This window comes from Pedobacter sp. AC212, from assembly GCF_979258625.1.
The window spans coordinates 1,038,088-1,153,430 of record NZ_OZ409870.1; the positions used below are offsets into that span (position 1 = coordinate 1,038,088).

Here is a 115,343-nt window from a genome sequence, read left to right on the forward strand (position 1 = left end):
TGTCACGGCGAAAAAGGTGATGGACAAGGTCATTTGGTAAAAATTGAGAAATTTAGCGGTGTACCGGCATACCAAACAGGAGCATCATCTCGTGGTGGTAATATGGTAGATCTTACTGCAGGTAAAATATACCACACCATTACTTACGGTGTAAATAACATGGGCTCGCATGCTTCACAAATTACGCCAACAGATCGTTGGAAAGTAGTGATGTATGTTCAACAATTACAAAAAGGACAATAGTAAAGCAGAATATAAATGGGAACTCACAATATTAATTTTAGTGAACAGTTTGAGTTTACAGGTAAAGTAAAAACCTTGAGCATTGTTGGTATCATATTAGGTGCTATTGCTATTGGTTACGGTTTTACTGGTGATAAAGTAATGCATGAGCGTACTTTTGCTAACCTGTTGCTTATGGGATATTACTTTGCATGCGTTTGTATGTCAGGTATGTTTTTCCTAGCCGTTCAATTTGTTGCGCAAGCAGGATGGTCTGCTTCAATTTTACGTGTACCACAGGCATTGGCCAAAACCTTGCCTATTGCTTCTATAATCCTGATCGTGATTATTTCTGCTGGGTTATATACACATAATTTATACCATCACTGGCATGCTGATGGATTAACTGATCCAAATAGCCCTAATTACGATTCATTAATCGCAGGTAAGGCCGTATTCTTGAATGTACCATTCTTCTTAGGTCGTATGGTAGTATTTTTGGGTGTTTACAGTGCATTTGCAATCAGTTTTACTAAACTTTCATATAATGAAGATTTAGCTGGTGGATTAGCTTCATACAGAAAGAGCTTTAAAAATGCTTGTATCTTCCTGGTAATTTACGGTTTTACTACACCGATTTTTGCTTTCGATACCATCATGTCATTAGAAGCGCACTGGTTCTCAACCATGTTCGGTTGGTACAACTTTGCCGCAATGTGGGTGAGTAGTTTAGCTACTATCGCAATCATCATCATCTTATTAAGAAGAGCTGGTTATATGCAATGGGTTAACAATAGCCACTTACATAACTTAGGTCAATTTATCTTCGGTTTCTCTATCTTCTGGACTTACGTATGGTTCGCACAGTTCTTATTAATTTACTATGCAAACATGCCAGAGGAAACTGTTTATTTCTACAAACGCTTTGAATATTACAAATTCTGGTTTTTCTTAAACCTGGCGATGAACTTCTTGGCTCCGGTTTTATTATTAATGGATAGAGACAACAAGAGAACAGATGCGAAGTTGTTATTCGTTTCGATCGTAGTATTGTTAGGTCACTGGGTAGATTACTACCAAATGATTATGCCAGGTGCTGTAGAAGATGGACACAATGGTTTCGGTATTGTTGAAATCGGTACTGCCTTAGGTTTTGTAGGATTGTTTACCTTTACCGTTCTAAGCAACTTAAGCAAGAAACCTTTAATTGCAAAGAATCATCCGTTATTACAAGAAAGTTTGCATCACCAGCTTTAATAGGTGATAGTATAGAGCAAATATTTAATTATTATTATAGAAGTACAGCGTACTACTTTTAAGGAAATGAGTTTAAGAAAGTTTATCACGAATAAAACGACCGCGGCTTTGGCAGTATTACTTACTGTTTTTGCAAACACCAGCGCTTTTGCGCAAGAGGCAGCAGCAGGTGCTGCAGCGGCACCGAAAGTTGATATGGGAGAGGTTTACAAATCAGTAATTTTTTATACGCTGATATTTCTTGCCGTATGTGTATTCATCGCTATTATTGGTAAAGCAATAAAAGTATATGAATTAAGCCGCGAAGCGCAAGGTAAGCCAATTGGTATCAACTGGAACGGGGTACATGCAAGCTTATTTGCATTGTTCTTGGTTTTAGGTTTGTACGGTGTATATTGGGAATATACCGTTCATGGTTCTATGTTATTGCCTGATGCTGCATCAGAACATGGAAAGAAGATTGATGAAATGTTTAACTTAACATTAATCATCACCACCATTGTATTCATTGCTACGCACATTTTATTATTTGGTTTCGCTTACATCTACAAGTATTCGGCAAAAAGAAAAGCTTACTACTATCCACACAATAATACCATTGAGAAGATCTGGACAATCGTTCCAGCCTTAGTATTAACAGTTTTAGTGTTGATGGGTTTCTTAACGTGGAGATCAATCTTCTTCAAAGTTGAAGATCCTAATAACAAACCACTTCAAATCGAAGTAACATCTGAGCAGTTTAAATGGTCTATCCGTTACCCAGGTGCTGATGGTATTGTAGGAAAGAAAAACTATAAATTAACAACTGCATCAAATACTTTAGGTATTGATTTTAAAGATTTGAATTCTCGTGATGACGAAATGGCTGACGAGATGGTTATCCCGGTTGGTAAGCCTGTTAAGTTGATCTTAAACAGTAAAGATGTAATCCATAGTTTTTACATGCCTCACTTCAGAGTTCAGTTGAATACTGTACCAGGTATGCAAACTATTTTTGAATTTACTCCAACAAAGACTACCCGTCAAATGCAGGAGGAAACCAATGATCCTAATTTTAAGTTCCTTTTCTACTGTGCTAAAATTTGTGGATCTGGTCACTATAACATGCAAAAAGATGTACGTGTAGTATCAGAAGCTGAATACAAAACATGGATTGCAGAACAAAAAACATACTTAAACGACGATTTAAGAAAACAATTTAATTTGCCTGTGGCACCTGCACCTGCTAAACCAGCAGCAGAGGGAGATTCATCAGCAACCGATTCGGCAGCTGTGAAAGGAAACCAAATGGCTTTAAATAAATAATATTAAGCAGGAGCGAAAAGAATATGTCAACAATAGCATTACACGACGAACACAATCACGACCACGCTGATCACGGACACCACAAGGAGACGTTGATTTCGAAGTATATCTTCAGCATGGATCACAAAATGATTGCTAAGCAATTCCTAATTACGGGTATCATTATGGCCGTAATTGCAATGGGCTTATCAATTTTATTCCGTATTCAATTGGCTTGGCCAGATCAAAACTTTCCATTCTTAGAAACTTTTTTAGGAAAATGGGCTGAAGGCGGTCGTATCAAACCTGACTTTTATTTAGCATTAGTTACCATTCACGGTACCATCATGGTATTCTTCGTGTTAACTGCAGGGCTTAGTGGTACTTTTAGTAACTTACTTATTCCATTGCAAATTGGTGCAAGAGATATGGCTTCGCCATTCTTAAATATGCTTTCATACTGGTTCTTCTTTATGGCTTGTGTGATCATGATGTCTTCGTTCTTCATCCAAACAGGACCTGCTTCTGGTGGTTGGACCGTTTATCCTCCTTTATCTGTAGTTGCGAAGGCAATGCCAGGTTCTGGTATGGGGATGACATTATGGTTAATTAGTATGGTACTTTTCGTGGCATCATCGTTAATGGGGGGTATCAACTATGTGAGTACGATCTTAAATATGCGTACTAAAGGTATGGACCTTTGGAAAATGCCGTTAACCATTTGGGCCTTCTTTTTAACGGCTATATTAGGTATCTTATCTTTCCCTGTTCTTGTAGCTGGGGTGGTATTGATGGTATTCGATCGTAGTTTTGGAACAAGTTTCTATTTATCTGATATTGTTTTAGGTACAGATATTTTACCAAATGAAGGTGGTTCTCCAATTTTATGGCAACACTTGTTCTGGTTCTTAGGTCACCCTGAGGTGTATATTGTAATTATGCCAGCTTTGGGTATCTCATCTGAAGTAATCTCGGTAAACTCACGTAAACCAATCTTTGGTTACCACGCGATGGTTTATTCATTAATTGGTATTACCGTACTTTCATTCATCGTATGGGGTCACCACATGTTTGTAACTGGTATGAACCCGCTGCTGGGTGGTGTGTTTATGATTACCACATTGATTATTGCCGTACCTTCAGCAGTAAAAACATTTAACTATTTAGCTACGCTATGGAGAGGTAATATCCGTTTCACTCCAGCCATGTTGTTCGCTATTGGTTTAGTATCATTCTTTATCTCTGGTGGTTTAACCGGTATCTTCTTAGGTAACGCTTCATTGGATATTAATCTACACGATACTTATTTTGTAGTTGCCCACTTCCACTTGGTAATGGGTTCTGCAGCAATTTTTGGTATGCTTGCTGGTGTTTATCACTGGTTTCCAAGAATGTTTGGTAGAATGATGAATGCTAAATTAGGTTACTTACATTTCTGGTTAACTTTCATCGCGGCTTACCTGGTATTCTTCCCACTTCACTTCTTAGGTTTAGATGGTGTACCTCGTCGTTACTATGCTTTCACTGAATTCGAATTCATGAAAAAATGGTTAACAGTAAACGTTTTTGTAACATGGGCAGCTATTATGGCAGCATTGGCTCAAGTAGCATTCTTGTTCAATTTCTTCTATTCAATATTCAAAGGTAAAAAGGCTCCTCAAAATCCTTGGGAATCAAATACTTTAGAGTGGACTGCACCAGTTGAACATATCCACGGTAACTGGCCAGGAGAAATTCCAACAGTTTACAGATGGCCTTATGACTATAGCAAACCAGGACATGATGTGGATTTTATCCCACAAACGGTTCCTTTCTCTCAAACCATGAGTTCAAACTTGCCTCATGATTTTGAAGGAAATGCTGAAGCAGAGAAAATTCAACAAGATTGGGAAATAGCTAATCCTGTAAAAAAGAATCACTAGCTTTTAGCTTTATTACAATTTTAAAAGGGGTATCTGATTAAGTTTCTGCTTATCCGGATACCCTTTTCATCTTAAAAGATATATGGTCAGCAGATCAGAACAACGTTTTATTAGGATCAATTTCATAACCATTATAGTTACGCTATTGGTTATACTTGCCGGCGGTATCGTTCGCAGTACCGGCTCGGGTATGGGTTGTCCTGATTGGCCAAAATGTTTTGACCGTTATATTCCACCTACTGACGTATCTCAGCTTCCTGCCGATTATAAAGAGAAGTATGTTGCCGGAAGATTAAAAAAGAACGAAAAATTTGCTAAATACCTAGAGAGTATGGGCAAAGTTGAATTGGCGGATAGCATCAGGAACGATAAAAGTATTACTCTGCCTGAAGAATTCAATCCGGCAAAAACTTGGGTAGAATATATTAACCGTTTAACGGGAGTTGTTGCAGGAATATTTTTGCTTTTGACAGCGGTATACTCTTTTACCTATAGAAAATCAGCAAAGAGGATCATTTTTTTAAGTATCCTAAATATTCTAGTAGTGGGATATCAAGCCTGGCTTGGTTCTATTGTGGTTTCGACAAACCTAGCACAGTGGGTAGTTACCGTACACATGTTATTGGCCATTGTAATTTTAGCCATTTCGATATATACTTATAACTATGCGAAACAGCTGAACAAACCACAATCCGTAATCATGTACCGCATATTATGGCTAAAAGGATTTTTGCTTTTCACCTTGATTGTTAGTGTTGTTCAAATCATATTAGGTACTGAGGTAAGAGAGTCGGTGGATGTAATTGCTAAATCACTTTCTTACAATCTCAGAGGAAGTTGGATAGCAAAAGTGGGTTCTGTTTTTTCATATCATCGCGACTTGGCCATATTAGTAGTAGTTGCAAATGCGATCGTTTATAAAATGGTTATTGATCGCTTCAGCGGAAAAGCAGCCCCATTGTTAACTGCCCGTTTTATTTTAATCACGCTTCTCATACAAATTTTAAGTGGCTTTGCTTTAGCTTATATCGCATTTCCACCGGCAGCGCAAGCCATACACATTTTGTTTTCTACGCTGCTATTTAGTTTACAATTTTATTTGTACTTGCTGGTTTACCGTACAAGTACTTATAAGCAATAATAAAAAGAAAATTGAAACAAGTTATTTCTGATTTTTCTAAACTTATCAAGTTCAGGCTATCGTTTACGGTAGTATTTTCTGCATCGATATCATTTTTGATCGGTCAGAAAATGCAAGTAGGCAGAGGCCATATTCCGTCTATTGATTGGGGAAATTGGGGCATTTTAATCGCTGGTGGATTTTTAGTAACAGCAGCTGCAAATTGTTTCAATGAAATTATTGAGAAAGACTTAGATAAACTCATGTCTCGTACCAAAGATAGACCAATGCCTGCAGGGAGAATGACAACCGGACAGGGCTTAATTTTGGGCGTGTTTATGGCTTTCGTAGGAACGTGGTTACTTGGAAGACTTAACTTAGAGACTGGACTACTATCTGTGTTTTCGATCTTGCTTTATGCGTTTGCTTATACACCTTTGAAACGCAAGTCACCGATTGCGGTTTTTGTTGGAGCTATACCTGGTGCATTGCCACCACTTATCGGTTACCTGGCAGCATTCGGAAGTTTGAAAGCGGAGATGTTTCATGAAATTGATTATTACATTGCAGGAATATTATTTTTAATCCAATTCGTTTGGCAGTTTCCACATTTTTGGGCAATTGCATGGGTGTTGGATGATGATTACAAAAAAGCTGGTTTCAGACTTTTACCTACTAAAAAACGCGATAAGGCGACTGCTTTATTAACTTTTGTAAGTACGTTAATTTTGATTCCGGTAAGTTTATTGCCGACCTTTTACGGCTTCGGTGGTTATTACATCGCTGGTTTATCGCTAATAGCCGGGCTTATTTTTAGCTGGTTAGCTTTAAAACTTTTATTAAACAGAGAATTAGTTGATGCAAAAAAAGTAATGTTCTGTTCGTTTTTTTACATCCCGGCCGTACAGTTGGGTTTATTATTAAATTTTATAGCAAAATAATTTATGGTTCTAACAATGGAAAATATCCAAGATACATTTGATCCAAAGCCAAGAAAATTTATAGTATGGTTATTTGTAGTATCATCAACAATTATGTTCGGTGGTTTTACAAGTTATTATCTTGTGTTTTCTGCATCCAAGGGAAAAGGTCATGGTTTAGTTTTGCCCGATGCCTTTATCTATTCTAGTCTGGTGATTATTGGCAGTAGTATTACGCTTTTCTTAGCATCAAGGGCATTGCGTAAATTAAATTTCAGCTTACAAAGAAATTTGCTTTTGGTGACTGTGCTATTGGCTATTGCTTTTGGTGTGATGCAGTTTAATGCATGGGGCAGTATGATCAAAACAGGTGCAACCCTGGTAGGTAATAATGCAGCAATTTCGTTTATTTATGTGGTGAGTTTTATTCACCTGCTACACATTATAGCTGGCGCTTTATTAATAATTAGTGCTTTAGTGGGGAGCTACAGAAATATTCCATTAGCAAAAAGCCAATATCGCATGGAAATCGCATCTATTTTTTGGCATTTTATAGATATATTATGGATATATCTGTATGTTTTTTTACTTTTGAACCGTTAAATTTGTTAACAAACTATTATACTATTTCCAAATGAATTCAGTATCACAATTAGATCAAGTTAAAACCGGACCATGGAATGGTGGTCGTTCTCCGTGGTCGGTAGAATATGGTAAAATCATGATGTGGTTTTTCCTTTTGTCAGATGCTTTTACTTTTTCATCGCTATTGATCTATTATGGCGCTCAGCGTTTTTCAAAATTAACATGGCCAGATCCTGATTTGGTTTTCCAATCCGTACCTGGTCTTGCAGATAGTGGTTATCCATTAGTATTTGTGGGTATCATGACCTTCATTTTAATCATGAGTTCTGTAACGATGGTATTAGCCGTAGAAGCAGGACACAGACGTTCTAAAAAAGAAGTAATCTGGTGGATGGTGGCTACTATTATTGGTGGTTTCATGTTCTTGGGCTGTCAGGCTTTAGAATGGACTCACTTATTCCACGAAGGATTTGGATGGGGAGAAATTCCATCAGCGGAAGAATTAAAACATTTGTTTTCTGGTGATGTTTCTTTGGTAGCAGCGCAACAGTTTTCAAACCTTTTCTTTACTATTACAGGTTTCCACGGTTTCCACGTATTTAGTGGTGTGTTAATCAATATCATTATCTTAATCATGACTATTAACGGAACTTTCGAAAAAAGAGGTCACTATTTAATGGTTGAAAAGGTTGGTTTGTACTGGCACTTTGTAGATTTAGTTTGGGTGTTTGTATTTACATTCTTCTATTTGGTTTAATTTATCATATCTAAAAATATTATCATGTCAGAACATCATTCACATACAACAGAAGGACACGAACACGAAGAACACGCAGGCCTAAGCAAAAGAAAAATTTGGCAGGTATTCGGTATCTTATTATTGATTACGGTAATTGAATTTATTATCGCGTTGGTGATTTTACCAAAGGGATACATTTCTCATGGTGTTGGAAACTTCTTATACATTGCGTTAACGCTGGTAAAGGCATTCTATATTGTGGCTTACTTTATGCACTTAAAGTATGAGAAACTCGGGCTACAATTATCACTAACAGTATCGTTCATTTTCATTATTTACTTCATCGTTTTAATGTTAATTGAGGGTGGATTTCTTAACATCCACATGATGAGCCATTAATGAAAAGAAGCCCAATTAAAAAGGTATTAATCCTGGTAAGCATATTGGCTATACCAGGATTTTTGTTTTTTTACTTATTGCCACAGTTTGCTAAAAACAGGTATAAGAGCTTGCCCATATTCGGAGAAAAGGTAGTAGCATCTACGTTTCATTCCGTTAAAGGGAAAAAAATTCCAGATACCATTTATCACCAAATTCCTGATTTTAGCCTCGTCAATCAACAAGGTGCAATTATTAATCTCGATTCTGTAAAGGATAAAATAATTGTTCTTAATCTTTTCTTTGCTGATGCGATGAGTAGAGATGTGGCTAAATACATCAGTGAGTTGTCAGCTGGTTACACTAAAAAGCCACTGGTCCGCTTTTTAAGTATCTCTGTAAATCCAGATGATAAAAACAAAGTTGTTGATTATGCCAATCAATTTCAGGCCAAGCCTGGTAAATGGGATTTGCTTATCGGAGATACAGCAACTACCTATCCTTTAATACGAAAAGGGCTTTTGCTTGATGTAATTAAAGATGAATCAAAGGATAAACCCAATTTCATATTTGGCAACAAAATATTATTGATAGATGTTCAACATCGAATCAGAGGCATGTATGAAATTGATAATCCCGAAGCCAAAAGTAGATTAGAGGATGAGATAAAAGTGCTTATAGCAGAATATCTACGCAATTTGAAGGATGGCAGGTAGGTTAAAGTTGAAAGCGAAAAGTTTAAAATAAAAAGCATTTAAGGGCACAAGTAGAAATGAAGTCATCAGTTGAAACGAAATATAATAAGTGGATTGTTGTATTGTCAATCGCCATACCTTTGGTAGTTGCATTGTTGTTCGGAGTTAACTTAAGGAAACTTGGTTACGATGTAAAGCCGCTGTCTTTTTTGCCACCAATCTATGCCACGATAAATGGTATAACAGCCATTGTATTGGTAATTGCCGTTTGGGCAATAAAAAACGGCAAACAAAAGCTTCATGAGAACCTGATGAAAGTAGCCATTGGCTTATCTGTAGGTTTCTTAGGGATGTATGTGGCTTATCACATGACAGCTGATTCGACAAAATTTGGAGGTGAGGGCGCTATTAAATACATCTATTATTTTATTCTCATCACTCATATCTGCCTGTCGGTAATTATCATTCCTTTTGTATTAGTTACTTTTGTTAGGGCACTGGCCGAACGTTTTGACAAGCATAGAAAAATTGCAAGGATTACTTTCCCGATGTGGCTTTATGTTGCTGTAACCGGGGTAATCGTTTATTTGATGATATCACCTTATTATAGCTAGTTTTACATATATTGCCCAACTAGTACTACGCATTCATTCTTAACTTTCGTTTCATTTCGATACTATTTAAAAATTTGTAATCTGTATTTATTCCAGAAACTACTTTTTTATTAAATAATTTTTATATTAGTAAAAATTATCCCCAAATAATTTTTAAAAACAAACAAACTAACTATTAATTATAAATTCCTCGTTTTCGCTTTTTGTGAAGACTGAAGGCGTTTCGCATTAAAACTTAAATAAACTAATCAATTAATTTCTATGAAGAAAATCTACAAAAAACATGTAGGGAGACTCAGCTATTGCCTTTTGGGGCTCTTTTGCTGTACCTTTCTTCCTTCAGTAGAAGCTAGGTCCACAACAAAAGATGGTGCTAAGCTTATCAAATCCGAAAGAGTGATTACAGTAAAAGGTACTGTTCGAGACAAAAAAGACGGATCGCCATTGCCCGGTGTAAGTGTGAAAGAGAAAGGGGCTTCCAATGCCATATCCACGAATGGTCAAGGACAATACCAAATAACCGTTCAGGATGGCGCAACGTTATCTTTTGCATCAATTGGCTATAAGACGGTGGAAGTAGCAGTTAATGGAAGGAATACTATTGATATTTCTTTGCAGGAAGATGCAGGTCAGCTAGATGATGTAGTAGTTACAGGTATGGGTACTCAGGTAGATAAAAGAACATTTACTGGTGCTACATCAAGATTAAAAGTATCGGATGCAGAAATTGGTGGTTTACCAGATCCTAGTAGGATGTTAGATGGAAAAGTTGCTGGAGTTGTTGTTCAAAATACTACAGGAACCTTTGGTACAGCACCTAAAATTAGAGTGCGTGGGGCAACTTCTATTTACGGTAGTTCAAAGCCTCTTTGGGTTGTTGATGGTGTTATTTTAGAGGACGTGGCCGACATAAGTTCTGATGCCTTATCGTCAGGTGACGCACTGACTTTAATTAGTTCTGCAGTAGGTGGATTAAACTCAAATGATATTGAGTCATTTCAGATTTTAAAAGACGGTGCCGCAACTTCAATTTACGGAGCAAAAGGCATGGGTGGTGTTATTGTAATCACAACCAAAAGAGGTAGAGTGGGTGTGAATTCGTTGAATTATGTTTCTGAATTCACTACACGTGCAATACCTTCATATAATAACTTTAACATCATGAACTCCCAGGAACAAATGGGCGTTTACCAAATGTTGGAGCAAAGAGGTTGGTTAAATAACTCAAGCGTATCAAATGCGCCGAATAGCGGAGTTTACGGAAAAATGTATCAATTGATTAATTCGGGTCAATTACTAAATACGCAAGAGGCAAAAAATGCTTATCTAAGAGAGGCAGAATACCGAAATACCGATTGGTTTGATGAATTATTTAGTACGAACATTGCTCAAAATCATTCGATCAGCATGAGTTCTGGAACAGAAAAAGCACAATATTTCTCTTCTTTAAGTGCTATTTCTGATCCAGGATGGTCTAAACAAAGTAAGTTTAAAAGGTATACTGCAAATTTTAACGCTACTTATAATTTGCGTGATAATTTGAAATTAACCATACTCTCTAATGGATCTTATAGAGATCAAAGAGCGCCTGGTACTTTGGGACAATCTACTGATGTGGTGTTTGGAACAGTTGGTCGAGATTTTGATATCAATCCTTTTTCTTATGCATTAAACTCATCTAGGACGTTAGATCCGAACGAAACCTATACCAGAAATTATGCTCCATTTAATATATTAAAAGAGATGGAGAACAATTACATGGATGTAAATGTTGCGGATGTTAAGTTTCAAGGTGAGTTAAGATGGAAAGCTTTAAAAACGTTAGACTTTGGCTTTCTCGCATCTACTAGATATCAACAAACATCTCAACAACATTATATAAAAGATGAATCCAATCAGGCAATGGCATACCGTGCCATGGGTACAACAATCATAAGAGATGCAAATCCATATTTATATACTGATCCAAGTATATTATATGCGGTTCCTGTATCTATTTTACCTTCAGGAGGTATCTACAATCGTACTGATTATAAAATGACTAGTAATGATTTTCGCCTTACAGCACAATATAATGAGACATTTGCAGACAAGCATACAGTTGATTTTGTTGGTGGATCTACATTAAGTGAGATATCGAGAAATAATAATTGGAATAGAGGTTGGGGATTGCAGTATGGATTAGGAGAAATTCCTTTTACTGATTACCGCGTGTTTAAGAGAGGTGCTGAAGAAAATACAGAATATTTCAGGGTAGGAAATACCCGAAGTAAAGAAGTGGCATTTTTTGGTGAAGGAGCATATACTTACGATAATAGATATACCATAAAGGCAACAGGAAGATATGAAGGTTCAAACCGTTTGGGTAGATCAACTTCAGCCAGGTGGTTACCTACCTGGAGTGTGTCAGGGCTTTGGAATGTAATGGAAGAAAAATTCTTTCAGGAATTGAATACACCATTTTCTAACCTGTCTTTGAAAGGATCTTATGGCTTATCAGCTAACAGAGGACCAAGCTATGTAACCAATTCACAAGCAATATACAGCAGTTATAATCCTTGGAGACCAACTGCAGGCGACAGGGAAACAGGTTTACAAATTGATAATTTAGAGAATTCTGATTTAACCTTTGAAAAGAAACATGAGTTAAACTTAGGTGCAAGCTTAGGTTTGTTTAAAAATAGGTTGGCCATAGATGTAGATTGGTACAAAAGAAACAACTTTGATCTAATTGGTATTGTAAATACTCAAGGCTTAGGTGGTGAAATTACTAAATATGGTAATGTGGCAGCAATGAAGTCTAGCGGTATCGAGGTAAGTATTGCTGGTACAGTTTTGAAAAAGGGAGATTTTTCGTGGACAGCTAATTTTATATACACTCATGCAACCAATAAGGTAACAGAATCAGAAAATAACGCTAGAGTAATTGATTATATTACGGGAACAGGTTATGGTTTGAAAGGCTACCCAGCTCGTTCATTATTTTCAATTCCTTTTGTAAGAATACAAAATGATGGTCTTCCAGTATTTATCAATGATGATGGAACAGAGACGGTATCAGGAGTTTACCTTCAAAATAGAGATAAAGTGGATTTCCTAAAATATGAAGGAACGTTAGAGCCTACACATTTAGGTAGTTTTGGAAATATTTTCGCTTACAAAAACTTCAAACTGAATGTTTTTGTAACTTATTCTTACGGGAACGTAGTGCGTTTAGATCCAGCATTTAGAACGGGTTACACCGATTTAGATGCTAATACAAGAGAATTTTTTGATGCATGGACTGTTCCTGGTGATGAATTAAGAACTAACGTACCAGTAATTCTAGACACAAGATACCTAAGGAATGACAGTGATTACAGTATTGCTTATAATTCTTACAATTACTCTTCGGCAAATGTTGCTAAAGGTGATTTTATTAGATTAAAAGATATCTCTTTGGGATACGATTTCCCTAAAGCAAAACTGGCTAAATTAGGATTAGCAAACTTAGGCTTACGTTTAAATGCCACTAATTTATGGCTGCTTTATGCAGATAAGAAGCTGAACGGACAAGATCCGGAGTTTGTAAATGCTGGTGGTGTGGCATTGCCAATACCAAAACAATATACTTTAACTTTAAGAGTTGGATTTTAATTAAAGAAATTAAAGATGAAAAATAAATTTTTATTCATAGCCATTAGTGCAATCGCTATCTTAAACATTTCTTCTTGTAAGAAATATTTGGATGAATTGCCTGACAATAGAGCGGAACTAAACAGTACGGAAAAAATATCAAAGATGTTGGTCTCTGCTTACCCTCAAAATTCTTATGTTTTACCAACCGAACTGTCTTCAGATAATGTTGACGATTATGGTGATACAAATCCTTACAGCGATAGGTTTTCGACTCAGGCATTTAATTGGCAGGATATAACTGAAACCAATAATGATGGTATCGATAGATTATGGAGCGGCTGTTATAGTGCGATAGCTAGTGCAAACGCTGCCCTTGCTGCCATAGAAGAACAAGGTAATCCTGCATCATTAACTGCTGCTAAAGGAGAAGCTTTGGTAGCACGAGCTTACGGCCACTTTATATTGGTAAATGTTTTTGCTCAGCATTATTCTCCAACAAAATCAACCACTGATTTGGGTATCACTTATATGACAAAATCGGAAACTACCCTTAATCCAAAGTATGAGCGAAACACAGTTGCAGAGGTATACGATTTAATGATCAAGGATATAGAAGCTGGGGTACCATTAATTAATGATGCTTCTTATTCTAATGCCAATGTAGCCAAATATCACTTTAATAAGTCTGCAGCAAATGCTTTTGCCGCAAGACTATTTTTGTATAAAGGTGATTGGGCAAAAGCTGTAAGTTATGCAACAGCATCTTTTAACAATTCTCCTGCAGCATATCTTCGTGATTGGTCATATATCTCTACTTTTTCTGCAAATTTTGCAAATACCACCAGAGAATACAATGCCAGTACGATCAAAGCTAACTTTTTAATTAGTACGCCAGCATCTGCTGCTGCATTAGCATTTGGTAACTATTACACTGGAAGCAGATATTCTCATGGAAATTATATTGCCAGACAAGAATCTATCTTAACAACCAGAACTCCACATTTCAATTATGGAACGGCTCTTCCGGCCTATAGAGTTAGAACCTATACTTATTCAGGGGCAAATTTGGATAAAGTATTGCTACCACATGTTTCTTACCAGTTTGAATACACAGATCCTGTAGCAGGTATCGGTTATACACATAGTGTTTTTACTCCATTTACTGCAGAAGAAGCGTTGCTAACCAGAGCTGAAGCAAATATCCAATTAAAAAACTACGCTCCTGCTATTGCTGATATGCAACTTTTTGTGAACAATACTTATACGGTAGCAACACCTGTGTTAACCGAGGCTTCTATTAACGCTTGGGCTAACGGATTTGCCTATTCTACACCAGCAGTTTCAACTCCGAAAAAGAAATTTAATGCAGAGTTTGTGATTGAAGCTGGTACACAGGAAAATATGTTACATGCACTATTGTTTTACAGAAGAGCAGAAACTTTGCTAACAGGTTTGCGTTGGTTTGATGTAAAACGTTATGGTATTGAAATTACAAGGCGTACAATTGTAGCAGGAGCAGTTGGCCCAATTAGTTCAAATACTTTAGTAGTTAGAGATAATAGAAGAGCATTACAATTGCCTCAAGATGTAATCAGTTCTGGTTTAACCCCTAATCCAAGATAGACATGAAATTTAAAAATATTTATTTAATTCTTTTTGCAAGCACACTAGTATTGAGCGCCTGTAAAAAAGAAAAGTTGGATGCGAACAGTGTGTTCGTCGATTCAACCATTGAAAAAAACCCACTAGATAATTATATCTATAATAACTATGTATTAAATTATAATGTAGATATTTTATATAAATATGTTGATAAAGAGTCAAGTTTGAACTATAATTTGCTTCCGGCGAGTTATACTAGCTCTATTCGCTTAACCAAGTTGTTTAAATATTTAGGCTTTGAGCCTTATGATGAGGTTACTGGAAGTAAAATATTCATTAAAAAATATTTTCCTAAATTGATTAATTTTATTGGTTCAGCGGCCTATAATAACAATGGAACCAGAATTTTAGGTACTGCTGAAGGTGCTAAGAAAATCACCTTATATGAGGTGAATTCACTAAATGCAACAACAGGTGTTAATCCTGATTTCTTGACTGATAGTTATTTTCATACCATTCATCATGAATTTCAACATATATTAAATCAAACAACCGATTTCCCATCCAGTTTCCAAGCAATATCTGGAAATACGTATGTTGATGACATTTGGAGTACCGTTTGGGGCACAGGAGCGGCTGGTAATGGTGCAGCACTTGCTGCTGGTTTTATTTCCCCTTATGCGAGTAGTTCTGCTAAAGAAGATTTTGCTGAACTCTATTCATTTTATATTACATTATCTGCGACTCAATTTAACGCGATGTTAAATGTAACTGGAAGTACAGCTGCTGGAAGAACAATTATCAATAACAAACTTATAGCAGTAAAAAACTACATGTTAACGGTTTGGAATATAGATATGGATGTGTTAAGAGCTAACATTGTAAATAGAAAAGCCAATTTGGCCACTTTTGATCAAACATCATTATAAGCTTATTATATTATGAAAAGAAATTATTATTTATTACTAATGGCTAGTCTTCTTTTTTTGCTGCTTGTGATAAAAAGAAAGATAGAATATTTGAGGATAGCCCAACAGTTCGCTTAAACGCAGCGGTTGCTAATGCACAAACCGTTTTGAGAAGTAAGCCAAATGGCTGGATTATGCAATATTATCCAGGAACAGATGCGCCTTATGGTGGGGTTAATTTATTTGTTAATTTCACCTCCGCTACGGATGTAAATGTACAAGGAGATTACACGGCAAGTAATGTAACCAGTTCTTATAAGGTTTATCCTGGTGCTGGTCCGATATTAACTTTTGATACCTACAACTCAATTTTAGCTTATTTTGCTGCACCTGGAGCGATTACGGGGTTAGTAAGTAACGATGGTGGCTTGGGTGGCGATCTAGAGTTTTTAGTAACGAAAGCTGACGCTGATTCTGTAATTTTAAAAGGTAGAAAAAGAGGCACTCGTATTGTAATGGTACCTATGCCAGCAAATCCTGCTACAGTAATCGCCAGTTACAAAGCTGCATGGCAAATTTACTACGCACCAAACTCTTATAGATTTGAAACTTCTACTGGTAATATTCCGCTTACTTTTGGTTGGTTTATGGAATTAGAGTCGCTTACAGACGTGTACTCTTTTAGGGTTACACCTACAGGTATTGAGTTTTTAGAACCTGTAACCGTTAATGGCATCACAGTTAAGGTATTGACGAGAAAGCCGGCAGCAGTAGGTTATCCTAATGGATATTATGACAATGCCGCTGGGACGTTAAAATTAGTGCCGATATTTTAAACTTTATCTAAGAGATCTCATTTAAACCCCGCCTCATCAGCGGGGTTTTCTGTAAATTTTTTAGTTTAAAAATCGATGTTAATTTTAAAATATAAGGCGAATTTAACTGTGCATATCTTTATTATAAATCATTTATAAAATCTCCAATGCAAATCATTGTAAGGCAAATACTAGGCTATTTGATTTTTTTGTCGAACCATGTATGTTTTATATTAATTAACGAGAAAGTTTATTCTTTTGAGGTGAAAATGCTAGGATTAATTCTGGCTATTCTTTTTGTCTTATCAGGCCTATATGACTATAAAATTCATTATAAAAAAATAGGACAGTTTAAAATAAGCTGTACCATGCTTATTGTGTTAAACCTTATTTCTTGGGTTTTTGAAGGTTCGTATTTGTTTATCGCAATTAATGTGGTTTTATTAATAGTCTTTATTTTTTGGAAAAGGCAATTAAGTAAAGATGAAGTAATCACTTAATAGTTTAAAAATTTTCTCTCTCCCACAAACCCCGCCTCATCAGCGGGGTTTTTTTATGACATAATTTTTGCTACCCCTCACACGTTAAATCTTATATTTGCAATGATGAAAAAGACATTCACTTTTATCTTATTTTCAATTGCCTGCATTTTACTTTTCACTGCTAATGCACAAGCACAATGCGCCATGTGTAGCATCAATGCAGAGCAGGGGGTAAAAAATGGCAATACCGTTTCGGCTGGTTTAAATACGGGTGTTTTATATTTACTGGCCATTCCTTACATTATGGCAATAGTAATTGGGGTGATTTGGTATAAGAAATACCGCAAGAAAAATGTGGCGTTAAATATGAAAAAAGAACCTTTTCATTTAAACTAAACATGTCTGGTAAAACTTCCAAGCTTTCTGCAATCGTAAACTGCAAATGCCCACACTGTCGCAGGGGAGATATATTTACGGGCAGTATGTATGGCTGGAACATTCAGCATACCAAAGAAATTTGCAGTTATTGTGCGCAGCGGATAGAAATTGAACCTGGATATTTCTATGCGGCCATGTACGTTAGTTATGCCATGAATGTAATCGAAATGCTCCTTGTAAGCTTTATTACCTACCTGTTTTTCGGTCCACTAACTGATGCAACTTTTTGGCATTATTTGATTGCGATTTTTGCTGGTTGTTTTATTCTTTATCCTTTTAATTACCGCTACTCACGTATTATTTTGCTTCATGTATTGTCGCCGAATATTAAGTATAAAGCTTATTACGATCAATAAAAGTCAGGAGTTTTAAGTTTGAGTGTTTAACACGATATATTAATTATTGAAGATTCTAAATTGGATGGCTGTTGTACGGCTTATCCGGTTAATCATATCTATATGCTAAAAAAAGAAACCTTAAAATTTATCAAAGAGGTAGCGGAAAATAACAACCGCGAATGGTTTGCAGAAAATAAACCTAGATACGAGGAAGCGAAAGAAGATACTCTGAAACTTGTAGCAGCGCTTATACCGGAGCTGGCCAAGGTAGATCCCTTAATTTCCTCAGAAACTGATGCGAAGAAGAGCTTAATGCGTATTTATCGTGATGTGCGTTTCAGTAAAAATAAAGACCCGTATAAAAATAACTTTGGCATTTGGTTTTCTGCCAAGAGCAAAGGCGGTAATGAACCTGGTTATTATTTACACATCCAACCGGGTAAAAGCTTTATTGCAGGCGGTTATTGGATGCCCGAAGCACCACATGTTAAACTTATCCGCCAGGAAATAGATTACAATATTGATGAGTTCAAAAGCATTATCGAAGCCAAAGCATTCAAAGCAAATTTCACATTGGGCACAACAAATGCCCTAAAAAATGCGCCGAAGGGCTATGATCCTGCAGATCCAAACATCGAGTTTTTAAAGTTAAAAAGCTTTGAGGCGACCATGCCACTAAAAGATGAAGACTTTTTTAAAGCTGATCTCGTTAATAAGTTGATAAGTTCTTTTGCAACAATACAACCATTAGTTGCATTTTTACGAAATGCCATTGAGCAATAATCAACTTTTAATTCAACACTCAAAATAACCAACAGTTAATGTTTAACCCTTGATAGGACTTGTACTTGATACTAAAATCTTGATTCTATAATATGAAAAATACCTTCTTAGCTTTTGTCATTCTTTTATTCATTTCATCCTTTACCTCATGCGTGGTTTTATCGCCAAAAAAATATAAAGCTTTATTGGGTAGCAAAGATTCTTTATATACTGCCTTTAATGAGGGCTTGGTAAAAATTGAAAATTTAGAGAAAGAGGTTGCGAAACTTAAGAAAGACACCACTTTGATGGCTGAAGAATTAAGAGATTTGCAAAGCAGTTACAATGAAGTAGATGCAAACTATAAAAAGCTAAAGAATAATTCGACCACCGAAATTACAAAGCTATCTGGCGATCTGGCTGCCCGGGAAAAGCGTTTAAAAGAGGTGGAAGAGGTTTTGCGTAAACGCGATGAAGCAACCAATTCATTAAAAGAGAAGTTGCAACAAGCACTGCTCGGCTTCGCCAAAAGCGGCTTAACTGTAGAAATTAAAAATGGAAAGGTTTATGTTTCGCTAACAGATAAATTGTTATTTCCATCAGGTAGTATTATCATAGATGAAAAAGGGAAGCAGGCACTAACACAGTTGGCTAATGTTTTAAAGCAACAACCAGAAATTAACATTGCTGTAGAAGGCCATACCGACAATCAAAAAATAAACAACTTAGGTCAAATTAAAGATAATTGGGATTTAAGTGTGTTAAGGGCAACTTCGGTGGTACGTTATTTAACAGATAATGAGAAGGTAGAAAGCGTTAGAATGACGGCCACAGGTAAAGGAGAATTTCAGCCGCTCGGTTCAAATGCAAGTGCAGATGGAAGAAGCAAAAATAGAAGAATCGAAATTGTACTTTCTCCTAAGTTGGATGAACTTTATAACTTGATCAAATAATCTAATCACATTGAATAAATAAGAATGCCCTTTTGATTAATCATAAGGGCATTTTCTTATTTATAAGACTTTAAAATCTTAAAGGATTGTTCGAATTCGAAATTATTCAAGTTGGCATACTCCGGCATCGAAATTTTGTTTATCGATATAAATTTAAATAATTCTTTTATTGCATTTGATACCTCTTCGGGTTTATCACAATGCTTTAATGCATCTATTTTTAACAAAAGCAACGAAACTTCATAGACTCTAAAATCGTTTTTGAAAGCCATTTTTAAGCCTGCTTCTATCTCGGTAACTGCTTGCTCATAATTGTCTGTGCAGTTATAAAAGCTCGCCTTGAATAAACTAAAACCTACGCTAATAAAATTGGTGTAGTAAGTATAGTCGCATTCTATCACTTTCTCCATAAATTCTAAAACTCTTTTAGCCTTCTTATAATAGTTGAGTTTAAGATAGGTATGCCCTAATTGTAGCAATAGAAATGGAGAGAAGACCGAATGGCGTACATTAAAGATATTAGGATATTTATTTAGAATAGCCATAATAAAACGGTGGCATTCAGCATAATTTTTCTGTGCGAATAAAGCCAATAAAACCAATCGATAGGCCAGAATTTCGGGTGTAGTAATTAGTTTGTTGCTTAAAGGTTCACTCTTATCAATTTTTTGGCAGAGCCTGATGATCTTATCTTCCAGTGTTTTACTTTCATGTGGTTTTCCCGTAAGGTTATTCATGAAATATAAAAGGATGTCGTAAGGGTTTATGGGGAATAACTCATTTAATCTTTTGTAATGGCGTTTAAGTGCATGCATTGCGCTAATCAACGAAGCTTTGTCTACGTCGATTAAAGCGATATTGCATTCGATAACCAATAGCATAATCTGGACATCCTCATTTAATACATTATCCGAAATAGTTTTGATGGTTTCCTTATAAAGTTTACTCATTGTTCGGCCTGTAGCCAAAATATCAATAAAATTTAAGTCGATACTTTGTTTATTGAAGTTGGAGTTGGGCTTACTTAGCTCATATTTCGAAACATTGCAAATGAAATCAAACGACATGTTTTTTTCTTCATTCGTAAATGATAGCTTCAAGATGTTTTTTAACTCAGAAATTTCATTTCTGTTGATACAGAAGCGTATAGCCCAATTTAAAATGTGATATCTTAATACTGTTCCTGGCAGAAAGGTTGCTAAAATGTATTCAAAAAATTCCTTGCCTGGTTTGTAATCAAAGCGTTCGGTGATTTGAATAAAAATGAAATAAGTATAGATATCATCGTTCAAAAAGCGAACAATTTCTGTGGGTATTGCAGTGCTAAGCCGCTTTTCTTCAATTAGAATACCATCGTACAACAAATCTTGATAAGCGTCAGGATACTGATTTACAATGTCAAGAATAGCTTCTTTAGCCACACGAAGACCTTTATTTCCTTTAGATATACGTCCGCTTATTTTTTTTAGGAGATATATTTTCTCGGTACTTTTTTTAGCTAAAAAGATTTTCTTTTCTAAGAAATAATTAATAATCTCATAACATAGAAGCGTATTATTTAATTCGAGGGCAAGATTATCAATTTTTAATTGATAATATACTTGCAACCAAAACGGCGTTTTAAATTGGGTCAAGAGGGCAGGGCTCACTTCATCTTGAATAACCGTTTTATCTTCAAGCTGGCTTAATATATTCAGTATTTCTTCGGTACTTAAAGGAGGAACATTGCTAAGTACATCAAGATCGTAAAACAAGCCATTATACCAACTCTTTGTTAAAAAAGCCGAGCCTGTTATAACAGGCTGCAGATTAATCCAACTATTGGTTCGTAAACCAAATACCATTTTTAAGAAGTTGTTTTCTTCTATACTGTATAAAAAATCTATAAATGTTTGTAAATATTCTGTCTTGGTGAGAAATTCGTCAATTCCATCAACGATTAATATAAACCGGCCCTCTTTTTTTTCTGGATGAACTTTGAAAAAACTAATTAAATCGTTAACGCTTTCAAATTTAAACTCCTTTAAAAACCATTGTTTTAACGTTAGTCCATTTCGGATAATCGTATTGATACTATTCACGTTCATTAACAAAACAATATCATTTTTATACAATGCTTGTTCCGAATAAAAAAAGTGATGAACCAAATGTGCCAGTAGGATAGATTTACCTTGGCCAGGCAATGCACTCAAAGTGGTAAACTGATAATCGTTATTTAAAAAATAATCGAAATCAGGATAATAGAAACTCCTATTGGCCGTGTACCCGAAAGGAATGCCTGAATTATTTTTCTTTGAAACCAACGCAATGTCACTGATATACTTCGCTTTTAGTTTGAGTGTTTCCCAGGTGCTCTGTTCAGCTGAAACCTGAGTTTCTTTTTCCTTACAGAATGTATTCCAGTCTGAATAGCCTATGTATTGTGATAAGCTGTTCAAAGTAAACAAAGAAAATTTGTGTTGCGTGTTTGCGAAGCCAAAAAACCTTTTGATAGTGGTTTCACTAACATAGTTTTTAGTTTCTTGAAATATATACTCAGAAATAAGCTTACAGTGAGAAGGATCTATATTTTTTAATCCCGACTTTATAAGTACAAACTTCCTGAGTTCAGAGAGGAGTTCGTTAGTATTCATTAATTTACAGGGATGACTTCGCTAATGTCATCATAATTTCACAATGCAGGAAATTAAATAAATGTTAATTGAACGGATGAACAAAATGAATGAAAATTTCGAAAATATAATGAACAAGAATGGATAGAAAGCATGTTCATGCGAAATGTAGATTTGTCATTGAAATGTTTATGTACGAGTACTAAACACAATCAATCATCCCCAATTACGCCTGACATGATGAAAATCTTTACCTCTCATTCCCATAAAGGAACAATTCGCTGTGCGCTTGCATTCGCAATCATCACTTTACTAACGTTCTTCGGTTCTGTTTCGTATGCGCAAACAAAAAATTATGCAAATTCAGTTACTGAAATTAAGCCTTTTTCATTTAGTCCATCCCGTGTAGATAATATCAACAATGCGATCAGTACCAGTGATGCTAATTTTGCTACACTTAATTCGTATGGGGGGGTAGCGTTGGGCGCAGGTTCCTATTCTGGCGGAATAAATTTAAAATTTCCAAGCAGCGTTGCGGCAAATAAAACCACCTATATCAGAATTGATTTCGATCAATCGGCCCTAAACGGCTTGTTAGGAGGAACATTAGGAGGGCTCGTAGCAGACATTGTTGGAACGCTGGTTATCGGAAACCATCAATTTGAGGTTGGAGCTCTACGTCCCAATGGAACCACTATTTTAAGTCGATCGAGTGCTTCAGGTTTCGATAATAACTCAAATATTAAAATAGTTAAAGATAAGAATGGCTACACTTTTATTGCCATCACCCCAAATGAAATTTACGATCAGGTTTATGTTGTTGACAGAACCACTGGTCTTTTACTTACTACTATTGGCAAAACCAATGTTTATTATGCCTACACTATCGATGGAAATGATAATTGCGATGTAAATACCTATGCAAATTTTGATGCAGAGGGCATCTCGTTAGATGCATTGAACCTGGCTGGAGCAGAAAATTTCGATTTTCAAAAGGTAATAGATAATGATAAAAATAGTTTCTATAACCTAAGCACAGGCGTGTTGGGCGTAGCGGCCTCAAAAAGTGTAAACGTTTACTTTCCTACACTGTCAAATACAACCGATAATATAAATTTACGTTTCAGAACTTCGCCTGCTTTGGTAAACCTAAAGCTGTTCGATAATTTAAGGGTTACTGCTTACCGCGGAAATACGCCCGTTTACAGTGCTGCGGCATCCAGCTTACTGGGCTTAGATTTGCTGGGCTTGTTAAATAGTGGTCAGGCCGTAACAGTACCATTCGCTCCGGGGGTTGCTTTTGATCGGGTTTCAGTGAGATTATCGACACTCGTAAGTGCTAATATTACTCAGTATGTAGAGATTTATGACATTAGTAGAAGCCCTGCATTTCCAACGTTTACGGCACCGGTTTCAAATGCAGTTAATGTCTGTTACAATACAAGTGCTAACTTACAAGCTACCACTGCGCTCGGAAATCAGTTGATATGGTATGACGTTGCCGATGGAGGAAATGCTGTATCAACACAGACTTATAATGGCACTTTTACAACGCCAGCATTAACGGCAAATAAAACTTATTATGTTGCCTCACTTAGAGCAGGCTGTACAGCAGAATCTGTACGTGTTCCAGTGACCGTAACGGTAAATCCAATCATTAATTTTGCTGGTGGCACGCTTACAAATGCAACAAGTGGTTCAACTTATAATAAACAAATTTCGCCTGCTACAGGTGGAACGCCAGGTTTTACCTATGCTTTAGCTGCGGGTAGCACCTTACCGGCCGGATTAACACTTTCTACAACTGGAGATATAGCTGGCAGGCCAACTGTTGCCAATAACTATAGCTTTTCTATAGTTGCAACGGATACGAAGGGCTGTAGTGCAACCGCAACTTTCACTCTCACCGTTACAGGGCCCTTGACTTTGGTTCCAGGTGCATTGCCAGACGGAGTAACTAATGTTTCGTATCCTACTCAGATTATTCCAGCTGCTACAGGCGGTACAGGTCCTTACACTTATGCAGCTACCGACGTTCCTGCTGGTTTAACCTTTAATGAAACAACAAGAGAAATTACCGGAACGCCAACGGTACCAGGCAATAATACTGTTCTGGTTACTGTTACCGATGCAAACGGCAATACGGTAACATCCAATTATACACTTAAAGTAACCGATCCATTCGTTCTGCCACCTGCAACTTTAGCAAATGGAACAACCGGAACAAATTATACTCCACAAATTATCCCTGCAGCTACGGGCGGTACAGGACCTTATGCTTATGCAGCTACAGGTTTACCGGCAGGATTAACATTTACACCTGGCACCAGAGCGATAGCGGGAACGCCAACTTTGGCAGGTACCTATCCAGTGTCTGTTACGGCTACGGATGCTGATGGTAAAACGGTAACAACTGTTTATTCTATTACCATATTGGATCCACTGGTATTGCCGCCAACTAGCCTTGCTGATGGAACTGAAAAAACTGTTTACCCATCACAAATCATTCTTCCAGCCACTGGAGGTTCAGGAGCTTACACTTATGTTGCTTCAAATCTTCCTACAGGAATTACTTTTGATCCGAGCACCCGCAGCATTTCGGGTACGCCAGCACAAGCAGGTAACTATTCTATTTTAATTACGGTTACCGATGGTGGTGGAAGAACGGCAAGCAGATCTTATCCTTTAACAGTAATTGGAACCCTCAATTTGCCATCAATTACATTGGCAGATGGAACGGTTGGAACGGCTTATCCAGCCAGAACTTTACCAGCAGTATCTGGAGGAACTTCACCTTATGCCTATACAGCAACTGGTTTGCCGCAAGGAATGACTTTTAATCCGAACACAAGAGAAATTTCAGGTACCCCAACTGAAGGAGGAACTTTTGGGATATCTTTAACCGCAACAGATGCTGGTGGTAACAGTGCCACAACAACCTATACGCTTAATGTCAATATTAATGCGCCAATAGTTGCATCTGCCACGGTTTGTTCGGGTGTGGGTGCAACCTTATCGGTAAGCAATCTTATCTCTGGGGCAAACATCAATTATAGATTATACAATTCAACTGGCAATACGCCAATACAAACTAATACAACTGGAATATTTAATACACCAGTAGTAACCACTCAAACTACTTTTTACATCGATGCTGTTTCTGGTACCGCGGTAAGTTCAAAAACTTCGGTTGTTGTTTCGGTAAATCCACCGGCAACGTTACCTACAGTCGCAAGCAGTAATATTGCTATCAATGCTGGTCAAACAGCTACATTGACAGCTACTTTTGATGCAGGAAATACCATTGCCTGGTATGAAGCTGCAACAGGTGGAAATCCGGTAAGCACCAGTGCTTCATTTACTACACCAGCGCTATCGGCAAATAAAACTTATTATGCTCAAACCACCAGTTCAGCGGGTTGCCCAAGCACTTCTCGTGTTCCGGTTACCGTTACGGTTATTCCCACTTCAGGTACTACGGCATGTAATGCTGCTGGAAGCCAGAACACAGCAATTACCGGAATCTGTATTGCATGTGGCATAACAGGCGCAGGAAATTCTACTGATGCTAATCCAAATAACTTTACCAGATTAACATTAGGTGTGGGGGTTGGAGCAACAGGTGTGCAACAACTTATTTTTCCAAATGTAGGTGTGGCCACAGATAGTATTCGGTTAAACTTAGGTTTGCCAGGTGGTTTGGCCGACGTTGGCGTTTTGAATAACATTACCTTAACGGTTTTAAATGGAACAACAGTTGTAAAATCAGTTCAGATAAATGGAGGATTGTTATCGCTAACGCTTTTGGGTGGAGGAAGATTTGCCTCGACATTAGTTGCAGGCGGAGCCTATGACCGCGTTCAGGTAAGTTTCGGAGGTGTAGTTTCAGCAGTAAGCAGCTTAGATATTTATGGTGCAACGGTTATTTATCCAAATCCAACCATTATCTCTGGTGCTCAATCTATTTGTGCTGGTACTACAGCTAAATTGTCTGTTACACCGGTAACAGGAACTACTGTGAACTATTTCGATAGCCCAATAAGTGCAACTGTTTTAAATCCTGACGGTGGTGATTTTACAACACCAGCGCTTTCATCCAATACAACTTATTACCTTCAGGTTAATAAATTGATCAACGGTGTTTTGTGTTCAAATCCAACCAGAACTCCGATTACCATAACTGTAAATCCTACTATTGTATTTAATGGCAGTACATTAACAAATGCAAGCATCTCGCTCCCATACAATCAACAATTACCATTAGCCACAGGTGGTACACCGGGCTTCACTTATGCCTTAGCATCGGGAAGCACTTTGCCGGCAGGTTTATCCTTATCTAGTTCAGGATTAATCACGGGCACACCAACTTCCGCAGGAGATCCAACATTTTCAGTAGTTGCTACAGATACTAAAAATTGTTCGGCAACGGCAACATTTAATTTCGCAATAACGCCAGCATTGGCTTTGGCAGGCGCTGCGTTACCTGATGGCGTAACCGGAACATTATATCCCACACAAACCATCCCTGCCGCAACTGGTGGTACAGGGCCATTAACTTATTCTGCTGTAAGTCTTCCTCCTGGATTAAGTTTCAATCCAACAACCAGAGAAATTACGGGTACACCTACTCAACCTGGGAATTATATTATCCCGGTAACAGTTACTGATGCTAATGGATATTCCATCACTTCAAACTATACTTTAAAAGTAACCGATCCATTATCATTACCGGCAGCAAGCCTGGCAAACGGAACAAATGGATTAGTTTATCCTACCCAAACCATTCCGTCTGCAATTGGTGGAACAATGCCATATAGCTATGTAGCAACAGGTTTACCAACGGGATTAACATTTAACCCGGCTACAAGAGAAATCTCTGGAACGCCAACACAATCTGGTACTTTCCCAATTCCAGTTACAGTAACTGATTCTACAGGAAAAACGGCTACTACAACTTATTCTATTACAGTTATCGATCCGTTAACGCTGCCGCCAGCAACATTGGCAGACGGCAATGAAAACGTAAATTATCCTGCTCAAACTATTCCTGCTGCAATTGGCGGCGTTGGTCCATATACTTATACGGCAACCAATCTTCCGGCAGGATTACAATTTAACCCTGGCACACGCGAAATTACTGGTGTTCCAACACAAGCTGGAAATTATGTGGTAACTGTAAGCGTTGTTGATAGCGAGGGTAGAACCGCAAGTAATAATTATGCACTGAAAGTAATAGGTGCACTAAACTTGCCTTCAGCAACATTGCCAAATGGCGTAGTAGGTACCAGCTATCCAACACAAACACTTCCGGAAGTTACAGGAGGTACAGGCCCTTACACTTATACTGCAACCAATCTTCCTCCTGGATTAAATTTTAATACCAATACCAGGGAAATTACAGGCGTACCAACTTTGGGAGGCAATTATACCGTCTCGCTAACTGCAAGAGATGCCAATGGTAATGTAGCCACAACAGGTTACAGCATCACGGTAACGGTAAATGCGCCTGTGGTAGCGAATGTTGCAGTTTGTTCTGGTTCGCCAGCTACGTTAACTGTAAGCAACCCAATTGCTGGTGTCACTTATAATTTGTACGGAGCAACAGGTTCCACACCGTTGGCAACCAACAATACTGGTGTATTTACAACAGGGGCAATAACTGCTCAAACTGTATTTTATGTTGAGGCGGTTTCTGGAACTGCAGTAAGTGCCAGAACAGCGGTAACGGTTTCAATAAATCCGCCGGCAACTTTAGCAACTGTATCTACTAATAACCAGGTCATCAATCCAAATCAATCAACTACTTTATTGGCAACAGCTGATTCAGGTAATACCATTACCTGGTTTGATGCAGCTACTGGCGGTACACAAGTTGGATCTGGAACTTCATTTACTACACCAGCGTTAAATTCTACAACAACATATTATGTTGAAACCACCAATAGCAATGGTTGCGTAAGTGCAAGCAGGGTTCCGGTTACCGTAACTGTTATTCCTGTTGGTACTGGCACCGCATGTAATGCAGCCAATAGTCAAAGCAGTGGCATTACTGGCATTTGCTTGTTGTGCGGAATTTCCGGAGCAGGGAACTCTACAGATACCGATCCGAATAATTTTACAAGAATCACTTTAGCGGTTGGTGTCGCATCAAGCGGATATCAACAATTAAGATTTCCAATAGCGGGTACCGCTACCGATAGTGTTCGCTTGGATTTGGCTTTGCCAGGCGGTTTATTGGATCTTCAGCTCCTTAATAATACAACCGTAACCATTTTAAACGGAACTACTGTTGTAAGAACAGTACAGTTGGGGTCGTCACTTGTTAATCTTCAACTTTTAAGTGGAAGCCGATTTGCCGCAAGCATTTTAGCTGGCGCACCATTTGATCGGGTAGAGATACGTTTCGGTGGTGTAGTTTCTGCTGTAACTAGTTTAGATGTTTATGGCGCAACAATCGTATATCCAAATCCAACTATTACTGCTGGCTCACAAACCATTTGTGCAGGTAGTACTGCTACTTTAACCGCAACGGCAAATGGAGGTACAACTATAGCCTGGTATAATGCCGCTGGCGATGAAGTTGCCACGGGAGCTACTTTTACCACTCCAGCGTTAACCGCTACAACAACTTATTACATTCAGGTATCAAGAGGTACTTGTGCAAATCCAAACCGTATTCCGGTAACGGTTACGGTAACACCAGCCTTGGCTGTACCTACAGTAGCAACGGTTGCTGCGAGCTGTGCAGGTAGCCCGGCTACATTATCTGTAAGCAATCCAATTGCTGGGGTAACGTACAATTGGTACAGTACTCAAACTGGTGGAACTCCGGTTTTAACAGGTGCAACGGTAACTACTCCGGCACTTACCGCTAACACCACGTATTACGTAGAGGCCTCACAAGGAAGTTGCGTGAGCACAGGCAGGGCGACAGTATTGGTTCTGGTTAATCCTGCACCATCGTTACCTGTATTGGCAACAAGCTCGTCTTCAGTAGCACCAGGGCAAACTGCAATTTTAACAGCTAGCTCATCAGAAGCAAATGTTACTTTCAATTGGTATAATTCAGCAGCATCTACTACTCCGGTTTATGTTGGTCCAACTTATGTTACGCCAGCATTAACCACTACCACCACTTATTATGTTGAAGCCGTTTCTGCAAATGGATGTGCTTCAACTGCTCGGGCTCAGATTACGGTTACCGTGAACACGGGAGGAGCTCCTAATCCTGTTCCTTGCGAAGCGGCAATAGCACAAACCAACGGTGTTGTAGGTTTAGGCTTGCTGGCTGGTGTATTTAACCCCGGTTTAGCCATTGATAATGATACCCAAACAGGATCTTCATTAATTTTACCAGTGGGCGCCTTAGGCGGATCGGTTTTCCAAAGGGCAAGTTTTGGTTCGGTATCTACTTTAGGCGATACCGTGAGGGTGTTGGTTTCAGCGCCTGGAAGATTGCTTTCATTAAGTGTTTTGGGTAATACACAAATCACCACCTATCTTGGAACCACCAGCAACGGCGATTCGAGAACAGTAAATAGTGGGTTATTAAATGTTCAGTTACTAAGTGGAGATACTCAAGCTTTACTTACGTTTGTGCCGACGGCAACATTTGATGGGGTTGAGGTGAGATTAAACGGAGGAATTGCTTCTGCATTAACCTCGTTAAACTTCAATTATGCACAGCGCATTCTGGTTGCACCAACAGTTGTTTCTGCAAATGTAACCGCATGCGAAGGTCAAACTACTCAGTTAACAGTAAGCAATCCATCATCAAATTTAACCTATAGATGGTATGATGCTGCCGGTACTTACCTTACAGGCAAGGATGGCATTATTTTTACTACTCCAACTTTAACTGCCGATACTAAGTTCTTTGTAGCAGCTGTATCTGCATCGGGTTGTGTGAGTTACAGGACGGCAGTAAATGTGTCCGTTACTCCGGCGCCATTGCAACCAGAATTATTATCACCAGACGTGGAAACCTGTCTAAATGCTTCGGTTATATTCCAGGTTAAAAATCCTATTGCTGGAACTACCTACAGATGGTACAATAGTGCAGATGTTTATCAGGCAGGTTTCGATGGACCAACCTTTACGGTTTCTAATGTTATTGCAAACAGCACTTATCGTGTTGAAGCAGTGAATAGCTGCGGTTCAACATCTGATAAAGCTATAGCAACCATTACCATCGGTAACATTGAAGTTCCTGTTGTAACTCCATCGGCTGTGACCATTACAGAAGGGTCGGTAGCCTCTTTAACTGCCACTTCGAGCACAGCAGGAGTAACGATTAACTGGTACACCACCGAAACGGGAACAACTCCGGTTTTCAGCACTACAAATTCTGCAACAAGTAATTTTGTTACACCACCACTCACAGGAAACACATCTTATTTTGTTGAAGCCACCATCCCTGGCGGATGTACTTCTGCAACTAGAGCACGTGTTGATGTAACAGTAATTCCTAATGGTTCACCAGTGCCTACTCCATGTGGTGCTGCGATATCACAAACCAATGGTGTATCAGGAGGTATAAGCGTAGGAGCAGGTGTAATTAATCCAAATAGTGCAATTGATGGCAATATAAATACGGGCTCAACATTAGTTATTCCTGTCGGATTATTAGGATCGTCAGTTTATCAAAGATTAAAATTCTCATCTATTTCAAATGTTGGTGATACTTTAAGACTAAAAATTACCACTCCAGGTCAGTTATTATCATTGGGCCTATTACCAAACGTTACTGTAACCACTTATTTAAATGGAAACAGTAATGGCGATGTTACTGCAGTATCAAACCCATTAATTAGTTTGAGGTTATTAGCTGGTAGCAACTCGGGAATATTAACCATTGTTCCAACAAGTCGTTTTGATGAAGTGGAGTTGAGATTAAATGCCGGTTTACTTGGTGCTTTAACAACCATAAATTTTGATTATGCACAAAAAACCATCGTTACACCTACTTTAACTACCAATACTGTAAGTGTATGTCAGGGTTCTGCTGCAACACTAAGTGTTCAAAATCCTCAGGCAGGAATTACTTACAAATGGTATGCAGGAACAACATATACAGGAAAAAATGGGGCGACCTTCACAACCGACCCGACGTTAGCAGCAGGTACTTATGAATATGCTGTAACTGCTAGTGCTGATGGTTGCGAAACAGTTAAAGTAAAAGCAACGGTTACCGTTCTGGCTCCGCCAACGCCACCAGTTCCTTCTACAGGTAATCCATTAACAACTTGTTTAAATACACCGGTTGAGTTAAGTGTGGTTGCTGTAACGGGTATCACTTATAATTGGTACGATCAACCTGTAAATGGTAACCTCTTGGTAACCAATAATAATAAATTCACAACGCCAGCAAATTTATCAGTTGGAACGTATGACTATTATGTAGAGGCAGTTAGTGCTAATGCTTGCGCCAACCCAACAAGAACGAAAATTTCGGTTACTGTAAATCCAGCGGCTTTAGCCAGCGATATTACCGTAACCGGCAATACATCGCTTTGCGCAACCGGAACTACTGTATTAACCGCAACAAGTACCATCCCTAATCCCGTGTTTAATTGGTATAGCGATGCTGCCTTAACCCAGTTATTGGCTGGTAATACCGCAACCTTTACTACTCCTGCAATTACCGCCCCAACTAAGTTTTATGTTAGCGTTAGCGGCGACAACAGATGTGCGAACACTGCTGGTAATGGAAGAGAGGTTTCGGTTAACATTAATCCTGTAGCAGTAGCAACAGATATCATTCTAAGCGGACCAACATCGGTTTGCGGCGGAGCATCAGTTACCCTGAATGCCCAAAGCACTACAGTAACTAATCCGGTGTTTACCTGGTATAGCGATGCAAGCTTAACTACCGTAGTCAATACAACTTCACAATTTACTACCCCTGTCTTAACGGCTAATACAACTTACTACGTAACGGTTAAGGGAGATAATAAATGTGAAAACACAGCGAGCACAGCAAGAGCGATTACGATTACGGTAAACCCATACGCTACAGCTGGTGATATTAATGTAAATGGCATCACCTCAATTTGTAAGGGCGAAAGTGCATTATTATCCGTTTCAGCTGCCGCAATCATAAATCCGATATTTACCTGGTATAGCGATGCCGCATTATCAAATGCAGTGTTTACCGGAGCATCGTTTAATACGGGTAGCTTAAACAATAACGCTACTTATTATGTAACTGTGAAGGGCGATAACAAATGTGAAAATCAGCCTAATGCAGCTAAAGTGATCACGGTAACAGTTAAAGAATTTGGAACTGCAGCCGATATCACAGTGGCCAATACACAAATTTGTTCGGGTTCATCAACTGTGTTAGTAGCTTCGAGCCTAACTGTTACTGATCCTGTATTTACCTGGTATAATGATCCATCATTAACCAGCGTAGCATTTACCGGTCCAATTTTTACTGTAAATAACTTAACAGGAACTACCACCTATTATGTAACAGTTAAAGGAACCAACAGATGTGAAAATACTGCGGCGAATGCTACAACTGTTGTGGTGACGGTTAACCCGCTTGCTACACCTACTGATATTATTGTAACGGGCGGTACAACGGCTTGTGCAGGATCTTCAATTGTACTTACGGCCAGTTCGCCAAATGTAACCAACCCGCAATTTACCTGGTACAGTGATGCAGCTTTAACCAACATCTCTGCTGTGGGCAGTACCTTTACCACACCGGTATTATCAGCAAATACCACTTATTATGTAACTGTTAAAGGGGATAATAAATGTGAGAACGCTGCTGGAAATGGCAAAGCGATAATCATAACTGTAACACCGGTTGCCAGTGCAAGTGATGTTACTGCCAACGATGCGTCAATCTGTGCAGGTTCATCTGCAGCGTTAGTGGCAACAAGTACAACAGTTACCAACCCGGTATTTACCTGGTACAACGACGCTGCCTTAACTTCGGTTGCATTCGTAGGTGCAACATTTAATACATCGCCACTAACCGCAACAACAAGATACTACCTAACTGTTAAGGGCGATAACAGATGCGAAAGTTCTGCATCAACAGCAAAAGTAGTTACGGTAACGGTAAATGATGTGGCTACTGCAGCAGATATCACGCTGTCAAATTCAGCAGTAATCTGTGGGTCGGGAACAGCAACAATCAATGCAAGTTCTACAACCGTAACTAGTCCGGTGTTTACCTGGTACAACGATGCTTCTTTAACCAGCGTGGCATTTGTCGGTCCGATTTTTACAACGCCAGCTTTAAGCACCACTACCACTTATTATGTTACTGTGAAAGGAAGTAATAGATGTGAGAACGCAGCTGCGAGCGCTAAACCGGTAACAATCATTGTAAACCCAATAGCGGTAGCAAGTGATATTACCACTACAGGAACAACGTCAATATGTAACGGTTCGGGCACAACCTTAACCGCATCGAGCACTACTGTTACCAATCCGGTATTTACCTGGTATAGTGATGCGGCACTTAATAATGTAGTATTTACAGGTGCAGTATTTACAACATCGGTATTATCAGCCAATACTACCTATTATGTAACGGTGAAAGGAGATAACAAGTGTGAAAATTCGGCAGCCAGTGCAAAAGCAGTAGCGATAATTGTAACTACAGTCGCCAGTGCAAGTGATGTTACTGCCAGCGATGCTTCAATCTGTGCAGGTTCATCTGCAGCGTTAGTGGCAACAACTACAACGGTTACCAACCCGGTATTTACCTGGTACAACGATGCGGCCTTAACTTCGGTTGCATTTGTAGGCGCAACATTTAATACATCGCCACTAACCGCAACAACAAGATACTACCTAACTGTTAAGGGCGATAACAGATGCGAAAGTTCTGCATCAACAGCGAAAGTAGTTACGGTAACGGTAAACGAAGTGGCTACGGCAGTAGATATCACGCTATCAAATCCAACAGTAATCTGTGGTTCGGGAACAGCAACAATCAATGCAAGTTCTACAACCGTAACTAGTCCGGTATTTACCTGGTACAACGATGCTTCGTTAACCAGCGTGGCATTTGTTGGTCCGATTTTTACAACGTCAGCTTTAAGCACCACTACCACTTATTATGTAACTGTTAAAGGAAGTAATAAATGTGAGAACACAGCTGCAAACGCTAAACCGGTAACGATCATTGTAAACCCTAGAGCTTTAGCAACTGATCTGGCTGTTAGCGGAACAACTACAGTATGTACCAGTGGCATAACAACATTAACTGCAACGAGCACCATGGTTACTAATCCAATTTTTACCTGGTATAGCAATGCAGCGCTAACATCGGTAGTCTTTACAGGTGCATCATTCACTACACCTGCATTAACTTCCAATACCACCTATTATGTAACCGTGAGGGGAGATAATAAATGCGAAAATGTAGCTTCAAATGCGGTTGCAATAGCGATCACAGTGAGTGCTATTCCTAACAGTCCTATAGTGGCAACGGCAGGAACCAGTATATGTTCTGGCGAGCCAACCACACTTACGGTTACAAATGCACAAACAGGTGTAACCTATGAGTGGTACACTGCTTCAACTGGTGGTAGTTTATTGTTCACTGGTACTTCTTACACCACTTCGGTAATCAATACCACTACCGATTATTATGTACAAGCAGTGGGCGCTGGAGGATGTAATAATAATGGTGGAAGAGTAAAAGTCACCGTAACGGTTAATCAGAAACCTAATGTTCCAACGGTTACATCAGCAAATGTGAGCATTTGTATTGGAAACTCGGCAGTGTTAACCGTTTCAAATCCACAAGCAAATGTGGTTTACAATTGGTATAACACACCGGTTGGAGGTGTAATTGCAGGAACGGGAAGTTCTTTCACAACACCGGCAATAACAACCAACACTACTTATTATGTAGAAGGTGCAAATGGATCTTGTTTATCATCAACAAGAACCCCGGTAAATGTGGTTGCGTTACCAGTGCCAGTGGCGCCTGCTTCGGTTACTGCCGCAAATGCGACTATTTGTGCGGGAAGCAATACCATCTTAACCGTTAACAATCCAGTATCAGGTTTAATCTACAGATGGTACACAACCAGTTCAAACGGAAGTTCGATTGGCGAGGGCATTACATTTACTACACCTAACATTACTACCACCACTATTTTCTATGTGGAAAGTATTGCGGTGGGTGGTTGTGCAAGCCCAACAAGAACAGCGGTTACTGTAACTGTGCTACCAGTGTTAGTTTCGCCTTCGGTTGTCGTTCAATCTACTACACCAAATAGTGTAACGTTTGCATGGGCGGCGGTTAATGGCGCAACAGGCTACGAGGTTTCAACGGATAACGGTTTAACCTGGCAAGCTGCAGTAGGAACAGGTTACCTGGCTTCAGGTTTAAAACCAGATCAGGCTGTTACCATAATTGTTAGAGCTAAAGGCCAGTTAGATTGCCAAACCAGTGCAAATTCTACCCCGGTAACCGGTAAAGCAAGTAATCCATTGGGTAACCAGATTTATATTCCGAATGCATTTACACCGAATAACGATGGTAAAAATGATGTGTTCTTAATTTATGGAAATACCATAGCAAGTGCCAAAATGTCTATTTATACACAATGGGGCCAATTAATTTTCCAATCTGATAACGTTGCTAACGGATGGGATGGAACTTTCAAAGGTGTTAATCAACCAATCGGTGTATATGTATTTATGGTAGAGGTTCAGTTAACGGATGGATCAACTGTGATTAAAAAAGGAACAGTTACTTTATTGAGATAACGATGTGCAGATTAATTTATAAACAGAAAAAATCAAATTCCATGAAAATAATTTCGAATTTAAAAGTATATGTAGCTGTTTTGGGCTTGGTTATCTGCACAGCTAAATCATTTGCTCAAACAGATCCACATTTTTCTCAGTACTATGCGTACCCTCTTTGGCTAAACCCGGCTTTAACGGGGGTGGTTGATGGAGATTACAGGGCAAGTTTAAATTTTAAACAGCAGTGGGGAGCCCTAAATAGCTCGTTCCTTACTGGCGGGGCTTCTTTTGATATGGCGCCAAAGAAAAACCTTGCTTTTGGCGCTACAGTATTAAACCAAAGAGCTGGTGAGTTGGATTTCAATTATCTAACGGCTCTTGTGTCTGGTTCGTATCGTTTGAGGTTCGGTTTCGAGGGTTTGCAAATGATTAGTTTCGGTTTGCAGGCTGGGATTATCAACAGAAGCTTCGATTTTTCACAGGGCCGCTTTGGTAACCAGTTTAATCCAATTTCTGGCTATGATGGCGGCATGATGAGCGGCGAAACCTTCCAGTCTCAATCTTCATTAGTGCCCGATGTAAATGCAGGTATTATGTACTTTGATGGTAACCCAAATAAGAGTGTAAATGTCTTCGTTGGTGCAAGTGCTGCCCACCTCACCATGCCTGTTGATCGTTTTTCCGGTTCAAATTCTCGCATTCCGGTACGTTTTACCGGGCATGGCGGCGCCAGGATCCGGGCGTCGGAGTTGTTAGATATCGTTCCAAATGCATTGGTCATGTATCAGGGAAACACCAATGAAATTTCTTTAGGGGCATACGCACAGTTGAATATTAATCCATCATCAAATATTCTTTTTGGTGGTAATTATCGTGTAAAAGATGCGGCCATAGCTTTTGTAGGCTTGCAATTGCAAAATATGGTTTTCGGACTAAGTTATGATGTTAATACTTCAAATTTCAGCAGAGCTTCAAACAGTAACGGCGGTTTTGAATTGTCTATCTCGCTTATTGGGCGAAATGGCATCATCGGTCCAAATTTCTTCTGTCCACGTTTATAATAATTTAAAATGAAAAGAATACTACTGTTTTTATTTTTAGCATCTTTTGGCTATGCAAATGCTCAATTTGTAGTCAATTACAAAAGAGTTGCTGATACTTATTTCGAGAACAAAGATTATTACGCGGCATCAACCTTTTACAAAAAGGCATTAAAAATTACTGGCGATAGCACACAGGCCATCTTGCCTTATGGTACAGAGAGAAAAACTGCAAAGGATGATAAAGTGATGGAAGATTATGAAGAATCAATTTATAACCTTGCAGAATCTAGTCGTTTATATAGAGAATATGCGGAGGCAGAAAAGTATTATGCAGTAGCGATAACCTTTGCCAATACACGTTACCGCAAGGCTCAATTTTATTACGCGGAATGTTTAAGAGCCAATAAAAAATTCACACCTGCTATTCAGGCCTTTGAAACTTTTATCTCGAAGAATCCAAACGATCCATTAGTTAAAAACGCAAACAAGGAGATTGCCTCTTGCAAATTTGCACTTGAGGAAATGCGCTTTCCGAGAATGGTGGAGGTTAGAAAGCTGGCCAATAATGTAAATGGATTAGGATCTAATTATGCTCCAGTTAAATTGGGCAATGATTTTTATTTTACATCTTCTCGTCCTGTATCTATTACGGGAAAAAAGGATGTTGTGAAAACCGATGCCGGCGATGTGCAAATTTCCACAAAGGCAAATCCGTTCATTAACAACCTGTATACTACCAAAAGCGATTTAAAGGTATCTGATATTTCGGTTAAAATGATGGACCTCAATCTGCCGAAAAGCATAGAAGTTGCTGCGGCAAGCTTTACCCCTGATGGAAACAGGGTGTATTTTACTTACTGGAGAGAACGGGAGAAATATGCGATTTATACCGCAACAAAAATGGATAATAAATGGTCTGATCCGGTACCTGTAGGATTAGAGATCAATAGTAAAGACTTTAACTCGAGCCAGCCATATGTAACGGCAGATGGAAAATTTTTACTTTTTTCGTCTGATAGAAGTGGAGGCTACGGAAAGTTCGATTTATGGTACTGTGCGCTCCGCGAAGATGGAACTTTAGGTCAGGCAGTAAATATGGGGCCAACCATTAATACAGAAGATGATGAACGTGCGCCATATTACAATACCATAACCAGAAAATTGTTGTTTAGTACCGATGGAAGAGTGGGCTTGGGTGGCTTGGATTTTTTCGAAGCCGAAGGAGATTTAATTACCTGGACCGTGCCTAAAAACCTGGGTTATCCATTCAATTCCTCGAAAGATGATATTTATTTTACCGCAATTGATGATCAAGGCACAAAGGGTTACATTAGTTCTGATAGGGAATCATCATGCTGTTTAGAGGTTTTCGAAGTTAAAAAGGAGTTTTTCAACATCAGCGGCATTCTTACCGATTGCAAAACAAAATTGCCATTGGCAGGAGCAACAGTGACTTTTTCTAACATAGAAAACAATCAAAAACAAACCACTGGCACAGATGGTAAATATACGTTCAGAACAGATTCAAAACGGCCTGTAAAGTTGCTTTTTGCGAAGGATAATTATTTCTCCATCACCAAAAATTACTCTTACGAGGAGCTTGCGAAAGCCGATACTATGATTTATAAAGATTATTGTCTAAGTCCTTTTAAACTAGGAATTCCAATTGCCTTAGATAATATTTATTACGAGTTTAACAGTGCAGAACTTACGGAGCCATCTAAAAAAGTACTGGATTTTCTTATCCCAATTTTGGAAGATAATCCAGAGATGGAGATTGAGTTGGGTTCGCATACCGATAATATAGGTACCGATGAATACAATTTAAATTTATCAAACCAAAGGGCGAAATCTTGCGTCGATTACCTGGTTAGCAAAGGAATTTCCGAATCCCGGTTAACATCTAAAGGTTATGGAGAATCGATGCCTATTGCACCAAACGAGATTGGAAAGGGCAAGAAGAAAAAAGATAATCCAGATGGAAGAGCCAAAAACAGGCGTACAGAATTTAAAGTTACAAAGAAATAAAATTTAATTATGTCTCTTCTTAAAGCCGTCTTCAGTTTTGGAGATGGCTTTTTACTTGATATACCATGTGGGTTTTAATATTAATCTTTGTAATTTTCGCCCAATAAAATATCGCTATGAAACCCCTGATTCATCCCTCCATTATTTTCAGAACGCCGAAATTTTCACATCAAGCTGATCTTGAAAGTAGTTGGGATGAACTTAAAAAAGCCATTTCTATTTCATCATCTTCCTTTTACGAAACCATAAAAGACGTAGAAGCCCATGAACTGAGAAAGCTGCCATCAAAAATTTTCTTCACAATATGGAAATATTTCAACCGGGCAAAATATCGCTCAACACCTTACGGCACATTTGCAAGTTTCAGCTTTTTGGCAGATGCCTTTAATGAAAGCGAGAGCAAAATCATTGTAAACAATGAGCAGATCGTTCATCAGTTTATCGATTGGCCATATCGCAATGAACTTCAGTTTGATTTCGAAAAATTGATGGCTGATAACGTTCAACTGTTCAGCAACACTAGCTATTATTCAACACTCAACAGCATCAGGTATATTGCCTGTACGGATGGGGTTTTCGAACTGGCAGAGATTGATCAAAATGAATCTGTAATGCAAATTCTCGAATCTTGTGCCAAACCGATTGCATTAAATGATTTGATTAACACACTGGGTGTAGATGAAGCGGGTAAGGTCGAATTTTTAGAATTGCTTCATGAGATGCACTCCATCCAACTTCTTTTTACGGAGTTTGATCCTAATGTGATAGGGGAAGATTATTTCGAAAGAATTGGAATCGATGATAGCAATCTCCCAGAATATTTAATTGCAGAAAGAAAAGTAATTGCAGGTGGTTTAGATGAACGTTTATTGAAGCCGATACCGACAATGATCGATCTTTTATCAAAAATATTGAAATCTGATGAGCGTGAAGCGCTTAAAAGCTTTATTTCGAGATTTAAAAATAAGTTCGATCAGCAGGAAGTTCCACTTTCCATAGCACTCGACCCTGAAATGGGTGTAGGCTACGATGAATTGGAGCAGGTAAGCGAAGATGATTTTGTAGCGCAGTTTAATTCGAAGAAAAAGAATGCTGAAGACAAACAAGATCTAAAATCAATCTTAAAAACAAAACTTTCTGTAGCTGATTTTGAAAACAAGGAACCTATTTATTTGAATAAACTAGCGTTTGAAACAAATGAAAGTGAAAGTATTCTGCCAAATTCATTTAGCCTTTTAATGTCGTTAGCGGATGATTTAATTTTTGTTGATCAAATTGGCGGTGTAACCGCAAATGCCTTAACCGGGCGGTTTTCTATCGCCGATAAAGCTGTAGAACAGTTTTGCAAGGAAACATCGGCAATTGAGCAAAATGCAAATCCCGAAGTACTTTTTTTTGATGTTGCTTACCTCGTTGAAACCAATGTGGATAATATCAATCGTAGAAAGCAGATTTACGGGCATCAGTTATCCATACTGAATTTCGATACATCATCAGCACCTCTTTCACTAGGTGATATTCAAATTTCGGTGAGTAATAACGAAGTCATTCTTAGATCTAAGAGCTTAAATAAAAGGCTTATTCCCCGAATGGCTTCGGCTTATAATTACACCCGGTCAGATTTGTCGGTGTTTAGACTCTTGTGCGATTTGCAGCATCAGGGTCTGCAAACTTCATTGTCACTATCCCTTGATAGCATTTTTCCCGATCTGGATTTTTATCCACGCTTTCAGTTTCATAATATTGTATTAAGCGGTGCAAAATGGCGAGTAAGCAAAACACAATTCTACCCCAATAAAACAGCCGTCTCTATTGAAGATTGCCGTTCTTATCTTACACAAATCGGGGTTAGCAAGTACTTTAAAGCGGGTTTATCAGATCAAACTTTATGCTTCGGTTTAGATAGTGATGAGGATTTGAATGCTTTTCTTCAATTTATCCAAAAGCAGAATAAATTATATTTAGAGGAAGTCATCTTGCCCAAAAATGATGTTATTGTAGATCAGGCTCAAAAGCCTTATGTAAGTCAGTTTATTTTAAACCTGTATCATAACAATAGCATTTACAAAAATATTGAAATTAGCAGTAATAATAATGCAATTCCTGTTCAGAAGGTATTTCTTCCTGGAAAGGAGTGGCTATATTTCGAAATTTATTGTCATCAACAACGTTCCGATGAATTGTTAATTGGGGTGATCCCATCTTTTTTAGATCAATTTTCACCGCAGATAAAATCGTGGTTCTTTATCAGGTACAACGAAAATGGGAACCATTTACGTTTGAGGATTTTACTGCACAACAACGAAGACGGACAAGCATTGGTTTCTGCGTTAGCGGATTATCTGCAGGATTATATCGCGAGTGGTTTGGTTTCAGATTTTCAGTTAAAAACCTACAAACGAGAGTTGGAAAGATATGGGGCAGAAATCATTTCGGATGTTGAAAATCATTTCTCTGTTGATAGTGATTTTGTTCTATCGCAGTTGCAGCAGCAAACAGATGCTTTTACCAAGTATAAATGGTGTTCTTATTTGGTAGATGAACTGTTGAAAGCTGTCGTTTTCGACTCTGAAGTGATGTTAAAAGTAACAAGCATGATTTCCGATTCGTTCAATAAAGAGCATCATTTGGAAGCGACAGATTTCAAAAAACTCAACCAGCAATATCAACAATATAAAACTGCGCCAAATTTTGATCCAAAACAAAACGAAAATTTCGACCGTTTTAAGCAATCATTTATCGGCGTACTTAAATTAACTGACGGGAACAGAAAAGTAAAACTCTTTACTGATCTAATGCACATGCATGTTAACCGATTGTTCAACAAAGATCAACGGACGAATGAAATGGTAATGTATTATTTTTTACTTAAGGACCTTCAGCGCAGAAGAGCTATTGGTTAAGGTTTAATTTAGACATTGGATTAATTACCTGCACATCTATTTCGGTTATGTATCGATTTAAGGGGTCTTTGTAGTATCTGAAAATATAATCATCCTTGTAAAAATTGGCTAGCCTTTTATTGATGTTGTCGATACCAACGTGGTGACTTTCATGTTCTTTTCCTTTATTGTCATTCACCATGTTAATGGTGCTGATGTTTAAATTATTGTTCTCATAATCAATTTTAATGATAGCCGGTTGAGTGGAGTGGGTTACATTACCATGCTTAAATATGTTTTCTACCAGGGTTAATAAAATAAGTGGTGGAAACCTTAAACCGAACAAATCGCCATTAACCTCTAAATTTAAATTAATAGCATTTGCTGTTCTAAGTTGATGAAGGTTGATTAAGTGTTCAATTTGTTCTACTTCCTCGCTTAATGGAACCATTTCCGAAGCTTCTGGTCTTTTTAAAGCATAACGCATCATTTCCGCCAGGTTCATAATAGCATCGGCGGCCATTGGCGCTTTTTTACGGGCGTCGTTGTATATAAAATTTAAGGTATTGAAAAGAAAGTGAGGGTTAATCTGGCTGCGAAGAAAGTTATTTTGGGATTGAACCAAATCATTCTCTAAAGCCTGTTTTTCTATTTGTGTAACGAGACTCTGGCGTTCCAAAGCCTCCACCTTTTTTCTATCTTCAAGATACTTTAGAATATAAATGTATCCTATTGAATAACCAATAAATAGTGAGGATCGATAAATACACGCTAAAACAAACTTTCTATCAAAAGTTTCAAGCGTTTGTTTTTCCACAAGACCGATCACTCCAAAAAACATCACTAATATGAATGACGCTAAAATATATGCAAAAAGTGAAAAAAGGATGATTAGGGGAAGTTTAATATAATATGGAATGTTATCATCACTTTTCAAAGCTTTTCCAGAAAGATAACCATTAGAATAAAATACTGATATGTTAGTTACATATATTAATATATATGCACCAATTGGACGAAATTGTCCGGTTACTAATCCTAAAATAAAAACCTCATATAAGATATAAAGTCCCCAAATAAGGAAGTGAAGCTTGTGCTTTTTGAAAAATGATTTTAGATGAATTAGCGTCATTTTTGTGGTTTGATCTATTAATTTAGGGTTTTTATCTCCTGAAACCGAGTGTTTGTGTAAAAAAGTATAGAAGGTAATATTTACGTTGCAACTTTACAGAAATAAATAGCAATAATATTAAACCTTAAATTTATAATATCATGAAAACTCAAATGGCTCCAAAAATCACTAAAAAAACTGTATTCGTTTATAAAAACATCAAAGCTAAAAATAACTACGTTACTAACCCAACTGGCGATATGAGTCATGCAACTGTTATGTCTAGCTACATCGTAGATTTATAGTCTACTGACTTCTGTTCGATTTCAATAAACTACTTTGTACGTAGGCGAAGAAAGCTTCTTTATAGCCTTCGCCAATCTGAATCATTTCATTATTTACAAGACGGATTATATTTCCATCTACCTTTTTGATTGCTGCTTTAGCAACTATATTCGATTTATTAACTCTAATAAATGCGTGGTTCTCTAAAGCTTTTTCAATCTCCTTTAATGTAAGGTAGGTGGTGTGCGTTTCACCCTTGGTAATGATTTGAATATAATTCTGAAGTGCTTTTATGTAAAGTATTTCATCAATAGCAATATTGGAAAAAGCATATTTGTGGTCGCCTTTAATATAAAGTGCCGCCACCTGTTCGGCATCTTTTGAAGTAGCTTTGGCATTATTTGCCTCCTTCTTCAAAATTCTATCAATACCTAAAGCAAATTTTGCAAATGAAATCGGCTTTAATAGATATTGATCTGATTGAACATCAAAAGCTTGTAAAGCATAGTCAGGATGTGCGGTAGTGAAAACTAAATACTTAGCTTTCTCTCGGATATTTTTGGCGAGTTCTAAGCCATTAATTCCAGGCATATCAATATCCATGAAGAGGAGATCTATCTCGTCGTCAATGCTAATTTCGGTTAAGGCTTGAACTGGACTTGTAAAAGTCTTGAATACTGTTAGTCCCGGCATTTCTGCTATATGGTCCGTAAGTACCTCAATCGCATGTTGTTCGTCATCGATGACAACGCATTTTAGATTCATGATATGATAAATATGAGTTTGGAATGATTTTAATGCAAGTTAAAGAAAAATATAATCAAATTACTTCTTGCCTAAAAAAAAGCCTGTTGCCATTTTCTTACTACAAGAAAAACTTGGTTTCGTGTAATAATCCACATGGTTGATGTAAAAAAATAACGTACTCATTTCTTTTTAATAATCTTTATACTGTTTGCCAAAAACAGATAATTAATTGATTTGCCTTTAAAAAGTAAATAGATTAATTAACCCTTTACATCTGCCTACCCAAGCTTGTGTAGCCTGTGGATAAGAAAATTAAAAACAGGCAATACAATACTGGGATCAGCTAATAGTGGTAAGTGAATTTGGCACAGCACAAATGAAAAACATAGAAATTACAAATACTCAACATGGAACTTAAAGACGAAATTGGTCAGTTTGCAGTAAGAATTAAGAAGATGCTTCCTCAAGTTCAAAATGAAGACTTAACCAGGAACGCATTGGTAATGCCATTTATTCAAATTTTAGGATTTGATCCTTCAGAAGTTCAATCTGAAGCAGTTTTGGATTTTGGTGTTAAAAAAAGTAAGAAAGTAGATTACACTATTATGAAAGATGGTGAGCCAACTATTTTGGTGGAGTGCAAGCACCATGAAGATAGTCTTGATATCCACGATTCTCGTTTATCAAAGTATTTCCGTAAAACTAAGGCAAAATACGGTTTGCTAACAAATGGTTTGGTTTATCGCTTCTATACTGAGAAAATGGTTAAATCGAAAAAAAATCAGGAGCCATTATTTGAGTTTAAAATTACTGATACTAAAGCGGCGACAATTGCAAAATTAATTGAAGAACATAAAGATTACTTCAACGTTGAGCAAAAGTCTGTAGCCAGTTAATATATTATTTAATCTAAGAGTCCCGAAATTCTAGATGAACTAAAGTCCTTTTACAGGGCTTTTTTTTATGCCCAAAAAAAGGGAGAAGTCTTTCGGCTTCTCCCTTTTAAATAATGGTTATTGTAAATTAAATTAGTTCAACGCTTCTGCTCACAAATGCTGTTAATTCTGCACCCGTTAACATGCCTTGCGCCAATAAAGCTAAATCTACAGCTTGCTTAGCCAAATTGCTTTGCTCTTCGCCTTCTGCTTTCAAAATTTTGCTTACCAGCTTGTGGTTGCCGTTAATAGCCACTTTATAGCTATCAGGCATTTGGCCATAAAAGCCCATTCCACCGCCCATTGCAGCCATGTCTTTCATCCGACGCATAAATTCGTCCATGGTTATAGTTACCGGTAATTCATCAGGATTTAACGCTACAACTTCTACCTGCATACCTGGTTTGGTAATTGCTTTTTCAAAAATCGTGGTCACTTCCTTTACCTGATCCTCACTTAACACATGTTCATTAACTTCGTCTTTCTCAATTAACTTATCAGCAACGCTCGAATCAACACGTTTAATAGAGGTTTTTTCTAGCTTTTGCTCTAGTTGCTGAATAAAGTGATTATCAATTGGTGAATCTAAAACCAATACATCATAATCTTTTTTGTTGGCCGATTGAATGAAAGCATCCTGTTTCGAAGCATCGTTCGAATATAAATACACTACTGTTCCGTTTTTATCAGTTTGCAACGGAGCAACTTTTTCTTTGTACTCGTTTAAAGTGAATAGTTCATTTTTGGTATTTCCAACCAATGCGAAATCTTTAGCTTTGTCGTAAAATTTCTCTTCGCTAATCATACCATATTTAACAAACAAACCGATATCTTTCCATTTATCTTCGAACGATTTGCGGTCTTTGTTAAACAGCTCCGATAATTTATCAGCAACTTTTTTGGTTATATAGTTGTTGATTTTTTTAACGTTGCTATCTGCTTGCAAGAAGCTACGCGATACATTTAATGGAATATCAGGAGAATCGATTACACCATGTAACAACATTAAAAACTCAGGAACAATATCTTTCACCTCATCGGTAATAAATACCTGGCGAGAGTATAATTTGATTTTGTTGCGTTGCATTTCGAAGTCGTTTTTCAACTTAGGGAAATACAATACGCCTGTTAAATTAAATGGATAATCTACATTTAAGTGAATCCAGAATAATGGCTCTTCACTAAATGGATACAATTCGCGGTAAAAGTTTAAATAGTCCTCATCTGACAAATCTGCAGGCGCTTTTGTCCAGATTGGATTAGTTGTATTGATGATATTATCAACTTCTACATCTTTATATTTTTTCTTGCCTTCTTCATCTTCACCGTCTTCAACAGATTCGCTTTTAGTGCCGAATTTGATCGGAACAGGCAAAAATTTAGCGTATTTATCAAGGATTTCCTGCAATTTCGATTCCTCTAAAAACTCTTCAGAATCTTTATTTACATGAAGAATGATATCAGTGCCACGGGTAGTTTTAGTTCCTTCAGTAATTTCGAATTCAGTACTTCCATCGCATACCCAACGAGCTGGTTCTGCACCATCCTTGTAAGATAAGGTTTGAATTTCAACTAAATCAGCAACCATGAAAGCCGAGTAAAAACCTAACCCGAATTTTCCGATGATTTCGTTTGCATCTTTAGCATCTTTAAATTTTTCTACAAATTCACTTGCGCCAGAAAATGCAACTTGATTGATGTATTTTTTAATTTCTTCGGCCGTCATACCCAAACCATTGTCGCTAATGGTAATGGTTTTTGCGTCTTTATCAACCGCAACCTGTACCAAAGGTTGACCAACTTCGCCGTTAAACTGACCTAATGAACCTAGTCTTTTAATTTTCTGAACCGCATCTACTGCGTTAGAAACCAACTCACGAAGAAAAATCTCGTTATCAGAGTATAAAAACTTCTTAATTATCGGGAAAATATTCTCTGTATGTATCGAGATATTTCCTTTTTCCTGTATGCTCATATATGTAAATAAATTGTTTAATCTACATCCTGCATATCAAGGCTTGTTCCAAAGCCTTTTGTTTGCCAAATTGACAGCGTTTTTTCGTCGTCATTGCGCAGCCAATTCTTCATTGGCTGCGGCAATCTCATTCGGGATGTTAATTATCGATTGGTGGATACCAATTTCTCAACGATTCTATGGAGGGTCGTCATCATCAGCTTTATCCTATCGGTCGGTGTCCTCACCGCCCGAAACCTGAAACGATTCTCATGAGCGGTCGTCATCCTCAGCTTCACAAGGAATCTCAGTCATCAGCTGCAATAAAAAAAGCCAAGTAGTTTTGTCTCCTTATCCTATCGGTCGGTGACCGCACCGCCTGAAACCTGAAACGATTTTCATGAACGATCGTCATCCTCAGCCTGACTGGGGATCTTAGTCATCAGCTGCAATAAAAAAAGCAAAGTAGTTTTGTCTCCTTGGCTTTATATTTTTAAATCTCTCTTTTTAATTCAACAGAAAGCTTGGTTCGTTTTCTTCCAGGCTTAATATTTTGGTAATCTTCTTTAATAAAACATCCATTTGAAAAGGTTTCGATAAAAAGTCATCCTGACCATAATTTAATGTTGTAAAATCTTTCTGATCATATAAACCAGAAATCAACAAGATTGGAATTTTCGAAGTGCTTTCTATTGATTTCAATTGCTCGCACAATACCCTGCCATCAATATGGCCCAAAGAAATATCAAGTAAAATTAAATCTGGATTGAAACTCTCAATTCTGTTAAAAACTTCTTCGCCATCGTTTAGTGCCGAAACTTTAAAGCCACCAATTTCGAGTATTAACTGTATGGTTTCTAAAACCTCAATGTCATCGTCAACTACCAATATTCTCTTCATATATTTAAAGCAATTTATGCGCCCTTAAAATTATAACAAAATGTATATTGTTATGTTTAAAATCTTCAAAAAAATTTAACGTTTAGTTTATTTTAGAAATAACGCTATCGCTTTCTCCAGCTTGCTGTACAATTCCTTCCTTTTGAAGAATGAAGTTAAACAAGTCTTCTATTGGTTTTTGTAAAATTTTGCCTGGTTCTATTCCGTTAGCTTGCAAAACTTCTACCAACTCCTCTTGATAATAAAAAGCTATAGAGCCTACAAAATGACAAGGAACATCTTGATGCTTTGGATAATCTTTTATATTGGTATCAACAAATTCCTGAAAGCCTGTTCTTAGAATGTCCTGAATAAAAGGATGTTCTTTATGACTAGCCATAAAACGGCTAAAGCTGGCCAAATAAATATTTGGAAAAGCTTTCTGGTATACATTAGTGATAATCTGGTCTTTTTCTGTAGGGAAAGCTTTTTTAAACTCTGCGGCTAAACCAGATGGCATTTTGTTGTATAAATAAGCAAGTAATACTTTCTTGCCGAAAAATGTTCCAGAGCCTTCATCTCCTAAAACATAACCTAAACCATGATGGCCATCGTGAATTTTTTTACCGTCGAAATAGCAAATGTTTGAGCCAGTGCCCAAAATACAATTTAACCCTTCTGCGTTGCCGCAAGTAGCATAAACGGATCCTAAAAGATCATGATCTACTGAAATGAAAGCATTTTTAAATATCTCCGACAAGCCATTCGATACCACTTCGTGCTTATCAGGCGACGAACAACCTGCACCAAAAAAGTATATTTCTTTTACCTGTTCTGCATATTGCATCACCGTTTCATTTTTCGAAATGAGCTTGCTAATATCCTGCTCACTTAAAAAGTAAGGATTTATTCCGGGGGTGTTAAATTTTATGGTTTCGCCATTAAGATAGCCCATCCAATCTGTTTTCGAAGAGCCACTATCTGCAACAAGTATCATAGGAATAAATATAAAAATTAATTGGATAAATCTATGTTACCACTAATCTCTTTCAACGTGGTTTCTGCAATTTTAGCCTGATATTGCATCTCGATAAATCGATTTTGAGCGTCAATGGCATTGCGTTGTGCCTCTCTAAGCTCTAGCGGGGCAATACTTCCTAATTTATATTTCGCCATGGTGATATCTAAATTCTCTTTCGCAATATCTACGTTACGTTGTTCCAGTTTAATTAAATCGAGATACGTAGCGTAATTTTGATAGGCCGTTAATAGTTGCGAATTTACATCAAGCTTGGTTTTACTCAAATTAAGTGATGAATTTTCAATATCAATTTTGGCATTGCGCTCTTGCTGTCGCTGCAAAAAACCGTTAAATAAATTTAAACTTGCCGTTACGCCATAGGTAAATCCATTCGCCGCAAAACGCTGGTTAAATCCAGTCGGACTTGTGCTTTTGGCCCTGCTGTAACCAGAGTTTAAACTAATTGCCGGGTATCTGGCTCCTTTAATGGCTTTAAGGTTTAATGAAGAAATTTTTTGATTGATAAACGCATTCTGGACGTTTGGATTTTGAAGCTCCGCAATTTCTGCCTGTTTGCTAAATAAAATGCCTTTATCAACGTCTATTCTGTCTACAACTGTAAAGCCAGTGCTAATATCTCTAACTAATAATTGATTTAAACGAACCTTAGCGACCTGAAGAAAATTCTTAATTTGAATGTAGTTAGAAGTGTCGGTATTATAATCTACCTGGGCTGTTAAAACATCTAATTTCGACCCTCGGCCCAGTTGTAATTTAGTTTTAGCAATATTGCTGCGCCACACGGAAACATCAATTGCACTATCAGCGGCTACCAGTAATTGCTGCTGCCTTACAATATCATAATAAGCCGTAATTACATCGGATACGGTGGTTAGAATGGTAAGCCGGGTGTTTATTTCTCCTTGTTTCTGCAATTCTTTTAAACGATCATAGTTCGCAAACATCGTGAAGCCATCAAAGATCGTCCAGTTTAAATCGGCGCCATAACTGTTATTGGTACTTCTCGCTCCGCGGATCACTCTGTCTTCTCCGGTTACGGGTGTTTGCCTTGTATTTTGAATACTTCCACCGTTACTGTAAACCCCCTCAATGGTGGGCAGCATCCCTGCGTTGCCAATGTTAGCGTTGTTTTGCGCAATCTTTATTTCGTTCTTGCTTATTTTTATGTCGTAATTATTTTGAAGCGCAATGGTAATGGCTTCCCGCAAGCTGAGTTTTTCTTGTGCAAACCCAGAAATGGATAGACACAGAAAAAGTATGGATATGGTTAGTTGCTTACTCATCTTATTCTGCTATATGTGTTGCTTCATGCTCAAAACGGTCAGCATCTTTTAGTTGTTTATTTGGATTGTATGGTTTTGCCCAATACGAGTAAATGGCTGGGATTACAAAAAGCGTTAATACCAGCGAAAACAAAGTTCCGCCAACAATTACGGTTCCCATACTCATTCTGCTTTTTGCTGCAGCGCCCAAAGCCAGGGCAATTGGTAGTGCACCTATGGCAATGGCCAAACTGGTCATTAAAATTGGACGTAAACGAGAAACCGATGCTTCGCGAATAGCCTCTGGTATGGCCATACCTTTTTCTTTTAGCTGATTGGCAAACTCCACGATCAAAATACCATTTTTGGTTACCAAGCCAATTAGCATAATGGTTCCAATCTGGCTGAAGATATTCCAGCTTTGACCGCACAACCAAAGCGATAAAAATGCCCCGGCAACGGCCATTGGAACAGTTAAGATGATAATGATAGGGTCTTTAAAACTTTCAAATTGTGCTGATAGAATTAAATAGACTAGCAACAATGCCAGGCCAAAAGCGAAGAATGTATTTGAAGAACTTTCTTTAAAATCTCTTGATTCGCCGCTTAAATCGGTAGAGAAAGTTTCATCTAAAACGCTGGCTGCAATTTTATCCATGGCATCTATCCCTTCGCCAATGCTTTTACCTGGCGCTAAACCTGCAGAAACAGTTGCAGAAATAAAACGATTATTTCTATATAATTGCGGTGGACTGCTTTCTTCTTTTGCTGTAACCAAATTATCAAGCTGGATTAATTCGCCTTTATCACTACGAACGTAAACTGAACTTAAATCCAAAGGATCTTTCCTATCGCCCCGGTCAAACTGACCAATTACCTGATATTGTTTGCCATTCATAAAGAAGTAAGAGAACCTTTGACCACTTAAACCAAGGTTTAGGGTTTGTGCAATGGCAGAAATTGATACACCAAGGTTTTTCGCTTTATCACGATCTATAGTCAGGTTGATTTCTGGCTTATTGAATTTTAAGTTAACATCAGATACCGTAAAAGTTGGATCTTTAGCAACAGCCTCCATAAATAAAGGTACTTTCTCTCTTAACTTTTCGAAGTTTTGTGCCTGGATGATATAACTGATGGGTAAACCACCTCTTCTACCCACAGAAATAGTAGGCTGCTGGTTGACAATCACTTTACCCTCCGTATATTTTTTTGTGATTTTCGTGAGCATGTCAGCAATTTCTTTTTGCGAACGTTCACGTTTCTCAGGGTCAACCAAACCCATCCTCACGAAACCCATATTTGTTGAACCCGCACCACCAAAACCAGGTGCTGTAATGGTAATATTTACATTCTTCTCCGAAACGGAATCAATCACCATTTGATTTAATTTCATGATGAATTTATCTGTCGAAGTAAATGATGCACCTTCAGGTAAAGTTGCAGTCATATTGATGGCGCTTCGATCATCGTACGGGGCGGTTTCTTTAGGCAACAACTTCCAAAATAAGAAAATCAAGCCCATACATATCACAATAATGGGAATGGAAAGCCATCGTTTATCTAAAAATTTATTCAGATTGCATGCATAAGCATCATTAAGTTTAATAAAATAGGGCTCTGTCCAGTTATAGAATTTAGAAGGTTTATGCCCGCCTTTTTTCATCAGATAGGCATTTAACATTGGAGTTAACGTTAACGATACAAAGGCAGAAATAAGAACAGCTGCACCAATTACTACTCCAAATTCTCTAAATAATCTCCCAACAAATCCCTGTAAGAAAATTACTGGTAAGAAAACAGCTGCAAGTGTGATGGAGATGGATATTACCGCAAAGAAAATTTCATTTGAGCCTTTAATCGCAGCTTCAAATGGCGACATCCCTTCCTCAACCTTTTTAAAAATGTTTTCAGTAACTACAATCCCATCATCAACCACCAAACCTGTAGCTAAAACAATCGCCAGTAAACTCAAAACATTAATCGAAAACCCGAAAGCGTACATCACAAAAAAAGTGAAAATTAAGGATACCGGTATATCAATGAGCGGTCTGAAAGCGATTCCCCAGTCTCTGAAGAAAAGATAAATAATTAAGATTACTAAAACTAAGGATAGGCCGATGGTTTCAGCCACCTCTGTTACCGATCTTTTAATAAATAAGGTATTATCCAGCGAAACATTCAGCTTAATATCATCAGGCATATCTGCCTTTAATTTATCAAAGCGATTATAAAATTCTTTACTGATATCGAGGTAATTGGCTCCAGGTTGAGGAATGATAGCCACTGCAACCATTGGTTTCCCAGATTCACGTAACACAGTCTCTTCATTTTCTGAGCCTAAAGTTGCGTAACCAACATCCTTAAGCTTAACAACCTGGTTGCTATCTGATTTAAGAATCAGATTATTGAACTGTTCTTCGTTAACCAGTTTACCCAAAGTTTTTACGGTAAGTTCGGTGGTTTCGCCCGTAATTTTACCCGAAGGAAGCTCTACGTTTTCATTATCTAGTGCGGTTACGATGTCTTGAGAGGTGAGTCCATAGGCACTTAACTTATTTGGATCCATCCAAATCCGCATGGAATATTTCCGTTGCCCCTGAATCTGCACACTACTCACTCCAGGGATGGTTTGGATCCGATCGGCAATCACATTTTCTGCAAAATCACTAAGCTGCAAGGTATTGCGCTTATCACTCTGTATCGTCATCGAAAGGATAGGATCAGAGTTTGCATCAGCTTTGCTTACAATGGGCAAACCATCAATATCGCGGGGTAAATTTCTTGCTGCCTGCGAAACTTTATCGCGAACATCATTTGTTGCTTCCTCAATGTTTTTATCAAGGTTAAACTCTACTGTAATGTTACTTGTTCCCTGGTTACTGGAAGAAGAAATATTCCGAATTCCATCAATTGAGTTGATTGATTTTTCCAGCGGCTCCGTAATCTGCGATTCAATAATATCAGAGTTTGCTCCAGGGTAGGAGGTTCGCACCGAAACCACGGTCGGATCGATAGAAGGAAATTCTCTTACGCCCAGAAATGTATAACCAATTATCCCGAAAAGGACAATCAGCAGGTTCATTACAATGGCAAGAACAGGCCTTTTTATGCTCGTTGTAGAGATACTCATAATTATTCTTTAACCAGATTTACTTTCACAGGAGCATCTTTTTTCAAGGCCATTGAGCCAGTAGTTAAAACCGTATCGCCAGCTTTAAGACCAGAAGTGATTACAATGTTTTCATCTGTCCGGGTTCCAGCTTCTACCTTTACTTCCTGGGCTTTTCCGTTTTTCTTGATGTAAACGATTTTGCCTTTCAAAACCGGAATAATGGCCTGGTTAGGAATAAGGATGGCATTTTGAAGGGTGTTTAACGCAAGCTTTATCTTGGCAAATGAGCCTGGTAACAAGCTGTTATCTGCATTAGGCGCCAATGCCCTAATTTGCAATGTTCTGGTGGCTGTATTTATTCCCGGTTCTATGGCATATACTTTCCCTGTATTTTGTTTTGAAGATCCATCGGTTGTAAATGCGATTGATGAGCCCAGGTTAATCTGCCCTGCATATTTTTCAGGCACCGAAAACGTAACTTTAACCGGATTGGTGTTTACCAGGTTTGCGATGACTGTAGAAGGTGTTAAATAGGTTCCTGCAGAAATACTTCTTAAACCAATTCTGCCCGAAAATGGAGCACGGATAGTTGTTTTGGCCAATTGCGCCCTGATTAATTGGGTTTGCGATTGTAGCGATCTCAAATCGGCAAGTGAAATATCGTACTCCTCCTGACTGATTGCGCCTTTTTCCAGCAATTGTTTCGACCTGTTTTCGGTAGTGCCAGATAGTTTTTGTTTGGTTAAGGCTTCTTGTAATTGTGCCTGAATATCTCTGTCGTTAATTTTAACTAATACTGAGCCTTTAGCTACATTAGTTCCTTCCTTAAAATAAATTCCAGTTACCAAACCGGCAACCTCACTTTTGAGCACTACAGATTCATTGGCTTCAATGGCTCCGGTTACTTCCAGGTCGTTATTAAATGATGTTGGTTTTACCACAATGCCATCAACTACCATGGGTGCGCCTGCAGCTCCACCTTTGCCAGCCCCACCTTTAGCAGAAGCACCAGCAGCCCCGCCTTTACCTTCTAGTTTTTTGTTTGCGTTAATTCTGTAGTATACTAAATAGGCCAAGCCAATAGCAAAAACAGCATAAAAAATATACCTTTTCTTCATGTTTATATTTGTGTCTTGCTTATCTGAACGTTAAAATTGAATTAACGTAAGAATAAGAGTGTAAAAATATTCAAATAGTTTAGTCCTAAATTTGTTGTATTAAGGATGTTACCAAGTTAATTCTAAGGTCTTAGTCTATAATTCAAAGTATGGATTGTTAATTTAATAAAATGCCTTTTTGAATAAGTTGCCATACTTTTTAAATCAACTTTCATTACAAAGGCTATGGTTTATAGATTATATCTAAAGACTTATCACGGCTGACTTCGGAGTTTTATATGCCTCGGCTCGATCTAATTTTCGTTTAAAATTCAAAAACTTCATCAATTACCATATTTTTGCTGACAAAATACCCCAATATGTTAATCAAAAAATCAATTTTAAGTTTAGTTTTAATACTAACATGTTTTATGGCAGCAAATGCACAAGTAAAAATTGCTTTTGAGGTTTCTTTTAAAGAGCCACAAGCACATTATGCTGAAGTTCAGATGAATATTTCTGGTTTGGCAAAAGATTATGTTGATGTAAAAATGCCAGTGTGGACTCCAGGTTCTTATCTTGTTCGCGAGTTTGAGAAAAGTGTAGAAGAGTTTAAGGCAACGGCTGGAGGTAAGCAGGCCCGTGTTGAAAAAGTGAGAAAAAATACCTGGAGAATATTTTCTGCTAAAGCTGCTGAGATAAAAATTAACTACCGTGTTTACGCTTTCGAAATTTCGGTACGTACGCCTTTCATTGATGAATCTCATGCCTTTCTATCATCAACAGGAATTTTTATGCATCCTGATGGAATGATTAAATCACCAAGTACAGTGAAAATTGTTCCATTCAATACCTGGAGTAAAGTTTCTACAGGTTTAGAGCCGGTTGCTGGCCAGCAGTTTACTTACCGTGCAAGCGATTTCGATATTTTATACGATAGCCCGATAGAGGTAGGTAACCAGGACATTTTCGAATTTAATGCAGCTGGCGTTCGTCATGAGGTTGCGATGTATGGCGGCGGTAATTATGATAAAGAGAAATTGAAAGTGGATATGGCTAAAATTGTAGAAGAAATTACTGCGGTTTATGGCGAAAATCCTAACAAACATTATACATTCATCGTTCACAACTTTTTAAGAGGCGGCGGCGGTTTAGAGCATTTAAACTCTACTACTTTAGGTGCTACGCGAAATGCTTACAACACCGAAGCAGGTTACAAAGGCTTTTTAGCTTTGGTTGCCCATGAGTATCACCATTTATGGAACGTTAAGCGTTTACGCCCGGTTGCTTTAGGTCCGTTTGATTACGATAACGAAAACTATACCACCAACCTTTGGGTGGCTGAAGGATTTACTTCATACTATGAAAATAAATACATGCACAGAGCGGGTTTTAATGATGATGCTACTTTTGTGAACGATCTTGCTGGCGCCATCGGTACGGTGATTAATACGCCTGGAGCAAAATATCAATCAGCTGCTGCTTCTAGTTACGATGCCTGGATTATTGGTTACCGTCCGAACGAAAACTCCAAAAATAATTCCATTTCTTATTACAGTAAAGGTGAAGTAATCGGAATATTGATGGATTTGGAAATTATCAATGCAACAAAGGGTGCCAAAAGTTTAGATGATGTAATGAAAGCCATGTATTTACAATGCAAAACTCTAAAACGTGGTTATACCGATGCTGAATTTAAAGCAATGGTCGAAAAAATTTCGGGTATTAGTTTTACCAATTTTTGGGCTAAATATGTTAATGGTGTAGATGATGCGGAATATGTGAAATATTTAGGTTACGCCGGAGTTGATATGACTACTGAAAATGCAACGCCTAATAAACCAGTAAGCGGTGCCGCAGGCCAGTTAACCAATAATGGTACGATTTCAGTTTCTTCAATTACTAGAAATTCTGCTGCATGGGTTGCTGGTTTGAATGTTAATGATGAAATCATTTCGTTAGACAATATTTCGGTGAACGATGCTTTGGCCAATATCAGACTAAAAAGCCCAATGTTATCATTAGAAACCTTACCTGTTGTTTCAGGAAAAAATATCGGCGATGTATTGAAACTTAAAATTAAACGTGATGGTTTGGAGAAAGAGATTTCACTTACTTTGAAAGAAAACCCTAGCGTACGTTTAAAAGCTACCATTAATCAGAATGCAACGCCGGCACAAAAAGCGGTGTTCAAAAAATGGACAGGTAAATAATTTTAGATTCTCGAGTTATCGGTCTTGAGTTCAAAATTAAGTCAATAAAAAAGCCGCTGGAAATTTTCCAGCGGCTTTTTTCGTATCAAGCTTTTCGCTTTATTATTTAAGCTTTTTGCTTAAAAAGTATATCTGAAGCCTAAACCAAATCTTCCAGCGTTAAAATCGCTATCGCCATCACCTAGATATAATCTTGGTCTCCAATCTAAAGCAATTGCTAACGGTGCACCGCTAATTTTATAATCTAAACCAACCATTGGTACTAAATAAAAGTTAGAACCACCATCATACAATTGTACTGATGGACCACCACCTAAATACCAATCTAAGCCTTTTGCGCCAGGAATTGAAGCATTATATTGTAAAAATGCTTGTAAGGTTGTAGAGTTACCACCAAATAAAACTTCACCTTGTAAAGCTGCACTTCTGCTGAAATGGTGTCTAACAGATGGGCCAACCAATGTTGCGCCGTCTCCAAAGTCTATTCCTAATCCTAAACCTGTTTTGTAATTCTGTGCTTTAACACTCGTTGTCGTCAATGCAAATAATGCAATGCATCCTAAAATTGTAAATAGCTTTTTCATAATCAAATTTTAAAGTAAATAACGTTTTTCAAATATTTAATCAGCTTAACAACTTTAATGCCGTTTATGTTTTTACGGTAAAAATTTTAAAGCTATAAAAAACAATGCTTGCATAGTAATTTTTGATTTCTTAAGTTTATTTAAATTTTTCGATGTAGAAGTTGCTTTAAGATTCACTCATAAATGCAAAATTTTATCGATCAAAAACATAAGGCTAGCACATCTTTATGTTTGATTTTTTTAACTTAACCAAATAATAATAAAAAGATATGGCTGCAGAAATTACAAGGGTATTCGACCTCCTACGATATAACCTGGAAGATCCGAAGCAAGAGTTTATCAATGGAAAAATTAATGGCAATTGGGTTAATTACAGTACTGCAGATTTTTCTGCTACTGTAGACAATTTAAGTCGTGGATTAATTAATCTTGGTATTGCAAAGGGTGGAAGGGTTGCGGTAATGTCTCATAATAGACCAGAATGGAATATTGCCGATTTTGCAGCTAATCAAATTGGGGCCTACCAGATCCCGCTTTATCCTACTTTAGCAGAACACGATATTCAGTTTATTTTAAAGGATGCAGAAATTTCGATAGTATTTGTATCAGATGGTGATTTATATAAAAAAATAAAGCCATGTGCAGATGCCATTAACCCAGATATAAAAATTTTCAGTTTTAGCGATGTTGAAGGCGTTAAATCATGGAAAACGCTTATTGCTGATGGGGAAAACAGCCAGGCAATTAACCTCGACGAATATAGATCAAAAGTAGAACCTGAAGATATATTAACACTCATTTATACATCAGGGACGACGGGCACCCCGAAAGGAGTAATGTTGACGCACCATAATCTGGTGGCCAACTTTGTAAATTCATCTGTCGTGATGCCAGAAGGTGTAAATAAGAGTTTGAGCTTTTTACCGCTTTCGCACATATTCGAACGCATGATTATTTATTTGTACTTATATAATAGAACAAGTATTTATTATGCCGAAAGCATGGATACCATAGTTGCCGATATTCAACATGTAAAACCAAATGCATTTTCAACCGTACCCCGTTTGCTTGAGAAAGTTTATGATAAAATAATGGAGAAAGGGAAATCGCTTACTGGTATTAAGAAGGGGATTTTCTTTTGGTCGGTAGCGTTGGCCGAAAAATATACCACAGACGCAAGTGCATGGTATAATTTGAAATTGGGCATTGCCAGGAAATTGGTTTTTAAGAAATGGCAGGAGGCGCTTGGTGGAGAGATCGTGGTAATTGTTTCTGGTGGCGCCGCTTTAAATCCGCGTTTGGCCCGGATCTTCTGGGCTGCTGGGATGCCTGTTTTCGAAGGCTATGGTTTAACCGAAACTTCGCCTGTAATTACGGTAAATCATTTTGGCGGTACCATGTTCGGCACTGTTGGGGAGGTGATTAAGGGTGTTGAGGTGAAAATCGCTTCGGATGGCGAGGTGCTAACCCGTGGCCATCAGGTGATGAAAGGTTATTATAATCGCCCCGATTTAACAGAAGAAGCTATTGACCAGGACGGATGGTTCCATACTGGCGATATTGGCGAGTTAGTGGATGGTCGTTTTCTCAAAATTACCGATCGTAAAAAGGAAATGTTTAAAACCGCTGGTGGAAAATATGTTGCACCTCAAATGTTGGAAAACAAATATAAGGAGTCGATTTTTATTGAGCAGATTATGGTTTTGGGTGAGAATAAAAAATTTCCATCTGCGTTAATTGTTCCTAACTTCGAAACATTAAAAACCTGGGCAGGCAAAAAAGGAATCGCTTTTACTACAAATGAAGAGATTATAAAAAACGATCAGGTTTTAGCAAAATACAATGAGGTAATTGAGGCTGCCAGCGTAGATTTTGGCAAGTGGGAGCAAGTGAAAAGATTTGCTTTACTTCCAAAAGAATGGAGTATTGATGGCGGCGAGTTAACGCCAAAACTAAGCTTGAAACGAAAAGTTATTACCGAAAAAAATGCCAATATCATCGAAAAAATATATAAAGATGCAGAGAACTATAAAGCGCCTAACTAAACTTAAAATTAGTTCAACACTAATCGTATTAGTCATTGTTTTTGCCAGCTGTGTAAGCGGTCAGCTCGGGAAAAACAACAGCGGGGAATTTAAAAATGGGATGGTTGTTACGGCACATCCCGAAGCATCAAAAGTTGGTATTGATATTTTAAAAAAAGGCGGCAACGCTGTTGATGCGGCTGTTGCTGTTCAATTTGCGTTAGCTGTAGTGTATCCAAATGCTGGAAACATTGGTGGTGGCGGCTTTATGGTTTATCGTTCTGCAAAGGGCGAAGTGAATGCACTGGATTTTCGCGAGAAAGCGGCTTCATCAGCAAGCAGAGACATGTACTTAGATTCTGCAGGGAATCCAATTGTTGATAAAAGCTTATTCGGGCATTTAGCCGCAGGGGTTCCGGGTTCGGTTGCCGGTATGGTAGAGGCTCATCAAAAATATGGTAAACTTTCCTGGAAAGAGGTTGTTCAGCCAGCAATTGATTTGGCAGAGAATGGTTTCAAAATTACCAAGCGCCAATCCGCTGAACTGAACGGCTTGCACCGAAAATTGATGGATATTAATATTAACGGAACTGCTTTGGTTAACCTGGAAAGCACCTGGCAAGAGAACAGTTTATTAGTGCAAACCGAATTAGCGAATACTTTAAAGCTTATTCAACAAAAAGGTAAGGCAGGCTTTTATGAAGGAGCGGTTGCTGATTCTATCGTGGCAGAAATGCAGCGTGGAAAAGGCTTAATTACCAAAGAAGATTTAAAAAACTACCGGGCGGTTTGGCGCAAACCTATAATAGGGAGTTATCGGGGTTATAAAATTATTACAATGCCGCCAACTTCTAGCGGTGGCATAGCGCTTATTCAATTGCTACAATCGGTTGAGCCATTTCCATTGAAAAAATGGGGACATAACTCAGATTCAACAGTACAGGTTATTGTTGAAGCAGAAAGAAGAGTGTATGCTGACAGGGCCACCCATCTTGGCGATCCGGATTTTTATAGCGTTCCTCAGAAAGAATTGTTAGATCCTGTTTACAATAAACGAAGAATGGCGAACCTTAATTGGGCCGCCGCAATACCTAGCGATCAAATTTTAGCCGGAGTAATCAAAGGTAAAGAAAGCGAAGAAACCACGCATTTTTCTATTGTGGATCATGAAGGAAATGCAGTTTCGATAACAACAACCTTAAACGGCTCTTATGGATCCTTGGTTGTGGTTAAAGGTGGTGGCTTTTTATTGAATAATGAAATGGATGATTTCTCGGTTAAGCCAGGAGCGCCAAATATGTATGGTTTGGTGGGTGGCGAAGCCAATGCTATTGCACCAAATAAACGGATGTTAAGCTCTATGACTCCAACTATTGTAGAAAAAGAGGGAAAACTTTTCATGGTTGTGGGTACCCCAGGTGGATCTACGATCATTACTTCTGTTTTTCAAACCATCATTAATGTAGTCGATTTTGACATGAATATGCAAGCTGCTGTTGCTGCTAAAAAATTTCACCATCAATGGCTGCCAGATGAAGTTTATGTAGAAAAGGATGCAATAGATAGTTTATCAACACAAAAGTTGGAAGCTAAAGGCTATAAAATCATCAACCGTGGTGCAATTGGAAGGGTCGATGCTATTTTAAGAACCAAATGGGGCGCTTACCAAGCGGGTGCAGATCCACGGGGAGATGATACCGCTCTGGGTTACTAAGTGTTAAAGTGGATAAGTATTTTTTAAATTTTCTCTTTTTGGTATAGCAATTGTGTATGCTGGGCAACGCATATCAACGTTATATTAAAAAATATGAAATCAAATTTAATCAAGTCCCTACCGGTTGTATTAGCCGGATTATTTGCAGGTACTGTAGCAATGGCTCAGGAACCAGCAACATCCACGTCTCAGTTCAGAACTTGGTCTATTGGTGTTAATGCTGGTGCATTGACTCCGCTATCGCCATTGGGTGGAAAAAATGATTTTAGTAATAACAAAACCAGTTTTGGTTATGGTCTTTACATCAAAAAACAATTCACGCCGTATTTCTCATTGCGTTTAGATGGAGTAAGAGGTAAATTAAAGGCTGATAATTCAGAGCCTTTTGAAAGTGGATTGGTAAATAGTTCTCCGGTAACAGCATTTGAAACTCAATTAGAGTATTCAGGAAGTTTAAATGCAGTTGTGAATATGTTCAATATTGATATGTTCAAAAAAGAAAACGCATTGCAATTATATACTTCAGTTGGTGCTGGTTTAGCTGGTTACAAACCAACTATTACTACTGCAGCAGGAACAACTGAATTTGCTGGTGGTAAAACAATCAAAGAATTAATCATCCCTGTAGGTGTTGGTGCAAAATTCAAAGTATCTGATGGAATTAATATCGATTTAGGTTGGACAATCAACTATGTTGACGGAGATAATCTTGATGGATTACACAGAGGCCCGGCTAATGATAAATACAACTATGGTTACGCTGGTTTAGAATTTGCATTGGGTACTGGAAAACAATTGGCTTTCCACAACCCAGTAGCTGCAACTTATGATGAGGCATTGGCTGCAAAAAATACAGCAAATGCTTTGAAATCTGATTTAGATGCTCAAAAAGCTGAAAATGCAAAATTACGTTCAGAAATGAATGATCTGTTAAAAGATACAGATGGTGATGGTGTTGCTGATAAATTAGATAAATGCCCAGGTACTCCTGCTGGTACTGTTGTTGATGGTTCTGGTTGTCCGTTAGTGGCTCCGAAACCACAAGTAACAATAGTTACTGAAGAAGATCGTAAAGTAGTTAATGAAGCGATTAAAAACTTAGAATTCGATTTAGGTAAAGCAACTATCCGCTCTAAATCTTATGCTTCGTTAAACAGAGTAGCAGCTTTATTAGTAGAGAAAAACTTCAGCTTAAAATTAGCAGGTCATACTGATAACACTGGATCTAAAGAATTAAACTTACGTTTATCTAAAGAAAGAGCAGAATCTGTAAAAGCTTATTTAGTTTCTCAAGGTGCAAATGCATCTCGTATCGAAGCTACTGGCTACGGAATGGGTCAACCAATTGCAACTAACAAAACTGCAGCTGGTCGTCAACAAAACCGTCGTGTAGAGTTTACTTTATACTAGTAGGTAAATAAATTTTTGAGAGCCTCCGATGAAAATCGGGGGCTTTTTTTATGACAAAAAATTTTCAATTTCCCTATTGGAATAATAAAATACATTCATTAGCTTTGTTATGCAAGCATAATAAATTATTAAAATGAAACAACAGCAAACAATAGATTATCACGTGAAGTTTGCATGGCAAAACATGTTTAACAAGTATAATCAAATGGCCTCTACTTTTGGCATAACACAGGCTATTGGTTATATGCTGATAAACATAAATGATGAAGAGGGTACTGCCGTTTCCAATTTGGCTGCCTTGCTTGGCGTAAAAGCGACCAGCCTTTCCAGAATGTTAAATAATATGGAAGAAGCTAAGCTTATTTACCGCGAAACCTCCATAGGCGATAAACGTTCGGTGAAGGTTTTTTTAACCGATTTCGGAAAAGAAAAGAAGCACCTGGCAAAAGGGGTTGTGCGAAAATTTAATGAATATTTGGATGAACACTTCTCTAAAAAAGAGAAAGAAACATTCATTAATCTGTTAATAAAACTTAATGATATTACGGTAGCATATACTGTTGATTAAATATATTTTGTGATGAAACCTGCTTTGCATGAGTTTACCAATGGGCTCAGGTTTTGAAGTAGGTTCCATCAGACCAAAAGAAAAATAAATAATGACTGATGAACCGTCACTGATAAAATGCTAAAATTTTATCAGTGTAAGCTCCATCAGACAAATAATATAATAGACAAAAACTGATGAAACGAAGCATTAATAAAGTTGCTGTTTTAGGTTCGGGGATTATGGGTTCGCGTATTGCATGCCATTTTGCCAATATTGGGGTTGAGGTTTTACTTTTAGATATCGCCCCAAAAGAACTTACTCCAGAAGAACAGGCAAAAGGACTGACGTTAGACAAACCAGTGGTAAAAAACCGGATTGTTAATACGGCTTTGCAAACGGCTGTCAAAACAAATCCATCGCCGGTTTATTCTAAAAAAGTATTGAATAAAATTAAAACCGGGAATTTCGAAGATGATATGTCGAAAATTGCTGGCTTTGATTGGGTAATTGAAGTAGTTGTTGAAAATCTTGATATCAAGAAAAAAGTTTTCGAGCAGGTAGAGCAATTTCGCAAACCAGGTACATTAATTACCTCGAATACTTCCGGTATCCCCATTCATTTAATGGCCGATGGCAGAAGCGATGATTTTAAAGCACATTTCTGTGGAACACACTTTTTCAATCCGCCGCGTTATTTAAAGCTATTGGAAATTATTCCAACGCCGTATACCAAACCGGAAATAGTTGATTTCTTAATGCATTATGGCGATAAATTTTTAGGTAAAACCACCGTTTTATGTAAAGATACGCCAGCCTTTATTGCCAATAGAGTTGGAGTATATTCAATTATGGCCTTATTGCATTTGGTCGAAAAATTGGATTTAACAGTCGAAGAGGTAGATAAATTTACCGGTCCAGCTTTGGGTAGACCAAAATCGGCTACCTTCCGTACTTCTGATGTGGTTGGTTTGGATACCATGATTAAAGTAGCCAAAGGACTTTACGATAATTGTCCTGATGATAAAGCACATGAGTTATTTAAACTTCCTGACTATGTTAAAAAGATGGAGGAGAACAAATGGCTTGGCGATAAAACCAAACAGGGTTTCTATAAAAAAACTAAAGCTGCCGACGGCAAAACCGAAATCCTTGCCTTGGATTTGAAAACTTTAGAATACAAACCTCAGCAAAAAGTTAAATCGGCTACATTAGAAATGACCAAGCCAGTTGAAAATCTTCGCGAACGCATGAAGATTTTTGCGAAAGGAAAAGATAAGGCAGGCGAGTTATTCCGTCATTCTTCATTTGGATTATTTGAGTACGTATCTGATAGGATTCCGGAAATTTCTGATGAATTGTACCGCATTGATGATGCGATGCGTGCAGGTTTTGGTTGGGAGCTTGGACCTTTTGAGCTTTGGGATGCGGTAGGTTTGAAAGAAGCAATTGAGGGAATGGAGCAATATGGAAATAAAGCTGCCGCTTGGGTTCAAGAAATGCTTGATGCAGGAAATACTTCTTTTTATAAGGTAGAAAGCGGCGTTAAAAAATACTATGATATTCCAACAAAATCTTACAAAGCCTTACCAGGAACGGATGAATTTATCATTTTAGATAACATCCGCGAGAATAAAACACTTTGGAAAAATTCTGGCGTTTCTATCATTGATTTAGGTGATGGCATTTTAAATGTAGAATTCCATACCAAAATGAATACCATCGGTGGCGATGTAATCTCAGGAATTAACAAAGCCATTGATATGGCAGAGAAAGATTATCGTGGTTTAGTAATCGGTAATGATGGTGCAAACTTTTCTGCTGGCGCAAATGTGGGGATGATTTTCATGATGGCGGTAGAGCAGGAATGGGATGAGTTGAATATGGCTATCCGAATGTTCCAGAACACTTCGATGCGTATTCGTTACTCTTCCATCCCGGTTGTGGTTGCACCACACAATTTAACCTTGGGTGGTGGCTGCGAGTTTAGCTTACATGCCGATCATGTTCAATTGTCAGCAGAAACTTATATGGGCTTGGTGGAGTTTGGTGTCGGCGTTATTCCCGGTGGCGGCGGAACAAAAGAGTTTGCGCTGCGGGCATCGGATGAATATAAAGACGACCAGATTGTTCAAAATGCATTGAAAGATCGTTTCTTAACCATTGGTATGGCTAAAGTATCGACTTCAGGTTATGAAGCCTACGAGTTGGGCTATTTGCAAAAGGATAAATTCTCAATTTCGATGAACCGCAACCGTTTACTGGCCGATGCTAAAGCAAAAGCGATTGAACTGGCAGATGCAGGTTATACCAAACCTGTTCAGCGGACAGATATTAAAGTGTTGGGAAAACAAGGTTTAGGAATTGTGTATGCGGGAGCAAATAGCATGTACGCCGGTCATTTTATTTCTGAACATGATAAAAAAATCTCCGAAAAATTAGGTTACGTCATGTGTGGTGGCGATTTATCCTCCCCAACAGAAGTAAGCGAACAATATTTATTGGATTTGGAAAGAGAGGCATTTTTATCTCTTGCAGGAGAAAGAAAATCATTGGAAAGAATTCAGTCGATTATAACAAAAGGGAAACCGTTAAGGAATTAACAAATAGATGGGAGATTTGCTTAGCCACTTCGTCATTGCGAGGTACGAAGCAATCTTACAACTAAGGGTTTTCTATAGCATTAAGATTGCTTCGTGCCTCGCAATGACGGCAATAGTAAGGGAAGTGCGTATAATAAAAAGATAATATTGGCGGATAGCCATCAAAATACTCGATAAAATGGAAGCATATATTATAGCCGGATATCGCACAGCAGTGGGTAAAGCACCCCGAGGCGTATTCCGTTTTACCAGAGCTGATGATTTAGCAGCTGAAGTGATAAGCGCTTTAGTGGCATCGGTTCCAAATTTAGATAAAGAACAAATTGACGATGTAATTGTGGGTAACGCCACGCCCGAAGCGGAACAAGGCTTAAATATTGGCCGGATGATTTCACTAATGGGTTTGAATACGGACAAGGTTCCGGGTGTTACCGTAAATCGATATTGCGCATCTGGTTTAGAAACAATTGCCACTGCAGTAGCGAAAATTAAAGCCGGAATGGCTGATTGTATTATCGCTGGTGGGGTAGAAGTAATGAGTGGAATGCCGTTTGGAGGTTGGAAACTCGTTCCAAATCCAGAGGTTGCGAAAAACAATCCCGATTGGTATTGGGGAATGGGACTAACTGCCGAAGCCGTTGCGAAAGAATACAATGTGAGTCGCGAAGACCAGGATGCATTTTCCTTGAAATCTCATGAGAAAGCTATTCATGCCATAAAAAACGGTTATTTAAAAGATGGCGTTTTGCCAATTACGGTTAACGAAAATTATTTGGATGAGAACCTTAAAAAGAAAACGCGTTCTTATGTCGTGGATACTGATGAAGGTCCGCGAGCAGATACCACGTTAGAGAAACTGGCAAAATTAAAGCCTGTTTTTGATGCTGTAGGAAGTGTAACCGCTGGTAATTCGTCACAAACATCTGATGGCGCAGCCTTTGTTCTCGTTGTTTCTGAAAAAAAAATGAAGGAACTTAATGTTGAACCAATAGCAAGATTAGTAAGTTATGGCATCGCTGGAGTTCCACCAAGAATTATGGGAATTGGTCCAATTGAGGCCATCCCAAAAGCATTAAAACAAGCAGGTTTAAAACAAGATGATATCGATCTAATTGAACTGAACGAAGCTTTTGCATCGCAGTCTCTAGCCATCATCAGAACACTCGATTTAAATCCAGATATCATTAACGTAAACGGTGGAGCCATTGCATTGGGTCACCCTCTGGGTTGTACAGGTGCAAAACTTTCGGTGCAAATGATGAATGAGCTGAAAAGACAAGACAAGAAATATGGCATGGTTACCATGTGCGTTGGTACAGGACAAGGAGCAGCAGGAATTTTTGAGATGTTATAGGAGATTGACTTAGGCACATCGTCATTGCGAGGCACGAAGCAATCTCACTCGCGAATTGGATTGCTTCGTGCCTCGCAATGACGACCGTGTTAGGCAAAATGAAAAAATAAAAATTAAGCGATTTTCAATGTGTCGCTACTAGATACTACAAAGATGGAAACAACTGAAAAGAAAACAATTAAAGGCGGCGAATTCTTAATTAAAGAAACGGCTTACCAGGATGTATTTATTCCTGAAGAATTTGATGAAGAGCAACAAATGATTGCGCAAACTTGTCGCGATTTTCTGGAAGCTGAGGTTTATCCAAACTTAGATAAAATTGATAAACAGGAAGATCCTGAATTAATGCCAACGCTTTTAACAAAAGCTGGCGAATTGGGTATTCTTGGGGTTTCTGTCCCGGAAGAATATGGGGGCTTTGGCAAAAATTTTAATACCTCTATGTTAGTTGCTGATGTCGTTGGCGCTGGTCACTCTTTTGCAGTAGCACTGTCAGCACACACCGGAATTGGTACATTGCCTATCCTTTATTATGGAAACGAAGAACAGAAAGCGAAATATATTCCTAAACTAGGCTCTGGTGAATGGAAAGCAGCTTACTGCTTAACAGAACCGAATTCGGGCTCGGATGCAAACTCCGGAAAAACAAAAGCCAAGTTGAGCGATGATGGCAAACATTACATCATTAACGGGCAAAAGATGTGGATTACCAACGGGGGTTTCGCAGATATCTTTATCGTTTTTGCCAAAATTGATGATGATAAAAACCTAACTGCTTTTATTGTGGAGAAAGATTTCGGTGGCATCACCATGAATCCAGAGGAGCATAAAATGGGTATCAAGGGTTCTTCTACGCGTCAGGTTTTCTTTAACGATTGCCTTGTTCCGGTTGAAAATATGTTAAGCGAGCGGGAGAATGGTTTCAAAATCGCGGTTAACATTTTAAATATCGGTCGCATAAAATTATCAGCGGCAGCAATTGGTGCATCAAAAGCAACTTTAAATACGGCCATTAACTATTCAAATGAACGTAGCCAATTTGGTCGCCCGATTTCGAAATACGGTGCCATTCGCTTTAAGATTGCAGAAATTGCTTCGAAACTTTACGCGGTTGATGCAGCTAATTATCGTGCCGGACAAAACATTGATGACACCTATGAGCAATTGGTTGCTGGCGGAATGGAATCTGGAAAGGCCAGGTTAAAATCGGTAGAACAGTTTGCTGTTGAGTGTGCCATTTTAAAAGTTTGGGGTTCCGAAGCATTGGATTATACGGTAGACGAGGGGGTTCAAATTTATGGAGGAATGGGTTTTAGTGCCGATGCACCAATGGATAGAGCCTACCGTGATGCCCGTATCAACAGAATTTTTGAAGGTACGAACGAGATTAACCGTTTGTTAACGGTTGATATGATGCTGAAAAGAGCCATGAAAGGTGAGCTTGATCTGATGACACCGGCCACGGCGGTTGCTGCAGAGTTAATGAGCATTCCAGATTTTGGCGAAGAAGACACCACATTATTTGCTGCTGAGAAAAAAGTTCTTGCCAATCTGAAAAAAGCTACCTTGATGGTTGCGGGTGCTGCGGTTCAAAAATTAATGATGTCTTTGAGCAAGGAGCAGGAAATTTTAATGAATATCGCAGATATGGCGAGTTATGTTTATGTTTTCGAGTCCGCTTTATTGAGAACCGAAAAACTGGCTGCTACAAAAGGTGAAGCCGCAATTAATGGTCAGCTGGATTTATTGAGAATATATATGGTTGAAGCTGTTGATGGTATTGCCAAAGCTGGTAAAGAAGCGCTTTGGGCTTTCGCAGAAGGCGATGAACAGCGCATGATGCTGGTTGGCTTACGTCGTTTCACCAAAGTTGAACCTTTTAATGTTAAAGATGCCCGTCAAAGAGTTGCACAGCAATTGATTGAGGCGAATAAGTATATTTTTTAAGTGGTATGTTATAGGTTGTAAGTTATAAGTTTGGATGTCGATAAGTCGAGTGGTAATAGATTTAGTTTTGCTTGTTCATAAATTCTACTTATAACCTATAACCTACAACTTTTGATTTGAATGTTAAATTTGGTTAAAAATTGTAGCATCCGTATTAAAAGCTTATTTTTGCGGATGATGCTAAAATTCAAGTATATATTATTATTGCTTTGCGTTGTTGGGTTCTTCGCTGCATGTAAAAAAGATGAGGCGGTAGAGGATTACGATCCACTACCTCAGTTTAAAGCCGATACTGCTGCAATTGGCGCTTTCGTAAAGGCAAATAACATATCAGGGATAAAAGATCCTTCAGGTATATTTTACCAAATTATTGCACCTGGTTCGGGTAGTATTACTTACACCACTTCAACGCAGATTACTGCAGATTATGAAGGCAAACTGCTCAACGGCACACTTTTCGACAGTTCAAAAGGTACTCCAATAAAATTTTCGTTAGGTGGCGTAATTACAGGCTGGCAGTTCGGTATTCCTAAAATACAAAAAGGTGGTAAAATCAGATTGATTATCCCATCATATTATGCATATGGAACAAGATCTCCATCATCTTTAGTTCCAGCTAATTCTATCCTCGATTTCAATATAACACTTACAGACGTTACAAACTAAATGAATAAATTTACCAAACTAAGTTTCTTAACTTGTTTACTGACTGTTGTTTTCCTTTCTGCATGTAAGAAAGAGTATGAAACTATTCAGGCTACAGAGAGTGCAACAATAGCTTCATACATATCAAAAAATAACTTAAGTGCTGTAATGTTGCCCGATCCGGATAAATCAGGATTCTTTTATCAGGTAACTTCACCTGGAACAGGCAATAATTTTAAAAATCCAGATTCAGTTCTTTATAACTTAACGGTTAAGTCTTTATCTACAGGGTCTACATACTTACAGTCTCCACTATTATCGAACTTAGGCACGTTTGTAGGTTATACCGATCAGTTTTATAATTCATCACTAGTTACAACTTCAAATCCACAGGGTTTTTATTCTATTCCTGCGATAAGAACTGCTTTATTGGCGCTAAAGCCTGGTGGAGTGGCAAGAATACTTTTGCCTTCTTATTTGGCTTTTGGAAGAAACGGTGCTGGAAATATTCCATCAAACGAAATTGTCGATTTAATAGTGACAACCTATCCTTACCAAAAGCAGGCATTATTAGATGACAACCGCATTACAACTTTTTTAACTTCTAAAGGGCTTACTGCAACGAAAGATCCTAGTGGAATTTATTACATTGTAAATACTTTAGGAACAGGAGAGGCTGTTAATGGTATTGGAAGTACAGTCAACGTTAAATATACAGGAAGAACATTAGATGGCGCTGTATTTGATTCATCTGCAGATGGTCTCTCACTTACACTATCCGGTTTGGTATCGGGTTGGCAAATTATGATTCCAAAATTTAAAGTTGGAACCAAGTTCAGAATGATTTTGCCATCGGCATATGCTTATGGTCGTTCAGGATTTAATACTATTTCCCCGAATACGTCTTTAGATTTTGATATTGAAATCGTTAGCGTTACCAATTAAGATAACGCTTCTTTAAATACTTTAAGCACTCTTTCTCGTGCAAATGTATGCTCAACTATTGGTTGGGCATATTTTTTTGTCCCATATTCTGGCACCCATTTTTTAATGTACTCAAATTTTGGATCAAATCTTTTGGTTTGCAATTCAGGATTAAAAACGCGGAAATACGGCGCAGCATCATTTCCTGAGCCCGCAGCCCATTGCCAACCACCAACGTTGCTGGCCATTTCATAATCAAGAAGCTTTTCGGCGAAATAATTTTCACCCCAGCGCCAATCGATTAATAAATGTTTCGATAAAAAACTTGCTACAACCATCCTCACACGGTTATGCATAAACCCAGTTTCATTGAGCTGTCGCATTCCGGCGTCCACTATCGGATAACCCGTGTTTCCTTCGCACCAAGCTTTAAATTCTGTTTCGTTATTGCGCCATTTTATTTTATCGTACTGCTTTTTAAAAGAATCATTGGCAGCATACGGGAAATGCCAGAGGATCATCATGTAGAACTCTCTCCAGGCTAATTCAGATAACCAAACATTTGATTTTGCCTCTACAGCATCTTTTACGGCCTTACGAATACTTACAGTACCAAATCTTAGGTGCAAACCAATTCTGGTTGTACTTTCCATAGCAGGGAAATCTCGTTCCTCTGCGTAGTCATCCAGTTTATTTTTGTAATTAATTTTTGGGAATTCCTGGTTACTCGCTTTGAATCCCATTTCTTTTAGTGTGGGCAGCACTAAATGTTCGGTCTGAAAAAGGTTTTTGAAGTACTTTTTTGTTGGATAAGCCTTAAAATAAAAATCATCGAGCTTTGCCTGCCACTGTTTATAATAGGGCGTAAATACGGTGTATGGAGTTTTATCGCCTTTTAAAATTTCATCTTTCTCAAATATCACCTGATCTTTAAAGGTTCTAAAAGCGATTTCTTCACTGGTTAAAAATTCTGCCAAATTATCATCGCGTTCACGGGCATAAGGTTCGTAATCATGATTGGTATAAACCTCCTCAACCTTATAATCTTTTAAAATTTGAGGCCAGATTTTTTCTGGAGTTCCGTACTTCACTAATAAGTCTGATCCGTGTTGTTGTAGTTCTTTTTTTAAACTTTCGATAGTTTGAAAAATGAAAGTAACCCGGGCATCATCTTCAGATAATTTATCTAAAATGTTTTTATCGAATATAAAGAGCGCAAGTGCAGGTGTGCCATTATTTAAGGCGTGATAAAGGCCTGCGTTATCTTCTAGTCTCAAATCGCGGCGGAACCAAAAAATGGTGATGGGTGTCTTCATTTAAGAATATGCTTTGAGGGCTTAAAATAAGATTATTTATGATAGAGACTGGTAAGTGCTTCATCTAAATCTGTAAATTTAAACTTGAAGCCAGCATCCAGGATTTTTTGAGCTGATGTGTTATTGCTCATCAAAACCGCTTCTGCTCGTTCGCCCAACAACAATTCTATTACTTTTTTCGGAACCTTTATTGGCCAAAAAGGGCGGTTCAAATGTTTCGAAATGGCTTTGGTTAAACCAATGTTGGTTACGGGAAATGGAGCACAGGCATTGTATGAATCTTCCATTTTAACATTTTCCAAGGCGTAAACATACATGGCAACCATGTCATCAATATGCAGCCAGGGCGTCCACTGTTTACCAGTTCCTAAAGCCGAACCTACAAAAAGCTTGATAGGTTTATCCAATTGTGGTAGTGCACCGCCCTCATTGCTTAAAACGATTCCAGTTCTAAGTTTAACAATGCGTAAGCTCAGTTTCTTGCCTTTATTAACAGCATCTTCCCAAAGTTTGCAACATTCAGCTAAAAAGCCATAACCATTGACACTGTTTTCGGTCAAAATTTCATCTCCGCAATCGCCATAAAAGCCCACCGCCGATGCTGAAATAAATGATTTTATTTGATGATCAGATTTGTTTTGAATGGTTTGATAAAGTAATTCCGTTGATTTTACCCGACTATCAATAATCTGTTTTTTGCGCTCATCAGTCCATTTTTTTTCTGCTACGGGTTCGCCGGCCAAATGAATAATTGACTCTACACCTTCTATACATCTGGAATCGATTGTTCCTTTGTAAACGTCCCACACGAAATTATTCGGATCGGAACTCTTTTTTCGGGATAGCGTATTTACCTCGTATCCTTTATTCAAAAGCTGGGTTTTGAGTTCCTTGCCCACAAGTCCAGTTGCTCCAGTTATCAGAATCTTTTTTGCCATGTGTGTAAAACACCAAAGATACAAAAGGGTTTGTTTTTAGTAGGAAGTCCGGAGTTTAGAGTTGGGGGTTTGGAGGTCCAACCGCAAGTCCGTCATCCTCGCGTATGCGGGGATCTTACAACGATCGAGCGCTACTCTCGTGCTTTAAGATTCCCAATTAAATTGGGAATGACGGAACCGAACTAATTTCGTTAAGTCCGTCATCCTTGCATAAGTGGGGATCTTAATGCCGAAAATAAATCTACAACCCTGCAATTATCCTATTTTTTGGTGCCTTAACAGAATAGCTTAGCTTAATGGTTTTGGTTTCATTTGGCGCAATTGTCAATTGCCATGAAAGCATTCCTGTTTCTTTATTAACTTCTGCGCCGTTGCTTTCCAATAATTCAATTTCAATATCACTTTCAGAAGATAACGGATATTGGTCTTTCAATGTTAGATCAATCGCCTCCTTCTTAGTATTCCTAATCTTGATTAAATACGTGAAAAGTTGTTTTCTGTTCGACCCAATAAATTTAGTGCTACTAAAATCTTCCTGTTTTTCTTTAGTGATGATAATTTTTTTATCCTTCCCCATACTCAAACTCAGCGTATCCAAAATATTCGCAGGGTTGATAAATGATTTTCCGGTGTAGGTGCCTTCAAAAATAATATTGGCATTTCCCGCTTGAAGATTCAACTTCTCCCAATCAATAACATCAGCCAGTAAAAAGGCGTCGGCACTTAATTTTGGTGCTGCGTAATATTTGTATTTAGCAGGTACCTCATATTCTTTAAATGAAACCGTATGTGGTTTGTTGTCACTATTTACATCATATGGAATATCAATATCAAAGGTAACCCCAAGTTGAGTTTCGTTAACCGATGTGTAGTTGTTGATAGTTGATACAGCTGCTTCTGACTTTTTTGCATTCGAATAATCAGTTACGACCACTTCATAAAGGCTTTTTTCCTCTCTCATAATTGGGGAGGCCATGCCTCTGATCCGTATTTGTGGTTGATTGGTAGATACAAACCACGGACTTAGATTAGGTGCAGTGATATTATAATTAGGATTTCCGGTTGATAAGGAAAGCTTTACTTTCTTCCAATCCAAACCTGTACTTTGTGTAATCGCAGCCTTATAGACTATGCCAAGTGGTTTTGCTGTACTCATCGACTTAATATCATAACTGGCTAACCAGTTTGCAGCCGGGCTTACATATGACACGTTATAGCTGGCTTCGGCACTATCTTTAGACATTAACTGTAAAACAAGTTGTCCTAATTGTTGATTTGGGCTGTTTCTTAATTCTGCAATTTGTTGTTGCAAAGCAGTAAGTTTTTGATTTTGTTTTTCTTCAGTTAATGCCAGCGCAGAAATAGCCGCCCTCACTTCAGCACTTTTAGTACGGTAATATTCGGCTAATTTAATCAACTCTGATACGTTCGTGCCGTTGTTTGTACCGCCCGATTTTCGGTTTTCATCCAATAAAACTAAAGTTTGTTCTTCTATAGTTTTTGCATTTTTAATTTTAGTCAACTCTCCGGAAACGATTTTCAAACTATCATTCAATTTTTTAATCTCTGGGTTAGCTGCATCAGTATTCAAAAAATCTTTGTTGAATTGCACCGCCAAAATCGTTACGCCCGCAGTTACCCCAACCTGAATAGAATTTTCATTCACCCGTCCAGATATATTGTTGATTACAATTTCCGATGTTCCGGCTGGAAGACTCACTTTGCCTGAATGCGTGAGTTGCGCACCGTTATTGTATACCGTTACACTTTGTAAAATGGCTTTAGTTTTAATTTGTTGTTGAGCAAAAGCAGCAAAAGGAAATAATAGTGCAATTAGGATTCGTTTCATTTTTTTCTTATTATGTATTAGAAATGGATGCTGAATACAGGATGTACGATTTTCTATTTTTCCATAACGGTAATTTTTGTTGAGTATTTGTAAAGAAAATTCGTGGTTTTTGATGCCGACAAAAAATAAGATAAATTTGTGATTACGTTCTTAACACCCTTTTCGAAATATTAAGATGTCCAAAAAAATTTTAGTCTGGTTTAGAAATGATCTCCGTTTGCATGATAATGAAATGCTGGTGGAGGCTATTGCTAAGTCTGATTCGATTTTGCCAGTTTATATTTTAGATCACCGTCAATTTGGTGAAACTAAATATGACACACTTAAAACTGGCAACATTCGGGCTCAATTCATTTTAGAAAGTGTTTTAGGACTTCGCTCTTCACTAAAACAAATTGGTGGCAACCTTTTAATAGCTGAAGGAAACCCAGAGGACATCATTCCTCAATTGGTTCAGGAATATGAAATTACCGAAGTGTATCATCATCGCGAAGTAGCGAGAGAAGAAACCCATGTTTCTACTTTAGTAGAAAATGCCCTTTGGAAATTACGTGTCAACCTGAAACATTTCATCGGCCATACTTTATATAATAAAGAAGATCTTCCTTTTCCAATCAAAGATATTCCCGATGCTTTTAATCAATTCAAAAAGAAAATTGAACGTGACTCGATTATTAAGCCGTGTATACCAGCGCCAGATCGGATCAATGTTGCCGAAGTTATCGATTGGGGAACACTTTTATCATTAGAAGAACTGAATCTGCTTCCACAAGAGAAAGATCAACGTGCTGATTTTGAGTTTGCCGGTGGCGAAGCTGAAGGATTAGCGCATCTTCAAAAAGTGACTGTGGCTATGCAACAAGCTGCTACTTCTAAAAACTTAATTCTTGCTTCAAAGCTTTCCGCATGGCTGGCCATGGGTTGTTTATCACCTAGAAAGGTATATTGGGAAATAAAAAAAATGGAAGGAATGCCCAATACAAAAGCCATGTTCAATCATGTTTTGTTAGGATTACTTTGGCGGGATTATTTCCGTTTTATGTTCAAAAAATACGGTAACACCTTCTTTAACCCGAATGGTTTTGGTAGCCAGGGTTTAGTTGATGTTGAAAATGAACAGGAGAATTTTACGAAATGGAAAAACGGTCAGACTGGTTTTGCAGTTGTTGATGCAGTGATGACAGAGCTTAACCAGACTGGATTTATTTCAAATATTGCACGACAAACAGCCGCACTTTATTTAATAAATAATTTAGAAGTGAGCTGGGTTTTTGGTGCGGCATATTTTGAAGAGAAACTAATCGATTATAATCCTGCGAGTAATTGGGGCAATTGGGCAAATGTTGCCGGCGTTGGAAACGATCAAAAATCGAAAAGCGTTTTTGATCTCGATAAAAACATCAAAAATCTTGATCCGAAAGGGAATTATGCTTTAACCTGGGCCTCGTAGCTAATTATGCATTTTGAAGCATTGTTTTCCAATCGAATTATTTTATCATTCCTTCATTTCGCTAATTCTCTCATTCACTAATTAATTATTGGCTTGCCTTTTGCTTAACCATGAGCAGTAATTATTTTAATTCCTTGCGATATAAATTCGCCTGAAAGTCAGAATGTTTCTAAATATATTTTTTTGTGCAATTAATCCAGTTTTTTACCATTTATATAAGGTAAAATTCTAATTTTGTAATGCTTATAGTAAACAGTAAATAATGGGTAGTTTATCATATCTTAGTGGCGAAAACGCCGAATATATAGATTCTTTATATCAGTCGTATCAGCAAGATCCTGAATCAGTTGAGTTTGGTTGGCAAAAGTTTTTTGAGGGTTTTGATTTCGGAAGAGGTTCTGAAGCCCCAACGGTTACAGCCGAAACTCCGGAACAATTTTTAAAAGAAGTTAGTGTTTTAAATTTGATTGATGGTTACAGAACCCGCGGTCACTTGTTTACACATACCAATCCTGTTCGCGAAAGACGCAAACACCAACCTACATTAGACCTTGCAAATTTCGGTTTATCTGATGCAGATTTAGAAACGGTTTTTAACTCAGGTGTTGAAATTGGTATCGGTGCTGCCAAACTGAAAGATATTGTTGCTTTCTTAAAACAGACTTATACAAGCTCAATCGGAGCAGAATATAAATTTTTACGTACGCCTGAAGTGTTGAACTGGATTCAACAGAAAATGGAAAGTGCACGTAATACGCCTAATTTTTCAATTGACGAAAAAAAACGCATTCTTAGAAAATTAAATGAAGCAGTAAGTTTCGAGAATTTCTTAGGTACAAAATTTTTAGGTCAGAAACGTTTCTCTTTAGAAGGTGCAGAGGCTTTGATTCCAGCATTAGATTCGGTAATCGAAAAAGGTGCTGAATTAGGAATTGAGGAGTTTGTAATCGGTATGGCGCACCGCGGTCGTTTGAACGTGCTGGCTAATATTATGCAAAAAACTTATAAAGATATTTTTGCTGAATTTGAAGGCAAAAGCTACAACCCAGAAACTCCTTTTGGTGGCGATGTAAAATATCACTTAGGTTATTCTACTGATGTAACTACGGTTGCAGGCAAAAGCGTTCACTTAAGTCTTTGCCCAAATCCATCTCACTTAGAAACTGTAGATGGTGTTGTAGAAGGCATGAGTCGTTCGAAAATCGATTTCAAATACGGTGGCGATAACTCTCGTTTAGCACCGATTTTGATTCACGGAGATGCTTCAGTTGCCGGTCAGGGTATTGTTTACGAAGTAATTCAAATGGCAGGCCTTGAAGGTTATAAAACCGGTGGAACCATCCATCTGGTGATTAATAACCAAATCGGTTTTACCACAAATTATAAAGATGCCCGTACAAGTACTTACTGTACCGACATTGCAAAAGTTACTTTATCGCCAGTTTTCCATGTAAATGGAGATGATCCTGAAGCTTTGGTTTATGCAATTAACCTGGCAATGGAATATCGTCAGAAATATAAAAATGATGTTTTTATCGATATTTTATGTTATCGTCGTTTCGGTCACAATGAATCTGATGAGCCGAAATTCACACAACCGTTACTTTACAAAACAATTGAAAAACACCCTAATCCAAGGGAAATTTATATCGAGCAACTTACTAAAGAAGGCAAGTTAGAAGCGGGTTTAGCGAAAGAATTGGAAAAAGATTTCCGTGGTATTTTGCAGGAACGCTTAAACGAAGCGAAAGAATATGTTGCTGGAAACGCTGAGATCAAATTTGGTGGTGCCTGGGCCGATTTACGTATGGCTACTCCTAAAGATTTCTTAACATCGCCGGTTACGGCAGTTAAAAAATCTACCTTGCTAGAAATTGGGAAGCGCATTACCACTTTACCATCAAATAAAAAGTTCTTCAAAAAAATTGAAAAATTATTTTCGGAACGGACCAAAATGGTTAACGAAACTAATATTTTCGATTGGGCAATGGGCGAGCAGTTGGCTTATGGTACTTTGTTATCAGAAGGCAAACGGGTTCGTTTAAGTGGTCAGGATGTTGAGCGTGGTACTTTCTCACACCGTCATGCGGTTTTAACATTGGAAGATAGCGAAGAAGAATATGTACCATTAGCTAATATTTCAGATCAGCAGGCAACATTTGATATTTACAATTCACACTTATCAGAATATGGTGTATTAGGATTTGAATATGGTTATGCTATGGCCAATCCGAATGCATTAACCATTTGGGAAGCACAGTTTGGAGATTTCTTTAACGGAGCACAAATTGTTGTCGATCAATATATCGCCAGTGCGGAAACAAAATGGCAACGCGAAAACGGTTTGGTAATGTTATTGCCTCATGGTTATGAAGGTCAGGGACCAGAACACTCTTCGGCACGTATCGAACGTTTTATGGAGCTTTGTGCAGATTATAATATGCAAGTAGCAAATTGTACAACACCTGCAAACTTCTTCCACGTTTTACGCCGCCAGTTTAAACGCGATTTCCGTAAACCATTAGTTGTATTTACACCTAAGAGTTTGTTACGTCACCCTGCTTGTGTATCGAAACTTGAGGAATTTACAGAGGGCGGTTTTAAAGAAGTAATAGATGATGTAAACGTTAAAGTTGCGGAGGTAACCAGAATCGTTTTCTGTAGTGGAAAAATCTATTACGAATTATTAGAAAAACAACAGGCTGATCAGGTTAAACATGTGGCAATAGTTCGTGTAGAACAATTATATCCTACACCTATTGATCAAATGGAAGCTATTAAGAAAAAATATAAAAATGCCAATGAAATTTTCTGGGTTCAGGAAGAACCAGAGAACATGGGTGCCTGGCCATATTTATTCCGCAGATTATATAAAACTGAATTGAAAGGTATTGATGTAATTTCTAGAAAAGAAAGTAGCAGTACTGCAACAGGTTTTGCTAAACAACATGCCAACCAGCAGGCTTATATTTTAGCTAAAGCTTTAGAACTTCCGATTAAAAAAGAAGAAGTTAAAGAAGCGGCAAAAAAAGCGAGCAAAAAGATGGCAGAAGCCGATTAATTTGAGGTAAAGGATTGCAGGGTTTAACGTAGAGGGTTTAGCATCTAAAACATTTCAACTTTGCAATCTTAAACATATAACAACAAAAATTACAATTTTAAAAATATGAGTTTAGAGATAAAGGTTCCACCAGTTGGTGAGTCGATAACCGAAGTTGTTTTATCACGTTGGATAAAAAACGATGGCGATGTTGTTGAAATGGATGAAGTTATTGCTGAATTAGAATCAGACAAGGCTACTTTCGAATTAACCGCAGAACAAGCTGGAACTTTAAAAACCATAGCTGCTGAAGGCGATACTTTAGCTATTGGCGCAGTAGTTTGTAAAATTGAAGATGGTGGCGCAGCTCCTGCGAAGGCAGAGGCTCCAAAAGCAGAAGATAAAGCCGTTGTAGCTGAAGATAAAACATCAGCACCTGTTGCTGAGAAAGCATCTGGCGAGAGCTATGCTACTGGAACCCCGTCTCCTGCAGCTGGAAAAATTCTTGCTGAAAAAGGTATTGATGCTGGTGCTGTTAAAGGTACAGGTGTTGATGGTCGCATTACCAAAGATGATGCTGTAAAAGCAGAAGCTGGTAAAAAACCAGAGGCTCCTAAAGCTAGTGCCCCTGTTGCAGCTGCAGCTCCGGCAGGCGCTCGTGACGAACGTCGTGAGAAGATGTCGCCACTGCGTAAAACAGTAGCGAAACGCTTGGTTTCGGTTAAAAATGAAACTGCAATGTTAACCACTTTCAACGAGGTTAATATGAAGCCGATTATGGATCTACGCGGAAAATATAAAGATTCCTTTAAAGAAAAATATGGTGTAGGTTTAGGTTTCATGAGCTTTTTTACCAAAGCGGTTACAGAAGCGCTGAAAGATTTTCCAGCAGTTAATGCTCGCATTGATGGTGAAGAAATTGTTTATAATAACTTCGCTGATGTTTCTATAGCAGTTTCAGCGCCGAAAGGTTTAGTTGTTCCTGTAATTCGTAATGCTGAAAGTATGAGCTTAGCAGAGATTGAAAAATCTGTTTTAGCTTTAGCACTCAAAGCCCGCGATGGCAAATTAACGATCGAAGAAATGACAGGTGGAACTTTCACCATTACTAATGGTGGTGTATTTGGTTCAATGATGTCTACACCAATCATCAACGCACCACAATCTGCAATTTTAGGTATGCACAACATTATTGAGCGCCCTATTGCCGAAAAAGGTGAGGTGGTTATTCGTCCGATGATGTACGTTGCTTTATCATACGATCACAGAATTATTGACGGACGTGAGTCTGTTGGTTTCTTAGTTCGTGTTAAACAATTATTAGAAGATCCAGCGAGATTGTTGTTAGGCGTTTAAATCGCTAATATTATTCTTTTAAAATATAAAGCCTTGACATTTTGTTGAGGCTTTTTTGATTTCCAACAAATTCGTCATTGTGAGGCACGAAGCATTGATTATAATACTTTTGTTAGCCGTCTCGTCATGCTGAATTTAGTTCAGCATCTTTAATGCTAAGCCGCTTTGCCCTTAAGACCCTGAAATAAATTCAGGGTGACGACCGTTTATGTATGATGGCAAATGAGGTTTCTTAACAGGAGGGTTGTTAATGAATTAATGTAATCGATATATTTGAAAATGCATTTAACGTTCAATCTGAAATTCCTGCTCATATTCATCGGAATATTTATTGTCGAAATTTTAATTGCAAAATACTTGCACGACGCTTACATACGGCCTTTCGGTGGCGATGTATTGGTGGTAGTTTTGATCTATGCTTTCCTGATGATATTTCTCAAAACAAACTATAAGAAGCTTGCTTTAGGTGTGTTAATTTTCTCTTTCGTTATCGAATTCTTGCAACTCTTTCATTATGTAAATTGGTTGGGCTTACAGGATAACAAGTTTTGGAGTGTAGTATTAGGAACTTATTTTAGCGTGTATGATTTGCTCGCTTACTTTGTTGGTTACTTGATTTGTTTGTTGTTTGGGGATTGAGGTTATTGATTTGGTCGTCATTTAGACCGCAGTGGAGAAATCTTTTAATACGCAAGCTTCATTAGAAGGATTTCTCCATTCCGCCGTGCTTCAGTCGAAATGACGAATAGGGGAGTAACTATATCTCCAACTTCAAAAGTTCCTCATAAGCATCTCCTTTTAGCGCTAACAATTTAGCAAATGCAGGTTCTGTTTTGTAACCCTGTCTTTTTAATTCAATAATTCGGGTTCTAAAATCCTCCCCTAGTTCTTGAAGTATTTTATGCTGAACGAGCATATGGCGATAAGCATTTTGTAGTTCGGTAGGAATATTTTGACCAAAAATTTCAAATTCAAAATCATTAATAAAGAAGTTTGCTTTCACTGACTGTAGCTTCTGATTTTCAGAAATGATGAAGCCTTTCATATAATGAAAATGATGCACCAACTTCTTCCTAAATTCTTCTCTATCCTTAGCATAACAAATGATATCTAAATCGCTTTTCTCTATGTCGATGTTGATAGGAATCGTGCCAACCAAAATCGGATTGTATTGAGCAAGCTTTTCCAAAATGGCATGATCAGTTATAACCTGATAGGCTTTTTGCTGCTTGTCGTTTCCAAGTTTCAGGTAAGATATATCAAGAAAGTTTATCATTTTTAATCAGCGCTTTGCTACTCATAACGGGGCATTGGACAAAAAAGCCCATCTCAATTAAGAATTGGGCTTATAAATATTTAAAGTTATCAACTTTAATAGCGCTATCGCTAAAAAGTTGACGACTTTGAAATACTAATCTTCAACAATCTCACTATTAATCCCCACTTCATCTTTAACATCTTCTTTAAAGTAGTTTTTCTGGAAGATAAGGATCAGTATTACCCCGACTGAAATTGCAGCATCAGCAAGGTTAAAAACGGGTCTGAAAAATACAAATTCATCACCGCCCCAAATAGGTATCCAGCTTGGAAAATGACCTGTTAATAGAGGAAAGTAAAACATATCTACAACATTTCCGTGAAGAAACGAAGAATATCCATCGGATGAAAATTTAGCGAGACCTTCGTATCTGGAGTAATCATTAAATGAAGCATTGTAAACCATTCCTTTATCGAATATTGCGCCATAAAATACACAATCGATAATGTTGCCCAATGCGCCAACGAAAATTAAGGAGACGTTTAATATCAATCCTCTATGATACTTTTTCTTGATCAGATAATGTAAGCCGTAACCGATTCCGCCAACGGCAATAATTCTAAAGATTGATAAAGCTAATTTACCGAATTCGCCACCAAACTCCATTCCGAATGCCATTCCAGGATTTTCAGTAAAATGCAAGCCAGATTTTCCAAAAAATATAATCTCCTGGCCAATCTCCATATTGGTTTTTACCCAAATTTTAAGCGCTTGGTCAGCAAGTAAAACTAAAAAGATAACTAATAAAGGTTTTGTATAGCCTTTCATTAACTTTGCTTTAATTTAGCTTCCATGCTTAAAGTAGCATGTGGAACCGCACGTAAACGTTCTTTCTGAATTAATTTCCCAGTCTCGCGGCAAATGCCATAAGTTTTGTTTTCGATACGCACCAATGCATTCTCCAAATTGTCGATAAATTTTTTCTGGCGGGCAGCTAATTGATTGATTTGCTCTTTTTCCATGGTTGCCGAACCATCTTCTAAAGTTTTGTAAGCACCTGAAGTATCTTCCGTTCCATTAGCGTTAGGGTTACTTAATGATGATGTTAATGCATTAAGTTCTTCTTTCGCAATGCGTAATTTATCTTGAATCAGTTCTTTAAATTCTTGAAGTTCACTGTCTGAGTAGCGTGTTTTGTTACTGTTTTCCATTTTTTTAATTTAGTTTTCTAAGATATGGATTTATATTTTAGTTACTGAAATGCTTAGTTCAACATCGTCTATAGTGATTTTGTTTGAGCTAAACGCTCCATCTGTTAATTCTAATTCGTCGGCTAAAATTTCTGCGCAAATGTAGGCCTTGTTTTTTGCAACTGCTGCTCTAACCAGGTTATCATTTTGTAAAGCCACTTTAATCCTATCTGTCACTTCAAAATTTAATTCTTTACGTAAATTTTGAATTCTGTTCACCAGCTCACGGGAAATTCCTTCTTGTTTTAATTCTTCAGAAATAGTTACATCCAAAGCAACCGTTAAGCTACCTAAATTAGTCACCTGCCATCCTGGAATATCTTCTGCAATGATTTCAACATCTAAAAGTTGTACATCGTATGAAATACTGTCACCGAGTTTAAAGTCAGTTGAGATATTTATTTGTCCTTCTTTTTCTAAAGTGAAAATATCCTCCTGACTGAAATTGTTGATTGCATCTGCAACGGCTTTCATGCTTTTACCCACTTTCGCACCTAAAACCTTAAAGTTCGGTTTAACTTTTTTCTTTACAATGCCATGTGTATCAGTGATAAATTCGATATGTTTAACATTGGTTTCTGAAAGGATATAATCAGCAACTTTCGAAATTTTTTGCTCAAAATCACTACTTAAAGAAGGGATTAAGATTTTTTCTAAAGGCTGACGAACATTGATGCTCGACTTTTTACGCAATGATAAAACCATCGAAGAAATATCCTGAGCATAAACCATGCGCTCATTTAAATCTGTATCGATTAAGCTTTCGTCTGCTGGTGTCCACAATGTTAAGTGAACAGATTGTTCGGCATTTTTATCGTTGATACTTAAGTTTCTGTACAACCAATCGGCAAAGAAAGGTGCTACCGGACTCATCAGCTGTGCTAAAGTTTCTAAACACGTGTAAAGCGTTTCATAAGCGGCACGTTTGTCATCAGTCATTTCACCCTTCCAAAAACGGCGTCGACTTAATCTGATGTACCAGTTACTTAGGTGTTCATCAACAAAAGCCTGGATAGCACGGGTAGCTTTAGTAGGTTCGTAGGCATTGTAAGCCTCATCCACTTCATTGATTAAGGTTTGCAGCAACGATAAAATCCACCGGTCTAACTCCGTTCTATCTGCCACATTGCTTAAATTGTTTTTGTCGATTTCGAACTTATCGATATTAGCGTATAAAGCAAAAAAAGCGTAAGTGTTGTAAAGTGTTCCAAAGAATTTACGGCGAACTTCTGCAATTCCTTCGATATCAAATTTTAAATTATCCCAAGGGTTTGCGTTCGAAATCATGTACCAACGCGTAGCATCAGCACCATATTCGTTAATAGTTTGGAAAGGATCAGCAGCATTGCCCAAACGTTTAGACATTTTCTGCCCGTTTTTATCCAATACCAAGCCATTTGAAACTACATTTTTGTAGGCTACCTTATCAAAAACCAATGTAGAAATGGCATGTAAAGTATAAAACCAACCACGGGTTTGGTCTACACCTTCGGCAATGAAATCTGCCGGAAAATCTTCGTTTCCATCAATGCTTTCTTTGTTTTCGAAAGGGTAGTGCCACTGTGCATAAGGCATAGCACCAGAATCGAACCAAACATCAATTAAATCACTTTCACGAGTCATTGGTTTGCCTGATGGAGATACCAAAGTAATTTGATCCACTACATTTTTATGCAAGTCGATCAGGTTGTAGTTCTCTTCAGACATGTTGCCAACCTCGAAACCTTTAAACGGATTTTCTTTTTGAAAACCTGCTGCGATTGATTTTTCGATGGCGTTATAAAGCTCTTCAACAGAGCCAATTAAAACTTCTTCTTTTTTATCCTCTGTTCTCCAGATTGGCAAAGGAATTCCCCAATATCTCGAACGCGATAAATTCCAATCGTTGGCATTTTTTAACCAATTGCCAAAACGACCTTCACCTGTAGATTTTGGTTTCCAGTTGATGGTTTCGTTGAGGTCGAACATTCTGTCTTTAACATCAGTTACCTTGATAAACCAAGAGTCTAAAGGATAATATAAAAGTGGCTCATCAGTTCTCCAGCTATGTGGGTAACTGTGGACATATTTTTCTACTTTGAAGGCCTTATTTTCTTCCTTTAATAAAATCGCGATTTCAACATCAACCGATTTTTCAGGTGCTTCACCAGCATTGTAATATTCATTCTTAACATATTTGCCAGCGAAAGGGCCAACATGCTTAGTGAATTTCCCTTGCAAATCTACCAACGGAACAAGGATATCATGATCATCCATCACCAACATTGGTGGAATTTCTGGAACGGCTTCTTTGGCAACTTTAGCATCATCAGCACCGAACGTTGGTGCGGTGTGTACAATACCAGTACCGTCTTCGGTAGTTACAAAATCGCCAGAAATTACGCGGAAAGCATTTTCAGGATTGTTGTATGGTAAAGCGTAGGTTAAAAGTTGTTCATATTTTATGCCAACCAGTTCGGTTCCTTTGCATTCGGTAAGGATTTGGTAAGGAATCTTTCCTGCCTTGCCGGCAGGCAGGTTATCACCAGCTTTGAAATTAGCAAAATCTTCAGCTTCGTTACTTTCAAAAAAACCTTTGCCAAACTGTTTCCCAACCAGGCTTTTCGCCAAAATTACATTGGTTGGCAAGAAAGTATACTGGTTAAAAGTTTTAACTAAAACATAGTCAATTTTCGGTCCGACAGTTAGCGCCGTATTCGATGGTAAAGTCCACGGAGTTGTGGTCCAGGCCAACAAATAAATATCTCCAGCTTCTTTCAAAAAGGAAGGCAAAGTATCAGGCAAAGCCTTGAATTGCGCAACAATTGTGGTGTCAGTTACATCGCGGTAAGCGCCTGGTTGGTTTACCTCGTGCGAACTTAAGCCTGTTCCTGCTTTTGGTGAATACGGTTGGATGGTGTAGCCTTTGTAAATTAATCCTTTATCGTAAATCTGCTTTAAAAGCCACCAAACCGATTCCATGTATTTCGATTTGTAAGTAATGTATGGATCATCCATATCTACCCAATAGCCCATTTTTTCAGTCAAGTCGTTCCACACATCAGTGTAACGCATCACTGTTTTTTTACAGGCTTCATTATAATCTTCGATAGAAATGGTTCTGCCGATATCTTCTTTAGTAATGCCTAATTCTTTTTCGGTGCCAAGCTCAACGGGTAAGCCGTGTGTATCCCAACCCGCTTTTCTTTTAACCTGATAACCTTTAATTGTTTTGTAGCGGCAAAAAATATCCTTAATAGCACGAGCCATTACGTGGTGAATGCCCGGCATGCCATTAGCAGACGGCGGTCCCTCGTAAAAAGTAAACGGATTAGATTTCGGACGAGACGAAATGCTCTTTTCAAAGATGTTTTCTTCTTTCCAAAAATCCAGTATTTCTTGCCCCATTTTGGCAAGGTCCAATTGTTTAAATTCGCTATACATCAATTAAGTACCTCAAAAAATTAAGGATGCAAAGTTAAAAAAATTGACTGAATTTTGGTAGTTTTGATGTAAATACTTTTAATGTGAAATTATTTAATTTCGGGCTTTCGTTGATGATTATAGCTGTAATTGCACTGCCTATTGTTGCCATTATCAGTCCTGCTAACCGGGATTTTATGTTGTTCGCATTTTATTTCTGTGGCCTGCTCGAACTTATTGGACTAATCTTTGTTTTAGTCCATATTATCCAAAACAAAAGAAACTCCCCATGATCAAGCTCCTGAAATTACAAAAAGCCGTTTTAGTTCTTATTTTTGGTGTATTGTCATTTGTCGCTTACCGAATTTTGAGTGCGAATGAAGTTAGCTGGGCTCGCTATTTTCAAATCCTGGCCGGCATACTGGTAATGGTTGGTGCATTATGGATGTTATATCCGGTATTGTTTGCAAAGCAGGACAAAGACGGGAACGCAGAAATTATTACCGACCCGACGGTGGAGGTCCCGGTAGATGATGAGGAGGAAAAGGCTGTTACGGAGTAGCGGGATAAACCTATAGAGTTTAAAACCTTATAGGTTTGGAAAATCCAATTCAGTAAATTTTTCTTTTTGATGAAAATCTACAAATTCTTCAATCCCACCGAACCAATCGAAAACTGCTTTTCTTTCTAACTTTGAAGATTTGTTTATTGAGATAATTGAATTATAAGATGAATAATCCCATTCTGCTGGGAATTTACAAAAATTATGATGCACAGGGTTTTGATGAATGTAATTTATTAATCTCGTGAAATACGATTCATCTTTAATTTTAATTCTTTTAGTAAAATCTAAGAAAAGTGCACCTTTTCTATTACTCTGCTTATTAAATGCTTTGGCGTAACCGTTGAGGAAATTGCTCAGCTTTTGCATGATAAACTTATGAAAATCAAAGCTTTCATCATAGTTGTTAGCTGAAATTCTTATTGTATTTTCTTCTCTGATTTGAATGAGGAGGTGAAAATGATTGGGCATCAAGCAATAACAAAAAGTTTTTGCTATCGGCGATAAATAATTATTGAGCCTGGAAAGGAAAAAAATATAATTATCGTGATTTTTGAAAAGATTTTCTTTGCCAACAGCGTGATTAAAGATGTGGTAAAAATTGTCGGGATGAAATTTATCTAAATATTTCATGTCAATTTTTACCTAAATATAGTAATAAACCTTAAAGGTTTTTAAAACCTATAAGGTTTGAAATTTCCTAGTGATCAAACTCACCAGCATTTTTCGCCGATTCTTCATCAGAAATCACTTTTCTAACTTTCTTTTTATCCAGCCACAACACCAAGGCAGGTAATAGGGTTAAGTTAAAAATCAAGGCTACAAATAATGTTATCGAAAGTAGTAACCCTAAAATTACAGTGCCGCCAAAGGTGGAGGCCGTAAAAATGCCGAAACCGAAGAACAGAATCAACGCAATATGTGTCATGCTTACCCCAGTTTCAGTAATTGTATCGGTAATTACTTTCGGAACAGAATAGTTAGTCAAGTTTAGTTCTTGCTGGTAACGGGTTAGGAAATATATGGTTTGATCTGATGCCAATCCAAAAGCAATGGTGAAAATTAAAATGGTTGAGGGTTTAAGGGAAATCCCAAAATAGCCCATAATTCCCGCGGTAATAATCAATGGAACGATATTCGGTAGCAAGGAAATAAACATAATGCCCACGCTTTTGAATTGCGCCAGACGTAAAAGTGAGATTAAGACAATTGCCAGGCCAATGCTTTCAAATAAATGTTTCAACATGTAATCCGTTCCCTTAGAAAAGATAATGCTCGAACCCGTTAATTCCACATCAAACTTATCGGGAGGTAAAATGCTATCAATACGTGGTTTTAGTTCAGCCATTATTGCATCTAAACGTTTGGACCCCACATCTGCCATCTGAAAACTAATCCTTGTACTTTGATTGCCTTTGCTCACGAAGTTGGTTAATAAGCTTGCGTTTCCTTTTCCTCCGCTGGCAATGTATGCGAGAATAAAGTTTTTCTCCATATTATCCGGCAAACGGAAAAATGCAGTATCGTTGTTGTAAAAAGCTTGTGTAGCATATTTTAGCCCCATATTAACTGAAATCGAACGCGAAAATTCTGGATAGGCAGCAATCATCTTCTCCATTTTTTCCATTCTTTTCAAATTCGTCAGGTTGAAAACACCATTCTTTTTCTTGGTGTCTACGCTCACTTCAAGTGGCAAAATCCCCTCAAAATTTTTCTCAAAGAATTTTAAATCCCTTAAAATTGTTGAGCTTTTCGGTAAGTCATCTACAACATATCCATTCACATTAATTTTCATCACTCCTATAATAGCAATAATGGAGATTACAATCGTGCCGATATAAATTAAGCTGCTTTTATGTTGAACAACCAAATCTGTTTTAACCAGTAATTTATGTAGAAAACCTTCTTCAACATGGTTTTGGGCTTTCAGTTTAGGCGCTGGCAAATAGCTGAAAATAATCGGAATTAGGCATAGACACATCAACCAGGTAATCATTACATTTATCGATGCAACGCTACCAAACTGCATCAGTAATTCGCTTCCTGTAAAGTATAACACGCCAAAACCAATGGCGGCAGTAATATTGGCAATGAGTGTGGTAACTGCGATCCTTTCAATGGTAACGCTTAATGCCTGTTCTTTCGAAACACCTTTTCTTAATTCGTTTTGATACTTGTTAAGCAGCAAAATACTGTTTGGTATGCCGATAATTACAATCAGCGGCGGAATTAATCCTGTTAAAATCGTTAACTCAAAGCCGAATAATACCAAAGTACCAATGCTCCAAATTACGCCCATTACTACCACCAGAATCGGGAAGAAAACAGCGTAGAATTTCCTGAAAAAAATCAGTAGAATAATGGCAGATACTAAAATCGATAGGCCCAAAAACAAAACAAACTCATTACTAACCAATTTGCTAACGGCGGTACGGATGTAAGGCAATCCCGAAATGTGTACCTGAATTTTAGTTTTTGATTCAAAAGCTTTAGCTTTTTCTTCAATCTGTTTTAAAATGGGGTTTCGTTCAGCAGAGTTTAATATTTTAGTATCAAAGGTAATTGCCATTAAGGTGGCATTCTGTTTATTATAAACCAATCCTTCAAAAAATGGCGTATTAAACAATGCCTTTTTTATCGAGTCCATTTCCGAATCGGTTTTCACCGCCCCATTTGGAATAGCTTTTAAAACAAACTTTTGCTCAACGGTATCTTTCTCTAATTGGAATATCCGTCCGGAAGATAAAACTGCTTTTATACCTTTTAATTTCTGGATTTCATTGGAGAGTTGAACCCAGTGATTGTAAACATCTTTCTTAAATATGTTGGGCGATTGGATCCCAACCACCATTACACTTCCGTCTTCTCCGAAAGTTTTTTTGAAGTTATTGTATTTTATAAATGCGCTATCAGTAACAGGCAAAATTTTGCTTCCCGTATAGGAAAGTTTTACATTTTTGGCTTGATAGGCCATAAAAACTGTACCCAATACGAAAAATATTATGATTGCAATACGGTTCTGAAGAATAAACCTTGATAGCTTAACCCACATGTGTTATCTAGTTTAATTTTAATGATAAGGGCAAAACTAATCTTATTTACAAATTGGAGTGTTTTTTTGCTCAATTTATTTTGCACAAATAACATACTTTTGAAAAAAATGTTTGGGCAGCATGTTGCATAAAGTGAGGGGCATAGTTTTAAAGACGACCAATTACAGCGAAAGTAGTGTAATTGTACAAGTGCTAACTGATAAATTTGGTATGCAATCTTATCTTATAAACGGTGTTAAAAAGCCTAAAGCTAAGGTTAAAATGAATATGTTGCAATCACTTCATTTGCTTGATATGGTTGTCTATCATAAGGCAAACACCAATATTCAACGGGTTTCTGAAGTGAGGCAGACACCCGTTTTTAAAAGTATTCCTTATGATATTATTAAAACCAGCATTGTTATATTTCTAAATGAAGTGCTTTACAAGAGTATCCGACAGCAATCGGCTGATGAAAACTTGTTTGATTATATTTTTAACGCTATAGCCTGGTTTGATGAAGCTGAAGAAATAAATCCAAATTTTCACTTGTCCTTTCTTTTGAAATTAACCCGGTTTTTAGGCTTTTCGCCAAATGCAAAGCGGAGAAATGATCAGCTTTATTTTGATTTACAGGAAGGGGAGTTCGTTTCTAGGGTGCCCATTCATGCAAATTATCTTCAGTTAGAAGACGCACTAGGGTTTGTTTTATTATTCGAAACCTCGCTAGAAAAAATTTCGGAAATCAAGATGAACAACAATCAGCGGCGGTTTCTGTTGGATAAGATATTGGTTTTCTATACCTTACATACTTCCTCTTTTGGCGAAGTACAATCGCATAAAATATTAGAAACTTTGTTGAGCTGAAAAAAAATAAAAAAGATTTGCGAAACAATATTATAGCACTATATTTGCATTCCCAAAAGGAAAGGGAAATTAGCTCAGCTGGTTCAGAGCATCCCGACGTGATCAGTCGGGAGGGTCGGGGACTACAAAGGTTGACAAATTGAAATAAAGGGAAATTAGCTCAGCTGGTTCAGAGCATCCCGACGTTATCAGTCGGGAGGGTCGGGGACTACAAAGGTTGACAAATTGAAATAAAGGGAAATTAGCTCAGCTGGTTCAGAGCATCCCGACATTATCAGTCGGGAGGGTCGGGGACTACAAAGGTTGACAAATTGAAATAAAGGGAAATTAGCTCAGCTGGTTCAGAGCATCCCGACGTTATCAGTCGGGAGGGTCGGGGACTACAAAGGTTGACAAATTGAAATAAAGGGAAATTAGCTCAGCTGGTTCAGAGCACCTCGTTTACACCGAGGGGGTCGGGGGTTCGAACCCCTCATTTCCCACACCTACTTTCAAGGATTTGAAAGATTAATAATAAAGCCTTTTTTCAAAGGGAAATTAGCTCAGCTGGTTCAGAGCACCTCGTTTACACCGAGGGGGTCGGGGGTTCGAACCCCTCATTTCCCACACTAAGCCTTTCAGGAAACTGAGAGGCTTTTTTATTTAATGAAACTGGGTAAGCTGGTTCAGAGCATCCCGACATTATCATTCGGGAAGGTCGGGGGTTCGAACCCCTCATTTCCCACACTAAGCCTTTCAGGAAACTGAGAGGCTTTTTTGATTAGTTGAGATTTTGCATACCTTTAAAAATGTTCTCAACATATATATTGTATTCGAAAATTCGTGATAAATACTATGTTGGCTCAACTAGTAATATCGAATCTAGATTAAAAACACATAATTCAAATCACTCTGGTTTTACTGGTCACACAGGTGACTGGAAGATTGTTTGGACGCGAAGTTTCAATTTCAAGAGCGATGCCTTTAAGATGGAAAAGCAAATTAAATCTTGGAAAAGCAAAAAGCTGATAGAAAAATTAATTTTTTCAACTGAATTAAGGCAATTAGATCAATCTGGAATTTAAGAAACCATCACTAAGCCTTTCAGGAAACTGAGAGGCTTTTTTTATGGATTTTATATTTTAAGTCAATATTATATCCGAAATTGCCACATGCAAAATGAAAGCTGATGTCAACTAAAATAATCCGCTTTATCTTTTTCGGAAACTATTTCGTCGGCATTCTTGCTGTAGCGTTAACATTGGAAGCCACTTTTCAATTGAGGCTGCCCTTTAATTCATTAAATTATTATCTGCTATTATTTCTAGCTCCAACTATTTATTATACATATGCTTATAATAAAGTTTCCACTCAACCGTCAACTACAAACCCAAGAACACAGTGGTACTTTGAACACAAAAAACTAATCAATATCAGTCAGTTATTGCTTTTTGTACTCTGCGTTATTTTGGCGGTAAATTTACTTTATCAAAATTCACAACATTTTTTAACACTTCCGGCGATCTATTGGGCCGCTATTATAACTGTTGTGGTGGCTGCTGCACTCTATTATGGCCTATTGCCAAAGTCTTTTTTGCAATTTAATCTTCGAAACACTGGTTGGTTAAAGGCATTTGTTATTGGATTTGTTTGGGCGTGTTGTGCAAATGTGCTCCCGCTCATTATGCTCAAAATAGAAACTGGTATTGATTATCATGATTCTGTGCTATGGACTTGGCTTTTCGTTAAAAATTGGATGTTTTGTACTGTTAACGCCATTATATTTGATATCAAAGATTATCCTACCGATGCCAATAAGCATTTAAGAACTTTTGTGGTGCGTTACGGCTTGCGTAAAACGATTTTTAGTATTTTAATTCCCCTATTGTTGGTTGGCTTAATTTCTCTTGGAGTTTTTGCCAGTTACAAAGATTTTGGCCTTCCTCAGGTGCTGTGCAACGTTTTTCCATTTTTGCTAACCATTTATGTGGCATATTCTATGCACAAGCGTAAAAATATTCTTTACTATTTAATGGTGATAGATGGATTAATTTTAATCAAAGCACTTTGCGGCATATTGGGAATGCAATTTGTGCATTAATTATTTTTGTAGCCAATTACAATGATCAATAACTACGATAGAATTGCAAAATATTACGATTTCTTAAGCCGGCTGGTATTTGGAAAATCACAGGTCAAGGCTCAAATAAATCAGCTCAAATATATTACCCCAAATAGTAGGCTTTTAATTGTTGGCGGCGGCACTGGATGGATTTTAGAAGAAATAGCAAAACGCCAGCAATCAGGTTTGAAAATTACCTATGTCGAGATATCTTCAGAAATGATCACGCTTTCCAAAGCTAGAAAATGTGGCGATAACGATGTGGTATTTGTGCATTCTGGCGTTGAAGAGTTTAGTGCCGATGGATATTTCGATGTCATCATGACCCCATTTTTATTCGATAATTTTTCGCCAGAAAGATGCAGTGAAGTTTTTAGAAAACTGAATTCAGCTATTAAGGATAACGGCTTATGGCTGATGGCCGACTTTGTAACTCAATCCACTAATGGCAAATGGTGGCAGCAACTTTTTCTAAAAACGATGTATACGTTTTTTAGTGTAATTAGCAATGTGGAGGCAAAGAAACTAGTAGATATGAATACCTATTTTGAAAACCACCAATATGAGATAATCGAACAACGCTTTTACTACGGCCATTTTATTAAAGCTATGGTTTATAAAAAATGACAAATATTTAATGCAACAATATTGCATTTATGTTTATTTATTTTCATTTTTGATCAAAATAAAAGATATGGATTATGATGTAATTATTATCGGAGGTAGTTATGCAGGCTTGTCGGCTGCACTTACTTTAGGACGGGCAACCAGAAAGGTTTTGGTAATTGATGGTGGCAAACCTTGCAATAAACAGACGCCGCATTCACATAATTTTCTTACCCACGATGGGCAAACTCCTGCTCAAATCAGTTCGATAGCTAAGGCTGAAGTCCTTAAATATCCAACCGTAGAATTTTTAGATGGGGAGGTGTTGGTAGCTAAAAAAATTGAGAATGTGTTTCAGATTGAACTTAAGAACGGTAATCGTTTTACTGCCCGGAAATTACTTTTGGCAACCGGTTTAAAAGATAACTTACCTGATATTACAGGTTTAAAAGAATGCTGGGCAATTTCGGTTATTCATTGCCCATATTGCCATGGTTTTGAAGTTAAAGATGAAAAAATAGGCTTATTCATGAATGGAGATCATGCTTTTGAAATGGCAAAAAATTTAAACCTTTGGAATAAAGACCTCACCATATTAACCAATGGAAAATCAGCGTTGACTCTTGAGCAAACCGATAAGCTACTGTCAAAATCAATTAAAATTGTTGAAGATGAAATTGACGAATTGGAACATACTGATGGAATCTTAGAAACTGTAAGGTTTAAAAACGGGAATGAGCTGAAATTGAAAGCCATCTATATGAGGCCAGAGGTGGATCAGCATATAAATTTTGATCAACAATTGGGCTTTGAGCTAACAGAACTGAAAACAGTAAAAATTGATGAGCAACAGCAAACAACTGTTAAGGGTGTTTATGCCGCAGGAGATTGTACAACCTTGTTTAGGTCGCTTTCTGTAATAACAGCAAGTGGAACTTTGGCTGCTGTAATGATAAATAAAGAATTGATTGCTGAAGATTTTTAAGAATCATCAGAAACTAGAATAAAATAGCACCAAGAGCTGTAAAAATAAACATGGCTGCCATTACTATTCTGTCGGCAGTAACCCACTGTTGTTTTGTTAGCGGAGTTGCCACTTTTTCAATGGTTTCAGCTTTATGTCTGCTGAGTTTAAAAACGGAAGTGTCTAATTTAAGTATCATAGGAAAATATTTTAAATAGGTATTTTTTCTATTTCAAATCCTAAGCCACGATTTATATATTTTAATAAATTGTGGATAACTTCTTATTATTTGTTAGCTACTTCCGATTTTAGCTGCGAATTGTCAAGATATTGTTTTACAATCAATTACAATTGTAGATAAAAAGCAACAAACCATAATTAGGTTGTGTGTTATTTTGCCCGTATTTTGCTATGCTTTTTTCCGTAAAAGAAATAAATAGCTAAACCAATTCCTAACCAAACGATAAGCCGAATCCAGGTGTCGGCGGGTAAAAATATCATCATCGCTACGCATGTTAAAATACCTAAAATAGGAATTAGTGGTACCAAAGGAACCCTAAAAGGGCGTTTCGCTTCCGGATCAGTTTTCCGTAAGATTAGAATACCTACACAAACCATCAAAAATGCAAGCAATGTTCCGATACTTGTCATTTCGCCCACCACATTCATCGGTACAAATGCGGCGAAAAGGGATATGAAAATACATAAAATGATGTTTGATTTCCACGGGGTTTTAAATTTCGAGTGAACATCAGAAAACATTTTGGGTAACAAACCATCTTTACTAATGGAATAAAACATCCGCGATTGCGCCATTAAATCAATTAGAATAACCGAAGTGTAACCGATTAAAATCGCCAATATTATCGCCTGACTTAACCAGCCATAAGGTGTTTTTTCGATGGCTATGGCCACTGGTGCGCCACTGTTGGCAAATTCCTTGTAGTTGGCTAAGCCTGTCATTACATGTCCGAATAAACCAAATAAAACTGTACAGACTAACAGCGAACCAATAATGCCTATCGGTAAATCTCTTCCTGGGTTTTTAGTTTCTTGGGCCGAAGCTGCTACTGCATCAAAGCCAATAAAAACGAAGAAAACCAATCCTGCCCCTCGTAAAATTCCGCTCCATCCAAATTGCCCAAAAGTGCCTGTATTTTCTGGGATGTATGGATGATAATTTGCAGGATCGATATATTGCCAGCCTAACGCAATGAAAACCAAAACCACGCCCACCTTTAAAAATACGATGATTCCATTTACAATTGCCGATCCTTTGGTACCTCTGATCAAAATTGCAGTCATTAAAACCACCACTAGTGCAGCAGGGATATTTATAATTCCATTAACCGTAGATCCATCGGCAAGTTTAGCCGTCTCGAAAGGCGAGAGGGTAAGCTGTGGCGGCAAATAAATTCCTAAACTGCCCAAAAAGCGGGTTAAATATTGAGACCAGCTAATGGCTACCGTTGCACAACCAACTGAATATTCGAGCACTAAATCCCAGCCAATAATCCAGGCAAAAAGCTCGCCCATCGTAGCATAAGAGTAGGTGTAGGCGCTACCGGCAACAGGTATCATAGACGCAAACTCTGCATAACACAAAGCTGCAAAACCACAACCTAAAGCTGCAATTACAAAAGAAAGGGTAACCGCCGGACCAGAATGATTGGCTGCTGCCAAACCTGTAATAGAAAATAGTCCGGCACCAAGTGTTAGACCTACGCCTATAAGTATTAAGTTAATCGGACCTAAGGTTCTTTTAAGTGAGCCCTCTCCACTTTCGTTTGCCTCTGCAACAATGCTGGCAATAGATTTTTTCATGAACAAAGTTAATATGCCACAAAATTATTAAAATATATTAAATCTACCTTGTTTATAGTGATTGTTTGTCTTTATTATTGGATTTGATAGACAGCCTTGGTTTAGTTGTAAATGAAATATTGTAGAAAGAATGATCGATTTAAGATTTCTACCGTAATGGAAATGACGACTTATTATTGCAGAGAAGATTTTTGATGCTAGGTTTTTTTGATGAAGTTGTATCGGCTTTTCTTGCACGAACCTAACCAAACTAAACCCGATAGAGCCAAATAGCTCCCAGTTTTTCTTCCAAAATTGGGACTATAAGGATAGCGGGACTGCTAAAACCGAAGAATTACTGTCATTGCTTTCCATAAAATTTAGTGATTTCACATCAATATTAAAAACTTATAAATTATTAAAAAAAATTAAAGTGCTTTAAATCAACTAATTAAATTTATATTTATATTTATTTTAGTACTATGTATTGCATAGTACAATATAAAACATATATCTTTGTATTATGATAGCAGAAAATACGCAAACACAAATGCGGAAGGGAATTCTGGAATACTGTGTTTTATCAATCATCTCACGTGGCGAAATTTACGCTTCGGATATTATTGCCGAATTAAGGACGGCAAAACTATTGGTAGTTGAGGGCACATTATATCCATTATTAACCAGGCTTAAAAACAATGGTTTGTTAAGCTACAACTGGGTAGAATCTACCTCAGGCCCGCCCCGTAAATATTATACCTTAACCCAAGTTGGTAAGGATATTTTATCACAATTAGATCAAACCTGGCAAGAGTTGGCTTATGCTGTAGGTGTTTCACAAAAAGGAGCCAATTCATAAATAGTAAAAAAGAAATGGAAAAGACCATCATCATAAATATTGGGAATACGATTATTCATATTGAAGAAAGTGCCTACGAACTCTTAAAGGTTTATTTAAACGAAGTGAAGCAACATTTCGTTAACCACGCTGACGATTTAGAAATTGTAACGGATATCGAAAATCGAATTGCAGAGTTATTAACAGAGCAATTGGAAGAACAGAAAAAACAAGTGGTTAGCTCGGTTGATGTAAATGCAGTGATTACCCAAATGGGTCGTGTACAGGATTTTGATACGGTAGAAGAAAACGACGAAGAGCCGGTTGCGAATACCAATTATCAGTTTCAGGCTGAGAAAAAGTTATACCGCGATATGGATGAACGGGTGATTGCAGGGGTGTGTGCAGGTATTGCGCACTATGTAAATACCGACGCAAAATGGATTCGTGTAGCGGCTTTGCTTACATTGTTTTTAGGTGGCGCAGGCTTTTTGATTTATGCAATCCTTTGGATTATTATGCCAAAAGCAAAATCACGTATCGAGCGTATGGAAATGAAAGGCGAACCAGCCAACTTGCAAGGTTTTCAAAAGAATTTGGATGAGGAATTGCTAGCCGTTAAACAAGATTTAGCAATTGCTGGTAAGCACACCGGGTCGATATTTGGACAAATTGGCATTTTTATCGGTGAATTTTTCGATTGGTTTGGGCGATTTATTTCTGGAACAGGAAAAATTATTTTTAAGGTTGTAGCAGGTTTTATTGTACTATTTGGAGTCGTATTCTTGCTATCGTTAATTGTAGGTTTTGCCGCATTTCAAGGATTTTGGGATTCGAGTGTATACGAATATTTTCCATTCTCTATTGTAGATGAAAGCAATAGAGGCGTAATCTTATTTAGCGCTTTTATCGTATTTTTTGTACCCATTTTAGCTTTGGTATTGTTTTCTATCCGTGTGGCTTTTAACAAACAGGCTATTAATAAAACACTTTCTTTCGCTTTGTTAATTATTTGGCTGGTTGGTGTAGCAATGGCTGGTTACCACGCAGCTAAAATTTCTTCAGAATTTAAACAGCATGCAGAATTGGCGCAAACTGCCGATTTAAAATCTTATAAAACCTATATAATTGATATTGATAGAAGCAAATATTTTAGTAAGGAAGATAGTGTGACTTACCGTATTGATGCAAACCAAAGAAGACAAATTGTTACCGAAGATTTTGAGAACGGACCTTTTGTAATGCCAAATAACATCCGTATTGATATTGAAAAAAGTGCAACGTTGGCTACCCGCTTAACGCAGAAATATGAATCTCAAGGGAAAACTTTTCAAAGTGCTTTACAAAATGCGCAGAATATCGATTATAAATATGTTTTAAAAGACTCTAATCTTGTTTTCAATCCTCGTTTTCAATTAAGAAAAGGAACCATTTGGAGAAACCAAGAGGTTCGACTAAAACTAGAGATTCCGGTGGGTACAAAGGTGATTCTAAAAGAAGATACTTACCGATACTTAAACAATTATGGAACCTGGGATTGTGGCGAAATTGAAAATGATAAAAACGATTACAGCACATGGAAGATGACCGAAGATGGTTTGAAATGTGTTGCACAATTGAAAGAGGAAGCTATAAAAAATAAAAAGTTGAAGAAGGAACTGATCGATCTGGAATTTGCGCAGAAAGATAGAACTGCAGATAGCCTTTATCAAGATTCAATATCGAACAGGATCAAAGAAGTTAAAGAAGAGCTTGGCCTAAACAATAATTAAACCATCAGCGTTTCAAATCGCCTCAAAAGGCATTAAGAAAAAATCATGAAAAAGTTACTAGTGCTAATGGCATGCCTAATGGTGTGTGGGGTTTCCTTTGCCCAAAATTTCTATATAATAACAGGGAAAATTGTTGATGAAAAAGAGACAGCTTTACCTTTTGCCATCATTAGAGTAATGAACTTTGCAGATACAAGTGTGGTAAAAAGCATTTCCAGCAATCAAGATGGAGATTACGAAATCACCCAGTTAAGGAGTGGAAGTTATCTTTTGTCAGTTTCTATTGTAGGCTATAAAAGTTTAAAAACGGATCGAATTTTATTAACAGCTGATCTAAAAATGCCCAGTATTAAATTGGAAGGTTTAACCAAGCAATTGAAAGAAGTAAGTATTTCAGGTAAAAAACCATTTATTGAGCATCAAATTGATAAAACAGTTTTAAACGTAGAAAATAGTATCACCGCAACTGACGGGACAGCCCTGGACGTTTTGGAGAAAGCACCAGGCGTGCAAATTGATAGGCAAAGTGAACAAATTAAGCTCAACAATAATTCGGGAGTTTTGATTATGATAGATGGAAAAACCAATTTCTTATCAGGGGCAGATGTTACCGCATTGTTGAGCAATATGAGTGCGGAACAAATCTCTACCATAGAATTGATCACCAATCCTTCATCAAAGTATGATGCTGCCGGAAACGCAGGAATTATTAACATCAAACTAAAGAGAAACAAAGCTTATGGTACAAACGGAACAATTTCTTTTAATGGCGGACAAGCATTAATGCCCAATTCGCCAACTGATTTATACCGTGCCGGAGTGAATTTGAATTTAAATCATAGGCAAGGAAAATGGAATGTTTTTGGCAACGGCGCCATGGCCAGAAAATCCAACTTCAATAATATATTCTTAAATCGTACCACTTTAGCCAATGGTTTGGCCAGTTCGCTCACTCAAAATTTCGATCGCAAGAATAAGGGTTTAGGTTTTCAAGGCAAATTGGGTACGGATTATTATGCATCAGAGAAAACTGTTTTCGGCGTAATGCTGGATGCCAATACGGTTAAAACCAAGCTTACCAATTTTAGTAATACAAATATCAATGCAATGCAAAATGGAATATCCACTTTAAGTGCTATTCTGCAAGATGCTTATTCTACTTCGCCAGCCAGCAATTTAACGGCAAATTTTAATATTAAGCACGATTTCGATAAAAATGGGAAGAGCTTAACTTTCGATGCAGATTACTCAGGCTTTAGCAATGAAAAGGAAGAGAACTTTTTGGCTAACTATTTAAATGCCAGTGGAAACTCGGACAATAAAACAACTTTGCGTAATACTACTGATGCAAAAATTAATGTTTACGCCGCTAAAACTGACTTAACGCTTCCACTTTCTAAAACAATGAAAATTGAAACTGGCTTGAAAAGTAGTTATGTGGTAACCAATAATGATTTTTTATCTGAACAATTTTCATCAGGCGTTTGGCAAAATGATTTAGGGAAATCGAACAATTTCGTTTACAAAGAAAATATCAATGCAGCTTATGCCAACTTCTCTAAAGAGTGGAAGGTATGGCAAATTCAGCTTGGTTTAAGAGCCGAACATACACACTCGAACGGAAATTCGATTACGGATAATAAAGAGGTTGACAGAAATTACCTTTCCTTGTTTCCTACTGCATTTGTTAACCAAAAAATCAGCGAAAAGCATAATATTCGTTATTCCTACAGCCGCAGGGTAGATCGTCCTAATTATCAACAGCTCAACCCATTTGTTTTTTATATGGACCCATTAGCTTTGGATCAGGGAAATCCATATTTGAAACCACAATTTACAAATAGCTTCGAAATTAATTATAGCTATAAGGAAGCTTCCTTAACATTGGGTTACTCAGATACACGAGATATGATTACCCAAATTAGTCAGCAAAATGATGAAACCAGGGTGATCAGTGTGATCAGGCAAAACTTAGGTCGTTTCCAGAATTTTTCTGCTGGTGTATATGTACCGATTAAGATTGCTAAATGGTGGAACATGCAAAATAACGCCAGCGTTTATTATAGCAAATTTGAAGATGGCAATCTAGAAGGCGGAGCATACAGCGCAGGCCAGGCAGCAGTAAATTTATACAGCTCCAGTTCTTTTACATTACCCCAAAACTTCAGCATAGAAATTAATTTTTGGTTAAATACGCCGCGTGTTTCTGGTGTAGAGCGAACCACAGTTACGCAATATGCCTTTAACGCTGGGATTCAGAAAAGCATGCTCAATAAAAAACTTAAGCTTAGATTAAATATGGACGATATATTTCTGACGAATTACTGGGCAGGCAGCTTGATTTATCAGAATGTAAACATGACCGTTACCAATCGTTACACCAGCAGAAGAGCGAATTTTAGCATTAGCTATGGTTTCGGAAACCAAAATGTGAAGTCGGCCAGATCAAGAAATACGGCTACCGAGGATATTAAAAACAGAGCTGGTTCTTAGATTGGAGCTTGGAGTTGAGAGTTTGGAGCCCAAAGTAGAAAGTCCACAGTCTTGAGTCTTGCCTGGATTAGCAATTGAACAATTATTAATCAGTAATTAAAACAAATCAACATGAAAATATTATTATACATTACTTCAATTTTATTGGCATCTTTTAGCTTAGGCTGCAAAACGAAGGACGGAAATTTATCCCTGAAAACTGTAGATACCAATACAGGATTTAAGTTTACAGCAAAATTTGATGAAGCTAAAACCCGCCAATTAAACGAATATTTAGACAGTGCATTAAACAATAAACTACCACTCGAGCAAAATATCGATTTGTTAGTGAATTTGAATGGAGAGGATAAATTCAATTTAAAAGCTAACTCTGGATGGCTCGAAATTAACTTCGATAAAAGAAATACCTCTATGGCTGGGTATGTGAAAGTTAAAAAGCTGACAGAAGGAATCCAGGAAATAATGACCAAGAAATAGCTAATTAATCACGTGGCCAGTCAGTCACAGTCTTTTTATATAAATTTCATTTGATGATTGTTATATTGTGCAATTGAACAATGACGATTGATATGAAAAAAATATTTTTTACACTACTGCTCTCACAACTGGTTTTACTTACTGCGTTCAGCCAATCGAAGCCTCCATTTTGGGATGATGTACAGACAATTAAAAAGTACGATAAAATGTTTCAACCGCCGGTTAACCCGGTTTTGTTTGTAGGCAGTTCATCAATTAGAAAATGGGATGATTTAACACAGGTTTTTGCAAAATACAACGCTTTGAACCGTGGTATTGGCGGCGCAGTAACCAACGACATTACTTACTATTTAAACGATATCGTTTTCCCTTACCATCCACGCCAAATTGTATTGTATGTTGGTGAAAATGATCTTCCAGACCCCAAAACTACTGCAGATAGCGTACTCAACAGAACCATAAAATTATTTAACTCCATCAGAGCCAAATTGCCAAACGTGCCCATCGTTTATATCTCGATAAAACCAAGTCCGAGTAGAGATAAATTTAGAGAAAAGGCCGTTGCTTCCAATACACTGATCAAAAAATTTATAAGCGAACAGGTTGATGCCAAATATGTAGATATCTATCCTTTAATGCTTACCAGGGATGGGGAAAACCGTCCTGAATTGTTTGTGGGCGATATGTTGCACATGAATGCTGCGGGTTACGCCATTTGGAAAAAGGCTGTTGAAAAGCATTTGATAAAAAGATAGACGGTTCAAATTCGTACATTTGAAAACATCTTAAAAATCAGATCAGTTAAACATGCCGTTAAAACCGTATTTGCTCATTTTCTTCCTTAGTTTTTTTAGTTTAACCCTTTTCGCACAAAATAAATTTACTTTAAGTGGCACTATTCGCGATGCGAGTTCTGGCGAAACACTTATCGGCGCTACGGTTAAAATTACTGGTGCAACTTCAGCAGGTACGCTAACCAATAATTACGGTTATTTTGCCCTTACTCAACCAGAAGGAATTTATACCGTAACAATAAGCTACACGGGGTTTGCAAGTGTTATAAAAACTATCAATCTGAATAAGGATACAAAAGTTAACGAAGAATTAAAGGATGCAAATGATTTAGCCGAAGTTACGGTGAGTGCCAATAACCGTAAAAATGAAAACGTAAAAAGCGCACAAATGGGTTTAGAGCGTATTGATATGAAATCGTTAAACTCTATTCCTGTTTTATTGGGTGAGAAGGACGTTTTGAAAACTATTCAACTTTTGCCTGGTGTAAAATCCGGAGGCGAAGGAAATACGGGTTTTTATGTTCGTGGAGGTGCTGCCGATCAAAATTTAATTATTTTAGATGAGGCTGTGGTTTACAATTCATCGCACTTATTGGGCTTCTTCTCCACGTTTAACGCCGATGCCATTAAAGATGTAAGTCTATACAAAGGCGGTATGCCAGCGCAATATGGGGGTAGGTTATCGTCGGTTTTAGATGTTAAAATGGACGATGGGAATAACAAGGAATTTAAGTTTCAGGGTGGAATTGGGTTGATCGCTTCGCGATTGAAAGCAGAAGGGCCGATTGTAAAAGATAAAGGTTCATTTATGGTGAGCTTTCGACGAACTTATATTGATTTGTTTTTAAGGGCTTCGCCAGATTCATCGATAAATGGAAGCACTTTGAATTTCTACGATATCAATGCAAAAGCCAATTACAAAATCAACGATAAAAACACCATTTATATCTCAGGTTATTTTGGTAAAGATAATATTGGGGTTAAAGATCTTTTTGAGAATAACTGGGGAAATGTAACCACAACAATCCGTTTAAATCATATTTTTAATGATCGTTTATTTTCCAATACCTCATTAATTTACAATAACTACAATTATACGGTGAGGTTGTTAAATGATGTAACCAATTTCAAGGCGACCTCATTAGTGCGGGATTTCAACTTTAAAGAGGATTTTCAATATTTTAGCAACAAGCACACTTTGCGTTTTGGATTAAATGCCACGCACCACCGAATTTCTCCAATTGACATTACCACCAGTCAGGAATCGCAGGTTAATCCGCTTACGCAAGAAAAACGCTATGGTTTAGAAAGTGCCATATATGTTTCTGATGAATGGGCGGTAACTGAAAAACTGAATTTATTATACGGACTTAGATTGGCTGCATTTTCATTATTAGGGCCGGGTAATTTCGGTAGTTACGATCCTGATGGCAATATTTTATCATCAGATAAAGTAGAAAGTGGTAAGTTTTATAAGAATTATTTAAACCTGGAGCCGCGTTTTTCGTTGAGCTATTTGTTTAATGAAGAAAATTCTGTTAAAGCTTCTTATAACAGAAATACGCAGAATATCCACATTTTAACCAATGCTACATCGAGCTCTCCAACAGATCAATATGTGTTGAGTAGCAATAACATCAAACCAGAAATTGCAGATCAGGTTGCTGTTGGTTATTTCAGAAATTTTGCTGAAAATAACTATGAATTCTCTGGCGAAGTGTATTACAAATGGATGCAAAATCAAATTGATTACAGAGATGCTGCTGAACTGTTGGGCAATTCAAACGTAGAATCAGAACTTTTATATGGAACGGGCAGGGCTTATGGCTTGGAATTGTTCTTTAAAAAGAAGTTTGGAAAGTTGAATGGTTGGGTGGGCTACACATTATCAAGAACGGAAAGAAAGTTTTCAGAGTTGAACAATGGTAATTATTTCCCATCTAGGCAAGATCGTACCCACGATGTATCGTTTGTGGGGATTTATAACTTAAATAAACGCTGGACTTTTTCTTCGAGTTTAATTTACAGCACAGGAAATGCGGTGACTTATCCGGCAGGGAAATACAATGTCGGCGGCCAAACCGTATATTATTACACCCAAAGAAATGCCGGTAGAATGCCCTACAATATGCGGTTAGATTTAAGCGCAACGCTTGAAGGTAGAAATAAAGGCAGATTTCAATCGAGCTGGAATTTTGGCGTGTATAATGCCTCGGGTAGAAAAAATCCTTATTCTGTCGAATTTATTAACGATCCGACTGATCCAAGTAAAACTGTGGCCGAACAAACATCCTTATTCGGTATTATTCCATCGGTAACCTGGAACTTTAAATTTTAAAACCATGAAGAAATTTATTCTATATATAGCTGTTTTGAGTTTATGCTTTATTTCCTGTAAAAAGATTATTGAAGTGGATACCAATAACGCAGCTGCGCAAATTGTAATCGAAGGCAATATTAACGATCAGCTCATTGATCAACAGATCGTGATCACTAAGACTGTTGGCTATGATGAGAAGGGCATTTATCCGAAAGTATCTGGCGCCACTGTTATCGTAACTGATGATAAAGGAAGCAGATATACCTTTATGGAAAAAACGCCAGGCGTTTATGTGCAGGCAATGCGTGGCATTTCTGGTAATACCTATAACTTAAATGTAAGTGTAGAAGGTAAAACTTATACCGCAAGTTCTAAAATGCCAAACCGGGTAAAATTGGATTCGGTAGGCGTGGTAAGCAATTCTTTCTTTGGCAATGAACGTAAAACTGCAGCCGCCTATTTAGTTGATCCTGAAAACGAAACCAATTTTTATCACTTCAATCTTTACGTAAATAATCTATTTTCACGGAGAATATATGTAAATAATGATCGCTTGACTAATGGAAATAAATTGCGCATTCAGCTTTTTTACGAATCGGATGATGATGACGATGATGGGTTGAAGTCTGGAGATAAAATTAGCGTAGAGGCCGAAAGTATTGATTCTAATATTTTTGATTACTGGTATACCTTAAGCCAGCAATCTGGCCGTGGGCCAAATCAAGGCACTACACCTGCTAACCCACCATCAAATATTTCGAATAATGCTTTAGGATATTTCAGCGCACACACCTATCAAAAGCTGAGCATTGAGGTTAAATAATGGCTAATATTTTTTTGCTAAAACACCCATAATTATTTGCTGTTTGATGAGTATGAAAGTATTTATAAGTGGAAACATTGCGCCTATTGCTTTGCAGCAATTGGAAGATCATCATATACAAATTACCCAGTGGAAAGAAACACGACAAATTACGCCTGAAGAGCTAATAGAAGCCTGCAAGGATCAAGATGGGTTTATAAGTGTTGGTCCGAATAAAATTAATGCCGATTTTTTAAATGCCAGCAACCATTTAAAAGTAATAGCACTTCATTCGGTTGGTTTTGATCAGGTTGATGTAGAAACTGCCAAGAAATTAAATATCCCTGTTGGAAACACGCCTGGTGTTTTAAGTGCCGCAACAGCCGAAACTGCTTTTTTATTGATGATAGCGGTATCAAGAAAAGCTTTCTTTTCGTACAGGAAAATTATAGATGGCAAGTGGGAAAAATACGAGCCTTCAACAGAACTGGGTATTGAAATTAGCGGCAAAACGCTTGGTGTTTTTGGTTTAGGTAAAATTGGTTTGGAAATGGCGAGGAAATGCAAAGCCGCATACGGCATGGAGGTGATTTACCATAATCGATCTAGAAATGAGAATGCCGAAAAAGACCTTAATGCCAAATATGTTTCATTCGATGAACTTTTGGAACAAAGTGATGTATTGACCGTTCATACTGCTTTGACGGACGAAACTAAAGGTAAATTTGCGATTGATGTATTCAAGAAAATGAAGCCGAATGCTATTTTTATTAATACAGCTCGGGGCGGCATCCATAATGAAAAAGACTTAATCCAAGCTTTGGAAGAAAAGATTATTTGGGGTGCAGGTTTGGATGTTACCAATCCGGAGCCAATGGATAAAAATAATCCTTTATTATTTATGGAAAGTGTTGCCGTTTTGCCGCATATTGGCTCCGCTACCGAAGAAACCAGAGCGGCAATGGCCGAGTTAATAGTGGAGAATATTCTGGCTGGCCTTAATGGCAAGCAAATTCCTTATCCAATTTATTAGTATTTGTTTTTACTTAAAAGAGTTTGTTGGAAGAGATCTCTCCGCAGTGAAATAATGCGTTCGAGATAACGCCGGTTGTGTTGATTTTTTGGAGAATCATTCTTATCCTTCAAATAATACTTTATTTTAAAGTCATTTTGTATTGATCGCCGTCATTTCGAAATGAGCTTTCGCGATTGAGAAATCCACCTGATATGTATCAGAAGAGATCTCTCCGCAGTGAAAAACTGCGTTCGAGATGACGACAGTTGGTGTTGAATTTTCGAAGAATCACGCTTATCCTTCAAACAATACCTTTACTTCACATTCATTTTGTATTAATCGCCGTCATTTCGAAATGAGCTTTTCGCGATTGAGAAATCTACTTGATATGTATTGGAAGAGATCTCTCCGCAGTGAAAAACTGCGTTCGAGATGACGAAAGTTGGTGTTGAATTTTCGAAGAATCACTCTTATCCTTCAAACAATACCTTTACTTCACATTCATTTTGTATTAATCGCCGTCATTTCAAAATGAGCTTTTCGCGATTGAGAAATCTACATTGTATGTATCGGAAGAGATCTCTCCGCAGTGAAAAACTGCGTTCGAGATGACGACAGTTGGTGTTGAATTTTCGAAGAATCACTCTTACCCTTCAAACAATACCCTTACTTCACATTCATTTTGTATTGATCGCCGTCATTTCGAAATGAGCTTTTCGCGATTGAGAAATCTACTTGATATGTATCGGAAGAGATCTCTCCGCAGTGAAAAACTGCGTTCGAGACGACGACAGTTGGTATTTCAATGTTTTAAAGAAATCATCATAAATGGTCACGAAAATTCGAAAATCTTGAAGCGACAGGTAGAAAGCGCTTCAAGATTCCGATCAAATTATCATGCGAATATTGCTTTTCTACTTCACCAAATATTTCATTACCGATCGACCAATATTTCCGTTGGCGTCAATACCTTCTATAATCACTTTATATTGCCCTTTACCATCGGCGTTGTAAAATTCTACCGAAGAATTTCCAGTGGCATCTGTTACAATTTTTGGATTCCAATAAATAGTGGTGCGCAGATCATTTCTGTTCATGTTTGCCGGTACATCATAACGTGGCGAGTAAAACTGTTTTTCCTTGTTATATCCCTGCGGAGAGAAGGTAAGCTCGTAGTTTTTAGGCAACATATCCAAAAGTTGTGCTTTCGATATCTTTTGTCCTTTCGGTGCTTTTTTCTGATTGATTACGATTACCCCGTTTACATTGTTTGCTCTGTTTACCAAGCCGAGCTCATCTCTTAAAAAGATTTCTATCGATTCTATTTCTGATGCATTTAAGGTATTAATCTGATTCACATCCACATTCATTCCATTGATGAAAATGCCCATTGGCGTTCTGTTTCCTTGATTATAATCTCTGCTCACATAAAAATTATTATCCATATAAGTTACACCAGCCATCATCGTTTGCAAACAGTTAATCAGCAAATTACAGCCTTGTAATCTATCGCCTGTTATCTCATGGTCGGCAATTTGACTTAAACCACTTAAAGCAGGATAATCTTTGTGGCTCACCTTTGGTATTGTAGCCGCTTTAATGGTCACATCTTTTAAAGTGTGTAAATAGGCATACTGCTTTTTACTATTATCTAAGTAAGTGGTTAATGCGCTATCAATATTTAAAACCTCTTCTGCCGCACTAAAATTTCTGGTTAAGGCAGGAGTTGGCGATCCATTTAAACTAATCGTCATGGCTTTATAGTTCACATTATATTTGGCCGAGATGGTTACTTTTGATGAATCATTTAACACCAGATTTTGTATCTTAAAATTACCCACCGGATCTGTAGTCACCTGCGAATTGAAACGCTTATCTGGTATGGTTACCAGTATCGTACCCTTTCTTACAGGAATACCATTATTCATTCTTAAAACACCCGTAAGGTCGATACCCTGTTCAGGCAAGAAGCTGATTTTTGGCAATTTGCTACTTAAAATGTCAGTGTATTTAAACGATCGATATCCTTGGGTAAGCAATAAAACGTCCAGGTCGGCATTTTTCTTCGCATCGGGTGCGTTGAAGTAATAATTTGGTTTTTCAATGTATCCTTTCAGGTCGCTGCTTAAAAGTAAGCCGGTTAAGATCGTTGTAGCCCCATCTTCACTCGAGGGAACTTTGCTCTCATCAACTACCGCAATAGAAAATGTACCTTCTACCGGAGCGCCATCTTTTTTGGCGGCGATATTCACTTTAACTTTTTTCTTAACTCCGGATGTTGGTGTAGGGGTTGATAGTGCAACATTTAATGCATTTTTATTTTGAACGAAAACCAATCTCTCGCTTAAAGGTTTTCCTGCATCTGTAAATAGTGTAAACTGGGCAATTCCCATTGGGAATTTAGATTTCAAAATAGTGGTGCTGTATTCTTTAGATGAAAGTGCAGTTTGGGCACCATAACAAATAACGCCTTTGCTTTGCGCAACCAGGTAAAATTTCTTGCCCTGGTTCTGCTGGAAAAAAGTGTCATTTGAAATAATTTTAACCGCAACATTTTCCGGATTGCTATTATCGATATTTACTAAAATGCCTGATTCGTTAACTGCTGGTAGCGAATAACTTTGTGTCGTTCCATCGGCAAAGGTTACATTGGCTTTGTAAGTTTTTCCACTTTCGGCAAACAAATTAAAGCTTCCCATTCCTAATCTTTGTGCCGTAAATGTGGCAACCTGTTTACCATCATTATCGGTTATGGTACCTTTTGAATTAATCCCCAAACCATCACTTTTAATAGCTTTAAAGGCGACTTTATTGGTTAGGCCCGCAATCAGAGTTCCCGCTTCAGGAAAAAGTTGAAAATCTTTAGTAACGATGGCATTCTCCAGCTGAAAACTATTGCTCACCAGATCTTTCTCTGTAGTATTAATAGCCGTAATCAGCTCACCTTTTTTAAGCTGATATTCGGCTTTTTGATTGGCAGTCATGGCGATGGTCAGGTAGCCGTTCGCATCGGTAGTTCCTCTGCCTTTTGCAATTACTGTAAAGCTTGTTACCACCTGCCAGCTTACGTTTCTATTTGCGTAAGGCTTATTGTTTGCATCTTTAAACTGAATACGGGCGTCAATTTTCTCCAGCTTATCTGTCGAAGTATTCTTGTAAGTGATATGCGTTTTAACTTCTTTGTCTATTGCCTCACCCACGTAAAAAGTTTTGTTGAAATAACTCGGATCGTCGAAATTTAACATCCACATGGTGTAAGCCCGAATATGGTAGTTTCCTTGTTTATAGTTTACCTGATCTAATGGAAAACTTCCGTTTGCCACGCCACCTACAATAGGCAACTTCAAGGTTTGGATAAGCGAATCCTTTTGGTTGATCACATCAACATAAACGATTTTGCTTATGCCCGATAAGAAATTTTGATTTTCCGTTACATAAGCCTTAAACCACACGGTATCGGCAATGGCATAATAAGGCTTATCGAAATGAAGATAAATTTTTTCAGCAGGATAATCGTTTAGAACTTTACTGGTTTTCGCTATTAAAGTATTGATGCTAACGGTATCAGTTTGTGCCGACGAAGATAAATTTAGGAGTGATAAGATTGAAAATATTAAAAACGGTAATCTAAAAATCTTCATGAATTGGAAATTAAATACTAAAAGGTAAATATATCCAATTAAAAATAGAGCACCTAAATTGTATGCATCTTTAACATTTTTTTACATAAAAGAAGTTAGGTCAAAAAAAGGGCATAAAAAAACAAGCTACTTTTAAATAGCTTGTTCTGTTATACCTTTGGATGTGAATTTCTTATTTGTATTCGATTACGAATTCGTTTAAAGGTGTGCGTACTTTTTTCATGTTCACCAACCAGTCTCCGGCTTCGTCTCTATGGCCCAATGGCAATAAAGTTACACTTTTTAATTGTTTTTTATCCAAGCCTAATAATTCATCTAATTCTGCAGCATTAAAGCCTTCCATTGGAGTAGAATCTACTTTTAAAAGGGCAGCTTGAGCAAGTGCGATACCAAAGGCAATGTAAGCTTGTTTAGCAGCGTGGTGAAAGTTTTCTTCTGCTGGTTTCGACAAGATCATCCCTTTCAACTGGTTTTTGTAAGCATCAGTTGTATCTAAAGGTAAACCACGTTCTGTATTCATTCTATCGAACACTTTATCGATACCTTCGTCAGTATAATTTTCTTGCGCTGCAAAAACCAATAGATGTGATGAATCAATAATCTGTGATTGGTTATAAGCAATGGGAGCAATTTTTTCTTTCAATTCTTGATTGGTAATTACAATAACTTTAAACGGCTGCAAGCCCGAAGAAGTTGGTGCCAATAAAGCTGCTTGTATAATTTGATCAACTTTATCTTGTTCTACAGGCTGACCATTCATTTTTTTAACTGCGTAACGCCAGTTTAGTGCATCTATTAAGCTCATGATATTTTCTTTCAATTTTGTGCGTCAAATATCATCATTACAAATTCCTGTTTTGTTGATGTATGGTAAGAAAGCAATCGGTAATAGAAAAGGTGATAAACAAATTTGAGCGTTTATTCGGCAAACTTTAAGTCGCTTCTTACTGGGAAATGATCTGATAACTTCGCTTCGGTGATGTTATAGTTTAACACTTCAAGATTTTTTGAGGTTAAAATATAATCAATTTGAAAGTTGGGGAATTTACCATTGTAAGTTTTGCCCATACCCGATCCTTTTTTAACGAAAGCATTGTTTAAGCCCTCTGTAATTTGAGTAACCACATACGATGCTGGAGTATCATTGAAATCTCCGGCGATTAAATAGGGGGTTTTACATGACGCCATTTCCTTTTTCATCAAATCTACCTGGCCGCTGCGTTTTAGAAACGCACTTTTAAGCATACGCAAAATTCGTTTTGAAGGTTGAAGCTGGGTATTCATTTCTTTAACCTTGTCCAAATATTCGTAATCCTGTTTTTCAAACGAAATAGATTGGAAGTGAACATTGTACACCCGAAGTGTTTTGCCCGAGATATTTAAATCTGCATAGATGCTCATGTTGCCATTGTAACCATCTACGAAAGGGATTTTACCACTACCTACTATCGGATATTTAGTGAAAATAGCCAGCCCGTAAGCCTCGAAGTCGTTTTTATTAGTTGGTACGAAATAGAAATGCTTTAATTTTAAAACCGTTTTTAAGCTATCGATAATATCAAAGTTGCCTTTAAAGCGGGTATAAAATTCCTGGAAACAGATAATATCCGGATTCTCATCTTTCACTACTTTAAGCATCTTTTCTTTTACCGACTCATCATTCTCGCCTCCATAAAGTTTAAAAGTATGTACATTGTAGGTCATCATTCTGATGCTATTCTCTACTTTTTCCGGGCCACCTTTATCGCCGCCAAATGAAAAAGTTGCCTTTAAGGTTTTAAAACCAAAAGCAATAACAATGATGCTTACAATAGCAAAAACCCATTTTTTACTAATGCACCACCAAGCCAAAAAAATGATATGAAAAAATAATACATAGGGATAAGCCAGACCAAAAAATGCAATTAATGCATGTTTGCGTGGATCCATATTGCCGGCAACAGTACCAAGTATTAAAGCAATTGCCAGTAGTACTGCAACAGGTAGTAAAAGTTTATCGAAGAAATTGTATTTCTTTTTCGCCATTAATCTTTGCTTGCTTTAAAAAGTTTTTCTTTCTCTGTAGCAGATAGTTTATCGTAACCTGATGAAGATATTTTATCTAAAATGGCATCAATTTCCTGTTGAGAAACCTCATTAAAAACCGGTTTTCTCGGAGTAGGTTTTTCATTGCGTACAACCTTTAGTTTAGGTTTGCGTTCGAAGATCTTGCTCCAGTCGCTCCCTTTTTGCAAACTTTTAATAAAGATGAAACCCAGAAGTGCGCCTCCGATATGCGCTAAATTCCCTCCTGCATTAGCAGACGATAAGCCTAAAAACGACAACAGGAAATATACAATGGCCACCCATTTTATTTTTACTTCTCCAAAAAGCAAGAGCATAATGCTATAGTTTGGTACCAGTGTAGCCGTGGCCACAATGATAGCCATTACCGCAGCCGAAGAACCAACAACAGTTCTGTTTATTATTCCATCAGCAAAGGCAGGAATGATATTTAACCCGGCGATATAAATTAAAGCGCCAACTAACCCGCCTGCGAGATAAACAAAATGAAATTGACGGGACTTCAAAAAGTTCATAAAGATATTACCAAACCAGAATAAACCAAGCATGTTAAACAGCAGGTGTAGAAAGCCATCATGGAAAAACATGTAGGTGAAAATGGTATAGAATCGGGTTGGCAAAGCGGTAATTTGAGCCGGTACGCCAAAATATTCTCTAATCCAATCTCCAATGATGAAATCGGTTCTGCCTAAAAATAAGAATACAGCAATAATGGCGGTAACCAAAAAGATAATCACGTTTATTCCTATATATAGAAATAGCGGATTGCCCGATTGAAAAATCTTAAACTTTAAATCTTTAACCGTATTATTCATAGTAAGTATAAAAGTTTGTGTTCTTATCTTTCCAAATTTTAACCAGGATGAAGCCGATTAAAGCACCGCCTAAGTGTGCGTAATGTGCAATTGAATCGCCTTCGAAACGACTAACGCCTAAAAATAATTCAACTAAAATATAAAATGGGATGATATATTTGGCTTTAACCGGTACCGGAATAAACATAATATAAAGTTCAGCATTTGGATATAACATTCCAAAAGCTACTAACAACCCGAATACTGCTCCAGATGCTCCTAACATGCCTCCACCGTAAATTTGTCCTATGGTTTGGTAATCTGCCTGACTTTTTATTTGATTTTGCCAGCCTTCGTACAGCGTAAAATGGCCAATAATTTGGTTAACCTCTATGGCTTGAACTGCCCATTGGAGTAATAAAGCGCCCAGGCCAGTTATCAAATAAAATATCAGGAATTTTTTGCCTCCCCAACGCGTTTCCAATAAACTACCGAAGGAGTAAAGCGCAAACATATTAAAGAAAATGTGAGCAATACCACCATGCATAAACATATAAGTGATTACTTGCCAGCCGCCAAATTTGGGAGAGTCAAAATAATAAACCGCTAACATATCTTCCAAATTAATGGTAGAACTTAAAAAATAAGTTCCCACAAAAAAGAGAATGTTAATAATTAGTAGGTTTTTAACTATTGGAGGGATATACAGGTTGTTCATTTATGAATTTATTTGCCCCACCCAACCTCCCCAGAAGGGAGGAGTTTAAAGCGTTATTGTTATGTTTTTCTATTTTCTTTATTCAGGAATCTTTGCTCTTTGTTCCTGGCTCTTTGCTCTTTGCTCCAGGCTCTTTGCTCTTTGTCCCTTGCTCCTTATTCCTTACTCTTCGCCCTTACTTTTCAAACTTTTTATCTAATTCTCCCAAGGTTATGGTTTGAATTACTGGTTTTCCGCTCACGCTAAAATTAGGAGTTTTACAGGCAAAAAGTTCATCAATTAGCGTATTCATTTCTTCCTGGCTTAATGCGGTTCCCGCTTTTATAGCACTGTTTTTTGCCAGGGTTCGAGCCAGGCTATCTCTTTTAGTTAACTTTAATTCCTGCTGAGAGTTTTTAAAACCTTCAATTAGTTGCTCAAATAGCTGTGTTTCATTAATATTGCTGCTTCCTAAATCAACCGGAACACCTTCTACAACCAACGTATTTTTTCCGAATTCACGTACATCGAAGCCTAAACTCTTTATATCGTCCAATAAACTTTTGGCCAGTTCGAAATCGTTGGCGTTAAGGGTAATGGTTTGCGGAAATAAACTTTGTTGCGATGCGCCTTTCCTATCGTCTAAATGTACTAGAAATCGTTCATAAAGAATACGCTCGTGTGCCATTTGTTGATCGATAACCATTAAACCCGATTTAATCTGCGAAACAATGTAACGGTTATGCAATTGCATATATTGCTTTTGCTTCGTTTCAAAAACCGGTTCGTCGTTGTAAAACGATGTTTGTTCGATCACCGGTTGCTCCACCACTTCATAAAGCGAGCCCCAGTTTTTAGCACTCGGTTTTGCTTCATAGTTTCTTGATGAGGTGGCATATCCCGAAGTGGAACTGCTGTCGCTGGCAAAAGGATTAAAATCGGGATTGAAATTAATACTAGGCGGAACAATATCTTCCACTGCTTTTTGCGTAATCATGTTGCTGAAACCCGTTTCCTGATCAAAATCTAAAGTAGGAGAGATGTTATATCTGCCAATAGAACGCTTAACCGCCGATTTCATAATCGCATAAATAGATTTTTCATCTAAATACTTAATCTCCGTTTTGGTAGGGTGAACGTTTACATCAATTTTTGAAGGATCAATTTCAATGAAGAGGACGTATAACGGGTAGCTATCATCTGGCAAAAGATCTTCAAAAGCCGAACTTACAGCGTGATTTAAATACGGATCTTTAATAAATCGATTGTTTACAAAAAAGAATTGCTCGCCACGGGTTTTCTTGGCGAAAGCCGGTTTTCCGATGTAGCCTTTTAAATTAATGATGGTTGTTTCCTCTTCTACAGGAACCAATCGCTCGTTGTAATTATTGCCGAAAATGTGGACAATACGTTGTTTCAAGTTCCCTTTTGGGAGGTTAAAAATTTCTGTTCCGTCATGATGCAAGCTGAAAAATACGGTCGGGTGTGCTAGTGCCACCCTTGTA

80 protein-coding genes and 2 tRNA genes (2 of these 82 only partly in view) are annotated in these 115,343 nt (G+C 37.7%); 55 read left to right on the plus strand and 27 right to left on the minus strand.

Going from position 1 to position 115,343, the window contains the following annotated elements; all coding sequences use genetic code 11:
• The 19 genes from ACZZZC_RS04565 to ACZZZC_RS04655 all read left to right on the plus strand — a co-directional run.
• A protein-coding gene (locus ACZZZC_RS04565; protein WP_265798439.1) for a c-type cytochrome crosses the window boundary here: on the plus strand, nucleotides 1-243 show its final stretch. The gene continues 381 nt to the left of window position 1, outside the view; the window shows 243 of its 624 coding nt (coding positions 382-624); its start codon lies off the left edge, out of view; its stop codon occupies nucleotides 241-243.
• A gap of 15 nt (nucleotides 244-258) precedes the next feature.
• Nucleotides 259-1,479: a hypothetical protein gene (locus ACZZZC_RS04570; RefSeq protein ID WP_056848394.1), complete on the plus strand. Its 1,221-nt coding sequence runs from the start codon at nucleotides 259-261 to the stop codon at nucleotides 1,477-1,479.
• A 66-nt stretch (nucleotides 1,480-1,545) separates the two neighbouring features.
• The gene (locus ACZZZC_RS04575; RefSeq protein WP_265798438.1) at nucleotides 1,546-2,784 is read left to right on the plus strand and encodes a cytochrome c oxidase subunit II; all 1,239 of its coding nucleotides are present in this window, start codon (nucleotides 1,546-1,548) and stop codon (nucleotides 2,782-2,784) included.
• A 23-nt stretch (nucleotides 2,785-2,807) separates the two neighbouring features.
• The gene (locus tag ACZZZC_RS04580) at nucleotides 2,808-4,685 is read left to right on the plus strand and encodes a cytochrome c oxidase subunit I (protein WP_463485032.1); all 1,878 of its coding nucleotides are present in this window, start codon (nucleotides 2,808-2,810) and stop codon (nucleotides 4,683-4,685) included.
• A gap of 82 nt (nucleotides 4,686-4,767) precedes the next feature.
• On the plus strand, nucleotides 4,768-5,826 hold the full coding sequence (locus ACZZZC_RS04585; protein WP_463485033.1) for a COX15/CtaA family protein: 1,059 nt from the start codon (nucleotides 4,768-4,770) through the stop codon (nucleotides 5,824-5,826).
• 11 nt (nucleotides 5,827-5,837) lie between these two features.
• Nucleotides 5,838-6,746 carry a heme o synthase gene (gene cyoE, locus ACZZZC_RS04590; protein WP_463485034.1) on the plus strand — a complete coding sequence of 303 codons (909 nt, stop codon included), beginning with the start codon at nucleotides 5,838-5,840 and terminating at the stop codon, nucleotides 6,744-6,746.
• A 15-nt stretch (nucleotides 6,747-6,761) separates the two neighbouring features.
• A complete protein-coding gene (locus ACZZZC_RS04595) occupies nucleotides 6,762-7,328 on the plus strand; it encodes a cytochrome c oxidase subunit 3 (RefSeq protein WP_463485035.1) in 567 nt (188 codons plus the stop codon).
• 31 nt (nucleotides 7,329-7,359) lie between these two features.
• The gene (locus ACZZZC_RS04600) at nucleotides 7,360-8,067 is read left to right on the plus strand and encodes a cytochrome c oxidase subunit 3 (RefSeq protein WP_056848400.1); all 708 of its coding nucleotides are present in this window, start codon (nucleotides 7,360-7,362) and stop codon (nucleotides 8,065-8,067) included.
• 24 nt (nucleotides 8,068-8,091) lie between these two features.
• Entirely contained in the window at nucleotides 8,092-8,448 is a 357-nt protein-coding gene (locus ACZZZC_RS04605) for a cytochrome C oxidase subunit IV family protein (protein ID WP_463485036.1), read from the plus strand.
• Complete coding sequence (locus ACZZZC_RS04610; protein ID WP_463485037.1) at nucleotides 8,448-9,143, plus strand: SCO family protein; 696 nt, start codon at nucleotides 8,448-8,450, stop codon at nucleotides 9,141-9,143. The genes ACZZZC_RS04605 and ACZZZC_RS04610 overlap by 1 nt, the downstream gene beginning before the upstream one ends.
• A 56-nt stretch (nucleotides 9,144-9,199) precedes the next feature.
• Nucleotides 9,200-9,736 (plus strand): DUF420 domain-containing protein, encoded by a 537-nt coding sequence (locus ACZZZC_RS04615; RefSeq protein ID WP_463485038.1) that lies wholly within the window; start codon nucleotides 9,200-9,202, stop codon nucleotides 9,734-9,736.
• A gap of 261 nt (nucleotides 9,737-9,997) precedes the next feature.
• Nucleotides 9,998-13,372: a SusC/RagA family TonB-linked outer membrane protein gene (locus ACZZZC_RS04620; protein WP_463485039.1), complete on the plus strand. Its 3,375-nt coding sequence runs from the start codon at nucleotides 9,998-10,000 to the stop codon at nucleotides 13,370-13,372.
• A gap of 15 nt (nucleotides 13,373-13,387) precedes the next feature.
• Nucleotides 13,388-14,977: a RagB/SusD family nutrient uptake outer membrane protein gene (locus tag ACZZZC_RS04625; RefSeq protein ID WP_463485040.1), complete on the plus strand. Its 1,590-nt coding sequence runs from the start codon at nucleotides 13,388-13,390 to the stop codon at nucleotides 14,975-14,977.
• A gap of 2 nt (nucleotides 14,978-14,979) precedes the next feature.
• Nucleotides 14,980-15,885 (plus strand): zinc-binding metallopeptidase, encoded by a 906-nt coding sequence (locus ACZZZC_RS04630; protein ID WP_463485041.1) that lies wholly within the window; start codon nucleotides 14,980-14,982, stop codon nucleotides 15,883-15,885.
• An 86-nt stretch (nucleotides 15,886-15,971) separates the two neighbouring features.
• Nucleotides 15,972-16,700, plus strand: a complete 729-nt coding sequence (locus ACZZZC_RS04635) for a DUF4302 domain-containing protein (RefSeq protein WP_463488228.1) — start codon at nucleotides 15,972-15,974, stop codon at nucleotides 16,698-16,700.
• Between the two features lie 581 nt (nucleotides 16,701-17,281).
• A complete protein-coding gene (locus ACZZZC_RS04640) occupies nucleotides 17,282-17,557 on the plus strand; it encodes a hypothetical protein (protein ID WP_265798424.1) in 276 nt (91 codons plus the stop codon).
• 2 nt (nucleotides 17,558-17,559) lie between these two features.
• Nucleotides 17,560-17,955 carry a hypothetical protein gene (locus tag ACZZZC_RS04645; protein WP_056848411.1) on the plus strand — a complete coding sequence of 132 codons (396 nt, stop codon included), beginning with the start codon at nucleotides 17,560-17,562 and terminating at the stop codon, nucleotides 17,953-17,955.
• 102 nt (nucleotides 17,956-18,057) lie between these two features.
• A complete protein-coding gene (locus ACZZZC_RS04650) occupies nucleotides 18,058-18,720 on the plus strand; it encodes a DUF2461 domain-containing protein (protein ID WP_463485043.1) in 663 nt (220 codons plus the stop codon).
• Nucleotides 18,721-18,812: 92 nt separating this feature from the next.
• Nucleotides 18,813-19,652 (plus strand): OmpA/MotB family protein, encoded by an 840-nt coding sequence (locus ACZZZC_RS04655; protein ID WP_463485044.1) that lies wholly within the window; start codon nucleotides 18,813-18,815, stop codon nucleotides 19,650-19,652.
• Nucleotides 19,653-19,708: 56 nt separating this feature from the next.
• Here ACZZZC_RS04655 and ACZZZC_RS04660 read toward each other — a convergent pair whose 3' ends face one another.
• Nucleotides 19,709-22,285, minus strand: coding sequence for a tetratricopeptide repeat protein (locus ACZZZC_RS04660; protein WP_463485045.1), 2,577 nt, complete (start codon nucleotides 22,283-22,285; stop codon nucleotides 19,709-19,711).
• A gap of 216 nt (nucleotides 22,286-22,501) precedes the next feature.
• On the opposite strand from ACZZZC_RS04660, the gene ACZZZC_RS04665 reads away from it, so the two are divergent.
• The 4 genes from ACZZZC_RS04665 (at nucleotide 22,502) to ACZZZC_RS04680 (ending at nucleotide 41,966) form a co-directional block, all read left to right on the plus strand.
• Entirely contained in the window at nucleotides 22,502-36,010 is a 13,509-nt protein-coding gene (locus ACZZZC_RS04665) for an Ig-like domain-containing protein (protein ID WP_463486655.1), read from the plus strand.
• A gap of 41 nt (nucleotides 36,011-36,051) precedes the next feature.
• On the plus strand, nucleotides 36,052-37,053 hold the full coding sequence (locus tag ACZZZC_RS04670) for a PorP/SprF family type IX secretion system membrane protein (RefSeq protein WP_235527259.1): 1,002 nt from the start codon (nucleotides 36,052-36,054) through the stop codon (nucleotides 37,051-37,053).
• Between the two features lie 9 nt (nucleotides 37,054-37,062).
• Nucleotides 37,063-39,063: an OmpA family protein gene (locus tag ACZZZC_RS04675; RefSeq protein ID WP_463485047.1), complete on the plus strand. Its 2,001-nt coding sequence runs from the start codon at nucleotides 37,063-37,065 to the stop codon at nucleotides 39,061-39,063.
• A gap of 116 nt (nucleotides 39,064-39,179) precedes the next feature.
• Entirely contained in the window at nucleotides 39,180-41,966 is a 2,787-nt protein-coding gene (locus tag ACZZZC_RS04680) for a lantibiotic dehydratase (RefSeq protein ID WP_463485048.1), read from the plus strand.
• Here ACZZZC_RS04680 and ACZZZC_RS04685 read toward each other — a convergent pair.
• A complete protein-coding gene (locus tag ACZZZC_RS04685) occupies nucleotides 41,956-43,077 on the minus strand; it encodes a sensor histidine kinase (protein ID WP_463485049.1) in 1,122 nt (373 codons plus the stop codon). The genes ACZZZC_RS04680 and ACZZZC_RS04685 overlap by 11 nt on opposite strands.
• Before the next feature lie 140 nt (nucleotides 43,078-43,217).
• Between ACZZZC_RS04685 and ACZZZC_RS04690 the strand changes: the two genes are divergently transcribed.
• Nucleotides 43,218-43,361 (plus strand): hypothetical protein, encoded by a 144-nt coding sequence (locus ACZZZC_RS04690; RefSeq protein ID WP_463485050.1) that lies wholly within the window; start codon nucleotides 43,218-43,220, stop codon nucleotides 43,359-43,361.
• Nucleotide 43,362: 1 nt separating this feature from the next.
• Here the strand turns inward: ACZZZC_RS04690 and ACZZZC_RS04695 are convergent, their stop codons facing one another.
• The gene (locus ACZZZC_RS04695) at nucleotides 43,363-44,106 is read right to left on the minus strand and encodes a LytR/AlgR family response regulator transcription factor (RefSeq protein WP_056848420.1); all 744 of its coding nucleotides are present in this window, start codon (nucleotides 44,104-44,106) and stop codon (nucleotides 43,363-43,365) included.
• A gap of 389 nt (nucleotides 44,107-44,495) precedes the next feature.
• On the opposite strand from ACZZZC_RS04695, the gene ACZZZC_RS04700 reads away from it, so the two are divergent.
• Nucleotides 44,496-44,984, plus strand: coding sequence for a type I restriction enzyme HsdR N-terminal domain-containing protein (locus ACZZZC_RS04700; RefSeq protein WP_056848421.1), 489 nt, complete (start codon nucleotides 44,496-44,498; stop codon nucleotides 44,982-44,984).
• Between the two features lie 127 nt (nucleotides 44,985-45,111).
• Here ACZZZC_RS04700 and htpG read toward each other — a convergent pair whose 3' ends face one another.
• The 6 genes from htpG to ACZZZC_RS04730 form a co-directional block, all read right to left on the minus strand.
• Entirely contained in the window at nucleotides 45,112-46,998 is a 1,887-nt protein-coding gene (gene htpG, locus ACZZZC_RS04705; RefSeq protein ID WP_463485051.1) for a molecular chaperone HtpG, read from the minus strand.
• 486 nt (nucleotides 46,999-47,484) lie between these two features.
• Nucleotides 47,485-47,877, minus strand: a complete 393-nt coding sequence (locus tag ACZZZC_RS04710; RefSeq protein ID WP_056848422.1) for a response regulator — start codon at nucleotides 47,875-47,877, stop codon at nucleotides 47,485-47,487.
• An 82-nt stretch (nucleotides 47,878-47,959) separates the two neighbouring features.
• The gene (locus tag ACZZZC_RS04715) at nucleotides 47,960-48,853 is read right to left on the minus strand and encodes an N-acetylglucosamine kinase (protein ID WP_463486656.1); all 894 of its coding nucleotides are present in this window, start codon (nucleotides 48,851-48,853) and stop codon (nucleotides 47,960-47,962) included.
• A 17-nt stretch (nucleotides 48,854-48,870) separates the two neighbouring features.
• Entirely contained in the window at nucleotides 48,871-50,181 is a 1,311-nt protein-coding gene (locus ACZZZC_RS04720; RefSeq protein ID WP_463485053.1) for a TolC family protein, read from the minus strand.
• Nucleotide 50,182: 1 nt separating this feature from the next.
• A complete protein-coding gene (locus ACZZZC_RS04725; protein WP_463486657.1) occupies nucleotides 50,183-53,293 on the minus strand; it encodes an efflux RND transporter permease subunit in 3,111 nt (1,036 codons plus the stop codon).
• Between the two features lie 2 nt (nucleotides 53,294-53,295).
• Entirely contained in the window at nucleotides 53,296-54,393 is a 1,098-nt protein-coding gene (locus ACZZZC_RS04730) for an efflux RND transporter periplasmic adaptor subunit (protein WP_463485055.1), read from the minus strand.
• A gap of 410 nt (nucleotides 54,394-54,803) precedes the next feature.
• Between ACZZZC_RS04730 and ACZZZC_RS04735 the strand changes: the two genes are divergently transcribed.
• Nucleotides 54,804-56,585, plus strand: coding sequence for a M61 family metallopeptidase (locus ACZZZC_RS04735; RefSeq protein ID WP_463485056.1), 1,782 nt, complete (start codon nucleotides 54,804-54,806; stop codon nucleotides 56,583-56,585).
• 119 nt (nucleotides 56,586-56,704) lie between these two features.
• Here the strand turns inward: ACZZZC_RS04735 and ACZZZC_RS04740 are convergent, their stop codons facing one another.
• Nucleotides 56,705-57,169 carry a hypothetical protein gene (locus ACZZZC_RS04740; RefSeq protein WP_010600581.1) on the minus strand — a complete coding sequence of 155 codons (465 nt, stop codon included), beginning with the start codon at nucleotides 57,167-57,169 and terminating at the stop codon, nucleotides 56,705-56,707.
• 269 nt (nucleotides 57,170-57,438) lie between these two features.
• Here ACZZZC_RS04740 and ACZZZC_RS04745 point away from each other — a divergent pair, with 269 nt between their 5' ends.
• The 9 genes from ACZZZC_RS04745 to ACZZZC_RS04785 all read left to right on the plus strand — a co-directional run bounded on the left by ACZZZC_RS04745 (nucleotide 57,439) and on the right by ACZZZC_RS04785 (nucleotide 70,358).
• The gene (locus ACZZZC_RS04745) at nucleotides 57,439-59,214 is read left to right on the plus strand and encodes an AMP-dependent synthetase/ligase (RefSeq protein WP_463485057.1); all 1,776 of its coding nucleotides are present in this window, start codon (nucleotides 57,439-57,441) and stop codon (nucleotides 59,212-59,214) included.
• Complete coding sequence (gene ggt, locus ACZZZC_RS04750) at nucleotides 59,186-60,907, plus strand: gamma-glutamyltransferase (protein WP_463486658.1); 1,722 nt, start codon at nucleotides 59,186-59,188, stop codon at nucleotides 60,905-60,907. Before ACZZZC_RS04745 ends, ggt begins: the two co-directional genes overlap by 29 nt.
• Nucleotides 60,908-61,000: 93 nt before the next feature.
• On the plus strand, nucleotides 61,001-62,317 hold the full coding sequence (locus tag ACZZZC_RS04755; protein WP_056848430.1) for an OmpA family protein: 1,317 nt from the start codon (nucleotides 61,001-61,003) through the stop codon (nucleotides 62,315-62,317).
• Between the two features lie 133 nt (nucleotides 62,318-62,450).
• Nucleotides 62,451-62,885: a MarR family winged helix-turn-helix transcriptional regulator gene (locus ACZZZC_RS04760; RefSeq protein ID WP_056848431.1), complete on the plus strand. Its 435-nt coding sequence runs from the start codon at nucleotides 62,451-62,453 to the stop codon at nucleotides 62,883-62,885.
• Between the two features lie 176 nt (nucleotides 62,886-63,061).
• Nucleotides 63,062-65,467 carry a 3-hydroxyacyl-CoA dehydrogenase NAD-binding domain-containing protein gene (locus tag ACZZZC_RS04765; protein WP_463485059.1) on the plus strand — a complete coding sequence of 802 codons (2,406 nt, stop codon included), beginning with the start codon at nucleotides 63,062-63,064 and terminating at the stop codon, nucleotides 65,465-65,467.
• Between the two features lie 178 nt (nucleotides 65,468-65,645).
• Entirely contained in the window at nucleotides 65,646-66,821 is a 1,176-nt protein-coding gene (locus ACZZZC_RS04770) for an acetyl-CoA C-acyltransferase (RefSeq protein ID WP_463485060.1), read from the plus strand.
• 153 nt (nucleotides 66,822-66,974) lie between these two features.
• A complete protein-coding gene (locus ACZZZC_RS04775; RefSeq protein WP_463485061.1) occupies nucleotides 66,975-68,768 on the plus strand; it encodes an acyl-CoA dehydrogenase family protein in 1,794 nt (597 codons plus the stop codon).
• A 174-nt stretch (nucleotides 68,769-68,942) separates the two neighbouring features.
• The gene (locus tag ACZZZC_RS04780) at nucleotides 68,943-69,434 is read left to right on the plus strand and encodes an FKBP-type peptidyl-prolyl cis-trans isomerase (RefSeq protein ID WP_265798401.1); all 492 of its coding nucleotides are present in this window, start codon (nucleotides 68,943-68,945) and stop codon (nucleotides 69,432-69,434) included.
• Nucleotides 69,435-70,358 carry an FKBP-type peptidyl-prolyl cis-trans isomerase gene (locus ACZZZC_RS04785; protein ID WP_463485062.1) on the plus strand — a complete coding sequence of 308 codons (924 nt, stop codon included), beginning with the start codon at nucleotides 69,435-69,437 and terminating at the stop codon, nucleotides 70,356-70,358.
• On the opposite strand, the gene ACZZZC_RS04790 is transcribed toward ACZZZC_RS04785, so the two are convergent.
• From ACZZZC_RS04790 to ACZZZC_RS04800, 3 genes are all read right to left on the minus strand, one after another.
• Entirely contained in the window at nucleotides 70,355-71,653 is a 1,299-nt protein-coding gene (locus ACZZZC_RS04790) for a cryptochrome/photolyase family protein (protein WP_463485063.1), read from the minus strand. The two genes, ACZZZC_RS04785 and ACZZZC_RS04790, sit on opposite strands and share 4 nt — an antisense overlap.
• 32 nt (nucleotides 71,654-71,685) lie before the next feature.
• On the minus strand, nucleotides 71,686-72,591 hold the full coding sequence (locus ACZZZC_RS04795) for a TIGR01777 family oxidoreductase (protein WP_463485064.1): 906 nt from the start codon (nucleotides 72,589-72,591) through the stop codon (nucleotides 71,686-71,688).
• A gap of 241 nt (nucleotides 72,592-72,832) precedes the next feature.
• The gene (locus ACZZZC_RS04800; RefSeq protein ID WP_463485065.1) at nucleotides 72,833-74,440 is read right to left on the minus strand and encodes a DUF4139 domain-containing protein; all 1,608 of its coding nucleotides are present in this window, start codon (nucleotides 74,438-74,440) and stop codon (nucleotides 72,833-72,835) included.
• Nucleotides 74,441-74,615: 175 nt separating this feature from the next.
• Between ACZZZC_RS04800 and ACZZZC_RS04805 the strand changes: the two genes are divergently transcribed.
• The 4 genes from ACZZZC_RS04805 to ACZZZC_RS04820 all read left to right on the plus strand — a co-directional run bounded on the left by ACZZZC_RS04805 (nucleotide 74,616) and on the right by ACZZZC_RS04820 (nucleotide 80,925).
• The gene (locus tag ACZZZC_RS04805; protein WP_463485066.1) at nucleotides 74,616-75,890 is read left to right on the plus strand and encodes a DASH family cryptochrome; all 1,275 of its coding nucleotides are present in this window, start codon (nucleotides 74,616-74,618) and stop codon (nucleotides 75,888-75,890) included.
• 262 nt (nucleotides 75,891-76,152) lie between these two features.
• The gene (locus tag ACZZZC_RS04810; RefSeq protein WP_463485067.1) at nucleotides 76,153-78,951 is read left to right on the plus strand and encodes a 2-oxoglutarate dehydrogenase E1 component; all 2,799 of its coding nucleotides are present in this window, start codon (nucleotides 76,153-76,155) and stop codon (nucleotides 78,949-78,951) included.
• A 105-nt stretch (nucleotides 78,952-79,056) separates the two neighbouring features.
• A complete protein-coding gene (odhB, locus tag ACZZZC_RS04815) occupies nucleotides 79,057-80,286 on the plus strand; it encodes a 2-oxoglutarate dehydrogenase complex dihydrolipoyllysine-residue succinyltransferase (RefSeq protein WP_056848445.1) in 1,230 nt (409 codons plus the stop codon).
• Between the two features lie 279 nt (nucleotides 80,287-80,565).
• Nucleotides 80,566-80,925, plus strand: a complete 360-nt coding sequence (locus ACZZZC_RS04820; protein WP_463485068.1) for a ribosomal maturation YjgA family protein — start codon at nucleotides 80,566-80,568, stop codon at nucleotides 80,923-80,925.
• Between the two features lie 118 nt (nucleotides 80,926-81,043).
• Here ACZZZC_RS04820 and ACZZZC_RS04825 read toward each other — a convergent pair whose 3' ends face one another.
• From ACZZZC_RS04825 to ileS, 4 genes are all read right to left on the minus strand, one after another.
• On the minus strand, nucleotides 81,044-81,562 hold the full coding sequence (locus ACZZZC_RS04825) for a DUF4269 domain-containing protein (RefSeq protein WP_463486659.1): 519 nt from the start codon (nucleotides 81,560-81,562) through the stop codon (nucleotides 81,044-81,046).
• A gap of 135 nt (nucleotides 81,563-81,697) precedes the next feature.
• Complete coding sequence (locus ACZZZC_RS04830) at nucleotides 81,698-82,372, minus strand: lipoprotein signal peptidase (RefSeq protein WP_463485070.1); 675 nt, start codon at nucleotides 82,370-82,372, stop codon at nucleotides 81,698-81,700.
• On the minus strand, nucleotides 82,372-82,755 hold the full coding sequence (locus ACZZZC_RS04835) for a TraR/DksA family transcriptional regulator (protein ID WP_056087634.1): 384 nt from the start codon (nucleotides 82,753-82,755) through the stop codon (nucleotides 82,372-82,374). Before ACZZZC_RS04835 ends, ACZZZC_RS04830 begins: the two co-directional genes overlap by 1 nt.
• Nucleotides 82,756-82,785: 30 nt before the next feature.
• The gene (gene ileS, locus ACZZZC_RS04840; protein ID WP_463486660.1) at nucleotides 82,786-86,217 is read right to left on the minus strand and encodes an isoleucine--tRNA ligase; all 3,432 of its coding nucleotides are present in this window, start codon (nucleotides 86,215-86,217) and stop codon (nucleotides 82,786-82,788) included.
• A gap of 268 nt (nucleotides 86,218-86,485) precedes the next feature.
• Here ileS and ACZZZC_RS04845 point away from each other — a divergent pair, with 268 nt between their 5' ends.
• Nucleotides 86,486-86,758 (plus strand): hypothetical protein, encoded by a 273-nt coding sequence (locus ACZZZC_RS04845; protein ID WP_463486661.1) that lies wholly within the window; start codon nucleotides 86,486-86,488, stop codon nucleotides 86,756-86,758.
• Between the two features lie 27 nt (nucleotides 86,759-86,785).
• On the opposite strand, the gene ACZZZC_RS04850 is transcribed toward ACZZZC_RS04845, so the two are convergent.
• Both ACZZZC_RS04850 and ACZZZC_RS04855 read right to left on the minus strand, forming a co-directional pair.
• Nucleotides 86,786-87,391, minus strand: a complete 606-nt coding sequence (locus ACZZZC_RS04850; RefSeq protein ID WP_463486662.1) for a transposase — start codon at nucleotides 87,389-87,391, stop codon at nucleotides 86,786-86,788.
• A gap of 67 nt (nucleotides 87,392-87,458) precedes the next feature.
• Nucleotides 87,459-89,810, minus strand: a complete 2,352-nt coding sequence (locus tag ACZZZC_RS04855; RefSeq protein WP_463486663.1) for an efflux RND transporter permease subunit — start codon at nucleotides 89,808-89,810, stop codon at nucleotides 87,459-87,461.
• 121 nt (nucleotides 89,811-89,931) lie between these two features.
• Between ACZZZC_RS04855 and recO the strand changes: the two genes are divergently transcribed.
• From recO to ACZZZC_RS04890, 7 genes are all read left to right on the plus strand, one after another.
• Nucleotides 89,932-90,657 (plus strand): DNA repair protein RecO, encoded by a 726-nt coding sequence (recO, locus tag ACZZZC_RS04860; RefSeq protein WP_463486664.1) that lies wholly within the window; start codon nucleotides 89,932-89,934, stop codon nucleotides 90,655-90,657.
• A gap of 407 nt (nucleotides 90,658-91,064) precedes the next feature.
• Nucleotides 91,065-91,139, plus strand: a tRNA-Val gene (locus ACZZZC_RS04865).
• A 49-nt stretch (nucleotides 91,140-91,188) separates the two neighbouring features.
• Nucleotides 91,189-91,263 (plus strand) — tRNA-Val (locus ACZZZC_RS04870).
• A gap of 182 nt (nucleotides 91,264-91,445) precedes the next feature.
• Nucleotides 91,446-91,721, plus strand: coding sequence for a GIY-YIG nuclease family protein (locus ACZZZC_RS04875; protein ID WP_463485076.1), 276 nt, complete (start codon nucleotides 91,446-91,448; stop codon nucleotides 91,719-91,721).
• 104 nt (nucleotides 91,722-91,825) lie between these two features.
• The gene (locus tag ACZZZC_RS04880; RefSeq protein ID WP_463485077.1) at nucleotides 91,826-92,737 is read left to right on the plus strand and encodes a UbiA prenyltransferase family protein; all 912 of its coding nucleotides are present in this window, start codon (nucleotides 91,826-91,828) and stop codon (nucleotides 92,735-92,737) included.
• A 21-nt stretch (nucleotides 92,738-92,758) separates the two neighbouring features.
• Entirely contained in the window at nucleotides 92,759-93,385 is a 627-nt protein-coding gene (locus tag ACZZZC_RS04885) for a class I SAM-dependent methyltransferase (protein WP_463485078.1), read from the plus strand.
• Nucleotides 93,386-93,395: 10 nt separating this feature from the next.
• On the plus strand, nucleotides 93,396-94,349 hold the full coding sequence (locus tag ACZZZC_RS04890) for an NAD(P)/FAD-dependent oxidoreductase (RefSeq protein WP_463486665.1): 954 nt from the start codon (nucleotides 93,396-93,398) through the stop codon (nucleotides 94,347-94,349).
• Nucleotides 94,350-94,362: 13 nt separating this feature from the next.
• Here ACZZZC_RS04890 and ACZZZC_RS04895 read toward each other — a convergent pair whose 3' ends face one another.
• A complete protein-coding gene (locus tag ACZZZC_RS04895) occupies nucleotides 94,363-94,527 on the minus strand; it encodes a hypothetical protein (RefSeq protein ID WP_463485080.1) in 165 nt (54 codons plus the stop codon).
• A gap of 191 nt (nucleotides 94,528-94,718) precedes the next feature.
• Complete coding sequence (locus tag ACZZZC_RS04900; RefSeq protein WP_056848456.1) at nucleotides 94,719-96,152, minus strand: amino acid permease; 1,434 nt, start codon at nucleotides 96,150-96,152, stop codon at nucleotides 94,719-94,721.
• Between the two features lie 502 nt (nucleotides 96,153-96,654).
• On the opposite strand from ACZZZC_RS04900, the gene ACZZZC_RS04905 reads away from it, so the two are divergent.
• The 8 genes from ACZZZC_RS04905 (at nucleotide 96,655) to ACZZZC_RS04940 (ending at nucleotide 106,660) form a co-directional block, all read left to right on the plus strand.
• Entirely contained in the window at nucleotides 96,655-96,990 is a 336-nt protein-coding gene (locus tag ACZZZC_RS04905; protein WP_056848457.1) for a PadR family transcriptional regulator, read from the plus strand.
• A 14-nt stretch (nucleotides 96,991-97,004) separates the two neighbouring features.
• Nucleotides 97,005-98,741 carry a PspC domain-containing protein gene (locus ACZZZC_RS04910; RefSeq protein ID WP_463486666.1) on the plus strand — a complete coding sequence of 579 codons (1,737 nt, stop codon included), beginning with the start codon at nucleotides 97,005-97,007 and terminating at the stop codon, nucleotides 98,739-98,741.
• 45 nt (nucleotides 98,742-98,786) lie between these two features.
• On the plus strand, nucleotides 98,787-101,234 hold the full coding sequence (locus tag ACZZZC_RS04915) for an outer membrane beta-barrel protein (RefSeq protein WP_463485082.1): 2,448 nt from the start codon (nucleotides 98,787-98,789) through the stop codon (nucleotides 101,232-101,234).
• Between the two features lie 111 nt (nucleotides 101,235-101,345).
• On the plus strand, nucleotides 101,346-101,711 hold the full coding sequence (locus tag ACZZZC_RS04920) for a hypothetical protein (protein WP_463485083.1): 366 nt from the start codon (nucleotides 101,346-101,348) through the stop codon (nucleotides 101,709-101,711).
• Nucleotides 101,712-101,803: 92 nt separating this feature from the next.
• Nucleotides 101,804-102,466 carry a GDSL-type esterase/lipase family protein gene (locus ACZZZC_RS04925; protein WP_463485084.1) on the plus strand — a complete coding sequence of 221 codons (663 nt, stop codon included), beginning with the start codon at nucleotides 101,804-101,806 and terminating at the stop codon, nucleotides 102,464-102,466.
• A 52-nt stretch (nucleotides 102,467-102,518) separates the two neighbouring features.
• Nucleotides 102,519-104,843, plus strand: coding sequence for a TonB-dependent receptor (locus tag ACZZZC_RS04930; RefSeq protein ID WP_463486667.1), 2,325 nt, complete (start codon nucleotides 102,519-102,521; stop codon nucleotides 104,841-104,843).
• Nucleotides 104,844-104,847: 4 nt separating this feature from the next.
• Nucleotides 104,848-105,648 (plus strand): DUF4249 domain-containing protein, encoded by an 801-nt coding sequence (locus tag ACZZZC_RS04935; RefSeq protein ID WP_463486668.1) that lies wholly within the window; start codon nucleotides 104,848-104,850, stop codon nucleotides 105,646-105,648.
• 52 nt (nucleotides 105,649-105,700) lie between these two features.
• Entirely contained in the window at nucleotides 105,701-106,660 is a 960-nt protein-coding gene (locus ACZZZC_RS04940; RefSeq protein ID WP_463486669.1) for a 2-hydroxyacid dehydrogenase, read from the plus strand.
• Nucleotides 106,661-107,556: 896 nt separating this feature from the next.
• On the opposite strand, the gene ACZZZC_RS04945 is transcribed toward ACZZZC_RS04940, so the two are convergent.
• The 6 genes from ACZZZC_RS04945 to mutL all read right to left on the minus strand — a co-directional run.
• On the minus strand, nucleotides 107,557-110,283 hold the full coding sequence (locus tag ACZZZC_RS04945; protein WP_463486670.1) for a carboxypeptidase regulatory-like domain-containing protein: 2,727 nt from the start codon (nucleotides 110,281-110,283) through the stop codon (nucleotides 107,557-107,559).
• 172 nt (nucleotides 110,284-110,455) lie between these two features.
• Nucleotides 110,456-111,088 carry an NAD(P)H-dependent oxidoreductase gene (locus ACZZZC_RS04950; protein WP_056848465.1) on the minus strand — a complete coding sequence of 211 codons (633 nt, stop codon included), beginning with the start codon at nucleotides 111,086-111,088 and terminating at the stop codon, nucleotides 110,456-110,458.
• Between the two features lie 113 nt (nucleotides 111,089-111,201).
• Nucleotides 111,202-112,308, minus strand: coding sequence for an endonuclease/exonuclease/phosphatase family protein (locus ACZZZC_RS04955; RefSeq protein ID WP_463486671.1), 1,107 nt, complete (start codon nucleotides 112,306-112,308; stop codon nucleotides 111,202-111,204).
• On the minus strand, nucleotides 112,308-113,162 hold the full coding sequence (locus ACZZZC_RS04960) for a rhomboid family intramembrane serine protease (RefSeq protein ID WP_463485090.1): 855 nt from the start codon (nucleotides 113,160-113,162) through the stop codon (nucleotides 112,308-112,310). Before ACZZZC_RS04960 ends, ACZZZC_RS04955 begins: the two co-directional genes overlap by 1 nt.
• Entirely contained in the window at nucleotides 113,155-113,859 is a 705-nt protein-coding gene (locus ACZZZC_RS04965) for a rhomboid family intramembrane serine protease (protein WP_056848468.1), read from the minus strand. The genes ACZZZC_RS04960 and ACZZZC_RS04965 overlap by 8 nt, the downstream gene beginning before the upstream one ends.
• Nucleotides 113,860-114,034: 175 nt before the next feature.
• On the minus strand, nucleotides 114,035-115,343 hold the 3' portion of the coding sequence (gene mutL, locus ACZZZC_RS04970) for a DNA mismatch repair endonuclease MutL (RefSeq protein ID WP_463485091.1). It continues 527 nt past the right edge of the window; 1,309 of the gene's 1,836 nt are visible here — the last part of the coding sequence; its start codon lies off the right edge, out of view — the gene reads right to left on this strand; its stop codon occupies nucleotides 114,035-114,037.

Excerpts from the sequence above, each read along its gene's own strand:
- ACZZZC_RS04570 (WP_056848394.1), top strand. The coding sequence starts at position 259 with ATGGGAACTCACAATATTAATTTTAGTGAACAGTTTGAGTTTACAGGT.
- ACZZZC_RS04575 (WP_265798438.1), top strand. The coding sequence starts at position 1,546 with ATGAGTTTAAGAAAGTTTATCACGAATAAAACGACCGCGGCTTTGGCA.
- ACZZZC_RS04580 (WP_463485032.1), top strand. The coding sequence starts at position 2,808 with ATGTCAACAATAGCATTACACGACGAACACAATCACGACCACGCTGAT.
- ACZZZC_RS04585 (WP_463485033.1), top strand. The coding sequence starts at position 4,768 with ATGGTCAGCAGATCAGAACAACGTTTTATTAGGATCAATTTCATAACC.
- ACZZZC_RS04595 (WP_463485035.1), top strand. The coding sequence starts at position 6,762 with ATGGAAAATATCCAAGATACATTTGATCCAAAGCCAAGAAAATTTATA.
- ACZZZC_RS04600 (WP_056848400.1), top strand. The coding sequence starts at position 7,360 with ATGAATTCAGTATCACAATTAGATCAAGTTAAAACCGGACCATGGAAT.
- ACZZZC_RS04605 (WP_463485036.1), top strand. The coding sequence starts at position 8,092 with ATGTCAGAACATCATTCACATACAACAGAAGGACACGAACACGAAGAA.
- ACZZZC_RS04610 (WP_463485037.1), top strand. The coding sequence starts at position 8,448 with ATGAAAAGAAGCCCAATTAAAAAGGTATTAATCCTGGTAAGCATATTG.
- ACZZZC_RS04615 (WP_463485038.1), top strand. The coding sequence starts at position 9,200 with ATGAAGTCATCAGTTGAAACGAAATATAATAAGTGGATTGTTGTATTG.
- ACZZZC_RS04620 (WP_463485039.1), top strand. The coding sequence starts at position 9,998 with ATGAAGAAAATCTACAAAAAACATGTAGGGAGACTCAGCTATTGCCTT.
- ACZZZC_RS04625 (WP_463485040.1), top strand. The coding sequence starts at position 13,388 with ATGAAAAATAAATTTTTATTCATAGCCATTAGTGCAATCGCTATCTTA.
- ACZZZC_RS04630 (WP_463485041.1), top strand. The coding sequence starts at position 14,980 with ATGAAATTTAAAAATATTTATTTAATTCTTTTTGCAAGCACACTAGTA.
- ACZZZC_RS04640 (WP_265798424.1), top strand. The coding sequence starts at position 17,282 with ATGATGAAAAAGACATTCACTTTTATCTTATTTTCAATTGCCTGCATT.
- ACZZZC_RS04645 (WP_056848411.1), top strand. The coding sequence starts at position 17,560 with ATGTCTGGTAAAACTTCCAAGCTTTCTGCAATCGTAAACTGCAAATGC.
- ACZZZC_RS04650 (WP_463485043.1), top strand. The coding sequence starts at position 18,058 with ATGCTAAAAAAAGAAACCTTAAAATTTATCAAAGAGGTAGCGGAAAAT.
- ACZZZC_RS04655 (WP_463485044.1), top strand. The coding sequence starts at position 18,813 with ATGAAAAATACCTTCTTAGCTTTTGTCATTCTTTTATTCATTTCATCC.
- ACZZZC_RS04660 (WP_463485045.1), bottom strand. The coding sequence starts at position 22,285 with ATGAATACTAACGAACTCCTCTCTGAACTCAGGAAGTTTGTACTTATA.
- ACZZZC_RS04665 (WP_463486655.1), top strand. The coding sequence starts at position 22,502 with ATGATGAAAATCTTTACCTCTCATTCCCATAAAGGAACAATTCGCTGT.
- ACZZZC_RS04670 (WP_235527259.1), top strand. The coding sequence starts at position 36,052 with ATGAAAATAATTTCGAATTTAAAAGTATATGTAGCTGTTTTGGGCTTG.
- ACZZZC_RS04675 (WP_463485047.1), top strand. The coding sequence starts at position 37,063 with ATGAAAAGAATACTACTGTTTTTATTTTTAGCATCTTTTGGCTATGCA.
- ACZZZC_RS04680 (WP_463485048.1), top strand. The coding sequence starts at position 39,180 with ATGAAACCCCTGATTCATCCCTCCATTATTTTCAGAACGCCGAAATTT.
- ACZZZC_RS04685 (WP_463485049.1), bottom strand. The coding sequence starts at position 43,077 with ATGACGCTAATTCATCTAAAATCATTTTTCAAAAAGCACAAGCTTCAC.
- ACZZZC_RS04690 (WP_463485050.1), top strand. The coding sequence starts at position 43,218 with ATGAAAACTCAAATGGCTCCAAAAATCACTAAAAAAACTGTATTCGTT.
- ACZZZC_RS04695 (WP_056848420.1), bottom strand. The coding sequence starts at position 44,106 with ATGAATCTAAAATGCGTTGTCATCGATGACGAACAACATGCGATTGAG.
- ACZZZC_RS04700 (WP_056848421.1), top strand. The coding sequence starts at position 44,496 with ATGGAACTTAAAGACGAAATTGGTCAGTTTGCAGTAAGAATTAAGAAG.
- htpG (WP_463485051.1), bottom strand. The coding sequence starts at position 46,998 with ATGAGCATACAGGAAAAAGGAAATATCTCGATACATACAGAGAATATT.
- ACZZZC_RS04710 (WP_056848422.1), bottom strand. The coding sequence starts at position 47,877 with ATGAAGAGAATATTGGTAGTTGACGATGACATTGAGGTTTTAGAAACC.
- ACZZZC_RS04715 (WP_463486656.1), bottom strand. The coding sequence starts at position 48,853 with ATGATACTTGTTGCAGATAGTGGCTCTTCGAAAACAGATTGGATGGGC.
- ACZZZC_RS04720 (WP_463485053.1), bottom strand. The coding sequence starts at position 50,181 with ATGAGTAAGCAACTAACCATATCCATACTTTTTCTGTGTCTATCCATT.
- ACZZZC_RS04725 (WP_463486657.1), bottom strand. The coding sequence starts at position 53,293 with ATGAGTATCTCTACAACGAGCATAAAAAGGCCTGTTCTTGCCATTGTA.
- ACZZZC_RS04730 (WP_463485055.1), bottom strand. The coding sequence starts at position 54,393 with ATGAAGAAAAGGTATATTTTTTATGCTGTTTTTGCTATTGGCTTGGCC.
- ACZZZC_RS04735 (WP_463485056.1), top strand. The coding sequence starts at position 54,804 with ATGGCAGCAAATGCACAAGTAAAAATTGCTTTTGAGGTTTCTTTTAAA.
- ACZZZC_RS04740 (WP_010600581.1), bottom strand. The coding sequence starts at position 57,169 with ATGAAAAAGCTATTTACAATTTTAGGATGCATTGCATTATTTGCATTG.
- ACZZZC_RS04745 (WP_463485057.1), top strand. The coding sequence starts at position 57,439 with ATGGCTGCAGAAATTACAAGGGTATTCGACCTCCTACGATATAACCTG.
- ggt (WP_463486658.1), top strand. The coding sequence starts at position 59,186 with ATGCAGAGAACTATAAAGCGCCTAACTAAACTTAAAATTAGTTCAACA.
- ACZZZC_RS04755 (WP_056848430.1), top strand. The coding sequence starts at position 61,001 with ATGAAATCAAATTTAATCAAGTCCCTACCGGTTGTATTAGCCGGATTA.
- ACZZZC_RS04760 (WP_056848431.1), top strand. The coding sequence starts at position 62,451 with ATGAAACAACAGCAAACAATAGATTATCACGTGAAGTTTGCATGGCAA.
- ACZZZC_RS04765 (WP_463485059.1), top strand. The coding sequence starts at position 63,062 with ATGAAACGAAGCATTAATAAAGTTGCTGTTTTAGGTTCGGGGATTATG.
- ACZZZC_RS04770 (WP_463485060.1), top strand. The coding sequence starts at position 65,646 with ATGGAAGCATATATTATAGCCGGATATCGCACAGCAGTGGGTAAAGCA.
- ACZZZC_RS04775 (WP_463485061.1), top strand. The coding sequence starts at position 66,975 with ATGGAAACAACTGAAAAGAAAACAATTAAAGGCGGCGAATTCTTAATT.
- ACZZZC_RS04780 (WP_265798401.1), top strand. The coding sequence starts at position 68,943 with ATGATGCTAAAATTCAAGTATATATTATTATTGCTTTGCGTTGTTGGG.
- ACZZZC_RS04785 (WP_463485062.1), top strand. The coding sequence starts at position 69,435 with ATGAATAAATTTACCAAACTAAGTTTCTTAACTTGTTTACTGACTGTT.
- ACZZZC_RS04790 (WP_463485063.1), bottom strand. The coding sequence starts at position 71,653 with ATGAAGACACCCATCACCATTTTTTGGTTCCGCCGCGATTTGAGACTA.
- ACZZZC_RS04795 (WP_463485064.1), bottom strand. The coding sequence starts at position 72,591 with ATGGCAAAAAAGATTCTGATAACTGGAGCAACTGGACTTGTGGGCAAG.
- ACZZZC_RS04800 (WP_463485065.1), bottom strand. The coding sequence starts at position 74,440 with ATGAAACGAATCCTAATTGCACTATTATTTCCTTTTGCTGCTTTTGCT.
- ACZZZC_RS04805 (WP_463485066.1), top strand. The coding sequence starts at position 74,616 with ATGTCCAAAAAAATTTTAGTCTGGTTTAGAAATGATCTCCGTTTGCAT.
- ACZZZC_RS04810 (WP_463485067.1), top strand. The coding sequence starts at position 76,153 with ATGGGTAGTTTATCATATCTTAGTGGCGAAAACGCCGAATATATAGAT.
- odhB (WP_056848445.1), top strand. The coding sequence starts at position 79,057 with ATGAGTTTAGAGATAAAGGTTCCACCAGTTGGTGAGTCGATAACCGAA.
- ACZZZC_RS04820 (WP_463485068.1), top strand. The coding sequence starts at position 80,566 with ATGCATTTAACGTTCAATCTGAAATTCCTGCTCATATTCATCGGAATA.
- ACZZZC_RS04825 (WP_463486659.1), bottom strand. The coding sequence starts at position 81,562 with ATGATAAACTTTCTTGATATATCTTACCTGAAACTTGGAAACGACAAG.
- ACZZZC_RS04830 (WP_463485070.1), bottom strand. The coding sequence starts at position 82,372 with ATGAAAGGCTATACAAAACCTTTATTAGTTATCTTTTTAGTTTTACTT.
- ACZZZC_RS04835 (WP_056087634.1), bottom strand. The coding sequence starts at position 82,755 with ATGGAAAACAGTAACAAAACACGCTACTCAGACAGTGAACTTCAAGAA.
- ileS (WP_463486660.1), bottom strand. The coding sequence starts at position 86,217 with ATGTATAGCGAATTTAAACAATTGGACCTTGCCAAAATGGGGCAAGAA.
- ACZZZC_RS04845 (WP_463486661.1), top strand. The coding sequence starts at position 86,486 with ATGATCAAGCTCCTGAAATTACAAAAAGCCGTTTTAGTTCTTATTTTT.
- ACZZZC_RS04850 (WP_463486662.1), bottom strand. The coding sequence starts at position 87,391 with ATGAAATATTTAGATAAATTTCATCCCGACAATTTTTACCACATCTTT.
- ACZZZC_RS04855 (WP_463486663.1), bottom strand. The coding sequence starts at position 89,810 with ATGTGGGTTAAGCTATCAAGGTTTATTCTTCAGAACCGTATTGCAATC.
- recO (WP_463486664.1), top strand. The coding sequence starts at position 89,932 with ATGTTGCATAAAGTGAGGGGCATAGTTTTAAAGACGACCAATTACAGC.
- ACZZZC_RS04875 (WP_463485076.1), top strand. The coding sequence starts at position 91,446 with ATGTTCTCAACATATATATTGTATTCGAAAATTCGTGATAAATACTAT.
- ACZZZC_RS04880 (WP_463485077.1), top strand. The coding sequence starts at position 91,826 with ATGTCAACTAAAATAATCCGCTTTATCTTTTTCGGAAACTATTTCGTC.
- ACZZZC_RS04885 (WP_463485078.1), top strand. The coding sequence starts at position 92,759 with ATGATCAATAACTACGATAGAATTGCAAAATATTACGATTTCTTAAGC.
- ACZZZC_RS04890 (WP_463486665.1), top strand. The coding sequence starts at position 93,396 with ATGCAACAATATTGCATTTATGTTTATTTATTTTCATTTTTGATCAAA.
- ACZZZC_RS04895 (WP_463485080.1), bottom strand. The coding sequence starts at position 94,527 with ATGATACTTAAATTAGACACTTCCGTTTTTAAACTCAGCAGACATAAA.
- ACZZZC_RS04900 (WP_056848456.1), bottom strand. The coding sequence starts at position 96,152 with ATGAAAAAATCTATTGCCAGCATTGTTGCAGAGGCAAACGAAAGTGGA.
- ACZZZC_RS04905 (WP_056848457.1), top strand. The coding sequence starts at position 96,655 with ATGATAGCAGAAAATACGCAAACACAAATGCGGAAGGGAATTCTGGAA.
- ACZZZC_RS04910 (WP_463486666.1), top strand. The coding sequence starts at position 97,005 with ATGGAAAAGACCATCATCATAAATATTGGGAATACGATTATTCATATT.
- ACZZZC_RS04915 (WP_463485082.1), top strand. The coding sequence starts at position 98,787 with ATGAAAAAGTTACTAGTGCTAATGGCATGCCTAATGGTGTGTGGGGTT.
- ACZZZC_RS04920 (WP_463485083.1), top strand. The coding sequence starts at position 101,346 with ATGAAAATATTATTATACATTACTTCAATTTTATTGGCATCTTTTAGC.
- ACZZZC_RS04925 (WP_463485084.1), top strand. The coding sequence starts at position 101,804 with ATGAAAAAAATATTTTTTACACTACTGCTCTCACAACTGGTTTTACTT.
- ACZZZC_RS04930 (WP_463486667.1), top strand. The coding sequence starts at position 102,519 with ATGCCGTTAAAACCGTATTTGCTCATTTTCTTCCTTAGTTTTTTTAGT.
- ACZZZC_RS04935 (WP_463486668.1), top strand. The coding sequence starts at position 104,848 with ATGAAGAAATTTATTCTATATATAGCTGTTTTGAGTTTATGCTTTATT.
- ACZZZC_RS04940 (WP_463486669.1), top strand. The coding sequence starts at position 105,701 with ATGAAAGTATTTATAAGTGGAAACATTGCGCCTATTGCTTTGCAGCAA.
- ACZZZC_RS04945 (WP_463486670.1), bottom strand. The coding sequence starts at position 110,283 with ATGAAGATTTTTAGATTACCGTTTTTAATATTTTCAATCTTATCACTC.
- ACZZZC_RS04950 (WP_056848465.1), bottom strand. The coding sequence starts at position 111,088 with ATGAGCTTAATAGATGCACTAAACTGGCGTTACGCAGTTAAAAAAATG.
- ACZZZC_RS04955 (WP_463486671.1), bottom strand. The coding sequence starts at position 112,308 with ATGGCGAAAAAGAAATACAATTTCTTCGATAAACTTTTACTACCTGTT.
- ACZZZC_RS04960 (WP_463485090.1), bottom strand. The coding sequence starts at position 113,162 with ATGAATAATACGGTTAAAGATTTAAAGTTTAAGATTTTTCAATCGGGC.
- ACZZZC_RS04965 (WP_056848468.1), bottom strand. The coding sequence starts at position 113,859 with ATGAACAACCTGTATATCCCTCCAATAGTTAAAAACCTACTAATTATT.